Annotated in this window: 108 protein-coding genes (2 of these 108 running past the window's edge); 69 read left to right on the top strand and 39 right to left on the bottom strand. The window is 61.1% G+C overall.

Translation table 11 applies throughout. The features are described from left to right. The 5 genes in view from GSQ75_RS04095 to GSQ75_RS04075 are tightly spaced (at most 18 nt apart) and all read right to left on the bottom strand, a layout consistent with a single transcriptional unit that may run on beyond the window. On the bottom strand, nt 1-350 hold the 5' portion of the coding sequence (locus GSQ75_RS04095; RefSeq protein WP_158753231.1) for a dihydrodipicolinate synthase family protein. It extends 556 nt beyond the left edge of the window; 350 of the gene's 906 nt are visible here — the first part of the coding sequence; the start codon lies at nt 348-350; the stop codon falls past the left edge of the window. Nucleotides 351-368: 18 nt separating this feature from the next. Then, nucleotides 369-1,643, bottom strand: a complete 1,275-nt coding sequence (locus tag GSQ75_RS04090; protein ID WP_158753230.1) for an FAD/NAD(P)-binding oxidoreductase — start codon at nt 1,641-1,643, stop codon at nt 369-371. Continuing rightward, the gene (locus tag GSQ75_RS04085; RefSeq protein WP_158753229.1) at nt 1,636-1,881 is read right to left on the bottom strand and encodes a (2Fe-2S)-binding protein; all 246 of its coding nucleotides are present in this window, start codon (nt 1,879-1,881) and stop codon (nt 1,636-1,638) included. Before GSQ75_RS04085 ends, GSQ75_RS04090 begins: the two co-directional genes overlap by 8 nt. Further along, complete coding sequence (locus GSQ75_RS04080) at nt 1,878-2,978, bottom strand: FAD-dependent oxidoreductase (protein WP_158753228.1); 1,101 nt, start codon at nt 2,976-2,978, stop codon at nt 1,878-1,880. The genes GSQ75_RS04085 and GSQ75_RS04080 overlap by 4 nt, the downstream gene beginning before the upstream one ends. Next, nucleotides 2,975-3,916 (bottom strand): 4-hydroxyproline epimerase, encoded by a 942-nt coding sequence (locus tag GSQ75_RS04075; RefSeq protein WP_158753227.1) that lies wholly within the window; start codon nt 3,914-3,916, stop codon nt 2,975-2,977. The genes GSQ75_RS04080 and GSQ75_RS04075 overlap by 4 nt, the downstream gene beginning before the upstream one ends. Nucleotides 3,917-4,118: 202 nt before the next feature. On the opposite strand from GSQ75_RS04075, the gene GSQ75_RS04070 reads away from it, so the two are divergent. Next, nucleotides 4,119-4,859, top strand: coding sequence for an AraC family transcriptional regulator (locus GSQ75_RS04070; protein ID WP_158753226.1), 741 nt, complete (start codon nt 4,119-4,121; stop codon nt 4,857-4,859). A gap of 709 nt (nt 4,860-5,568) precedes the next feature. Here GSQ75_RS04070 and GSQ75_RS04065 read toward each other — a convergent pair. Both GSQ75_RS04065 and GSQ75_RS19140 read right to left on the bottom strand, forming a co-directional pair. Next, nucleotides 5,569-10,017, bottom strand: a complete 4,449-nt coding sequence (locus GSQ75_RS04065) for a chemotaxis protein CheB (protein ID WP_158753225.1) — start codon at nt 10,015-10,017, stop codon at nt 5,569-5,571. 211 nt (nt 10,018-10,228) lie between these two features. Then, on the bottom strand, nt 10,229-10,459 hold the full coding sequence (locus GSQ75_RS19140; protein WP_254058425.1) for a hypothetical protein: 231 nt from the start codon (nt 10,457-10,459) through the stop codon (nt 10,229-10,231). Between the two features lie 171 nt (nt 10,460-10,630). On the opposite strand from GSQ75_RS19140, the gene GSQ75_RS19135 reads away from it, so the two are divergent. Next, the gene (locus GSQ75_RS19135) at nt 10,631-10,816 is read left to right on the top strand and encodes a hypothetical protein (RefSeq protein ID WP_254058424.1); all 186 of its coding nucleotides are present in this window, start codon (nt 10,631-10,633) and stop codon (nt 10,814-10,816) included. Nucleotides 10,817-10,992: 176 nt separating this feature from the next. Here the strand turns inward: GSQ75_RS19135 and GSQ75_RS04055 are convergent, their stop codons facing one another. Then, nucleotides 10,993-12,363 (bottom strand): APC family permease, encoded by a 1,371-nt coding sequence (locus GSQ75_RS04055; protein WP_158753223.1) that lies wholly within the window; start codon nt 12,361-12,363, stop codon nt 10,993-10,995. Between the two features lie 316 nt (nt 12,364-12,679). On the opposite strand from GSQ75_RS04055, the gene GSQ75_RS04050 reads away from it, so the two are divergent. The 16 genes from GSQ75_RS04050 (at nt 12,680) to GSQ75_RS03975 (ending at nt 29,353) form a co-directional block, all read left to right on the top strand. After that, the gene (locus GSQ75_RS04050; protein ID WP_216840599.1) at nt 12,680-14,482 is read left to right on the top strand and encodes a pyridoxal-dependent decarboxylase; all 1,803 of its coding nucleotides are present in this window, start codon (nt 12,680-12,682) and stop codon (nt 14,480-14,482) included. Nucleotides 14,483-14,550: 68 nt separating this feature from the next. Beyond that, nucleotides 14,551-16,074: a putative glutamine/gamma-aminobutyrate antiporter GadC gene (gene gadC / locus GSQ75_RS04045; protein ID WP_158753222.1), complete on the top strand. Its 1,524-nt coding sequence runs from the start codon at nt 14,551-14,553 to the stop codon at nt 16,072-16,074. Then, nucleotides 16,017-17,147 (top strand): hypothetical protein, encoded by a 1,131-nt coding sequence (locus GSQ75_RS04040; RefSeq protein WP_216840598.1) that lies wholly within the window; start codon nt 16,017-16,019, stop codon nt 17,145-17,147. Before gadC ends, GSQ75_RS04040 begins: the two co-directional genes overlap by 58 nt. 15 nt (nt 17,148-17,162) lie before the next feature. Next, on the top strand, nt 17,163-18,053 hold the full coding sequence (locus tag GSQ75_RS04035) for a PRC-barrel domain-containing protein (protein ID WP_216840597.1): 891 nt from the start codon (nt 17,163-17,165) through the stop codon (nt 18,051-18,053). A 170-nt stretch (nt 18,054-18,223) separates the two neighbouring features. After that, nucleotides 18,224-18,439, top strand: coding sequence for an SHOCT domain-containing protein (locus GSQ75_RS04030; RefSeq protein ID WP_216840596.1), 216 nt, complete (start codon nt 18,224-18,226; stop codon nt 18,437-18,439). A gap of 190 nt (nt 18,440-18,629) precedes the next feature. After that, the gene (locus GSQ75_RS04025; RefSeq protein ID WP_158753221.1) at nt 18,630-19,280 is read left to right on the top strand and encodes a BON domain-containing protein; all 651 of its coding nucleotides are present in this window, start codon (nt 18,630-18,632) and stop codon (nt 19,278-19,280) included. Nucleotides 19,281-19,567: 287 nt separating this feature from the next. After that, on the top strand, nt 19,568-20,626 hold the full coding sequence (locus tag GSQ75_RS04020; protein ID WP_254058423.1) for a zinc-dependent alcohol dehydrogenase family protein: 1,059 nt from the start codon (nt 19,568-19,570) through the stop codon (nt 20,624-20,626). An 82-nt stretch (nt 20,627-20,708) separates the two neighbouring features. After that, nucleotides 20,709-22,091, top strand: a complete 1,383-nt coding sequence (locus tag GSQ75_RS04015) for an NAD-dependent succinate-semialdehyde dehydrogenase (RefSeq protein WP_158753220.1) — start codon at nt 20,709-20,711, stop codon at nt 22,089-22,091. Between the two features lie 111 nt (nt 22,092-22,202). After that, complete coding sequence (locus GSQ75_RS04010; RefSeq protein WP_158753219.1) at nt 22,203-22,562, top strand: muconolactone Delta-isomerase family protein; 360 nt, start codon at nt 22,203-22,205, stop codon at nt 22,560-22,562. A gap of 70 nt (nt 22,563-22,632) precedes the next feature. Beyond that, nucleotides 22,633-23,811, top strand: a complete 1,179-nt coding sequence (locus GSQ75_RS04005; RefSeq protein ID WP_158753218.1) for an NAD(P) transhydrogenase subunit alpha — start codon at nt 22,633-22,635, stop codon at nt 23,809-23,811. Between the two features lie 33 nt (nt 23,812-23,844). Then, complete coding sequence (locus tag GSQ75_RS04000; protein ID WP_158753217.1) at nt 23,845-24,201, top strand: NAD(P) transhydrogenase subunit alpha; 357 nt, start codon at nt 23,845-23,847, stop codon at nt 24,199-24,201. A gap of 9 nt (nt 24,202-24,210) precedes the next feature. Next, the gene (locus GSQ75_RS03995) at nt 24,211-25,662 is read left to right on the top strand and encodes an NAD(P)(+) transhydrogenase (Re/Si-specific) subunit beta (RefSeq protein WP_158753216.1); all 1,452 of its coding nucleotides are present in this window, start codon (nt 24,211-24,213) and stop codon (nt 25,660-25,662) included. Nucleotides 25,663-25,719: 57 nt separating this feature from the next. Then, a complete protein-coding gene (locus GSQ75_RS03990) occupies nt 25,720-26,754 on the top strand; it encodes a zinc-dependent alcohol dehydrogenase (protein WP_158753215.1) in 1,035 nt (344 codons plus the stop codon). Between the two features lie 42 nt (nt 26,755-26,796). After that, nucleotides 26,797-27,054 (top strand): hypothetical protein, encoded by a 258-nt coding sequence (locus GSQ75_RS03985; RefSeq protein ID WP_158753214.1) that lies wholly within the window; start codon nt 26,797-26,799, stop codon nt 27,052-27,054. After that, nucleotides 27,051-27,785, top strand: coding sequence for a hypothetical protein (locus GSQ75_RS03980; RefSeq protein ID WP_158753213.1), 735 nt, complete (start codon nt 27,051-27,053; stop codon nt 27,783-27,785). Before GSQ75_RS03985 ends, GSQ75_RS03980 begins: the two co-directional genes overlap by 4 nt. Before the next feature lie 119 nt (nt 27,786-27,904). Next, on the top strand, nt 27,905-29,353 hold the full coding sequence (locus GSQ75_RS03975; protein WP_216840595.1) for an NAD(P)H-hydrate dehydratase: 1,449 nt from the start codon (nt 27,905-27,907) through the stop codon (nt 29,351-29,353). 143 nt (nt 29,354-29,496) lie between these two features. Here GSQ75_RS03975 and GSQ75_RS03970 read toward each other — a convergent pair whose 3' ends face one another. The 15 genes from GSQ75_RS03970 to rph all read right to left on the bottom strand — a co-directional run bounded on the left by GSQ75_RS03970 (nt 29,497) and on the right by rph (nt 45,132). Next, nucleotides 29,497-30,036, bottom strand: coding sequence for a spore coat U domain-containing protein (locus tag GSQ75_RS03970; protein WP_256369797.1), 540 nt, complete (start codon nt 30,034-30,036; stop codon nt 29,497-29,499). Nucleotides 30,037-30,065: 29 nt separating this feature from the next. Continuing rightward, entirely contained in the window at nt 30,066-32,288 is a 2,223-nt protein-coding gene (locus GSQ75_RS03965; RefSeq protein ID WP_158753211.1) for a fimbria/pilus outer membrane usher protein, read from the bottom strand. Nucleotides 32,289-32,338: 50 nt separating this feature from the next. Next, on the bottom strand, nt 32,339-33,121 hold the full coding sequence (locus tag GSQ75_RS03960) for a fimbria/pilus periplasmic chaperone (RefSeq protein WP_158753210.1): 783 nt from the start codon (nt 33,119-33,121) through the stop codon (nt 32,339-32,341). Nucleotides 33,122-33,191: 70 nt separating this feature from the next. Next, nucleotides 33,192-33,707, bottom strand: coding sequence for a spore coat U domain-containing protein (locus GSQ75_RS03955; RefSeq protein ID WP_158753209.1), 516 nt, complete (start codon nt 33,705-33,707; stop codon nt 33,192-33,194). Between the two features lie 515 nt (nt 33,708-34,222). Beyond that, complete coding sequence (locus GSQ75_RS03950; RefSeq protein ID WP_158753208.1) at nt 34,223-34,780, bottom strand: GNAT family N-acetyltransferase; 558 nt, start codon at nt 34,778-34,780, stop codon at nt 34,223-34,225. Between the two features lie 279 nt (nt 34,781-35,059). Beyond that, on the bottom strand, nt 35,060-35,200 hold the full coding sequence (gene cydX, locus GSQ75_RS03945; protein WP_158753207.1) for a cytochrome bd-I oxidase subunit CydX: 141 nt from the start codon (nt 35,198-35,200) through the stop codon (nt 35,060-35,062). A 15-nt stretch (nt 35,201-35,215) separates the two neighbouring features. Further along, the gene (gene cydB, locus GSQ75_RS03940; RefSeq protein WP_158753206.1) at nt 35,216-36,346 is read right to left on the bottom strand and encodes a cytochrome d ubiquinol oxidase subunit II; all 1,131 of its coding nucleotides are present in this window, start codon (nt 36,344-36,346) and stop codon (nt 35,216-35,218) included. A 10-nt stretch (nt 36,347-36,356) separates the two neighbouring features. After that, nucleotides 36,357-37,922 carry a cytochrome ubiquinol oxidase subunit I gene (locus GSQ75_RS03935; RefSeq protein ID WP_158753205.1) on the bottom strand — a complete coding sequence of 522 codons (1,566 nt, stop codon included), beginning with the start codon at nt 37,920-37,922 and terminating at the stop codon, nt 36,357-36,359. Beyond that, complete coding sequence (cydP, locus tag GSQ75_RS03930) at nt 37,919-38,101, bottom strand: cytochrome oxidase putative small subunit CydP (RefSeq protein WP_254058422.1); 183 nt, start codon at nt 38,099-38,101, stop codon at nt 37,919-37,921. The genes GSQ75_RS03935 and cydP overlap by 4 nt, the downstream gene beginning before the upstream one ends. Nucleotides 38,102-38,340: 239 nt before the next feature. Further along, the gene (gene pepQ, locus GSQ75_RS03925; RefSeq protein ID WP_158753203.1) at nt 38,341-39,648 is read right to left on the bottom strand and encodes a Xaa-Pro dipeptidase; all 1,308 of its coding nucleotides are present in this window, start codon (nt 39,646-39,648) and stop codon (nt 38,341-38,343) included. 163 nt (nt 39,649-39,811) lie between these two features. Further along, nucleotides 39,812-40,171, bottom strand: a complete 360-nt coding sequence (locus tag GSQ75_RS03920; protein WP_158753202.1) for a PilZ domain-containing protein — start codon at nt 40,169-40,171, stop codon at nt 39,812-39,814. Next, nucleotides 40,168-42,549, bottom strand: coding sequence for a DUF1631 family protein (locus tag GSQ75_RS03915; RefSeq protein WP_158753201.1), 2,382 nt, complete (start codon nt 42,547-42,549; stop codon nt 40,168-40,170). Before GSQ75_RS03915 ends, GSQ75_RS03920 begins: the two co-directional genes overlap by 4 nt. A gap of 80 nt (nt 42,550-42,629) precedes the next feature. Further along, nucleotides 42,630-43,796, bottom strand: coding sequence for a radical SAM family heme chaperone HemW (gene hemW / locus GSQ75_RS03910; protein ID WP_158753200.1), 1,167 nt, complete (start codon nt 43,794-43,796; stop codon nt 42,630-42,632). Beyond that, entirely contained in the window at nt 43,793-44,395 is a 603-nt protein-coding gene (rdgB, locus tag GSQ75_RS03905; RefSeq protein WP_158753199.1) for an RdgB/HAM1 family non-canonical purine NTP pyrophosphatase, read from the bottom strand. The genes hemW and rdgB overlap by 4 nt, the downstream gene beginning before the upstream one ends. Before the next feature lie 5 nt (nt 44,396-44,400). Then, nucleotides 44,401-45,132, bottom strand: a complete 732-nt coding sequence (gene rph, locus GSQ75_RS03900) for a ribonuclease PH (RefSeq protein WP_158753198.1) — start codon at nt 45,130-45,132, stop codon at nt 44,401-44,403. A gap of 93 nt (nt 45,133-45,225) precedes the next feature. Here rph and GSQ75_RS03895 point away from each other — a divergent pair, with 93 nt between their 5' ends. Next, nucleotides 45,226-46,086, top strand: coding sequence for a YicC/YloC family endoribonuclease (locus GSQ75_RS03895; RefSeq protein WP_158753197.1), 861 nt, complete (start codon nt 45,226-45,228; stop codon nt 46,084-46,086). Nucleotides 46,087-46,472: 386 nt separating this feature from the next. Here the strand turns inward: GSQ75_RS03895 and GSQ75_RS03890 are convergent, their stop codons facing one another. Continuing rightward, complete coding sequence (locus GSQ75_RS03890) at nt 46,473-47,186, bottom strand: autoinducer binding domain-containing protein (protein WP_158753196.1); 714 nt, start codon at nt 47,184-47,186, stop codon at nt 46,473-46,475. Nucleotides 47,187-47,289: 103 nt separating this feature from the next. Between GSQ75_RS03890 and GSQ75_RS03885 the strand changes: the two genes are divergently transcribed. From GSQ75_RS03885 to GSQ75_RS03845, 9 genes are all read left to right on the top strand, one after another. Then, on the top strand, nt 47,290-47,688 hold the full coding sequence (locus GSQ75_RS03885) for a DUF4902 domain-containing protein (protein ID WP_158753195.1): 399 nt from the start codon (nt 47,290-47,292) through the stop codon (nt 47,686-47,688). A 184-nt stretch (nt 47,689-47,872) separates the two neighbouring features. After that, nucleotides 47,873-48,484 carry an acyl-homoserine-lactone synthase gene (locus GSQ75_RS03880; protein WP_158753194.1) on the top strand — a complete coding sequence of 204 codons (612 nt, stop codon included), beginning with the start codon at nt 47,873-47,875 and terminating at the stop codon, nt 48,482-48,484. 155 nt (nt 48,485-48,639) lie between these two features. Then, the gene (locus GSQ75_RS03875; RefSeq protein WP_158753193.1) at nt 48,640-49,008 is read left to right on the top strand and encodes a hypothetical protein; all 369 of its coding nucleotides are present in this window, start codon (nt 48,640-48,642) and stop codon (nt 49,006-49,008) included. 600 nt (nt 49,009-49,608) lie between these two features. Beyond that, nucleotides 49,609-50,241 (top strand): guanylate kinase, encoded by a 633-nt coding sequence (gmk, locus tag GSQ75_RS03870; protein WP_158753192.1) that lies wholly within the window; start codon nt 49,609-49,611, stop codon nt 50,239-50,241. 78 nt (nt 50,242-50,319) lie between these two features. Beyond that, nucleotides 50,320-51,156, top strand: a complete 837-nt coding sequence (locus GSQ75_RS03865; RefSeq protein WP_158753191.1) for an ATP-binding cassette domain-containing protein — start codon at nt 50,320-50,322, stop codon at nt 51,154-51,156. Next, nucleotides 51,153-51,929: a lipid asymmetry maintenance ABC transporter permease subunit MlaE gene (gene mlaE / locus GSQ75_RS03860; RefSeq protein WP_158753190.1), complete on the top strand. Its 777-nt coding sequence runs from the start codon at nt 51,153-51,155 to the stop codon at nt 51,927-51,929. The genes GSQ75_RS03865 and mlaE overlap by 4 nt, the downstream gene beginning before the upstream one ends. A 37-nt stretch (nt 51,930-51,966) precedes the next feature. Beyond that, nucleotides 51,967-52,866, top strand: a complete 900-nt coding sequence (mlaD, locus tag GSQ75_RS03855) for an outer membrane lipid asymmetry maintenance protein MlaD (RefSeq protein WP_158753189.1) — start codon at nt 51,967-51,969, stop codon at nt 52,864-52,866. 25 nt (nt 52,867-52,891) lie between these two features. Then, nucleotides 52,892-53,584 (top strand): ABC transporter substrate-binding protein, encoded by a 693-nt coding sequence (locus GSQ75_RS03850; protein WP_158753188.1) that lies wholly within the window; start codon nt 52,892-52,894, stop codon nt 53,582-53,584. Continuing rightward, complete coding sequence (locus GSQ75_RS03845) at nt 53,581-53,889, top strand: STAS domain-containing protein (RefSeq protein ID WP_158753187.1); 309 nt, start codon at nt 53,581-53,583, stop codon at nt 53,887-53,889. Before GSQ75_RS03850 ends, GSQ75_RS03845 begins: the two co-directional genes overlap by 4 nt. 83 nt (nt 53,890-53,972) lie before the next feature. On the opposite strand, the gene GSQ75_RS03840 is transcribed toward GSQ75_RS03845, so the two are convergent. Next, nucleotides 53,973-54,803, bottom strand: coding sequence for a VacJ family lipoprotein (locus GSQ75_RS03840; protein ID WP_158753186.1), 831 nt, complete (start codon nt 54,801-54,803; stop codon nt 53,973-53,975). A 198-nt stretch (nt 54,804-55,001) separates the two neighbouring features. On the opposite strand from GSQ75_RS03840, the gene rpoZ reads away from it, so the two are divergent. From rpoZ to GSQ75_RS03805, 7 genes are all read left to right on the top strand, one after another. After that, on the top strand, nt 55,002-55,292 hold the full coding sequence (gene rpoZ / locus GSQ75_RS03835; RefSeq protein ID WP_007509529.1) for a DNA-directed RNA polymerase subunit omega: 291 nt from the start codon (nt 55,002-55,004) through the stop codon (nt 55,290-55,292). Between the two features lie 126 nt (nt 55,293-55,418). After that, the gene (locus GSQ75_RS03830; protein ID WP_158753185.1) at nt 55,419-57,587 is read left to right on the top strand and encodes a bifunctional (p)ppGpp synthetase/guanosine-3',5'-bis(diphosphate) 3'-pyrophosphohydrolase; all 2,169 of its coding nucleotides are present in this window, start codon (nt 55,419-55,421) and stop codon (nt 57,585-57,587) included. A 92-nt stretch (nt 57,588-57,679) separates the two neighbouring features. Beyond that, nucleotides 57,680-58,063: a RidA family protein gene (locus tag GSQ75_RS03825; protein ID WP_158753184.1), complete on the top strand. Its 384-nt coding sequence runs from the start codon at nt 57,680-57,682 to the stop codon at nt 58,061-58,063. 110 nt (nt 58,064-58,173) lie between these two features. Next, on the top strand, nt 58,174-60,288 hold the full coding sequence (recG, locus tag GSQ75_RS03820) for an ATP-dependent DNA helicase RecG (RefSeq protein ID WP_158753183.1): 2,115 nt from the start codon (nt 58,174-58,176) through the stop codon (nt 60,286-60,288). Between the two features lie 87 nt (nt 60,289-60,375). Then, a complete protein-coding gene (locus tag GSQ75_RS03815) occupies nt 60,376-61,311 on the top strand; it encodes a nucleoside hydrolase (protein WP_158753182.1) in 936 nt (311 codons plus the stop codon). A gap of 115 nt (nt 61,312-61,426) precedes the next feature. Further along, the gene (locus tag GSQ75_RS03810) at nt 61,427-61,681 is read left to right on the top strand and encodes a type B 50S ribosomal protein L31 (RefSeq protein WP_158753181.1); all 255 of its coding nucleotides are present in this window, start codon (nt 61,427-61,429) and stop codon (nt 61,679-61,681) included. 273 nt (nt 61,682-61,954) lie between these two features. Further along, the gene (locus GSQ75_RS03805; protein WP_158753180.1) at nt 61,955-63,250 is read left to right on the top strand and encodes a citrate synthase; all 1,296 of its coding nucleotides are present in this window, start codon (nt 61,955-61,957) and stop codon (nt 63,248-63,250) included. Between the two features lie 78 nt (nt 63,251-63,328). Here the strand turns inward: GSQ75_RS03805 and GSQ75_RS03800 are convergent, their stop codons facing one another. Both GSQ75_RS03800 and GSQ75_RS03795 read right to left on the bottom strand, forming a co-directional pair. Beyond that, on the bottom strand, nt 63,329-64,000 hold the full coding sequence (locus GSQ75_RS03800) for a hypothetical protein (RefSeq protein WP_158753179.1): 672 nt from the start codon (nt 63,998-64,000) through the stop codon (nt 63,329-63,331). Between the two features lie 95 nt (nt 64,001-64,095). Continuing rightward, a complete protein-coding gene (locus GSQ75_RS03795) occupies nt 64,096-66,645 on the bottom strand; it encodes a penicillin-binding protein 1A (protein WP_158753178.1) in 2,550 nt (849 codons plus the stop codon). A 251-nt stretch (nt 66,646-66,896) separates the two neighbouring features. Here GSQ75_RS03795 and GSQ75_RS03790 point away from each other — a divergent pair, with 251 nt between their 5' ends. The 11 genes from GSQ75_RS03790 (at nt 66,897) to GSQ75_RS03740 (ending at nt 79,414) form a co-directional block, all read left to right on the top strand. Beyond that, the gene (locus tag GSQ75_RS03790; protein ID WP_158753177.1) at nt 66,897-67,955 is read left to right on the top strand and encodes a pilus assembly protein PilM; all 1,059 of its coding nucleotides are present in this window, start codon (nt 66,897-66,899) and stop codon (nt 67,953-67,955) included. Beyond that, nucleotides 67,955-68,737, top strand: a complete 783-nt coding sequence (locus GSQ75_RS03785) for a PilN domain-containing protein (protein WP_158753176.1) — start codon at nt 67,955-67,957, stop codon at nt 68,735-68,737. The genes GSQ75_RS03790 and GSQ75_RS03785 overlap by 1 nt, the downstream gene beginning before the upstream one ends. After that, on the top strand, nt 68,734-69,396 hold the full coding sequence (gene pilO, locus GSQ75_RS03780; RefSeq protein WP_158753175.1) for a type 4a pilus biogenesis protein PilO: 663 nt from the start codon (nt 68,734-68,736) through the stop codon (nt 69,394-69,396). The genes GSQ75_RS03785 and pilO overlap by 4 nt, the downstream gene beginning before the upstream one ends. Further along, a complete protein-coding gene (locus GSQ75_RS03775; RefSeq protein ID WP_158753174.1) occupies nt 69,393-69,935 on the top strand; it encodes a pilus assembly protein PilP in 543 nt (180 codons plus the stop codon). The genes pilO and GSQ75_RS03775 overlap by 4 nt, the downstream gene beginning before the upstream one ends. A 56-nt stretch (nt 69,936-69,991) precedes the next feature. Continuing rightward, nucleotides 69,992-72,178 carry a type IV pilus secretin PilQ gene (locus GSQ75_RS03770; protein WP_158753173.1) on the top strand — a complete coding sequence of 729 codons (2,187 nt, stop codon included), beginning with the start codon at nt 69,992-69,994 and terminating at the stop codon, nt 72,176-72,178. Between the two features lie 183 nt (nt 72,179-72,361). Further along, nucleotides 72,362-73,357 carry a MoxR family ATPase gene (locus GSQ75_RS03765; protein ID WP_158753172.1) on the top strand — a complete coding sequence of 332 codons (996 nt, stop codon included), beginning with the start codon at nt 72,362-72,364 and terminating at the stop codon, nt 73,355-73,357. Then, complete coding sequence (locus tag GSQ75_RS03760; RefSeq protein ID WP_158753171.1) at nt 73,354-74,289, top strand: DUF58 domain-containing protein; 936 nt, start codon at nt 73,354-73,356, stop codon at nt 74,287-74,289. Before GSQ75_RS03765 ends, GSQ75_RS03760 begins: the two co-directional genes overlap by 4 nt. Further along, complete coding sequence (locus tag GSQ75_RS03755; protein WP_158753170.1) at nt 74,286-74,822, top strand: DUF4381 domain-containing protein; 537 nt, start codon at nt 74,286-74,288, stop codon at nt 74,820-74,822. The genes GSQ75_RS03760 and GSQ75_RS03755 overlap by 4 nt, the downstream gene beginning before the upstream one ends. Next, the gene (locus GSQ75_RS03750; RefSeq protein WP_158753169.1) at nt 74,815-75,801 is read left to right on the top strand and encodes a VWA domain-containing protein; all 987 of its coding nucleotides are present in this window, start codon (nt 74,815-74,817) and stop codon (nt 75,799-75,801) included. The genes GSQ75_RS03755 and GSQ75_RS03750 overlap by 8 nt, the downstream gene beginning before the upstream one ends. Then, nucleotides 75,798-77,702: a tetratricopeptide repeat protein gene (locus GSQ75_RS03745; protein ID WP_158753168.1), complete on the top strand. Its 1,905-nt coding sequence runs from the start codon at nt 75,798-75,800 to the stop codon at nt 77,700-77,702. The genes GSQ75_RS03750 and GSQ75_RS03745 overlap by 4 nt, the downstream gene beginning before the upstream one ends. Further along, nucleotides 77,702-79,414, top strand: coding sequence for a protein BatD (locus GSQ75_RS03740; RefSeq protein WP_174236689.1), 1,713 nt, complete (start codon nt 77,702-77,704; stop codon nt 79,412-79,414). Before GSQ75_RS03745 ends, GSQ75_RS03740 begins: the two co-directional genes overlap by 1 nt. A gap of 7 nt (nt 79,415-79,421) precedes the next feature. Here the strand turns inward: GSQ75_RS03740 and GSQ75_RS03735 are convergent, their stop codons facing one another. Beyond that, nucleotides 79,422-79,943 (bottom strand): O-acetyl-ADP-ribose deacetylase, encoded by a 522-nt coding sequence (locus GSQ75_RS03735; RefSeq protein WP_158753167.1) that lies wholly within the window; start codon nt 79,941-79,943, stop codon nt 79,422-79,424. 67 nt (nt 79,944-80,010) lie between these two features. Here GSQ75_RS03735 and GSQ75_RS03730 point away from each other — a divergent pair, with 67 nt between their 5' ends. After that, nucleotides 80,011-80,475 (top strand): MarR family transcriptional regulator, encoded by a 465-nt coding sequence (locus tag GSQ75_RS03730; protein WP_158753166.1) that lies wholly within the window; start codon nt 80,011-80,013, stop codon nt 80,473-80,475. Between the two features lie 85 nt (nt 80,476-80,560). Here GSQ75_RS03730 and GSQ75_RS03725 read toward each other — a convergent pair whose 3' ends face one another. From GSQ75_RS03725 to GSQ75_RS03715, 3 genes are all read right to left on the bottom strand, one after another. Then, nucleotides 80,561-82,000: a M20/M25/M40 family metallo-hydrolase gene (locus GSQ75_RS03725; protein WP_158753165.1), complete on the bottom strand. Its 1,440-nt coding sequence runs from the start codon at nt 81,998-82,000 to the stop codon at nt 80,561-80,563. A 131-nt stretch (nt 82,001-82,131) separates the two neighbouring features. After that, nucleotides 82,132-82,542 (bottom strand): large-conductance mechanosensitive channel protein MscL, encoded by a 411-nt coding sequence (gene mscL / locus GSQ75_RS03720; protein WP_158753164.1) that lies wholly within the window; start codon nt 82,540-82,542, stop codon nt 82,132-82,134. 82 nt (nt 82,543-82,624) lie between these two features. Beyond that, complete coding sequence (locus GSQ75_RS03715) at nt 82,625-83,311, bottom strand: fumarylacetoacetate hydrolase family protein (RefSeq protein ID WP_158753163.1); 687 nt, start codon at nt 83,309-83,311, stop codon at nt 82,625-82,627. A gap of 157 nt (nt 83,312-83,468) precedes the next feature. On the opposite strand from GSQ75_RS03715, the gene GSQ75_RS03710 reads away from it, so the two are divergent. Genes GSQ75_RS03710 through GSQ75_RS03695 form a run of 4 tightly spaced genes read left to right on the top strand, consistent with a single transcriptional unit; the run spans nt 83,469 to nt 87,917 of the window. Next, nucleotides 83,469-84,710, top strand: coding sequence for an efflux RND transporter periplasmic adaptor subunit (locus GSQ75_RS03710; protein WP_158753162.1), 1,242 nt, complete (start codon nt 83,469-83,471; stop codon nt 84,708-84,710). Between the two features lie 57 nt (nt 84,711-84,767). Next, complete coding sequence (locus GSQ75_RS03705; RefSeq protein ID WP_158753161.1) at nt 84,768-85,454, top strand: ABC transporter ATP-binding protein; 687 nt, start codon at nt 84,768-84,770, stop codon at nt 85,452-85,454. Between the two features lie 10 nt (nt 85,455-85,464). Beyond that, nucleotides 85,465-86,631, top strand: coding sequence for an ABC transporter permease (locus GSQ75_RS03700; protein WP_158753160.1), 1,167 nt, complete (start codon nt 85,465-85,467; stop codon nt 86,629-86,631). Between the two features lie 29 nt (nt 86,632-86,660). Then, nucleotides 86,661-87,917 carry an ABC transporter permease gene (locus GSQ75_RS03695; protein ID WP_254058475.1) on the top strand — a complete coding sequence of 419 codons (1,257 nt, stop codon included), beginning with the start codon at nt 86,661-86,663 and terminating at the stop codon, nt 87,915-87,917. Nucleotides 87,918-88,028: 111 nt separating this feature from the next. Here GSQ75_RS03695 and GSQ75_RS03690 read toward each other — a convergent pair whose 3' ends face one another. The 3 genes from GSQ75_RS03690 to GSQ75_RS03680 all read right to left on the bottom strand — a co-directional run bounded on the left by GSQ75_RS03690 (nt 88,029) and on the right by GSQ75_RS03680 (nt 91,632). Continuing rightward, on the bottom strand, nt 88,029-88,613 hold the full coding sequence (locus GSQ75_RS03690) for a response regulator transcription factor (protein WP_158753158.1): 585 nt from the start codon (nt 88,611-88,613) through the stop codon (nt 88,029-88,031). 84 nt (nt 88,614-88,697) lie between these two features. After that, complete coding sequence (locus tag GSQ75_RS03685; protein WP_158753157.1) at nt 88,698-89,969, bottom strand: ATP-binding protein; 1,272 nt, start codon at nt 89,967-89,969, stop codon at nt 88,698-88,700. A 64-nt stretch (nt 89,970-90,033) separates the two neighbouring features. Beyond that, on the bottom strand, nt 90,034-91,632 hold the full coding sequence (locus GSQ75_RS03680; protein ID WP_158753156.1) for an oligopeptide:H+ symporter: 1,599 nt from the start codon (nt 91,630-91,632) through the stop codon (nt 90,034-90,036). A 338-nt stretch (nt 91,633-91,970) separates the two neighbouring features. Between GSQ75_RS03680 and GSQ75_RS03675 the strand changes: the two genes are divergently transcribed. The 8 genes from GSQ75_RS03675 (at nt 91,971) to GSQ75_RS03640 (ending at nt 97,896) form a co-directional block, all read left to right on the top strand. Then, entirely contained in the window at nt 91,971-92,345 is a 375-nt protein-coding gene (locus GSQ75_RS03675; RefSeq protein ID WP_158753155.1) for a diacylglycerol kinase, read from the top strand. 85 nt (nt 92,346-92,430) lie between these two features. Beyond that, nucleotides 92,431-93,051 (top strand): LemA family protein, encoded by a 621-nt coding sequence (locus GSQ75_RS03670; protein WP_158753154.1) that lies wholly within the window; start codon nt 92,431-92,433, stop codon nt 93,049-93,051. A gap of 2 nt (nt 93,052-93,053) precedes the next feature. Further along, complete coding sequence (locus tag GSQ75_RS03665; protein ID WP_216840633.1) at nt 93,054-93,926, top strand: TPM domain-containing protein; 873 nt, start codon at nt 93,054-93,056, stop codon at nt 93,924-93,926. Beyond that, on the top strand, nt 93,926-94,429 hold the full coding sequence (locus tag GSQ75_RS03660) for a TPM domain-containing protein (RefSeq protein ID WP_158753152.1): 504 nt from the start codon (nt 93,926-93,928) through the stop codon (nt 94,427-94,429). Before GSQ75_RS03665 ends, GSQ75_RS03660 begins: the two co-directional genes overlap by 1 nt. A 111-nt stretch (nt 94,430-94,540) precedes the next feature. Further along, on the top strand, nt 94,541-95,431 hold the full coding sequence (gene lgt / locus GSQ75_RS03655; protein WP_158753151.1) for a prolipoprotein diacylglyceryl transferase: 891 nt from the start codon (nt 94,541-94,543) through the stop codon (nt 95,429-95,431). 2 nt (nt 95,432-95,433) lie between these two features. After that, nucleotides 95,434-96,228, top strand: a complete 795-nt coding sequence (locus GSQ75_RS03650) for a thymidylate synthase (RefSeq protein WP_158753150.1) — start codon at nt 95,434-95,436, stop codon at nt 96,226-96,228. A gap of 214 nt (nt 96,229-96,442) precedes the next feature. Continuing rightward, nucleotides 96,443-96,931 carry a dihydrofolate reductase gene (locus tag GSQ75_RS03645; protein ID WP_158753149.1) on the top strand — a complete coding sequence of 163 codons (489 nt, stop codon included), beginning with the start codon at nt 96,443-96,445 and terminating at the stop codon, nt 96,929-96,931. Then, nucleotides 96,931-97,896, top strand: a complete 966-nt coding sequence (locus tag GSQ75_RS03640) for a Nudix family hydrolase (RefSeq protein WP_254058421.1) — start codon at nt 96,931-96,933, stop codon at nt 97,894-97,896. The genes GSQ75_RS03645 and GSQ75_RS03640 overlap by 1 nt, the downstream gene beginning before the upstream one ends. An 81-nt stretch (nt 97,897-97,977) precedes the next feature. On the opposite strand, the gene coaE is transcribed toward GSQ75_RS03640, so the two are convergent. From coaE to pilB, 4 genes are all read right to left on the bottom strand, one after another. After that, nucleotides 97,978-98,577, bottom strand: coding sequence for a dephospho-CoA kinase (coaE, locus tag GSQ75_RS03635; RefSeq protein WP_158753148.1), 600 nt, complete (start codon nt 98,575-98,577; stop codon nt 97,978-97,980). A 16-nt stretch (nt 98,578-98,593) separates the two neighbouring features. Next, on the bottom strand, nt 98,594-99,451 hold the full coding sequence (locus GSQ75_RS03630) for an A24 family peptidase (RefSeq protein WP_158753147.1): 858 nt from the start codon (nt 99,449-99,451) through the stop codon (nt 98,594-98,596). Between the two features lie 79 nt (nt 99,452-99,530). Further along, entirely contained in the window at nt 99,531-100,811 is a 1,281-nt protein-coding gene (locus GSQ75_RS03625; protein WP_158753146.1) for a type II secretion system F family protein, read from the bottom strand. Between the two features lie 143 nt (nt 100,812-100,954). After that, complete coding sequence (gene pilB / locus GSQ75_RS03620; protein ID WP_158753145.1) at nt 100,955-102,676, bottom strand: type IV-A pilus assembly ATPase PilB; 1,722 nt, start codon at nt 102,674-102,676, stop codon at nt 100,955-100,957. Between the two features lie 322 nt (nt 102,677-102,998). On the opposite strand from pilB, the gene GSQ75_RS03615 reads away from it, so the two are divergent. The 10 genes from GSQ75_RS03615 (at nt 102,999) to GSQ75_RS03570 (ending at nt 114,815) form a co-directional block, all read left to right on the top strand. Continuing rightward, nucleotides 102,999-103,847, top strand: coding sequence for a glycosyltransferase family 2 protein (locus GSQ75_RS03615; protein ID WP_158753144.1), 849 nt, complete (start codon nt 102,999-103,001; stop codon nt 103,845-103,847). 52 nt (nt 103,848-103,899) lie between these two features. Next, nucleotides 103,900-104,952, top strand: coding sequence for a DUF354 domain-containing protein (locus tag GSQ75_RS03610; protein ID WP_158753143.1), 1,053 nt, complete (start codon nt 103,900-103,902; stop codon nt 104,950-104,952). Beyond that, nucleotides 104,952-106,802 carry an asparagine synthase (glutamine-hydrolyzing) gene (asnB, locus tag GSQ75_RS03605; RefSeq protein ID WP_158753142.1) on the top strand — a complete coding sequence of 617 codons (1,851 nt, stop codon included), beginning with the start codon at nt 104,952-104,954 and terminating at the stop codon, nt 106,800-106,802. The genes GSQ75_RS03610 and asnB overlap by 1 nt, the downstream gene beginning before the upstream one ends. A gap of 70 nt (nt 106,803-106,872) precedes the next feature. Continuing rightward, the gene (locus tag GSQ75_RS03600) at nt 106,873-108,027 is read left to right on the top strand and encodes a hypothetical protein (protein ID WP_158753141.1); all 1,155 of its coding nucleotides are present in this window, start codon (nt 106,873-106,875) and stop codon (nt 108,025-108,027) included. Then, the gene (locus tag GSQ75_RS03595) at nt 108,014-108,796 is read left to right on the top strand and encodes a class I SAM-dependent methyltransferase (protein ID WP_158753140.1); all 783 of its coding nucleotides are present in this window, start codon (nt 108,014-108,016) and stop codon (nt 108,794-108,796) included. Before GSQ75_RS03600 ends, GSQ75_RS03595 begins: the two co-directional genes overlap by 14 nt. A 13-nt stretch (nt 108,797-108,809) precedes the next feature. After that, nucleotides 108,810-109,715: a class I SAM-dependent methyltransferase gene (locus tag GSQ75_RS03590; protein WP_158753139.1), complete on the top strand. Its 906-nt coding sequence runs from the start codon at nt 108,810-108,812 to the stop codon at nt 109,713-109,715. A 332-nt stretch (nt 109,716-110,047) separates the two neighbouring features. After that, nucleotides 110,048-111,877: a bi-domain-containing oxidoreductase gene (locus GSQ75_RS03585; protein ID WP_216840594.1), complete on the top strand. Its 1,830-nt coding sequence runs from the start codon at nt 110,048-110,050 to the stop codon at nt 111,875-111,877. Nucleotides 111,878-111,919: 42 nt separating this feature from the next. Next, nucleotides 111,920-112,900: a lysylphosphatidylglycerol synthase transmembrane domain-containing protein gene (locus GSQ75_RS03580; protein ID WP_158753137.1), complete on the top strand. Its 981-nt coding sequence runs from the start codon at nt 111,920-111,922 to the stop codon at nt 112,898-112,900. A 14-nt stretch (nt 112,901-112,914) separates the two neighbouring features. Next, nucleotides 112,915-113,601, top strand: coding sequence for a class I SAM-dependent methyltransferase (locus GSQ75_RS03575; protein WP_158753136.1), 687 nt, complete (start codon nt 112,915-112,917; stop codon nt 113,599-113,601). A gap of 134 nt (nt 113,602-113,735) precedes the next feature. Further along, nucleotides 113,736-114,815: an acyltransferase gene (locus GSQ75_RS03570; RefSeq protein WP_158753135.1), complete on the top strand. Its 1,080-nt coding sequence runs from the start codon at nt 113,736-113,738 to the stop codon at nt 114,813-114,815. Between the two features lie 242 nt (nt 114,816-115,057). On the opposite strand, the gene GSQ75_RS03565 is transcribed toward GSQ75_RS03570, so the two are convergent. Continuing rightward, nucleotides 115,058-115,343, bottom strand: the 3' end of a protein-coding gene (locus GSQ75_RS03565) for a hypothetical protein (protein ID WP_158753134.1). Its footprint extends 1,982 nt past the window's final position; only the last 286 of its 2,268 coding nucleotides appear in the window; its start codon lies beyond the right edge, outside the window; it ends in the stop codon at nt 115,058-115,060.

Below are 115,343 nucleotides of genomic sequence, written 5' to 3'. Positions count from 1 at the left end.
CAGTCGGTCGAGTACACATACGGCGGCAGCACCATCAGGCCTTTGCAACCAATGGTCTTGGCTTCCTTGGCCAGGCGCACGGCTTCGTCGGTGGACAGCGAGGCGATGCCCGGGATGACCGGTGCGCGGCCGTCGAGAGCCTTGACCAGGGTGCGCAGGATCGCGGTCTTGTCCTCGAAGCTCAGCGTGGCGGCTTCGCCCAGCGAACCCAGCGGCACGATACCCTTGCAGCCGGCGTCGATCATCTGCACCGCATGCTTGGCCAGGAAAGCATGGTCGATCTGACCGTCGGTGGTGAACGGGGTGGTGATGGCGGGCAGGACGCCGTGCCAGAGGGATGCATTGCTCATGGGGAAACTCCTTGGAGATTAGCGAACGGAAGAGGGGTCGGAGCCCAGCGTGGAAAGCCGGGCTGGGAACAGCGGCGGACGCGAACCGTTGCGTGGAAAACGGGCAAGTTCGGCCAGCGCGCTGCCGCAGATGCGGCCCTGGCAGGCACCCATGCCACAGCGGGTAGCGAGCTTGGCGCTGCGTGCATCGGTATAGCCGTCCAGCGCGGACAGCGGTACGTCTTCGCAGCGGCAGATCAAGGTGTCCGGTTCGGCCAATGCATGCACGCGCGGGTCGAGCGCGAAATGCCGGTCGAGCAGCTCAGCAAAACGACGGGCATGTTGCCGGTGCCGTTGCAGGCGGGCGACGTGGGCATCGTCGCCCACCGCCGCATGGCCGGCGATAGCGCCCTCGAAGCGAGCGCTGTCGCGCCCGCCGATGCCACAGAGTTCACCGGTCGCATAGATGCCTTCGACACTGGTGCGCTGCTGCGCATCGGTGCTGACGCGTGGATGGACACCCACCAGCTGGAGATCGCAGCCAAGCAGCTGGGCGAGTTCCACGTTCGGTAGCAAGCCATAGCCAACGGCGAGATGGTCGCAGGCGATCTGCTCCAGACCACGCGGGCCGTCTACCTCGATCGACTGGATATGCGTTTCCCCGAATGCGCGGCGCACGACGCTGCCGCAGCGATACGGCGCGCCAACCAGTTGGGCGCGCATCCCGACGGCTTGGGCGGCTTTGCCCGGCCAGCGCCAGAGACTGCGCGCAAAGCGCTGGATGTTGTCGGCGCTGGCTTGTTCGTAGATGCCCAGCACCTGGGCACCATGTCGGCGCGCGGTAACCGCAGCAGCCAGCAGCAAGGGGCCACTGCCGGCAATGACCACGCGACGTCCCCGCAACGGCCAGCCCTGCTTGACCAGTGCCTGCAGGCCACCGGCGCCGGTCACTCCGGGCAGCGTCCAGCCGGGGAACGGCAGCAGCAGTTCGCGCGCACCGGTAGCCAGGATCAGGGCGCGGTAACGCAGCCACCGGGCGTTTTTTGGATCCTCTACCAGCAGCGCGCCGGCCTCGACGCCGACGACCCGCGTCTGCGCCAGCCAGGTTACGCCGGGATGCTCCAGTGCGGCGGCTACGTTGCGGCGTGCCAGGGCGGTATCGCCGTGCTCCACATCATGGCGCCATACCTGGCCGCCCGCCGTGGCTTGGGCATCGATCAGGCCCACCCGTGCGCCGTGGCTTGCGGCCGCCGTGGCTGCGGCAAGGCCCGCCGGGCCGGCGCCAACAACGAGTACGTCGTAGTGATCAGTCATCGGTCGATACCTGCATGCCTTCGCGCACGGGCACCATGCAGGCGCGCTGCTGGGCGACGCCATCGATATGCACGCGGCACTCGAAGCACACGCCCATGCCGCAAAGCGGAGCACGCCACTGTCCGCGCACCGAGCGGCGAAAGGGTAGTTCCAGCCGGGCGATTGCAGCGGCGACGCTGGTGCCGGCCGGCACCTCGACGTCACAGCCGTTGACCTGGATGAGTATCAGCGCACTCATGCGGCCACCCGTGCCGGATCGTACGGCTGCGGATCGATGGCCGGCTGACGGCCCAGCAGTTGGTCGATAACCAAGTGGGCGCTGCCCAGTGAAGTGGTGACGCCAAGTCCCTCGTGGCCGGCGGCCACCCAGACATCCTGTTGACCCGCGACCCGACCGAGATAAGGCAGGCCATCGGCACTGACCGGGCGAAAACCGGTCCAGATGCGCAGTGCGTCGAGCTGGCGCAAGGCGGGCATGAAACGAAAAGTGCGCTCGAGCATACGTTGCACCATCGGCATCGATACCTCGGACGTGGTGGCGCTGTACTCGCGCGATGAACCAATCAAAATCTGTCCGGTGGGGCGCGGTTGCACGTTGAACGCCACACTGCTGTCGGCTTCACCGTGGGCGCTGTCGGCGTAACCCAGTTCCAGCACTTGATGATGCACTGTGCCGGGATAGCGATCGGTGATCACCAGATGCCCCTTGCGGGGACGCAGTGGCAACCCAGGCAGCAACTGCGGCAGGGCGCAGCCGGTGGTGACCAGGACCGGTCCGCTCAGTCCGGTGCCGTCTTCCAGCCGCACTCCTGCACTTGCCTCAAGGTGGCTTGCATGGATGGGGTAAAACTCGGCGCCGCGTTGCCGGGCGCGTTCGACCAGATAGCGGGCGACGGCGGGGGGATAGACCACTGCTTCATGCGGAACCAGCAGGCCACCCGCCAGGCCTGCGACCAGGATCGGTTCGAGGCGGTAAAGCTCCTCGGCATCGATGGCTCGCGCTGCCACGCCGGCGGCGCTCAGTCGCGCCAGTTTCTGCGGAATGCGTGTGAGGTCCTCTTCGCCAGCAGCAACCCAGAGCGTGCCACAGCGGCTGTACTCCGCCTGCGGCAGATCGGTCAGCGCCTCCCACAAGCCCAGCGAGTAGTGCGCCAGTACGAACTCCGCCGGATCGTCGTCCATCGCCACCAGATGACCCATGGCTGCCGCCGTGGCAGCACCGCCGATCGGGCCCGGCTCGATGATCGCCACCCGCAACCCTGCTGCGCTAGCGTAATCGGCACAGGCGGCACCCACGATGCCGGCACCGACAACGATCAGGTCATAGCTTTTCACGCGGCGCCGATGCCCCAGGTCATGGGATCGTTTTCGTCGATCAACAACTGGCCGCGTAGCGTGATGTAGGCGCTGCCGGTGATTTGCGGAAGGACGCCGTGCGAACCGACACGGTAGCGTGCCTCGAAGACACTGCCCAGGATGCCGGCCTGACGCCACGCTTGATCGGGTGCCAGTTTGCCGTCCGCTGCCAGGCAGGCGACCTTGGCGCTGGTGCCGGTACCGCACGGCGAGCGGTCGTAGGCCATGCCGGGGCACAGGACGAAATTGCGGGCGTCGGCGTCGTCCTGCGGGCTCGTTTCGTTGAGCTCGATGTGATCGATCTCTTCGCCGCGCGCGCCGGTGATGCCGTTCTTCTCGAGCGCACCGCGGATCGCTTCGGTATAAAACGTCAGCGCACGCTGGTTGGCAAGGACCAGGGGCACCGGACAGTCCTTGCTGATGAAAAACCAGTTGCCGCCCCAGGCCACATCGCCGGATACGCGGCCGTAGCCGGGCACGTCCAGTTGCACGTTGCTGGCATGGCGATAGCTCTCGACGTTGTCTACCGCGACCTGCCCATCCGGGTGGAGCTCGACGCCCACCATGCCTACCGGGGTTTCCAATTGATGCCGGCCCGGCGCGATGCGACCCAGGTGGTGCAGGGTGCGGATCAGTCCGATCGTGCCGTGCCCGCACATGCCGAGGTAGCCGACGTTGTTGAAGAAGATCACTCCCGCACATGCGTTCGGGTCCTGCGGTTCCAGCAGCAGCGCGCCAACCATGGTATCCGAACCACGCGGTTCGCACGCGATGGCCTGGCGCCAGTTGTCGTAGCGATCGCGGCAAAGGCTACGTCGTTCGGCCATGGTGCCCGTACCCAGGTCGGGGAAACCGGCAATCACCACGCGGGTGGGTTCACCGCCGGTGTGCGAGTCGATGAAGTCGATGGTCTGCATATGGGCATCCTCGCTGCCGCGGCCCCGGGCGTCTAGAAAGGCTTGCTGGCATTCGGTGCGGAATTCGGCATAGTTGTCATGCCGGCTCCATTCCCGCTTCAGGGTGATGAGGGCTTGTTGAAAATACGCGCCGTGATGCGTTAAGCAAGATTTTTCCTGTCGCATGCCGCACTGTGCCAGTGCCGTGGAGCAATGAGCAGCCATGAAGATTTCAGCCGATGAACTCGAGCCACTGTTCGATGCTTTGCCGGACGTGGTGTTCTTCGTCAAGGATGCGAAAGGTCGCTATACGCACGCCAATCTGACCCTGATGCGACGGCTGGGACTCAAGCATCGCAGCGAGGTCATCGGCAAAGGGGTGAATGAACTTTTTCCCGCCACTATGGGCGGGTCCTATGCAGCGCAGGACAAGCGTGTGCTCGACGGCGAAATCGTCGAGAACCAGCTCGAGGTGCATATCTTCAACAACCGTACGCCGGGCTGGTGCCTGACCTGCAAGCGCCCGTTGAGAGTGCGTGGCGAGGTACGCGGGGTGATCGGCATCTCGCGCGACCTGGGCCAACCCGATGGCCGCCATCCCACCTACGAACGCCTGCGCCGCGTCCTCAGCCACATGCAGGAAAACTATGCCGAGAGCCTGCGCGTGCACGCCCTGGCCGAGCTTGCTGCGTTGTCGGTGGCCCAACTGGAACGACACTTTCGCCGGGTGTTCCAGCTGACGCCGCAGCAGGTTCTGACCAAACTGCGGATTGAGGCAGCGATGCGGCTGCTGCTGAGCAACGAAACCGTCGCATCGATTGGTCTGGCCTGCGGTTTCGTCGACCAGAGTGCTTTCGCCCGCCAGTTCAAGGCGACCGTCGGTATGGCCCCGCGGGACTATCGGACCATGGCCTTGGAACAGGCGGCAAAGCGCGAGAGTGCGGCAGTCTCGGTCAAGGATTAAATCGCACCAAGTTTAGGTACAGTTCTAAATCGAAGGGATCAGCGACATTACTTATCTTATGTCGTTGTCGCACAGCGACGGTGTTTGGCCGGCTTGGCCATCCTTGACTTCCCCTTCTTGGTACTTACGGAATGGTGTTGCGTTGTTGAACCCTTTAAAACGCTGAGTTTGTTCGCCGGGCAGCCGAATTTTCCGTTGCGCCCTGCACAAGGCACCCTTTGTTGCGCAGTCGTCGGCCGAGCGACGCAACACTTTTATGAACAAATCGTAGCTCACCTCTCAGCCAAGTGCGTCGGTGTTGCGTGGTCGGAACGAAATGGGTCGCTCGATCCGCCCTCGATATTTGAACCACCACGAAATTCTGGGATGAGGTCAGTACGAAAATCAGTGCTCCAATCCGTCTAGGAGCGAATAGGTACTCCTTCGAAATCGGTTTCGATCAGGATTGTTGCAGTCCCATAGGGGGAGTAGTCACATGTCTTTGAAGCCAGACCCATCCGGCTACTTATCGCCACCACCGCCTGCTTGTTGTTGGAGAGCAGGGCTGCGCTCAGTGCTGATCATGCAATGTGCCAAGTGCGCGCAGCACGGCACGGCGCCGTTGAAACCTCGGCCCAGGGAAGCATTCCTGCAGGCTTGACCACCACCGTCATGCGGAACCTCTACATGGAGGTATCCAATGTCTGGAAGTCGGCGCTCAATTGAATAGTCATGGAGTCTGCTTTCTTGATGCTGAAGGCGAAGCCGGAATGGCCGAATCATCCTTAGAAGCAGCAAGAGCAAGGCGCGCCAGGGCAGGGATAGATTTCGATTCGGTTCGCTTCATAATCTCGGCGCGATGATTTTCGACCGTACGTTGGCTGATGCCTAGATCGACGGCGATGTTCTTGCTGGGGTGACCGGCAAGCACGAGGTCCATGATTTGACGCTGCCTTGGCGTGAGATCAGCAATTTGATCACTGGCATCCTGTTTCCAGGCGAGAAGTCTGTTGGCATCACGGGACTGTTCGAGTGCACGCATGACGCTGTCGAGCATTTCGCTTCGTTCAAAAGGCTTTTCTATGAAGTCGGTTGCTCCGGCCTTCATGGCTTCAACAGCAGTGGCGGTGTCATTGTTGCCGGTGATCATGATGGTGGGCATGCAATCGCCTAGGTCACGCAACTTTCTCAGAAGTTCCAAGCCTTTCATGCCAGGCAGGTTGGCGTCCACAAGCAGGCAGGATTCTCGACCGGGTGTATACGCTTCGAGAAATGCTTCGCATGACGGAAAATCTTCTACCTCGCGGCCGGCGGCTTCCAGCACCATGCGAATCGTCTCGCGCAGCATGTTGTCGTCATCGACAACAAAGATGATTGGTGCGCCTAGATCCATGCTCTTTATGGAGGGATCGATCTCCGCATGCAGAGGGGCCTCAAGAGAAGCCATCTCTGATTGCGCGAGCAAGCGCTGTATTACGTAAGTGACTTCTTTCAATTTGGCTGGTTTATTGAGTTGCGTGCAGTGTTCAAGTGCAACATCGCGCGAGGTCTGGGTGGAGATATCGCCAGTAAGCACAATCGCCGGTATGTCGCGACGAAGTTTTTCACGTAACTTGACTACCAGCTGCAAGCCAGTGAGGCCGCGCGGGAGGTTGTGATCGGTGAGGATCAGGTCGGGCTGCACGCCGCCGTGTGCGATCCAGTCCAGCGCAGCGATTCCGTCCGCCACTGCAGCTACCTGATGCCCCTGGGATTTGAAGAGAGAACCCAGCAATTCGCGCAGGTCCGGATCGTCCTCCACAACCAGGATCATGCCAAGTTGTTTGGAGGTATCAGCGTCACCCGAGGGGGCTGTGCCATTTTTCTGTTCACCCAACCCTGCGTTCTCCAACGGTGCAAGCGCGACGTCGATGGAGAACATGGATCCCTTGCCAAGGATGGATTCCACGCGAATCTGATGACCCAGTAAACTGCCGAGGCGTTGGACGATGGATAGTCCCAGGCCCTGACCACGGCTGCGTTCTCGCGCTGGATTGTCTAACTGATGGAATTCTTCAAAAATGGCCTGCAGCTGTTCCACCGGGATGCCTGCACCGGTATCCCAGATCTGGATGCTCAGCCATCCGCCGTGTCGGCGGCAGCCCAGCAGTATCCGGCCGTGTTTGGTGTACTTCAGCGCATTGGACAGCAAATTGCGGATCATCTGTTCGAGCAGTCGCGCGTCGCTTTGTATCGATAGATGGCATGGCACGACTCGCAGTGTCAGTCCCTGCGCGTTGGCGTGATAATTGAACTCATCCCTGAGGCGGTCCGTCAGATCGCTTATACGAAAACTGATTGGATGCGCCTGCACCTCGCCCGTTTCGATCTGGTTGATGTCTAGTAGCGCGTTGAGCATGCCGGACATCGCACCGACGGTCTCGCCAATGCGCGTGGTGAGCTTGCGCGGCTGCGGACCTTCAACCGTTTCCAGAAGCAGGCCCTGCAAGAGTTTGAGCGTTTGCAGTGGCTGGCGCAGATCGTGACTTGCCGCAGCGAGAAAGCGCGATTTCGCTGCAGTTGCTGATTCGGCTTCCTGCTTCGCCGCTACCAAGGCGTGCGCGTTGTGCTTCTGCTCGCTGATATCTGTAAACGTTATCACGACCCCTTCAACACCATTGTCGTGCGTGCGATAGGGAAGAATCCGACGAATGAAACTCACGCCCTTCCGCGATTCAATTTCCCGCTCAAGTGGGGTCAATTTGCGCAAAACGGTCCGGGCATCGGCCAACAGGTCACTGTCAGTCGCCAGTGAATTCAGATCCGCCAGAGGACGGCCAATGTCACCCGGTATTACATTGAACAGTGACTTGGTAGCCGGTGTATAGAAGCGGATATTCAGATCGGCATCGAGGAAGATGGTGGCGACGTCGGTGCTATAGAGCACGTTCTGCAGATCGTTGGAAGTCGTACGCTGTTGCTCCAAAGTTTCCTGCAACTGACTGTTGAGCGCTGTCAATTCCTCGTTGAGTGATTGCAGCTCTTCCTTTGAGGTGAGCAATTCTTCATTCGTGGACTGACACTCTTCGTTTACCGAAAGGGCTTCCTCATTGATGGCCTTTTGCTCTTCGCTGGATACCTCCAGATCCTGGATGGCTCCGTGCAGTTCCGTCCGCGTCGCTTCCAGTTCCTGTTCAAGTTGAGTGATCCGGGGAACGTCGCCAGGTGTTGCTGGTGATACGACCATGGTGCCGTCTTTCCGCTCATCGACGAAGCAGACCAGCAGAAGCGCTTCTCCTGAGTTCAGCACTTTTTGTACGTCGAGCCCAAAAGATATGGCGTCGGTGCCGCGCCCGCTGCGACAGTGGCTGACCGTCGCGCGGCCCGGACGCTGAATGGCTAGCTGGATGGCCGAACGCATTTTGGTACGCAACCCCGGCGATGCCATGGAGAGCAGATCGTGACTCGGGTGCCCCCCGGCTACCTGCAGATAACGATCGGTCGGTCCCAGATGATAGAGACACTCGTGTTTCAGGTTGATCAGGACCGCGGCAGGTGCAAACGTCTCCATCACGGATCGGCGGCACAGATCAGCCAGGGCCGCCTGACGCAGCAGACTCTGGCTCTGTCCAGGGCCTGACTTGGTCGGTGCGCGATCATTTGCATCCAACAGGAAATTGAGCTCGCCTGGGTGGCTGTGGCCAGTACGGCGATAGAGACGTTCAGGTTTGGAGATTACCTCGAACCGACCCTCGACATTGCCGGCTGTTTCCGAGCTTCCCAGTAGCAGAATGCCATTCGGGCGCAGTGCAAAATGAAACAGCGCAATGACCTTCGCTTGTGCATCGATGCCAAGGTAGATGAGCAAGTTTCGACAGGACACCATGTCAAGACGCGAAAAAGGCGGGTCGCTCAGCACATCCTGTACGGTGAACACTACGGCCGTGCGGAGCTCGGGCAGAACTCGGTAACCGTGCTCGTCTTTCGTGAAAAACCGGTTCAGCCGATCTTCCGAAACTTCGGCCTTGATGGTTTCTGGATACAGGCCTTCGCGTGCGCTGGCTACGGCATCCGGGTCGACATCGGAGGCAAAGACCTGAAGCTTGATGTTGCTCTTGGCCGCGATGATGGCTTCCCTGAACAACATGGTCAGCGAGTAAGTTTCCTCGCCCGTGCTGCAGCCGGGTACCCAGATGCGCAGCGGCTGATCGGTCTTGTGCGCCCGAATCATTTCAGGAATCTGTGTGGCTGCGAGCGCGTCGAATACATCGGTATCGCGGAAGAACCGTGTCACGTTGATCAGCAGATCCTTTGCGAGAAGCTCGACTTCGTTGCTGTCGTTACGCAAGACCTCCAGATACTGGCCCATGTCGTTGGTTTCGACGGTGGCGATCAACATGCGTCGTTCGATACGACGCTGGAGGGTACCCTTTTTGTACAAACGGAAATCATGCGTGGTCTTTTCGCGCAGCAGATCGATGATCGCCGCCAGGCTGTCTTGGCTGGTGGCGGATACCGGAACATGCGGCGAGTTGGCTTTCGCTGGAAGCATTTTGTTGTATCGCATGAGCGCTTCAGGCATTTTGTCAATGACTAGAACGCTGTCGACCGAACCGGTGAGGACGGCGTTTCGTGGCATTCCGTCATAATCGGCTTCCTTCGGCTCCTGCACGATGACGAGACCATCGTTTTGCTTGATCGCTTTCAGCCCCAGGCTGCCGTCAGCTCCGGTGCCCGACAGCGTGATGCAGACGGCACGGACGCCATAGGCCTCCGCCATAGAGCACAGCAGAAAATCGAAGGGCAGGCGTGCACCATGACGAACCGGTGGCTGAGAGAGATGCAACGCGCCTTCCCCGACCGCCAGGTAGGTGCCCGGTGGAATAACGTAAAGATGATTGGGTTCGATACGCATGCCGTTCTCGGCTTGGCATACCTTCATGGCCGTATGGCTGGCCAACAGTTCAACCATCATGCTTTCGTGTGTAGGGTCCAGATGCTGGACCAGAATGAAAGCCATGCCACTGTTGGCAGGCAGTGCGCGCAGAAAATGGTGGCAGGCATCCAAACCACCCGCTGAGGCACCAATGCCGACCACGAGAAAATTGGCGGATTGGTGGCTGGTGCTGGCAATCGGGACTTGGGACGCTTCGGCTTTGGGCCGGACCGCTCCCGTCTTGAGTGGACGGTTTGCCGGCATAGTCAATTTCCAGAAGGGTGCGTTCCGGAGAGGAACGTCATTCGACTTTACTCCGCTTGTCGTACCGCAATGTGCAAGGCGCGATAACAACTCAGTCAGCATGGTATGAAGTTGACTCCGGATCAGGAAGCCTTGCTGGTATGAGTAGTTTCCGATTCTGTTGCTTTGAGGCCTACAGAGTTACGGTGCTGGCTTGGCAAGTGCGCAGATTTCACAGCACCATCACTTGATGGCGTGAGATGGGCGAATCGACAAGCATCCGCTGACCCACAATTTTCATAGCCATGTGGACTGCCCCATGCCGCATGACCGCCACCTGCAAGAAACGATACTCGCCGAACTGCGTCATTTGGACAGTCCTCTTTCCAAGTGCATCGTGGTTACGGCAGTTGCGGGCAATGTGGTTCTTGCCGGCCACGTAGACAGCTTTACGGAAAAACATACCGTGGCCTCTTTGGTACCTGCTGTCGCAGGCGTGAGGGACGTGACAGACCACATGGAGGTTCGTCCGAAGCTTGATCGGAATTGTCGAATGTTGCTTGATTCCAGGCGTGCGACGTCCGATGCACGCGTAGACAATGACGCATCACCCCGCGGCATATCAGCTGGCACCATGACTTTTACCACCGACAATGGACTATTGACCGTCACCGGCGAGATCGACTGGCGTCGAAGGACTCACCCCACGCCAACAGGCACTTCAGCCCCGACAGGTGGCTATGCCGCATCCAACATCAACGATGACATTCTGCAGATGTTGCCGAGTTGTTTCTTTCCGGCAGCCCCAGCCAGTCGCTGACCGTTGTTCGGGCGCATTGAGGCAAATTATTTCGGTGGCACCGAAGTACATCGAAGAAGGCCCATCTGCTGATTCGTCGGCCGCAGAGCGCGGTAGCGACGGTGAAGATTGCTTCAAAAATGGCATCGGCGGCTGGATTCTCACAAGCTGTAGTGAGGGGATCTCCGCATTTTTCTCTAGGGTGCAGGATGCCCCGAACTTATGTGAAAGACAGATTCAATCAGCCAGCTGCCAAGGATAAAGACAGCAATCAACGCCAATGACCAAGGCTGCGTGATGGCCGTTGACCATAGAAAGCACGCGAGCACAGCAAGCATTCCTAGAAATCCTGTGCCGATGAGCCATCGCGAGCCTTTCGTCTGAACGACAAGGCGCCAGTGAGCCACGTGCACTGCCATATATGAAATGAGAAAAGTGGCGCTGGCGATGCGGGCTAGCGCATCGAGGTCAAAGACATTCACCGTGATGATGATGGCGGCGATACCCAACAATAGGCCAGACGTGCCTTTGCGCCAGACTAGACTCTTGAACGCAAGCGGTAGCTGTTTCGCTTCCGCCATCGATAGCGATATCTGCATGGCGGTGAATATCCACGCATTGACGGCCGATGCAGTGGCCAGCAGGGCTGCGATCGACACGATGATGTATCCGGCACTGCCCAGAACAGGCCGCGCCGCCACCGCAACGGCGGTATCAGCGTTGTGCGACAGCTGTGCAATGGGCACGCTTCCAACCACGATCACAGCCAGTGCGACGTAGAACAGCATGACCAGGCTAATGGCCAGGTAAATCGCACGGGGGATGGTCTTTTTTGGATACGCCACGCTGCCGGCTGCGTTGGTCATCATGCCAAAGCCGGCATAGGCGAGAAACGTCAGGCCAACGCTGCTGACCAGGGAAAATATACGCGGCGTCGCGTGCGTGAGCATGCCGTGGGTGACCATGCCGTAGCCGCCGGCAACAATCAGCAAGGCCAGAATGATCAGCTTGATGGCGACCAGCAGCACTTCGGCTTTACCGACGAGATTGGATCCGGCGATATTCAGAACGACCAGCAGCACGATGATCGCGGTGGCGAAGCTGTTGATCGAGAACGTGCTCGGCTGGCTCAGCAACAAGGGTGCCGCGTAGGCGCCGAACGCCTTGGCTACCAAGGCAATTGTCACGGCAATGGTCAGCAGATAGGTGAGCGACAACGTACCGGACAGCTTTCCTTTGCCAAAGGCTTCGTCGAAGTAGGCAGCAAGGCCTCCCGCGTCAGGATATCGAGCTGCCAGCTTCGCGTAGGAGTAGCCGGACAACAGGGCGATGCCGCCGCCAAGCAGGAACGCGATATATGTTTCGTCGCCGGCAACCAGCGCGACGACACCCAGCAGGGCAAATATGCCGGCGCCCACCATGGCGCCGATACCCATGGCCGTCACTGACCATATATTCATCGATCCGGAATTCTTCATTGGCAAAGCATCTTCCGCGTCCAGTTGGGTGGTGCCTCGCATCACTTCGTCGCCACGGCGAGCCTTGGCAGTGTGCAGGTTTGGCGTCACGGCAAACAGATTCGGAAATTACCTAGGTCGCGCATATCGGCCGATGCCACGCAGGATTGTTGGCATCGGCACAGCCGAAGGAAAAGAGGTACGCCCGAAGCTACCCTCTTGCGACGTGACGGCCAGGATTTTTGCTGGATCCATTTAGTAAAAGAGCTTTCGAGCGATTTCACTGCACATGTCTTGCATGCATGGTCGCAATCGGCGGACTGGCGAGATACGCCTGAGTACTTTCCGAGGCTGTTGGCAATGCCAGACATCGCATAGGTTGGAATCCCCTTGGTCCAGCGCTGAGCCCACACACAGGAACTCCACCATGAAGCATGTGCAAACAACCAAACACGCCGTCATCCCTGCCAATGCCCCTGCAAACCACCACGCGTTGTCGAAGCCCGAACGTCCGTTGACTGCGCATGCCGCGAATGAGCCGATGCCGAAGTGGGCCAAATATCGCTCCGAAATGGCCAGCGAATTCCCGTCGCCATTTCGTGGAACGAAAGATCCGCTGGCCGAGCAGATCGGCAAGTTTGTTTCGCGCCTTGACCAGTTGCGGCCCGAAGAGGGCGGTCCTGCCTTTCTGGGCAAGAGTCCTGCGCTCACGTACGAATATCCGGCGGTAAAGAACGTCGAGATCAACCAGGAAATGGGCGATCTCGACACCGTGCTGGATGACGTCGTGAAGCTGTTTGAAGGTGCGCCGAACTGGGGCAATCCGTTGACCATGTGCAACGTGATCCCGCAAGCCAATACGGCTGCGATCATTGCCTCCATGCTGTCGCAGGTCTTCTCGGCCAATATCCTTGAAGGCGAATACGCGTGGAACGTGCATCGCGCCGAACTGGAAACCGCCGGCATGCTGGGCAATCTGGTTGGCTGGGACCCGGTAAAGACCGGAGCCATCTATACCTGGGGTGGCGGTGGCTGCTGGACCTACGGTCTGAAATATGGATTGACCCGCGTATTGCCCGATTCGATGCTCAAGGGTATCCGCACCGATGCCAAAGTCATCTGTTCGCAGCAGGCTCATTTCGTGCAGCGGAATGCTTCCGCGTGGATGGGTCTTGGCATGGACAACATCGTGCATGTACGCACGGATGTCGATACCAACCAGATGGACGTCGTTCACCTGGAAGAGATCCTCAAGGACTTCGCCGCCAAGAAGATTCCGGTAGCCACCGTGGTTTGCACCATGGGTACCACCGATGCCAGCGCCATCGATCCCATCGGCAAGGTGCACAAGCTGCTCGATCGCTATCCGAATCCAGAAGGATATGGCAAGGCGGTCCTTTACGCCGATGCCGTGGTCGGCTGGTCCTGGGTGTATTTCAAGGACTACGATTTTGAAAACAACCCGCTGGAATTCTCCGATCGCATCCTGCCGATCCTGAAGCAGAACGGGCAGGCGATGGCCGAGCTGAGCTATGCCGATGCCGTCGGGATCGACTTCCACAAGGTCGGCTGGGCGCCTTACGTCAGCAGCTGCTTCCTCTACAAGAATGCCGAGGAATTCGAAAAGCTGCACCACTGGGCGCCCGATGCGTATCTGCAAGTGCGCACGCCGTACAACCCGATGTACTACACGCTGGAAGTCTCGCGTACTGCCTCCGGTTCACTGGCCGGCTGGGCGACGCTGAAATATTTTGGCAAGGCCGGCATGCAGGCGATCCTTGGAGGCATCCTCGAGACCAAGTATTACCTCTACGACCTGCTCGAAAAGCAGAAGGACATGGTCTGCGTGAATCCGGATGACTCCGGCCTCATCACCTTGTTCCGGGTGTATCCGAAAGACGTTGATGCCCGCGTGCAGTACAAGAAGGAACTCAACGATACGAAGTCACGCGCAGATCTGATCAAGCACAATGAGTTGACCAAGGCGGTCGGCGACAAGTTGTTCGAGTGGTTCCGTGCGGGCAAGCAGATCGATGGCAAGTACACGCCTTACATGAGCTTCAGTACGGGCTTCCGCAACACGGAATACAACCGTGAAGGCGATGATGCCGAAGCCGTGATCTACGCCATCAAGTCGTTCCCGATGAACGTATTCGTGACGCCGGAAATCATGGCGTGGGCGCTGCATTGCGTGCACGCGGCCCGCGATGAGGTGCTGAGGGCGCAATAAATCTCCGTCTGGCGCGGATGGCTACAAGGCCATCCGCGCCATGTTCACGCGTTCCAAGGATCGATCCCATGTCAGCCATCAGCGTTCCGCCTGCTGCAACGACGCCGTCGCCACGCGATGTCAGTGCCACGGCAAAGCCCGCCACATCCAAAAAGAGGGTGGTGATCAGCATGATGGCTTTTGCCATCATGAATATCACCACCATCGTCAGCCTTCGCGGCCTGCCCACGCAGGCCGAATACGGGCTGACGTCGATTTTCTACTACGTCTTCGCCGCGATTTTCTTTCTGGTCCCGGTATCCCTGGTGGCCGCCGAACTGGCGTCGGCCTTTCCGAAGCAAGGCGGCGTATTTCGCTGGGTCGGGGAGGCGTTCGGCCCGCGCTGGGGATTCGCAGCCATGTATTACCAGTGGCAAGCCATAGTGATCTGGTTCCCTACTGTTCTTATTTTTGCCGCCGCGGCACTCGCCTACATCTGGTGGCCGCAGAGCTTCGATGAAGCCCTGTCAAATAACAAGCTTTATACGATCATCGTGCTGTTGGCAGTGTACTGGTTTGTCACGCTGTTTACCTTCCGTGGCATGCAAGCGTCTTCTCGACTGAGTTCGCTGGGGGGGTTGATCGGAACGATCATCCCTGGGGCGGTGTTGATTCTTTTGGGTGCAGCCTACGTTCTGATGGGCAAGCCCATCCAGATGCCAATGCACACCAGCTTTTTCCCCGACTTCGGCGATTTCCACAGCATGGTCCTAGCGGCCAGCATCATTCTGTATTTCGCGGGTATGGAAATGCAGGCTGTGCATGTGCAGGATCTGGAAAATCCCACGCGCAACTATCCACTATCGATTCTTATCGCCACAGTCCTGGTAGTGCTGATTTTCGTGCTTGGCACCCTAGCGGTTGGTATGGTGATTCCAAAGGCCGCGATTGATCTCAATCACAGCCTACTTGTCGCCTATCGCGACCTGTGGGTGGCGATGGGCGTGCCGTGGCTTGGCAATGTGATGGCCGCGATGCTGGCGTTTGGCGTGCTCGGACAGGTCAGCGTAATTGTGGCGGGCCCATCAACCGGCATGCTGGCCGTGGGCAAGGCCGGCTACCTGCCGCACGTTTTGCAAAAGACGAACGCCCAGGGCATTCCGGTGTCGATCCTTCTATTGCAGGGCGTCGTGGTCACCGCACTGTGCGTGGCGTTTACTGTGCTTCCGTCGGTTGAATCGGCGTATCAGATCCTGAGTCAGATGGCGACGATCATCTACTTGCTGATGTACGTGATTATGTATGTGGCGGCAATAAGGTTGCGCTACTCACAGCCGCAGAAAGTACGTCCGTTCAAGATTCCCGGTGGCAATGTAGGCATGTGGATTGTAGGCGTGATCGGCCTGGCCGGTGCTTTGCTCGCCCTTGCCTTGAGCTTTATTCCGCCGCCGCAGATCAAGACTGGCAGCCCGGTCGTCTATATCGCCAGCTTGCTTATCGGTTGTGCAGTGTTCGTGGTGATCCCTTTCATCATCTATGCGTTGCATAAGCCCAGTTGGAAGTCATCGGATTCCAACTTCGAACCTTTCGAGACCGCGAAAGCGGTGGGCTGAGGTCGGGAATGGACGTGAAAATAAGCTTGCACCAATCCGCGTCAACTCCGAAGGCCATCCAGACGGATCTGTGGCGTGCTTCCCGAATCTGGTGCAGTAAAGGATTCCACCGTGTCCTTGTCGCGTCCTGTCTTTTGGCCGCCGCCGGTTCGGCCAGTGCGCAGGACAACGGGTCCGATGTTGGTTACGCGGCGCTACAAAACCAATGGTTTACCGGATCACTGGAAGCGCCGTCACCGGCCCTGCCCAAGGCGGGTCTGGTCGCGCTGGAGCCTTATGCGATCTTCATCAATCCCACCGGTGCCTACGACAACGACGGCCGGCATGACGGGGTAGCCAATCAAGCGAGTCAGTTCGAGTCCGTGCTCGTATTCAAATATGGCATCACTGACCGGCTCACCGTCGAGGCGTTGCCGTCGGCTTCATATATTTCGAGCCAGCAGAACTATTTTACCGGCGTCGGCGATCTGCCGATCGAACTGGAATACCGCTTCAACGACGAAAACAGTCGAACTGGGTGGCCTTCGCTGACAGCTTCGTTCGGCGTCACCTTGCCGACCGGCGACTATCAGCGATTGAGTTCGGCCAGCAACGGCCTCGGCAGTGGCGTATACATGCTTAAAGAGGGGTTGCTGTTGCAGTCGCTGTTCGACGCCAGTGATGGTCATCCCGTGCGGATCCGGGTGTATGGCGCTGCCTTCGAGCCTCTGGATCATGCGGATATCAGTGGCATCAGCAGCTACGGTACCGATAGCGGATTCCACGGAAATGTGATGCCCGGTACTTCCTTTCAAGTCGGCATCGGTGCGGGCTATGCCTTTACCCAGCGCTGGGTGCTGGCCCTGGATATTCTGCAGAACTACGGCGAGAGCTTTCGCACGATCGGCGTGGATTCAGGCAGCGTTGCGGTAAGCACGCGTAGCGCCAGTACGGCCAGTACAGCCATAGCCCCAGCCGTGGAATACAACTGGTCGGGTAGCGTCGGCGTGATCGCCGGCGTGGAATTTACGACCGCCGGGCGAAACACCAGCTCATACGTGTCGCCGCAGATTGCGCTCGCCATTTCGTTCTGAAGGCTTCTTTTGCCCTTGGCGGAAGCTGGCACGGTATGTCGCTCACATGCGTCCGCGTGGTCTTACTTCAGCCAACGAGTCATTCCCATCCACGAAGGAGGCACCATCATGTTGCACACCGTCAAAGATCTGGAACGTTATGCGATTCACGCTAGCGATGGCATCATCGGCCATGTTCGTGGCGCGTATTTCGACGATGAATCGTGGGTGGTGCGCTACCTGGTGGTGGATACCGGTGGCTGGCTGGCGAATCGCAAAGTTCTGATATCGCCCATGTCAGTAGCCGGTGTGAATCAGCTGGACCGCGTGCTGTCGGTTTCCATCACGCGACAGCAGGTCAAGGGCAGTCCCGACATCGATACGGACAAACCAATTTCGCGACAACATGAAAGCGGCTATCTGGGCTACTTCGGTTATCCGTATTACTGGGGCAACGGCGGGTTCTGGGGCGCGGGATCCTTTCCCAGCCTGTTGCTGAATGTCAGCGAACATGGCATGGCCGGGTCGGATGGGCTTAGCAATATCGAACGTACCCAAAGGATCAGTGAGGCTGGATCCGGGCCCGGTGACGATGCCCACCTGCGCAGCTGCGAGGCCGTCGCCGGCTACCGCATCGAAGCGTCCGACGGACATATCGGGCACGTCAAGGGCTTTCTGGTGGAAGAGGCGACCTGGGCGATCCGCTATTTGATCGTGGCCACCAGCGACTGGTGGATAGGACACGACGTGCTGATCGCGGTGCGCTGGATCGACAAGGTGAGTTGGCTGGAAAACTCCGTGACGGTGGGATTGACACGCCAAGCGGTGAAAGGCTCACCCGTTTATGACACTTCCCGTGTGCTTGATCGAGAGCATGAGGTAAGTGTTTTCAAACACTACAAAAAGACCGGTTACTGGACGGACTAGCACGCTTTCGTGGATCGACCTATGCGCGCGTGTCGTTCACACCAATGGATAGCCTGCCTCCTCTGAGTATTTTCCGAACCTACCTAAGATGTCCCGACAGTCTTAGGGTCACGGCTTATCACTCCCCCGAAAACCGAGGACAGCGAGACGCAGTCATATTTCCGGAGCAATTGGCATTTAGGCTGGGGCTGATTTCTATGGTTCGGGATTATTTTTCTGGTTTTTCTAGCGTGGGCAATTGGGGCTATACCTACGCGGCACACAGAAAGTACGGTTTACTAAGGCAGATAGGTGCGCTTGATTTTCTCAACGAGCGCTATGCGCGCGGTGAAATTGCCCGTGACGAGTTCAGCCGAATGAAGGTCGATATCGCGGAAACGGACTGAAGGCGAAGCGCACGCGGCATGCTTCGATGCGTTCGCACATCGGTGATACCAGGGTATACGTCAGCGAGAAGAAAACCTCTTCTCGCTTCTAAGTAATTTCCGACGCTACCGCTTGCGGTTGGTCGGGCCTATGGTCATCACATCGACTACAGAACTGCCGAACCTGCAGTGCCCACCAACGGACTAACTCATGAAAACTGACACGCAACTAAAGAACGACATCACCTCCGAGCTGGAATGGGAGCCATCAGTCAACGCAAATCAGATCGGCGTCGAAGTCAAAGGTGGCGTTGTTACGCTGGCTGGTCACGTTGATAGTTATGCGGAAAAGTGGAATGCGGAGAAGGCGGTCGAGCGTGTTTCGGGTATTCGTGCGCTTGCCGTCGAGATGACGGTGAAACTGCCTGGATCGAGCAGGCGCTCGGATACTGAAATCGCCCACGCAGCTGAGGGCGCACTGAAATGGCAAACCTTTCTGCCGGAAGGCACGATAAAAATCATGGTGGAGAGCGGCTGGATCACTCTGTCCGGCCGGGTGGAGTGGGAGTACCAGCGCCAGGCTGCGACCACCGCCGTGCGTCACCTCCTTGGTGTCAAGGGTCTCAACGACGAGATCGCGATTACCTCCAAGGTCTCTGCCAGCAATGTTAAAACAAATATCGAGTCGGCACTCAAGCGGCGGGCAATTGCCGAAGGGCAGAGAATTTTTGTCGCTGTCGATGGCTCCGATGTCACCTTGACTGGCGAGGTAGATACCTGGACGGAGCGGGAGCAGGCATGGAACTCAGCCTGGGGCACGGCTGGTGTTGAGAAAGTCGTGAACAACATCACCATCATCTGACTGCTATTGCATCTTGGCGAGGTCTTATGGGCCTCGTTAAGTTTTCCGGGCGACATGGCACTTCAAGCAGTGGTACGCCCGGTGATCGCTAGCCAAGGCCTAGTAGATATCTGGTTCGCCTGACACGCCACCAGAAAGCAACTAAGTAGTTTCCGACGCTACCGCAATGATCACAGCGCGCCTATCGTCGCTCCAACGACTACCGAACAGCAAAGCAGCTCGATACCGCTCGCGCGGCAACGCCACTCTCGGAGTCCCTGCGCACCAGTCAATCAGGAATATTTGCGATGAAAGCTTCCGTTTCATTGATGAAGGCACTCGTCTACAAGGGCCCTGGCAAGAAGGCACTGGAAGATCACCCAAAGCCGGTGATTACCGCGCCCACCGATGCCATCGTCAAGATCAGCAAGACGACCATTTGCGGTACCGATCTGCATATCCTCAAGGGCGATGTGGCGACCTGCAAGCCGGGACGTATTCTGGGTCACGAAGGTGTAGGTGTGATCGCCGAGATCGGCGCCGCCGTCACGGCCTTCAAGGTCGGCGATCGCGTGCTGATCTCCTGCATCACTGCCTGCGGCAAATGTCTGTACTGCCGCAAGCTGATGTATTCGCATTGCACTACAGGCGGTTGGATTCTCGGCAACAGTATCGACGGTACGCAGGCACAGTTCGTGCGGATTCCGTACGCGGAGACGAGCTTGTATCCGATTCCCGAGGGCGCTGACGAAGATGCGCTGGTCATGCTCAGCGATATTCTGCCAACCGGGTTCGAATGCGGCGTGCTGAATGGCAAGGTGCAGCCGGGCAATACGGTAGCCATCGTCGGCTCGGGGCCGATTGGTCTGGCCGCCTTGCTTACGGCGCAATTCTATTCCCCGGCCAAGATCATCATGATCGATCTCGACGACAACCGTCTGGAAGTCGCCAAACGCTTTGGCGCCACGGCCACGGTCAACAGCACGGACGGCAAAGCGGTCGAGGCGGTGATGAAGCTCACCGGCGATCGCGGCGTCGATACGGTGATCGAGGCGGTCGGGATTCCCGCTACGTTCGAGCTATGCGAAAAGCTGGTCGCGCCGGGCGGCACCATCGCCAACATCGGTGTGCACGGTACCAAGGTCGAGCTGCATCTTGAGCTGCTGTGGGACCGCAACATCACCATCACCACGCGACTGGTCGACACCGTCAGCACGCCGATGCTGCTGGAGACGCTGCGGGCCAGGAAGATCGATCCGAAGCTGCTGATCACGCATCGCTTCAAGCTCGACAAGATTCTCGATGCCTACAAGACCTTCGGTAACGCCGCTGATACCAAGGCGCTAAAGGTTCTGATCGAAGCCTGACGACAAGACGGTCACGGTAGCGCGACCGAACCCATCCCCGCCGAGTTAACCGGCTCCCGCAAATCCACTGGAAGAACACCTCATGGCTTATTCAAGCGTTAATCCGTTCAACGGCAAGCTCCTGAAGAGCTTCGACGAACTCACCGACAAGGAGCTGGAAGAGAAACTGGTGGCAGCTGAGAAATGCTACAAGACCTGGAAGCACACCAGCTACGCCGAGCGCGCCAAGATTGTCGCCAATGCCGCCAAGCTGCTAGGCGAACGTGTGGACGAGTTCGCGCACACGATGACGCTGGAGATGGGCAAGCGCATCGATGAGGCTCGCGGCGAAGTAAAGTTCAGTTCCGATATCCTGGCGTATTACGCGAAGAACGCCGAGCGCTTCCTCGCGCCGCAGAAGCTCAATCCGACCATCGGCGATGCGCATATGGAGAGCAGCCCGATCGGCGTGATCTTCGGCGTGGAGCCATGGAACTTTCCGTATTACCAGCTCGCTCGCGTAGCCGGCCCGCATCTCATGGCAGGCAACGTGCTGGTGATCAAGCACGCCGGTTGCGTGCCGCAGTGTGCCATCGCGTTCGAAAAGCTGTTTATCGATGCCGGTGCGCCCGTCGGCCTCTACACCAACCTGCTGATCTCACACGCGCAGTCGGACAAGGTCGTCGACGACGATCGCATCAAGGGCGTGGCTTTGACCGGTAGCGTGGATGCCGGTCGCAGTATCGCAGCGCGGGCAGGGCAGAACCTCAAGCCGTCGTCGATGGAGCTGGGCGGCAGTGATGCGTTCATCGTGCTGGAAGATGCCGACCTCGATCACACCATTCCGTGGGCCGTGTGGGGTCGCATGTACAACACGGGACAGACCTGCTGTGCGGCCAAGCGCTTCATCGTCGTGGACAAGATCGCGGACAAGTTTCTCGAGCGATTTTCCGCCGCGCTTGGCGCGCTGGAAGCCGGCGATCCGCTTGACGAGAAAACCACCATGGGACCGCTTTCGACCGAATCGGCGCTGGTGCAACTGCTGAAGCAGGTCGATGACGCTGTGGCACACGGTGCACGCGTCATCCTTGGCGGCAAACGCGTGGTCCGTCCGGGCTCATTCATGCATCCCACCATTCTTATCGACGTGGCGAAGGATAACCCCGCGTTCCGTGATGAATTCTTCGGACCGGTGGCGATGTTCTTCCGCGTCAAGGACGAGGACGAAGCGATCGAGCTGGCCAACGATTCCGACTTTGGGCTGGGCGGATCGGTGTTTACCAGGGACATCGAGCGCGGTCGCCGCGTTGCCAGCCGCGTCAACACCGGAATGATGTTCATCAACAACATCAGCTGGTCCGATGCCGAGCTTCCGTTCGGTGGCGTCAAGGATTCCGGCTACGGGCGCGAGCTCGGCGACATGGGCATCCAGGAGTTCGTCAACAAGAAGCTGGTGCGCTACGCCAAGGTCGAAGCGCCGGTCTGATCGTTGCGTTGGATAGGGCGCTTCCTTGCAAGCGCCCCATCTTGGGCGAATGGCCGCAGCGGATGGTTTGGATCCATGCACCGAAAGACATGCCACTGATAGGCCACGCACATGAAATTTCTTGTCGAACTGGATCATCCGAAAACCGGCCAACGGTTGGACGTCGTCGCCGCACACGCCTTTGTCGAGGAAGTGCTCTTTCCGACGCTGGACCGTGCGGAAGCACTGGTCAAGCAGGGCTGCATTCTGGCCGGCGGTCCGGTGGCTGGCAGTATCGCGCTGCGCTTCATCGCCGAGGTGGAGTCTGCGCAGCATCTGGATGAGCTTGTGTCGAGTATTCCGCTGTGGTCGGTGGCTTATACGCGAGTCACGCCATTGATCGAATTCAGTGATCGCCGACCGCATCTGCAGGCGCTGCTTCAGCAGCGCGTCATCCCCCTGGCGGACGAGTCGCACGCACGCATCGCTTGAACGTCCTGGATTCGAGTTTTGGCCTTCGCCGGTCGGTCGCCAGTCGTTCATTCCAACCACGGAGCTTCCGATGTACGTCAACGTTGCCATTCTCAAAGAAACCCAGCCGCACGAGCGTCGCGTGGCATTGACGCCATCGGTCGCACCCAAACTGATCAAACTCGGCGCCAAGCTGTACATGCAGTGTGGCGCTGGCAACGCCATCCAGTTGCCTGATGGCACGTACAAGGATGTCGCCTTCGTCAAGGAACGACGGCGTCTGGTCAGCGACGCCGATGTCGTTCTCGCCGTGCAGCCACCGGCCATCGAGGTGATCGACGCAATGAAGGAAGGCGCCATTCTCGTCTCGTTTATCTACGCAGAGAAGCATCCGGCACTGGTGCAGAAGCTGCTAGATAAAAAAATCACCTGCTTCGCGATGGAACGCGTGCCGCGCATCTCGCGCGCGCAGTCGATGGACGCGCTATCCAGTCAGTCGGCATTGGCTGGCTATTACGCTGTGCAGCTTGGCGCGACGCACCTGGCGCGCATCTTGCCCAAGATAACTACGGCTGCTGGGGCGATCGGACCCGCCAAGGTCCTGGTGATGGGGCTCGGTGTCGCCGGCCTGGAGGCCATCGCAACGGCGCATCGACTGGGTGCCGTGGTGGAGGGCTATGACGTACGGCCGGATACACAAGGGCAGGCGCTGTCGTTGGGTGCCACCTTTGTCGATACCGGAATCGATGCCACCGGCAAGGGCGGCTATGCACGCGAACTCACGCCGGAAGAAAAGACCAAGGTCGCCGACGTGCTGACCAAGCATATCCAGCAGGCTGACCTGGTCATCACCACGGCGGCCATTCCCGGCAAGCCATCACCGAAGCTGATCAGCAAGGCACAAGTCGCCGGCATGAAAGCCGGGGCCGTCATTGTGGACCTCTCCGCTGAGGGCGGCGGCAACTGCGAGGACACCGTGCCCGGAGAAACAACCACGGTCGGTCTGGTCACGATCGTGGCGCCGCTGAACGTGCCGTCGTTGCTCGGCGAAGATGCCAGCGAACTCTATGCCAAGAACCAGTACAACCTGCTGGCGCTGATGATGAAGGACAACATCATCACCATCGACTGGACTGACGAAGTGCTCGCCGGCACCGCGCTCACGCACGCCGGTACGCTGAAGAAGCCGCTGTCTGCTGCTACCGATGCGGACAAAACCTCCAAAGCAGGCCAGCAAGCTGCAACACCACCCACCACAAAAGCAGCATGAGCGGATCGCTCATGATCTTGCTCCGGAAACCCCATGACCATTGACGGCTTTGTTGCCATTTACATTTTCATGCTTGCCGCGTTTGCCGGCTGGGTCATTATCGGTCGCGTACCGGCGATCCTGCACACGCCGCTGATGTCCGGCTCCAATTTCGTGCATGGCATCGTCGTGATCGGCGGACTCTATGCGCTGCTCAACGCCAGCACGGTGCTGGAACAATGCATCGGCTTTGTCGCCGTGCTGCTTGGCGCTGGCAACGCCGCCGGCGGCTACGCCGTGACCGATCGCATGCTCGCGATGTTTCAGACCAGCGGCCACCAGGGCGCGCACGCTACCGCCCACAAGACTGTCGCACACCGCACCAAAGCCAAACAGCCGAAGAAAGGTTGAGGAACGGACATGCCCACGATGCTTCCCTCATTAGTCATCGATGCCGTTGGTATTGCGGTCGCCTTTCTGCTGATGTTCGGACTGTGGCGAATGTCCTCGCCGGTGACGGCGCCCAACGGCATCAAGGTTGCCGGTGTTGGCATGGCCGCCGCGGTTATCGCCAGCTTTCTCTATCTGTTCGATGTCAGTGCCGCGGCCAAACCCCATTTACCGATCAACATCGGACTGGCTCTTGTTGCCTTGGCGATTGGCGGCGGCCTGTCGTGGTGGGGCGGACGCAAGGTCGCGATGACAGCGATGCCGCAGATGGTCGCGCTTTACAACGGCATGGGCGGTGGTGCTGCTGGCGCCATCGCCGCGATGGAGCTGTTCGGCAGCCGCGCGCACGGTATCACGCAGCTGGGCGTGACCCTGCTCGGTGCGTTGATCGGCGCGGTATCGCTGTCCGGCTCACTGATCGCGTGGGCCAAATTACAGGGAGTGCTGAAAAAGCCACTGCGCATCAAAGGTCAGCAGATCATCAACGCGGTGGTAATGCTGTTCACGCTGGTGGCCGGCCTCTACATCATCTTTATTGAACAGAGCGGCAGCGTGCCTATCCTGCCGATGCAGGGTCTCATCTGGCTGTTCTTCGGTTGTGCGATGCTGTTCGGCATTTTGATGACTCTGCCGATCGGCGGTGCCGACATGCCGGTGGTGATCTCGATCTATAACGCCTTCACCGGGCTTGCCGTTGGCCTGGAAGGTTTTGTGTTGCAGACCCCAGCGTTGATGATCGCCGGCATGCTGGTCGGTGCGGCAGGCATTCTGCTGACCCTGCTGATGGCCAAGGCGATGAACCGTTCGGTAAGCAATGTGCTGTTTACCAATTTCGGCGATGTGGCCAAACAGAAGCAGGGCGCGATCAAGGGTAGCCTGAAGCCGACAGCGGCTGGCGATGCGGGTATCGCGATGCGCTATGCGAGTAGCGTGATCGTCGTGCCAGGCTATGGTCTCGCCGCGGCCCAGGGGCAGCAAAAGCTGTATGAGTTCGTGAAGCTGCTGATCGCCGCGGGCGTCAAAGTGCGTTTCGCCGTGCATCCGGTCGCCGGCCGCATGCCCGGGCAGATGGACGTGCTGCTGGCCGAGGCCGGCGTGCCGTATGACCTGATCTTCCAGCTCGAAGACATCAACGAAGATTTCTCCAATACCGACATCGTGCTCGTCATCGGTGCCAACGACGTGGTCAATCCGTCTGCGCGCACCGACAAGACTTCGCCGATATTCGGCATGCCGATTCTCAACGCCGACAAGGCCAAGCAGGTTTACGTGGTCAAGCGCGGCGAGGGCAAAGGCTACGCCGGCATCGTCAATCCGCTGTTCTATGCGGACAACTGCAACATGGTCTACGGCGACGCCCAGGCGGTGATGGCAATGATGATCGAAGCCGTACGTGGCCTCGGCCTTTCCGCCGCCGCGTAATACCCGATGACGCGCATTAGTAACGGAATAGCTCCTCCCATCCCCAGGTATCCCATCATGACCCGTCAAATGCATGCTGCCGTCGTCGAAGCCTTCGGCAAACCCCTGGTTTTGCGCGAGTGGGACGTCCCCACGCCAGGCCCGGGCCAGATCCTGGTCAAGACCGAAGCCTGCGGCGTTTGCCATACCGACCTGCACGCTGCGCGCGGCGACTGGCCGCTGAAGCCGCCCTTGCCTTTCATTCCCGGTCATGAGGGTATCGGCATTGTGGTTGCGCTGGGTGCTGGCGTCATCAGCGTGAAGGAGGGTGAGCGCGTCGGCGTGCCGTGGCTCTATTCGGCCTGCGGTCATTGCGAATACTGCCTTACCGCGTGGGAGACGGTTTGCGCGAAGGCCGAATTCGGCGGCTATACCAAGAACGGCGGTTTTGCCGAATACATCCTGGCCGATCCCGACTATGTCGCGCACGTACCACACGATCTGGCCGCAAAGGAAGCCGCGCCGATCATCTGCGCCGGCATCACGACCTACAAGGGCATCAAGGTGGCTGACGTCCGGCCCGGGCAGTGGATTGCCATCTCCGGCATCGGCGGACTAGGTCACTTGGCCGTCCAATATGCGAAGGCTATGGGATTGAAGGTCTGTGGCGTCGATATTGATGACGGCAAGCTGGCGCACGCTACCCGGTTGGGTGCTGATGTCGTGGTCAATGCGAAGAATGGCGACCCGATCGAAGCGGTGCGGGCAGCCACTGACGGCGGCGCGCATGGCGTATTGATTACCGCGCCGTCGCTGGGTGCGTTCAAGCAGGGCGTCGGCATGACGCGCAAGCACGGTACTTGTGTTCTGGTCGGGCTGCCGCCGGGCGAATTTCCCGTGCCGCTGTTCGACGTGGTGGCCAACTGCATCACCGTGCGCGGCTCGTTCGTCGGCAATCGCGCGGACATGGCCGAATGCCTGGCCTTCGCGGCGCAAGGCAAGGTCAAGGCGGATATCGAGCTGCAGCCGTTGACAGCCATCAACGATATTTTTGATCGTTTGCAAAAGGGCGACGTGCCGTCGCGTGTAGTGCTCGATTTTGGCCCGCTTTGATCGGGTTCCGCCTCAATTCTTGCCACCGATCGGAGCACGGCCATGAAAAACATGAATGGATACGCGATCACCTTTTCCGCGGTTCCAGCAAAAGGTTTTGATGGTGAAAAAACCTATCGGTCCAGTTACACCATCACCGGTCCCGGAAAAGAGCTGGTCGAGTCGATTCAGGGCGGCATCGAACACGAGATGAAGAGCGATGCGCTGGATGAGGCGCAGATGATGGGTGAGCGACGTCTCACCAGCCTCGCGACGTATGGCGTGCACCACACGTATCACCAGTCATGGACCACTTCATGAAAGCCTCGCACATGGAAAAACGCGACAAATCGCTGCCAGCTGAGTCATCGCCCCCCGCTACATCGCAGCGACGCACGCTGGAAACGCTGTTTCGCCATCCCTCGGCGCAAAATATCGAGTGGGGCGATGCACTCGCGTTATTCGAGGTTCTTGGTGAGGTAGAGCATAAGGACAACGACAAGTGGATGCTGCAAGTCGGTGGCGAATGCCAGTTGATGCATCAGCCACACGGCAAGGATCTGACCGGGTTGGAAGTGGTCCAGCTGCGGAAATTTCTGCAGCGGGCAGGTTGGTCGGCGAAGGGTGAAATGGGTACACCTTGCGAAGCCACTCAAAAACCAACGAGCTTTTTGGTGGTCGTGGATCACCACGAGGCGAACATTTATCACATCGGCGCGGATCCGCGCGACGTTACCCGACAGGAAATCAAACCTTGCGACCCTCATCACTTCCTGCATCACCTCGCGCATAAGGATCAGGACCGTGAGCGCGGCCAGCGCGCACCGGAAGATCCTGGCTTCTATGCACGCATTGCGTCGGCGCTGGCGATCGGTGGAAGCATCGTCGTGGTTGGCCATGGCACCGGCCACAGCAACGCGGCGCACCACTTGGTCGAGCATCTGCGCGCGTGTGATCCAGATACCTATGCACGCGTCGTCCGCGAAGTGGTCGCCGATTTATCCAGCATCACCCCAGCTAAACTCCTGGAAATCGCCGAGCAGACGGCATGATGATGCGCTGTCATACCGATACTTGCCCAGCGGCGGCTAAATCTCCTAGCGTGCAAAAGCCGAGCTGTTTGCCGCCAGCATTAGAAGTAAAGCGAACCTTGCTGAACAGCGAGACTGCCTTGCTCGATCTCCTTCAGATGCGCGAAGCAGACCTTCTGTCGGTCAACGCGGGCATTTCGTCGTTCGACCTGATGACCAATGCGGGCACCGCCGTGGCCGGCGTCATCACTTCGCGCTGGACCTCGCGTCCGCTGCTGGTGCTGTGCGGGCCAGGTAATAACGGCGGTGATGGTTTTGCGGTGGCACAGCAGCTTGTCGAAGCAGGCTGGCCGGTTCGGATCGCGATGCTCGGCTCACGCAATGATTTGAAAGGTGAAGCACGTCGCCACGCGGAGTGCTGGCAGGGCAAAGTCGAAACGCTCGATCCGAACGTACTGAAAGGTGCCGAGTTGATCGTTGACGCGCTATTTGGTGCGGGGTTGAGTCGCGCGCTCACCGGCGCTGCACTGGAGACGCTGGCTGCGGCGGCCCATCATGGAGCGCCGATCATTGCCATCGACGTACCCAGCGGCGTGATGGGGAATACGGGTGAAGTCATGGGAGCCGTGCGCGCCGCGCTGACAGTGACGTTTTTCCGCAAGAAGCCAGGTCATCTATTACTACCCGCGCGCAACTTATGTGGCGAGGTGATCGTGACTGATATCGGTACGCCGTTGTCGGCGCTGGAAGCGATTGTTCCCACGACATTCGAGAATGATCCGTGTCTTTGGCGCGCCGACTTGCCCAAGATATCGGATGAGGCCAACAAGCACACCCGTGGTCACGCGCTGATCTTTGGTGGTTACCCAATGACCGGTGCAGCGCGAATGGCTGCCCGTGCCGCCGCGCGAGCTGGCGCAGGGCTGACCACTATTGCAGTGCCCGAAGTGGCACTCCGCATCTACTCGGCGTCGCTGGTCAGCATCATGGTCCGGCCTATCGTGACGCCGGACGATTTCCTGCACCTGCTGAATCGCAGCCGGTTTTCGGCGTGGCTGATCGGCCCGGGTGCAGGAGCGGACAAGGAAACACTTGGGCGCACCTTGGCCATGCTTGCCACGGGTTGCCCCACGGTCATCGATGCCGATGCCATCACCGTATTCCAGGACAATCCCAGCGCGCTTGATCGGGCAATCAAAGGCCCCTGTGTGCTGACACCGCACGACGGCGAATTCCGACGGGTGTTCGATCCTGCGGGCGACAAGCTTGCGCGCACACGTGCGGCCGCCAAGCGCAGCGGTGCTGTCGTCGTGTTGAAGGGCAGCGACACCGTGATTGCCGCACCGGATGGCAACGCGATCATCAATACCAACGCACCGGCAACGCTAGCGACGGCCGGCTCAGGCGACGTACTCGGCGGCATCATTCTCGGCCTGATGGCGCAGGGCATGACAGCATTTCTTGCCGCCGCCGCAGGTGTGTGGTTGCACGGTGCCGCCGCAGCCGAATTCGGACCAGGTCTGCTAGCGGAAGATTTGCCAGATATGCTTCCGCGTGTATTCCAACGGCTGGCTTCAAACGCGAACTGATAATTGCTCAGCGAGCATTGAGCAACTAGTCGATTTATCGCTGCATGGACTTCATACCGTTCAATCTCGGTAAGCTTCGGGTCACGCAAACTCGTAAAGCGATTTCTGGAACTGTACGTTCCCTGGCCATGACATACCGGTGCTTAGAAAGTGACGGTTGCCGTAAGCGTATCGGTATAAGCACCCGCGCTCACATTTTGACTGGCGGGCAAAAGACCATAAACCGGAAAGGACTGCGATTGACTATTTGCGCCGGCTGGACTGCCTGTGTAAGTAGCGCCACTGCAACTGGCAATGTTAACGCCAGTAAAGCAGTAAGTGACGTCGCTCGTACCGGAGCTTCCATTGCCAAAAATCATGGTGTGATTTACATCCAGGTAGAGATTGTAGGCGAGCATTTGGCCGCCACCACTAAGCATCTGCCGGGGCGCGAACAAGCCATTGCTGCTGCTGGGTGACAGGCTGATGGTGGCATCCACTCCTTCATACCCGCTCAAACAAACAAGGACATATAAAACGCAACCTGGCGTACATGTGACAGTGATGCTTCCGTTGGCTGCAGTGGCGGTTCCAATCGTCGGATCGTAGCTGCCGAAGGCAACGCCCATGTCGCTTATCGTGCAAGTAGTGGTAGCACTCGCCCAGAGTGGTGAACTGAAACTGCTCGCAGTCAACAGCAGCATACAGAGCAGTAGGTGGCGCAGCCCCGGTCTCATGGTGTCACTCCGGTAATGCGAGTGCAGGCGATTTTTCCCAGATTAGTCAAGGGATGCGTGTTGTTCGGCATAGTGAAGGCACAACGCATATCGCCATCTGCCGTCTCGGCTTGTAATGCGTAATTGCCAGCGGGCAGATCGGAGAAGTAGAAGCTGCCATCCAGACCGATCAGGGTCTTCATGGTGGTGTCCTTTGTCTTGAGCGTGGCGTTGCCATATTGTGCGACCTTGCCATCAAGTAGCAGCACGCCTCGTGCAGCGTGCAGCGCGTGTACACCGAAACGCACAATCGTTCCGCCCAGACGCGGCACACTGATGATCTGGTCGGTGGTGTCGATCTGGTCCTGCAGTGGCACGCTGTTCTGGTCGATGCCGACCTTGTTCGCCTGGTAAGGAAGCAAGTTGGTGACCAGCAGATTGCCATCGGCATCGGTTTTGCCGATGGGTTGGTTTTCGCGGGTGATTTCGACATCGGGTGTGCCGGGCGTCTCGATCAATGCGTAACCGCTCTGCAGCACGCGGCCCGCGTAGACATGGTCGTCCAGCGCGACCAGGCTGCCGGAAACCAGCATGCTGCCGTTGCTTTGGCCGCCAAAGCGCTGGTCCGTTAGCTGCACGAGTCCATACTTCCCCTGGTAATCCAGTTGGCCGATTCCGGAAGCGCCTTCATCTCCGTTCTGTGCATTGACGGAGTAACCCCAACCATTATCGGATGGGACGGAGCGTTGCGCGGATAACCCGTAACTGTTGCCATTGATGCCATCGTGGGTGGCATTGAAACCGATGCTGCTGTGGCCGAACGAGATCACCAAATTGAGCATTATCTGACTGTCGTTGGCGCCAGGGTGATTGAGCTGCCGGTTGAGGCCGAGCGTCAACGACATGCCGCCAGCCAGGTTAAGCGCACTGTTGAGACCCATGTTGCGTTGCTGTGTGCCACCGTTGTAGAGGGTATTTCCGGCACTGATCTGCAGGCTCAGACGCGATACGGGATTCCAAGTAGCGTCGACATAGCTCACGCGGCGCGACAGGAAGGATGTCGGCAACAATTCGTCGCCGACTCGGCGATAGGCGCTGGAGTACACCTGCATCCCCGCGCCGAAACTGAAATAGCGGTCGTTGAACTGATAGGCCACTGAACTGCCATGACCACTGGATCCGTCAGCATCGCTGGCAGCAAGACCGGTGCTCAGAACGCCCAAGGGTAGACGCAGACTCACGGACGTGCCCGCATTGACCAAGCCATTCTCGGCCTCGACCCGATAACCGGCAGTCACATCATCGGTGAAGCCATAGTTTTCACGCGCCAACAGCACGCCTCGACCGGCTTCATAGCCATTGGCCAGTGTGGAAGTACGCTCTATGCCAACCTCGTAGGCGTAATCGCTGAGGCCCTGTGCCAGCATCTGGCTGGCGCCGTAGAAGTTCTGCTGCAGTACAGTGGTGCCGCCAAATGGATCCTGCACCACGACACGCACGTTGTTGGCGCCAGCGCCCAGTCCAAGACTGGCCAGATTGAATGGACCTGCAGGAACCTGACGCTGTCCCACCAGAACGCCGTTCTCATAGACGTCGAGCGTACCTGGCGCTTGTAGCAGCCCGCTGATGGTTGGCTGTGGAAAGGTAATCAGATACGGGTTGAGATCAAAGGCGCGTGCAACACCGATACCGCCCAGCAGAGCCGTGCCACCGAGGCCATCGCTGGAATAGGCGTACTGATCACCGATGGTCCAGCGTTGCATATTATCGGTGTCATCGTATTCGAACCGGGTCAGGCCTCGGGAGAATCCCTCGGTCGGATTCCAGGAAGGGTTGTCGCGCAACAGCCCCTGCCCATAAGCGAGGCCGGCATCGAGATACACATAGGAGTCACTGCGTTGTGTACCGACGTTAAGCGCATAGTTGACGAAGGCGCTGGGCACCGCTGTTGGCGTAAGTTTTGAAGGGCGCGGATTCAGATCGACTATGTGATTTCCGAACGCACTGGCGGGTAAGGTCACCGACAACCGGCCACTAGCCTCATCCAATTGAATTTGGCTGCCGCGGTCGTAGGCGCTCATGTCGACGAAGTGCCTGGATCCGATGGTCTGTTCCTGTGTGTTTTGCAAGGGCAGATGGGCGCGCTGGAGTGCGTCTTCGTCTACCAGGGTGTGCTGGTTGCGCACGACTACGAAAGCGGTGCCATAGCAACTGCCATTGATACAAAGTTCCAGCAACATTTTGTCTGGCTGCGCCATGAGTGGAGTGGCTGCGAGCAGTGCGAGGCAGATCAGAGAGAACTTATGCCCTCGCATGCCTCGGCGCCTGTACTGATGGGGTGAGTGAGCGATGTGTTTGCCATGCCTGGCCAGGACACCGACACCGATGCTATGCGCGAACAAATATTAGCCGGCCATTTCATGCGCAAGAACCATGTGCTGCCTGGCAGGACATAGTTCGCGATCTGGTCGTGCTGGCCGAGTACATGGCCCATGCGATCGGTCACGGTTACCTTGACACTCTGCGGGTCCAGCCGCTGGGTACCTTTGTCACTTATGCCAACCACCATGACGCCATGTTCGATAGTTGCCGCACTCAACACTGGCGAACGTGTGACCTGCGCAGGCTCGACAAAGACCGGCAGACTCACCTGGGTCAGCACCTTGATCTCCGGGCTGTGCACCGATTTGTTGTCGGAGAGATTGGGAAGCTCATCGATCAGCAAGCGATAACTTGCTTCGCTGGCACCGGCATCAAGCAAGCTGCCGATACGCAGTTGCACGCTATGTCCCGGAGCGATCTCGAGCAACTCAGGGGTGGCGATCAGATCATCGCTGGGAATCAGTTGCCATTGGCCATCGGCTGCCACGCTCCAGCGCATCGTGCGAACCTGCATGCGCAACGGCTCGTCACCGCTATTGCTGAAGGTGAGGATGGCAGCACGGTGACGAGCATCCAGCTCGACCCGGGTCGGGCTTACGGAAAACGTGGCGGCGCTCGCCACTGACAGCACCATGACAAACAGAAATCCGATCAGGGTTTGGGCGCCGGCGATAGTGTGGTGACGAATCATGGCAGAAGCTTCCAGGGCGGAAGTGGCATACGGTCAATGACGAAAACGCCATTCCGCCCATGAAGCTGCCTCAGTACGTCACCGTGGCAACGACCGTGTCGCTGTAACTGCCAGCCGGTACATTTGCGTGGGCCGGCAGCGAGCCATAGGTCACGAAACTGAGTGGGATGAGGACGCTGGCCGAGGTCTGCGCTGCCGGTTCGTTGGTACCTACCGTTCCGGTGCCCCATTCCGTGGTGCCGCTACTGGCGATATAGATGTGATAGGGCAGATCGTTGGTGCCGTTGACCATCTGGCGGACGGGCACCGCTGCAGTTGAACCGGTACCCGGGGTAAGGCCTTGGTTGAGGCCTACCGAGACAACGTCACCCATGGTGCACAAGGCGGTGACCGCACCCTGCGCCGTGATAACGGTGGCGACGGTCGGATCATAGTTACCAAACGCAATATTGGTACTGCTGATGACGCAGTCATTGATGACGGTTGCAGTGACTGCAAAGGAAGTTGGTTGCGTTGCGGCTGAGGCATTGATGGCAAAACCACCGAAAACGAGTACGGCGGTGGCAAGCAGGGTTTTTTTGAACATCATGGCGATTCTCTTTGGTTAGGTTTAAATGCTTTGCATGGAAACCGTACGCAAGCTACGTGCCATGCCCCCTTTGAAACGGTTAAAGCAGGCACTGGGCCGGTTTGCGACGCGATGGTTCCGGCCCGCAGGAATCAAAGCAATATTCGTTGTGGATCATCAGTGACACATCCTGCCATTAAAAAGTACGAACCCCGTCACCTTTACTATGCTTCTCGCATTGACGTGCCAAAGTGGGTGTTGCCATTCGGGTAATGCTCAAGAGATACCGTATCCATCGCAGTTAGAAGCTCAACGATGGCGCGTCGGTCTATGCGCTGGCACTTATCGTAGACGCCCAGAAGTAAGCTTGAATGCTTCTTCGATCTTTCATGCCTCACACAGCACGTTCTCGCTGCAACAGACTCTCCATAGAAACTGACTGGTGAGCGTTCTTTATGCCCGATATTCCAGTCGCGCCTCTTGCGATCCAGTGATTGAAGGCTCCTTCGGGCGACCAATCTTGTCGATTCACATCACAAAACAAGGGTATGCATGACTTGGGTGGCATCTTCCGAATCGCGCGTGCATCGAAAGCCAAGGTACTTAGCCAGCTCACGCATCGGTTCGTTGGCTGCAGAGTCCATCGAGAACATCTGACGAAAGCCATTTTGGCGCGCCAAGTCGATTAGATGTCGCATCAATGCAACGCCTAGACCCCGACGTTGCCAGTCGTCGGCGACCGTCACTGCACACTCGCAATGTTTGTCGTCGCCCGAAGCACTGTAACGGCTCACCCCGACCTCGCGCAGGGTGCCGTTGTCGTGCACCAGAGCGACGAAGGCCATGCTGTTGTGGTAGTCGATGTTTACAAGTTGGTCAAGCAGCGATGGGCTCGCCTCACGAATCTCGCCGAGAAAGCGAAAATGGCGCGATTCAGACGACAACCGATCGATGAATTTTCTTTCGCGCTCACGATCTTCGGGACGAATCGGCCTTAGCAATACACGACTTCCGTCGCTCAACTTTTCGAGCCAATGATCGCCTTCAAGTTCAGCAATGCTTGGTGGCTGCCCGGTTGGAATGGCTGACATTGTGCGATCTCCTTCAGTAGCTAAACGCGGCTCGGTCGGTAATCACCAGAGCATCCAAGATCATCGTTCGCCAACACCCGCAACACCAAAGTCCAATCGAGATCGATAGAAACCAATACCGCAAACGGTTTACGGGGTAGCTTGGCAAGCAAAAATCGAATAGCGTCGGATTCAAGCCGACAACCATGTCAATACGATGCGCGTGTGGGAGCTTGTACGTCTGTGCGCTATCGCACTGAGCGCAAAATGAGGTCGCAGATGAGACAAAACTGCTGAACGCTAGCTCAGTTCGTCCGGCAATTCCGCATCATTGCGCTCGCGGTTCGCTATATCGGTGGCGTGCACCTCGTACCACATCGCATTGAGGATGGCGAAGGCACAGGCCAGTCCCAGTCCGAGTATCCATGAGAAATACCACATCAGCTTGCGCTCCTTTCAATAACCGCCATGCGCTTTGCGCACCTGTTCGAGGGTGACCCGCCCGCGCATCACGCGGTACACCCAGCTGGTATAGAGCAAAACGATCGGCAGCAGCACGACGGTGACGATCAGCATCAACTGCAAGGTGCCCTGGCTGGAGGACGCGTCCCATACGGTGAGGCTGGAACGCGGATCGAGGCTGGACGGCAGCAGGAAGGGGAACAGCGCGAAACCGGCCGAGGCGATCGTGCTGCCGACCATCAGGCTGCTGGCGATGAAGCCGGCAACGCTGCGCCGGCCGATCAACGCCTGTACGCCGACGGCCGAGACCAGCGCCAGGACCGGTGCGATCCAGAACCACGGATATTGCATGTAGCTGGCAAACCAGCTACCACCGACGGCGACCTGCTTGTAGAGCGGATTGGAGGCGCCGTCGGTCACGATGGGGCTGCCTATCGCGTAACCGGACAGCCCATAAGCCACCCAGATACCGGCCAGCACGTAAAGGGCGGCATAGATCAGCGTCATCCAGCGCGCGATCTTCACCGCGCGCACCGCGATCGCGTGGTCGGCCTTCAACGCCGCCCAGCAGGCACCGTGCGCCAGCAGCATGCTCAGCGAGACCAGACCGCACAGCAGTGCGAAGGGATGCAGCAGCTCGAAGAAACCGCCATGCCAGCTCATGCGCAAGTCGCCGTCGAACCGGAACGGCGCGCCGAGGAACAGGTTGCCGAACGCAACGCCGGCGACCAGCATCACCACCACTCCGGAACCGGTGAGTACCCAGTCCCACAGCGACGCCCAGCGTGGATCATGGATCTTGCCGCGGAAATTGAAGCCAACCGGGCGCAGGATAAAGGCCAGCAGCACCAGCGCGATCGCCAGATACATGCCGGAAAACGACACGGCATAAAGTGTCGGCCAGGCCGCGAACGTCGCCCCGCCGGCGAGGATGAACCACACCTGGTTGCCCTCCCAGGTCGGTTCGATGCCCTCCAGCAGCACTTGCCGTTCTTCGTTGTCGCGGCCCAGGATCTTGAGCAGGCCGGCGACGCCGAAATCGAAGCCGTCCATGATCGCGAAGCCGATCAGCAGGGTGCCGAGCAGGGCCCACCAGATCACCCGCAGCGTGGTGTAGTCGAGCATGGCGATATCCTCAGTGACCAGCCGCGGTGGAGGGGTCGACAGGCGGCCAGATGCCCAAACCGTCCGGCCCCTTGCGGATGAATTTCCGCATCAGCATCACGTCGACGATCGCCAGCGCGGTGTAGAACAGCACGAAGCCTCCGAGCGAAGTGAGGACCTGACCGGCGCTGACCGACGACACGCCAAGCGCGGTCGGCAAGACACCTTCGATCGCCCACGGCTGGCGGCCGTATTCGGCAACGATCCAACCCAGCTCGATCGCCACCCACGGCAGCGGCAGGCTCCACAGCGCCAAGCGCAGATACCAGCGCTGGCTATCCAGCTGGCGCTTGCTCGCCTTCCAGAACGAAAACGCGAACAGCGCGATGAAATAGAAGCCGCAGCCGACCATGATGCGGAACGCCCAGAACAGCACCGGCACATTCGGGATCGTGCTGTCGGCGGCCTGCTGGATATCCGCCGGCGTCGCCTGTCGCGGGTCATCGACGTACTTCTTCAGCAGCAGGGCATAGCCCAGATCCTCGTCGTGCGCGGCGAGGGTGGCCTTGGCCTGCGCGTTGTCCTTGTCCTGGCGCAGCATCAGCATCGCGTCATAGGCCTGGATGCCGTTGCCGATGCGGCCCTTGGCGGTGTCCACCAGCTCGGCGATACCGGGCATGGTCTGGTCGGTCGAATGGGTGCCGATCAGGCCCATCACCCAGGGAATCTTCACTGCAAAGTGCGTCGTGCGCTGCTGCACGTCCGGGATGCCGATCAGGGTGAACGAGGCCGGTGCCGGTTCGGTGTGCCACATCGCCTCGATCGCGGCCATCTTCATCTTCTGGTTCAGCGACACGGTGTAGCCGGATGCGTCGCCCAGCACCACCACCGACAGCGCCGCAGCCAGTCCGAAACTCGCTGCCACCGTCATCGAACGCTTGGCGAAGTCGACATTGCGCCCGCGCAGCAGGTACCAGGCGCTGATCGACAGCACGAACATCGCACCCATCACGTAGCCCGCGCTCACCGTGTGCACGAACTTGTCCTGCGCCACCGGATTGAACAGCACCTCGGAGAACGAGGTCACTTCCATGCGCATCGTCTGCGGATTGAACGCGGCACCGACCGGATGCTGCATCCACGCGTTCGCGACCAGGATCCACAGCGCCGACAGGCTGGTACCCAGCGCCAGGAACCAGGTCACCAGCAGGTGCTTGATCCGCGAGATGCGCTCCCAGCCCATGAAGAACACGCCAACCAGGGTTGCTTCGAGGAAGAACGCCATCATCCCCTCGATCGCCAGCGGCGCACCGAAGATATCGCCCACGTAATGCGAGTAGTACGCCCAGTTCATGCCGAACTGGAACTCCATCGTCACACCGGTGGCCACGCCCATCGCGAAGTTGATGCCGAACAGCACGCCCCAGAACTGCACCATGCGCTTCCATACCTCGCGCCCGGTCATCACGTAGACGCTCTCCATGATCGCCAGCATCCACACCAGGCCCAGCGTCAGCGGCACGAACAGGAAGTGGTAGAGCGCGGTCAGCGCAAACTGCAGGCGTGACAACGTGACGACATCGGTATCGATGATCATGGATGGCCTGCAGGTGGGGTGGGTGCGGCGGGTGCCAGCCGACGCGCGATCGCGGCCGGGCGGGTATCGGGTTTCGGGTGTGGCGCAAAGAGCAGCCACCAGATCAGCAGCAGCAGCGCGATCTTGAGTGCGATGACAACGAACAGCTCGAGCGTCACCCGGCGCAGCGGACGACGCAAAACATTTACATCTTGAATCGAAGAGCTGGAAAGCGCTGAGCGAGGCATGCGACGAATCCGAGCAGTAGCTGCACGTCAGCATACGCTCTAACGCTGTTACACCTATGCGGAGCAATGTCGCAGTGGCGGATCGTCGCAGTATGTAGAACAAACCAGTGCACGAATGCTGTTGTTACGATTGAGGTAAAGATTATTCGTGGATAGGGGGCGTTTCTGCAAAAGAGGCCGCATCGGTGCGCTCAGGTCGGCGCGAACGCATCGCGGGTGAGGTTTTCCGGCGTGCCATCGGTGCACACCACGTCGTCCTCGATGCGGATGCCGCCGTATTGGCGGAATGCGTCGACCTTTGCCCAGTCGATGTCGGCGGATACCGGCTTCTCGCGCAGTTCGGCCAGCAACATGTCGATGAAGTACAGGCCCGGCTCGATCGTCACCACCATGCCGGGTTCCAGCACGCGAGTCATGCGCAGGTAGGGGTGACCGGCGGGCCGCGCGATGCTGCCGCCGCGTTCACTCTGCTGGAAGCCGCCGACGTCGTGTACCTGCAGGCCGATCGGATGGCCGAGGCCGTGCGGGAAGAACGCGCTGCTGACACCGGATTCGACCGCGCTCTCCGCGCTCATGCGGATGAAACCGTGTTCGCGCAGTACGCCGGCCAGCACGTGATGGGCGTGGATGTGCAGCTCGGGATAACTCTGCCCGGCGCGCACTTTTGCCACGAAGCCCTGCTGGGCGGCATCGACGCTGTCGATCAGCGCCTGAAATTCCGCCGCTTGTGGCGTGGCGTAGGTGCGCGTGATGTCGCTGGCGTAACCGGCCGCGCTGGCGCCGGCGTCGATCAGGAACGAGCGGCTGTGCACCGGCGGTATGCGATCAAAGTTCGTGTAGTGCAGCACCGCGCCATGTTCGTTGAGGCCGACGATGCTGGAGTACGGCAGCTCGGCATCGGTCTGGCGCGCGGCAGCGAGGTAGGTCAGGTGGATGCCGAACTCGCTGCGGCCGGCACGGAATGCTGCTTCGGCTGCGCGATGCGCGCGCGCGCCGATGTGGCTGGCTTCGCGCATCAGGGCGAGTTCGTACGGTGTCTTGTAGCTGCGATGCCAGTGCAGGTAATCGAGTACGGTCGACGGGTTGTTCGCCTCGACGCCATCGCCGTCGGCTGCGATTACTGCACAGTTGCCGGCAGGCAGTTGTGCCACCGCATCGGCGGCGCTGCGCACGATCACGACGTCGAAATGTTCCACCCAGTAGCCATCCGGCGCCTGCGGCACTACATGCCAGTAGTCGCGCGGCTGCAGGAAGATCAGCTTCGGCTTGCTGCCTGGTGTGTAGGCGATCCAGCTACCTGGGGCATCGGTCAGCGGCAGCCAGTGCTTGAAGTGCGGATTGACCTTGAACGGGTAGTCCTGATCATCGAGAAATTTTCGCAGCGGTGTACCGGCGGCGATTACGAAGTGGTCGAAGCCGCCAAATGCGAGCGCGTGGTCGGCGTGTTCGCGCAGTGTGGCCAGATGCGCGGGATAGAGCGAAGCGAGTTGATCGTGCACGGTGATTCCTGCAGGCAAGCTACGTCATCTGCGGCAGGGGCATTCGCGTGCCGGGCCCGACATGCCCGCGATGGCGTGGGGTGGGATGACGTGGGATAGGGAAAGGAAGGCGCCCATGATCGCGCGCCATCGCCATCACTTCCAGTGGCTCAGGCCGTGAGCGTCAGGCTTGCGCAAGCCAGCTGTCGAGCCGGGCGGCGTCGGATTCGCTGATCGCCACGATCCGGTAGCCACCCCAGATCTGCCCGGAACTGGCAGCGGGCTCGTGCCATTGTTCCTGGATGCCGGCTTCGATCGGTTGCGATTGCACCAGTGCACGTCCCGCGGTTGGCAGGCTCAGGCTGACCTGATAGATCGCCTCGCTGCGCGGTGCCTGCGCCGTGATCAGCAGCATGCCACTGCTGGAAAGGTTGCCCACATGTCCGATCGGCAAGCCACTGATCGTGTCGGTCACAATGGCCGTGGTCGAGGTGCGCTTGCGCTCGGCGCGACGCTGGTTGCTGATGTCGTTTTGCTGACTCATCGACGGTCGGGTTCCTGGGTGGCAGCAAGTCGCTTGGCGGCCGACTGGCGCAGGTTGCCGGTCAGGCCGCGCCAGGCGCGATCGAGCATGCTCTCGCGCTGCTCGGGCACTTCACACACGCGGCCGGCGGCAATTTCATGGGCGAGCTGGGTCAGGGTCATTTCCTCGCCACGCTGGCCGCGCCGGCTGACCAGCAGGCAGCGGCCGGACATCGGCGAATGCCAGGCCAGCTTGCGCCGTGCGATCTGCCCGGTGGTCGGGTCGACGAATTCGAACCAGCTGCCGAACGGCAGCTTGCCCAGGTGCTGCTCGATGCGCCGTTCACGCGGACTTGGCTCCGGTGCCTGCGCCGGATGGGCCGACTGCGTCGCATGGGACGCCTGCACCGCAGCCACGGTCGGCTCATGCTTGGTGGGCGGAATGAACGGAGCGGATGGGACAGCAGGTGTGGTGGGCGCAGTGGGTTGAGTGGACTGATGCTCGCCAAGACGCTGATGCTGCTTCAGGCGCATGGCGAGATCGGTGGCACTGGGCAGCTCCACCGCGGCATCGGGCTTTTCCGTACCCAGCAGTCGCTGCGCCACCTGCTCGGCTTCCTCGGCGTGCATGCCGATCTGCTGCAGGCCGTTTTCCACGTTCTGCTGCAATTGCAGCCGGTCACCTACGGGCAGTCGGCCGAGCAGCTGGTCGGTGATCGCCAGCTGTTTCCCGAATGCTTCGCTGTCCTCGCCATGACGCAGCAGGGTCAGCGCCAGCACGTCCGACCAGGCTCGATCCAGCAGCGCGCGCAGCAGGCCGCGTGGTGGTGACTGCGCAAAGCGCTCGGCCATCAGCTGACCCGCGCGATGACGCGCCTGATCCAGCCGTTCGCGCCCCTGCGCGGCTTCCACGTGGCGGCGCTCGGCGGCTTGTGCCTTGCGCGTGAGCAGGCCCAAGTGGTGCTCGATGTCGGCCAGCAGGGTGGTGTACAGACCCGCGCTGGGTGGTTCCTGGCTGGCGCGCGCCACCAGTTGCTCGAGTTTGTTCGCCAGCGGCCGGTTGCTTTCGTCGTCGCTACCGTCAAGCCAGTCGTTGGCGGCGGCGGTCACCGTATCCAGCAGCTTGCGCGCGGGATGCTCGCGTTTTTCGAAAAAATCCTGGTCGGCTACGGCCATGCGCAGAACCGGCAACTGCATGTCGCCGAGCAGGGCGCGTGCATTGCCGCCTTGCTGCAACTGCTGGCCGAGCTGCTCGAACAGCATCGCGACCAGTTCCACGGTGTCACCCTGTTCGTTGCTGAGCTGGGTACGCGGTGCACCACTGGGCTTGCCGATATTGAGCTGGGTCAGCAACTCCTCGCGCAATCGGGCCGCACTGCGCAGTTCGCGGCTGGCGTGATCGGTGACCTGGGCCAGATGCTGCTGCAACGCGCCCAGCGCGATCTGCAGCTCTTCCGGGCCGGCGACCAGTCCGGCCGGCTGGCCGGTTGCGCTGGCCTGGTTGGTACGCTGCTGTGCCAGCAGGTCGCGCAGGGATTCCAGCACTTCGATCGAGCCGCCTGAGCCTGAAGAAGCGGCCGTGGTGTCGGCGGGATGGGCGGCTTCATCGAGCGCTGCCGCTGCGCTCTCTTTTCTGGCGGGACGCGATTGCTTGTTGCTGAGGTGACGCGGGATCGGGATGCTGCGCAATTGCGGCAAGATACCGTCTTCCTGCAGCTGCGCATTGATCGCGTCGTATAGACGCGCCAGGGGCTGGATCACCCACTGGTCAAAGCTTTGCAGCAGCATCAGCTGGTGTGCCAGCGGCAGTTCCAGCTCGCTGCTGGCCTGGTGAAAGGCCTCCGCCAGGGCGTGCGGCCCCAGCGGCAGTTTTACCCCTTCCAGGGGTGGCGCGCTGATCAATACCGCCAGCCGATAACCCAGTTCGTAGAGCACGCCGCTGTGACGGACTTCGCCGCGTGCACCCAGCTGGTCCACCGCCATGGTCAGCTCTTGCGCTACCGGATCGAGCAGCTCGAGTGACTGCCAGGCCTTTTCCCTGGTTGCGGTTGCGCTTGCGCTAGCCGTGGTGGGCGCGGCGGCAGTGGTATCCAGCGCATTGAAGGTGGCGGCGAGTTGCTCGTTGAAGCGCTGTTCGAACTGGATATGATCCTGCAGCACACGCTGCCGGCTGCTGTAGTAGTCCTGCTGTTGGGTATGCTGGCGTGCACGCTCGGCCTGTGCGAACAGCTGCTGCTCGAAATCGCCCAGACACTGCCGCAGCGGCTCGTGCAGCCCATCCACGCAAAGCTTGTAACTTGCTTCCAGCAACCGTTGCGCACGCGCGGGCCAGCGCCCGATGCTGAGGCGGGCAGTTTGATGGAACGCAGGCAAGCCGCGTCGATCCTGTCCGACATTCATGAATGAAACCTGTCTATTCCCCGGTGGAGGCAAGTCTATGCCGGTTGCCACGGGTATGCCATCGCTGCGGATGCCCCGCGTCAATCGAGAAAACTGGCAATCACGTCATTGAGGAAACGCTGGCCCAGCGCGGTGGTGCGCAGTTGCTGTGGATCGTCATGCAGCCAGTCGCGCCGGCGCGCCGTGTCCAGTGCTGCGGCGATGCGCTCGGGCGGCAGGCCGGTGCGCTCGGAGAAATCGGCGAGCGGTACGCCCTCGACCAGGCGCAGCGCGTTCAGCATGTACTCGAACGGCAGTTCGGCGGCACTGACCACGCTGTCGCCGCCGATCCGCGCGGTGCCGCCGGCGGCTTCCATGTACGCGCGCGGATGGCGGGTTTTCCAGCGCCGGCGCACCTGGCCACGGGCGGCGTCGCTCAGCTTGCCGTGTGCGCCAGCGCCGATGCCGAGGTAGTCGCCGAAACGCCAGTAATTGAGGTTGTGCGCGCAGCGCCGGTCGGGTTGCGCATAGGCAGATATTTCGTACTGGCCGTAGCCAGCCGTGGCGAGGCGTTCTTCGCAGGCTTCCTGCATCGCCCAGGCGTGATCGTCGTCCGGCAGTGGTGGCGGGTTGGCGGCGAACGCCGTATTCGGTTCGAGCGTCAGCTGGTAGTGCGAGACATGGGTGGGTTGCAGCGCGACTGCGCGATCCACGTCGGCCAACGCGTCGTCCAGCGTCTGCTGCGGCAGCGCGTACATCAGGTCGAGGTTGATGTTGGCGTAGCCGGCATCCTGCGCCGACTTCACCGCGGCCTCGGCTTCATTCGCCGAATGAATGCGGCCGAGGCGCTTCAGTTTGTCGTCGTCGAAGCTCTGCACGCCGAACGAGATGCGGTTGACGCCCGCCGCCAGATAACCATCGAAGCGACCGTGTTCGACCGTGCCCGGATTGGTCTCCAGGGTGATCTCGGCGGCGTCGGCCAGCGGAAGGCGCTCGCGCACACCATCAAGCAAGCGGTCAATCAGTTCGGGTGAAAAGAGGCTGGGCGTGCCGCCACCGAAAAAGATGCTGATGACTGGCCGGTTGGCCAGGGCTGCGCCGAAATCAATGCGATCGGCATCCAGGTCAGCGAGCAGGTGGTTGATGTAATCGGCATACGGCGGCGGTTCGCTGCGCAGCCCGTGCGAATTGAAATCGCAGTATGGGCACTTTTTCACGCACCACGGCATGTGGATGTACAGCGACAGCGGTGGCGCGAGCCGGCTCATGCGTGGTGCATTTCGCGCAGCCGATCGTGCAGCAGCGCCAGCGCCTGGCCGCGGTGGCTGAGTTGGTTCTTCAGCGCGTCATCCATCTCGGCGACGCTCTGGCTGTAGCCCTCAGGCAGGAACACCGGGTTGTAGCCGAAACCACCGGTGCCGCGGCCTTCGGTGAGGATCTGCCCGTGCCAGCGGCCCTCGGCGATCAGTGGGGCCGGATCGTTGGCATGGCGCAGCAACACCAGCACGCAGATGAAGAACGCGCCGCGCTGCGCCGTCGGCACGCCATCGAGTTCGCGCAGCAGCTTGGCGTTGTTCGCCGCGGCATCGCCATGGCCACCGCTGTAGCGCGCTGAATAAAGGCCAGGCGCGCCTTGCAGATGGTCCACGCACAAGCCCGAATCGTCCGCCAGCGCAGGCAGGCCGCTGGCGAGTGCCGCATGGCGTGCCTTGAGCAGGGCATTCTCGACGAAGGTCAGGCCGGTTTCCTCGGCGTCCTCGATACCCAGGCTGGCCTGGGGTATGACTTCGAGGCCACTTTCGGCAAGCAGTGCGCCGAACTCCTTGAGCTTGCCCGGATTGCTGCTGGCCAGCACGATGCGCGACATTTGACTCAGCCCTGCGCCAGTGCCGCGCGCTGCGCCACGACCAGTTCGCCGATGCCTTTCTCGGCCAGCGCCAGCAAGGCATCCATCTCGTCGCGGCGGAATGCATGGCCTTCGGCGGTGCCCTGCACCTCGATGAAGCCGCCGCCATCATTCATGACGACATTCATGTCGGTGTCGCAATTCGAATCCTCGGCGTAGTCGAGATCGAGCACGGGCATGCCCTGGTAAATACCTACCGATACGGCGGCGACTGCACCGACGATCGGGTTGCGCTTGAGGTTTTCGCGCTTCATCAGGAGGTTCACCGCGTCGACCAGGGCCACATAGGCGCCGGTGATCGCCGCGGTGCGGGTCCCGCCATCGGCCTGCAATACGTCGCAATCCAACGTGATCACACGCTCGCCCAATGCCTGGCGGTTGACGCAGGCGCGCAGGGAACGCCCGATCAGCCGCTGGATTTCCATCGTGCGGCCACCCTGGCCGCCACGAGCGGCTTCGCGCTGCATGCGGGTATTGGTGGCGCGCGGCAGCATGCCGTATTCGGCGGTGACCCAGCCTTCGCCCTTGCCGCGCAGCCATGCCGGCGCGCGGTCCTCGATGCTGGCGGTGCATAGCACGCGGGTGTCGCCGAAGCTCACCAGCACCGAACCTTCGGCGTGGCGGGTGTAATGGCGTTCGATGCTGACGTTGCGCAGCTGGTCGCTGGCGCGACCACTGGGACGGGGGACGGGATTCATGGGGTGCTTCCTGACTTCGCTTGGCCGGATTGGGCAAGGCGTGACGGGAGAGTTTACCATTGCGCTCTTTCCCCACGTCCGGACGGCGCCCAGATGATCCGCAGCATGACGGCTTACGCCAGTGCCGAAACCACCGGTCCCGCCGGCACGCTTAGTTGCGAGCTGCGTACGGTCAACCACCGTTACCTGGAGCTGAGCCCGCGGCTGCCGGAAGATTTACGCAGTTTCGAGTCGCAGTTGCGCGAACGGATCGCCGCAAAGCTGTCGCGCGGGAAACTCGACATTACCGTGCGCCGGGCCAGCGATGCGCGCAGTGAATCGCTGCAGATCAACAACACACTGCTGGCCCGGTTGTCGGAACTGAACCTGGACATGGTAGCGCGGTTTCCCGGCATGCAGGTGCAATTCACCGAGTTGCTGCGCTTCCCCGGTGTGATGCAGCAGGCCGAGATGGATCCGGAGGCGCAACAGGCAGCCTTGTTCGATGTACTCGATCGCGCGCTGGACGCGCTGACCGCCACCCGTGAACGCGAAGGCGAGAAGCTGGGCGAGATCCTGCGCGACAAGCTGGACAGCATCGAGCGCGTGGTCGCCGACGTGCGCGGCTGGATGCCGGAGATCCGTGCCGCGTTACGCGCGCGGCTGGAAGGGCGTCTGGCCGATCTCAAGCAGCCGGTGGAGCCGGGGCGGCTGGAGCAGGAGCTGGTGCTGCAGATCACCCGTACCGACGTGGACGAGGAACTGGATCGCCTCACCACGCATATCAGCGAAACGCGGCGCGTACTTGGCCTGAAGGAACCGGTCGGTCGCCGGCTGGATTTCCTGATGCAGGAATTCAACCGCGAGGCGAACACCCTGGGTTCCAAATCGGTCGATGCACGCAGCACCAATGCCGCGGTCGAGCTGAAGGTGCTGATCGAGCAGATGCGCGAGCAGGTGCAGAACATCGAGTGATGTTACAGGCGGCGGCCGTCTGGCTGCCTGCTCCCGGTTGATACGGGCGGCATCGACAGGAAGATGGAAAAGAAAATGGCGCCCGGATGGGCGCCAAGGCGAGTCCTTTCGATGATACGCACGAGGTCGCTCTGTGTATCCGTTCCACTTGGCATTCCGGGTTGGCAATGCTGCCGGGGGATCCTTCGGCTAGAGCTACCTGAGGCAGAAGACTATCGGGATGGCTCTTCGGGTGAACCTGTAGAATTTACCAGTTGACTTGTCTCAAAGGCCGCAGGCTAGCCCCGAGTGCCGACCGACCGTGAAGATCACGACCAGAAGAATGACTCGCTGCCAAACGATGGAGAGACCTGTCGTGCCAGGGATTTACTGTGGCACCGCCTTGATCAGAGGATTCCCAGCAGCAAGGCTTTCGCAACGGCCTGCGTTTTGTTGGTCACGTTGAGTTTGGTCAGGCTGCTTGCGATATGGAACGTCACAGTGCGTTCGGAGATGCCCAGGATTCTCCCGATCGCATCTGCCGTTTTGCCCGCAGCGCTCCATCGCAGCACTTCACTTTCACGGGCGGTCAACTCGCAGTCGTGCTCAGGTATGAGTCTTTGTATTTCTGCAGTCCCGATCAGCCCATGGATAACATGCGATAGCCAGACCAGCTGCATCTCAGTCTCCGCCAGTTCCGACGAGGTCACTGTCTGATGTGACCGTGCCAGGGAAAGCATCCCGGTCGTCATGTGCTTGCCATGAGTGGCTAGCGCCCAGCCGTGCCGTATCCCATGTGCGCGTGCTTCTTCCCAAAAGGCTGGCTGGCTCTCGAAAAGATCATCCTTCCAGACCACAGGAGACAAATTCTTCGATGTCTGCTGAATGAGTGGATCAATTTCAAGATAGTCATTCGCGAAATAATGATCCAGCCAATGAGTGGGGTATGTGCTGGCCCATGTGACACTTGGACGCGACAAAGGGAAAGGTACGCGCAGAACATAGGAGCAGTATTCGAAGCCCAAATCACCCACGATGATGGCGAGTTCTCTCAGGACCTCAGCAGATGATCCTGCTGATGAAGTGAGCCGATTCAGGCAATCTTCACGCCAAGCCTTCACTTTTATGATCCTGTGTCATCTGTGGAAACTGACAGTTGGTCGTCATGCGAGGCCGGGGTTACGGTAGGCCTCAGGGGTCACTGGGTCTTTAAAGGGAAGCGCCATGAACTCATTGTTATCATCATGTGCTGTCTCCCCCAAAAGGTCGTTGGATGGCTATATACGACTCACGTTCGATGCATTTTCAAGACTGAACTTCCACCGGAAGCTGGCATGGGAAGATGAAGATCTTCAGCAGGATCTTATCCTAGAGGATGTTCCGGCCTGCTGCGCAGGCTACTGCGAATGGGCGACCGACGGTGCGCTTCAGGTCAGCATCGGATGGGCTTGGTTTGGCGTTGCTGATGGACGAAAGTTTATCGCACCAGGTGCGATAAACAGCAATATCATGCTCGTAACGCAGACCAGTTACGACTTGGGCATGCATAGGACCGATGAACTGTTGCGAGCGTGGTTGTCAGGCGAAAGCTGGCAAACCGGTGAGGCTATCTGCGGCCTCTAAGCCCTGCGATTATTTTTCTGGGCCGCACGTTACCGGTGCTGTTCGCCAGCCGTCTACCGGAATCGTTATCGGATAAATTCCATACTCGGAGTTTCTCCTGTCCACAACTGTAGAAGCCTACAGTTATGGCTCGATAAAAATCATTCTTCAATGCCGTTATCCCTATTCAGCGGAGACACGGCAAATGTTGACAGTGATGGCTGGTATGGGTAGTCAACTGTCACCTGACCTCGAGGTGGCACTTGCCGCTTACAGATACGAAGTATTTGTAGAGGCTTTGCGCTGGCAGTTGCCGGTTGAGAATGGATTGGAGCGTGATCGGTTTGACCGGCCGGATACGTTGTATGTGATTGCCAGGGATGCGCGCGGCTCAGTGTGTGGCTGCGCCCGGTTATTGCCGACGACTCAGCCGTATTTACTTGATGAAATCTCCCCGGGTCTCATGAATGGTGCACCTTCACCACATGCATTGGATGTCTGGGAGTTATCGCGATTTACCACAAAGGCTATCGGCGAAGATTCCACTCCTCCCCGTGACGAGGCCAGGAGGCGTTTCTGTGCGTTGTTTGCTGCTGTAGTCGGGGCGGCGATTGAACATGGAGCTGCCCGGCTGATCACCTTCACGGCCATGGGTATGGAAAGGATTCTCAGAAGCATCGGCATGCATGCGCATCGTGTTGGGCCACCCCAATTGATTAATGGCGAGCATATCCTGGCCTTGTGGATCGAATTGGACGATCAGACGAGGCAAGCCTTGCAGCTTCCACTGACAGAATCAAAAGGGATGCCACATTAAAGCTTCGTTCGGAGGTGGTAGTACGAAAGGAGGGCTTGGCTCTGAACGAATGAGAGCTCAATTGTCATGAGGCAGGCTGCGCAGGGATCCATCTTTACGGGCGCGAATGATGCGAGCCGGCTTTTCACATGCATGAGGTGCGACCGTGGTTTGACATGGCTATCTCCCCGGTGACCCTGCTTGCTATGTGCTTGTGTGCGACGACGTTCATTCCATCAACGGCCGTGGCAGCAAGTGGGCGGATCACATTCTCAGGTGCCATTGTCGAGCCGACTTGCAGTGTTTCGACGGCGGACAACACGGCGGCTGCGGTCGATGCATCACAAACGGAAGTCCGCATGGATCGACTGGCTTGCAACAGATCCGGCAACGCGAGTAGAGGGGCATCGCCGACCTATGCATTGACGGTCATGCGCCTGTCGGGTTCGGTATCGGATCAAGTGCTGAAGTACTTCGATGCATACGTCAAGGAAGGTCGATCCGACGGTGCAGACCCGGTGTTGCTGACACAGACCTACGATTGATGTGTTGAATCCGATCAAACCATGGAGTTGCCGATGTGAGTATCGTAATCAAGGTCAAGGAAGGTGCTGACGGGTTATGGAACGTTTGCCGCGACATCAATCCCGTGGTCATGCAGCTAAGTCTAGGCTCTGCCATACGAATAGCACGAGGCTTGGGTCGTGCGACCCATGACGACACCGGCATGGCGGTACTCGTCGTGATGATCTGTCCCATCGGCATGACCCTTCTGGCGAGGTATGCAAGACCTGCCATCCAACACAGCACCGCGGCGGCTTGAAGGGAGTCGGGCTTTTCCAAATCCCCGCAGAACGATGACTACGAGAGTCAGGGACGAAGCGAGCGATTAGCCGGCTGTTCTCATTGGGTTTGGCCGCAGCCAGGCAACGGGAGACCGGCTTCCACCGCCACTTTATGCACTATATGCGTGCGGCGTTATGGCGCCCAGGCGGCCTGACGGCGGTCACCCGCTATACTTTCCCGATGAAGCCCGCCTATTCCATTCGTTGTCACCATGCCTGTGCCTGCGTGCATAAAATGCAGTGGCGAAACCTTGACGTGGTGCGGTTTGTCGACCACGCTGCGGGTTTGGGTGCCATCGGATGAATGCCCAGCTTGAAGGCACATTGTTCGTGGTCGCCGCGCCTTCGGGTGCCGGCAAGTCCACCCTGGTCAATGCCCTGCTCGAGCGCGAACCGGCGATTTCGCTGTCGGTATCGCACACGACACGGCCGCCGCGCACGGGTGAGTTGTACGGGCGGCATTACTACTTTGTCGAGCGCGGCGAGTTCGAGCGCGAAATCGCCGAGGGCATTTTCCTCGAACATGCCGAAGTACATGGCAACTTGTATGGCACCTCGCGCTCCACGGTACAGACGCTGCTGACGCAGGGGCGCGACGTGCTGCTGGAGATCGACTGGCAGGGTGCCGAACAGATCCGCCGCAGCAAGCCCGATTGTGTCAGCGTGTTCATCCTGCCGCCGTCGCGGGCGGAACTTGAACGCCGACTGCGCGGTCGAGGTTCGGACAGCGCCGAGGTGATCGAGCGCCGCCTGCGCAATTCGCGCGGCGAGATCGCCCACGCGCATGAATTCGACTACATCCTGGTCAACGATGCGTTCGAGGATGCCCTGGACGACCTGCAGGCGATTGTGCGGGCGGTGCGCCTGCGCAGTGTCTTGCAATGGCAGCGGCATGAGGTCTTGATTGCCGAGTTGCTGGCTGCTGGAACCTGAGTTGAGACGCTGCCCCACGCATGGCCTTCGTAGCGCGCTTCGGCTACCTTGTCCGCTTCCCCAGAGTTATTGCTGCCCATGACCGACCCCGTTCGCGCCACGCCCGATGACAGCACCCTGGTGCGGATCCGTGGGCTGACCACGGTGCTCAACGGCAAGACCATCTTCGACGCCCTGGATCTGGATATCCCGCGCGGCAAGGTCACCGCGATCATGGGTCCCAGCGGCACCGGCAAGACCACCCTGCTCAAGCACATCACCGGGCAGATGCGTGCCGATGCGGGCGAGATCCGCGTCAATGGCCAGAATGTGGCCGACCTGTCGCGCGAACAGCTGTACAAGCTGCGCGAGGGGATCGGTTACCTGTTCCAGAACTCGGCCCTGCTGACCGATTTCGACGTGTTCGAGAACGTGGCGTTTCCGCTGCGCCAGCATACGAAGCTGCCAGAAGTGCTGATCCGCGACCTGGTGCTGCTGAAGCTGCAGGCGGTGGGCCTGCGCGGTGCCGCGCGGCTGATGCCGAACGAGCTGTCCGGTGGCATGGCGCGGCGCGTGGCGCTAGCGCGGGCGATCGTGTTCGATCCGATGCTGATCCTGTACGACGAGCCGTTCGTGGGGCTCGATCCGGTGGCGCTGAACCAGGTGTTGAAATTGATCCGTACGCTCAACCAGACCCTTGGCATCACCAGCGTGTTGGTGGCGCACGAGCTCGAGGCGATCAAGCAGGTCGCCGATCATATATTCCTGATCGCCAATGGCAAGGTGGTGGCGCAGGGCAATCCGATGACCATCGCGAATGACGGTTCGCCGTGGACGCGGCAATTCTTCGGCGGTGAGGCGGATGGCCCGGTGCCGTTCCAGTATCCGGCCGGCGATCTGGCGCAGGCGCTGGGCTTTACCGGAGCAGCGAAATGAACGTGCGCGCACCACAGAGCAACAACGTGGTGATCCAGTCGCTGACCCAGATCGGCAACTGTGGCCTGTTCCTGCTCACCTTGCTGATGGCGATTCCGCGCAGCTTCCGTTATATCCGCGAGACGATCCGCCAGCTGTGGTTCGTCGGCGCGATGAGTCTGACCATCATCATGGTCTGCGGCCTGTTCATCGGCATGGTGCTGATGCTGCAGCTGTACAACGTGCTGTCGATTTTTGGCAGCACCTCGGCCAGCGGCATGGTGGTGGCGCTCGCGGTGTATCGCGAGCTGGGGCCGGTGGTGACCGCGCTGCTGTTCGCCGGGCGCGCCGGCACCTCGATCACCGCCGAAATCGGCCTGATGCGCGCCACCGACCAGATCGACGCGATGGAGATGATGGCGGTCGACCCGATTGCCTACGTCGCCACGCCGCGTTTCCTGGCCGGCCTGCTTGCCATGCCGTTGCTGTGCTGTGTGTTTTGCGCGATGGCGATCTTCGGCGGCCACCTGGTCGGCGTGACCTGGCTCGGCATCGATAACGGCACGTTCTGGTCGAATATGACCGCGGTGGTGGTCGTGCATACCGACATCGTCAACGGCGTGCTGTTCAAGAGCCTGGTGTTCGGTGCGGTGGTGTCGCTGATCGCGGTATTCCAGGGTTTCACCACGCCGCCGACCAGCGAGGGTGTCGCCTATGCCACCACCCGCACGGTGGTCGCCTCGTCGATCGCCATCCTGGCATTGGACTTCGTGCTTACCGCCTTCCTGATGTGACTGTCATGACCAATCGTTTTTCGTTGAGGATTCTGCCGTGAGCCAACAGAGAAGTTCCTATGCCGTCGGCACCGGCCTGTTCATCGTGCTCGGTTTCGCTGCGCTGGCCTACCTGGCGACGCAGACCAGTTCGGTGGCAAATGTGCACCAGGGCGCCAGCTATACCGTGGATGCGCATTTCGCCAACATCGGCCAGCTGAAGGAGCGTGCACCGGTGAAAGTTGCCGGCGTGCGGATTGGCCAGGTGCAGTCGATCACGCTGGAGCCGGGTCAGGAAGTGGCCGACGTGAAGCTGAAGATCGACAACAACTACGACAAGATCCCGCTCGATTCGGTGGCGACGATCTACACCAGTGGACTGCTGGGTGACCAATACATCGGCATCCTGTACGGCACGTCGAAGAAAACCGTGGCCGACGGCGGCACGCTGGCACTGACCAAGCCGGCACAGCAGTTGGAAGAGATGATCGGCAAGTTCTTTGGCGCAGGTGGTGTGGCCGACAATCTAGGTGGCACGTATTCAGTGAAGGCTGATTTCACCAATGTCGGTGCACTCTCGGTCGGCGCTCCGGTGAAGATGGCCGGCGTGCCGATAGGCAGTGTGCAGGCAATCGTCGCCGATCCGGTGAAGCTGGATGCCAAGGTCACGCTGGCGATCGACAAGCGCTATAACGCGATTCCCGATGATTCGTCCGCCGCAGTGTTCACCAGCGGTTTGATCGGCACCCAGTATGTTGCGATCCAGCCCGGCGGTTCGCCCGATGCGCTCAAGGACGGCGACGAGATGGTGCTGACCCAGTCCGCGATGCAGCTGGAAGACCTGATCGGCAAGTTCCTGGTCAACGGTTCGTCCAGCTCGTCCAGTCCGTCCAGCGACAAGAAAGATGCCGGCAACGGCAAATCGTCCGATACCCCCGCCCCCGCCGGCAAGCATTGAGCCGGCTCAGCTGAAGGAGTTACCCATGTTGCGCAGACTGGCTCTTGCCACCGCCATTGCAATGGGCGTCATTGCCGTAGCCCCGGCGGCATTCGCTCAAGGCGCCGCTCAGGACGCTGCCCCGGCGACGGCCCCCGCCACCCAGCAGACTCCCGAACAGATCGTGCAATCGATTGCCGATCAGCTGTCCAATGACATCGACGGCCACCGTCAGGAGTTGCAGCACAACCAGGAAAAGTTGGTCAGCATCATCGATGAGGTGTTCCTGCCGCATTTCGACGTCGACTATGCCTCGATCCTGGTGCTCGGCCAGCACGCCCGTGAGGCGACGCCGGAACAGCGCGACCGTTTCTCCAAGGCGTTCTACAACTCGATCACCCACCGTTACGCCTCGGGCCTGCTCGACTACACCCGCGGCCGCGTCAAGGTGTTGCCGTTCAACGGCGACCTCAACGACAAGCGCACTGTGGTACGCACCCAGGTGCTGATGGACGACGGCAAGTCGGTGTCGATCGACTACGCGTTCCGCAAGAGCCGCAGCGGCGACTGGAAGGCCTACGACGTGATCATCGAGGGCATCTCCTACGTCACCAATTACCGCAATCAGGTGGATGCGGAGATTCGCAAGGTCGGTATCGATCAGCTGATCAAGAACCTCGAGACCCAGGGCGAGAATGCCCTGAAAACGATGGAACAGGACAGCAAGGCCGGGAAGTGACGAACGCAGCCGAACATGGTGTTCAACTGACCACGAATACGCCGGGAACGCTCGGCGTGAGCGGCGTGCTGAGCTTCGATACGGCGGCGGCGGCGTTGCGGGCGATACAGGCCGCGTTGGCCGAAAACAAGGTGGCTCAACTCGATCTGGCCGGCGTGCGGTATAGCGACAGTGCGGGTCTGTCGTGCGTGCTTGCCGTGGTGGCCGAGGCCGCCCGGCGCGGACATGCCGTGCAGGTCATTCACATGCCGGCCGGCATGCAAGTGCTGGCACAGGTCTGTGAAGTCGATCGCCTGATCGGCTGACCCGCATAACGATGGCAGTAACGAAAGAAGGGGCCTGCGGGCCCCTTCTTCGTGTCGTACATCAAAGTCGCCGAAACTATCCGTTACTGTTTGGTGCCTTGATCCGGGTGCGCGTTTTGCCACTGATGCTGCTGATCCAGCAATTGATCGGGGTCGAAGTCCTTGTTGTCGAGACCCTGCATCTGCTCGATGACCGAGTCCGGCACGTGGCCGTCATACAGCTGGTAAAGCCGTTGCTGGCGATAGGCATCGCGTATGAACGCGTAGGGATCGTAGGCCGATTGCAGGAAACTCTCGGCATCGATGTACTGGGAGCGCAGCGACACCAGGTACAACACTTGAGGGAGATAGTACTGGCCGTACCTGAAGGAGTGGTCGCGTTCGAAGTAAGCCAGTGGATCGAAGAAGTAGCCATCGACCGGTAGCTGCCACACGTCGCGGAAAGTGGACGGCCCGAAGAACGGAAGCATCACGAAGTCACCATCCGGAACCCCCCAGCGGGCCAGTGTGATGCCGAAGTCGGTCTTGTCCTGTGGTATGCCCATCTTGCTGGCCGGATCGAAAATGCCACCAATGCCCAGCGTCAGGTTGACCAGGAAGCGACCGGTACCTTGCGCGGCCTGCTTCGGCCGCGCCTGCAGCAGATCGTTGGCGATCGTGATCGGCATGTGGAGGTTGCTGAAGAAGTCGCTGACCGAGCTGCGCACTGGTTCGTTGGTCACGTTGCGATAGCCCACCGCCACCGGGCGAATGATCGCCTTGTCCAGCGAATTGTTGAAGGCGTAGACCTTGCGGTTGACCTTCTCCAGCGGATCGTCGGTACGCGGCTTGGCGATCGTGCAACCAGCCAGCAGCGCAAGGGCGAGCAGGGGCAGGCAGCGGCTCAGGGCGGGGAAGCGCGGCAGTGGGGGCATGGGAGCTGGGGATCGCGGCGAGGGCGGGATAATTGTACCGTCTGGTTTTATATCTTGCACGGCTTTCGGTGCGCTTTCGCTGGCGGTGCGCCCGAACCTGCCCAGCCGACCATCATACGCGCCGCTCAGATTGCCAGCCAAGCACCTGCTGGCTACACTGTCAGACCATATAAGTTATTTATTCCCTAAGGATTTCGCATGGCACGCATTACCGTGGAAGACTGCCTCGAGGTAGTCGACAACCGTTTCGAGCTGGTGCTGATGGCGACCAAACGCGCACGTCAGCTGGAAAAGGGTGCCGAACCGGCCGTCAATCCTGACCATGACAAGCCGACCGTGCTGGCGCTGCGCGAGATCGCCGCGCGCCGCATCGATCAGGCCACGATCGACCAGATCGACAAGGCTGAGCGCGAGCGGGCCGAGCGCGAAGCGCTGGAATGGGCTGCGGCCGAAGTCGACGACGACCTCTCCAAAGGTGGCGATGACTGATGGATGGCGGCGGCTGTAGAACGCGTGATCGCCACACCGGCTTGCCCGGTGTGATGGATCACGCGCGTTCGGCCGCCAGTCAGTTTCCCAGTCGCGAGGTGGGTGCCTGAGCCGGCGCCAGCAACGATGACCGTGGCCACGCCCCCCGCCTCCGTCGACCTGTCCACGTTGCCGCCGTATGTGCTGGCACTGAAAGAACGCATTGCCTACCTGCCCGAAGCGCAGGTCGAACGGGTTCTGCGCGCGTTCCAGATCGGCGCGCTGGCGCACGAGGGTCAGGAGCGCAAGAGCGGCGAACCATACATCACGCATCCGGTGGCGGTAGCCGGCATTCTGGCCGAGCTGGGGCTGGACGCCGAGACGATCATCGCGGCGATTCTGCACGACACCCTGGAAGACACCGAGCTGACCCGCGAGTCACTGGCCGCCGAGTTTGGCGAGGTGGTGGCCGAACTGGTCGATGGCGTCACCAAGCTGGACAAGATGCGTTTCGGCAGTCGCCAGGAGGCCGATGCGGAAAGCTTCCGCAAGATGCTGCTGGCGATGGCGCGCGACCTGCGCGTGATCCTGATCAAGCTGGCCGACCGCCTGCACAACATGCGCACGCTCGGCGCCAAGGACGCGCCCTCGCGCCGCCGCATCGCGCGCGAGACGCTGGAGATCTTCGCGCCGATCGCACAGCGGCTGGGCATGAACAAGTTCAAGGCCGAGCTGCAGGATCTGGGCTTTCGCGCGTTGTATCCGGATCGCTACCGTGTGATCAGCGAGCGCATCCGCGCAGCGATCGGCAACCGCCGCGAGGCGATGGGCCGGATCGAGGCGGCACTGTCGGCGCGGCTCAATACCGATCATCTGCAGAACCACGTGGTCGGCCGGATCAAGTCGCCGTGGAGCATCTATTCGAAGATGCGCGGCGAGCACAAAAGCTTCAACCAGTTGATGGACGTCTACGGTTTTCGCGTGGTCGTCGACAACGCGATGAGCTGCTACATGGCGCTCGGCGCGGTGCATGCGCTGTACAAGCCGGTTGACAAGCGTTTCAAGGATTTCATCGCGATCCCCAAGGGGAACGGCTACCAGTCGCTGCACACCGTGTTGCTGGGGCCGTTCGGTGCGCCGATCGAAGTGCAGATCCGCACGCCCGAAATGGATTCGGTGGCGGAAAGCGGCGTCGCCGCACACTGGGCCTACAAGACCGAAAGCGGACCGGCCAACAGTGCGCAGGCGCGTGCACGCGAATGGCTGTCCTCGCTGGCGGACAGTTCCGCGAACACCGTTTCGTCGTCGGAGTTCATCGAGAACGTCAAGATCGACCTGTTCCCCGACGAGGTCTACCTGTTCACCCCGCGCGGAGACATCCTGTCGCTGCCGCGCAACGCCACCGCGCTGGACTTCGCCTACGCCGTGCACACCGATGTCGGCGATCATGCGGTGGCCGCGCGCGTCGACAAGAAGCTGTTGCCGTTGCGCACGCGACTGGAGTCGGGCCAGCTGGTGGAAATCATCACTGCACCGTCGGCGGTACCGAATCCGGCATGGCTGGAGGTGGTGGTTACCGGCAAGGCGCGCACCGCGATCCGCCAGTATCTGAAGCATCTGCAGCACGAGGATGCGGTCGATTTCGGCCATCGCATGCTCGACCGCGCGCTGGACGCGCAGGGCAGCAGCCTGGATGGTATCCCGGCTGCCGTGCTGGATCGTTTCCTCGAAGCGTCCAAGCTCAAGCGGCTGGAGGAACTGCTGTCCGACATCGCCCTGGGCAATCGCATGCCCGACGTGGTAGCCAGCCAGTTGCTGGGGTCGCGCAGCAAGCGGATTGGCGGCAAGACGCAGGTATCGCCGCATGTGCACGAGAAGATCCGCATCACCGGCGCCGAGCGTGGCGTACTCAGCTTTGCCAACTGCTGCCATCCGCTGCCGGGCGACGACATCATCGGGTACCTTTCCTCGGGCAAGGGCATCGTGGTGCATCGCGAGGAATGCCCGAACGTGATCGAGCTGCGCAAGTCGCCAGAGCGTTGCGTGGCGATCGAATGGGATCGCGATGTGGAAGGCGATTACCGGGCCGAGCTGCGCATCGAGGTGATCAATCGCCCTGGCGTGCTGGCCACGGTGGCCGCTGCGATCGCCGCGGCCAATTCGAATATCGAGAACGTCGAATACGTCGAGCGCGATGCCTCTGCCGCGACCCTGCTGTTCGCACTGGAAGTAAAGAATCGCAAACACCTGGCCGACGTAATCCGCCGCGTGCGCCGTACCGGCGTGGTCAGCGGCGCGTATCGATATCCGTTGTAGAGATAGTGAGTGGAGAGGAGTGAGAAACGAGGGCTGGTAACATCCCACTCTCGTTTCTGACTCCTCTCCACTCTCCACTCGAGGAAGCCCCCATGTCCCGCAGCATCATCGCCACTGAACTGGCGCCAGCAGCGATCGGTCCGTATTCGCAAGCCGTACGCGCTGGCAACACCGTGTACTTCTCCGGCCAGATTCCGCTCGACCCGGCCACGGCCGCGCTGGTCGATGGCGACATCACGGCGCAGACGCGACGCGTGTTCGACAACCTCGCCGCCGTGGCGCAGGCCGCTGGTGGTTCGCTGGCGCAGATCGTGCGCGTCGGCATCTACGTCACCGACCTGGCGAACTTCGCCGCCGTCAACGCAGTGATGGCCGAGTATTTCCAGCCGCCGTACCCGGCACGCTCCACCATCGAGGTATCGGGACTACCGAAGGCGGCGCAGGTCGAGGTCGATGCGGTCATGGTACTGCCGTAACAAGGCAGCCTTGACGGGGATGAACTGATCGCGTCCAACGGCCAGAGCCGACAGATATCGTCGCTGTCCGGCTTACGACGACGGGTGGCGCTCGGTTAGGCTTGCCTGACATGACCGTCCGCACCCCCCGTTCTGTTTCCATAGCTGGCGCCGATCCCGGCATCGCTCCGATCAGCGCATTGCCGGGCATCAGCCCGTCGCTGGTGGCGGCACTCGCCCGGCTGGGGCTCGCGCGGGTACAGGATCTATGGTTTCACCTGCCGCTGCGCTACGAGGACAAGACCAGCGTTACCGCCATCGCCGATCTACACGTCGGCGAGCGGGCGCAGGTCGAAGGCGTGGTCGAGGCGGTCGAGCGTGGCTTCCGTTATCGCCCGCAGTTGAAGGTGGCGATTGGCGATGCCAGCCAGCAGACCCTGCTGTTGCGTTTCTTCCATTTCAATCGCGCGCAGGCCGAGCAGTTGCTGCCCGGGACGCGTCTGCTTTGTTTTGGCGAAGTGCGGCATGGCGCGCAGGGACTGGAGATGGTGCATCCGCAATATCAGCGGCTGAGTGGCGATGACGTCGTCATCGTCGATGAATTGCTCAGCCCGATCTACCCGACTACGGAAGGCCTGGGGCAGAAGCGGCTGGCCGGTGTGATCAGCAAGGCGCTGGCGCTGCTGCCGCCCGCGGAACAGCTGGAATTGATCCCGCCCCGCTTATGCGCAGAGCATGGCCTCACCTCGCTGCGCGATGCGTTGCTGTATGTGCATCGGCCACCGCCGGACGCGCATCTGGGTCAGCTCACACTCGGCCATCATCCGGCGCAACAACGGCTGGCGTTCGAGGAGCTGCTGACCCAGCATCTGAGCCTCAAGCGCATGCGTGCGGCGGTACGCAGCCGGCATGCGCCGGCACTGGGCGGCGATGGCAGCTTGCGCCAGCAGTTGCTCACTGGCTTGTCGTTCGAGTTGACCGCGGCGCAACAGCGCGTCAGCGCGGAAGTCGCACGTGATCTGGCGCAGTCCAAGCCGATGCTGCGGCTGGTGCAGGGCGATGTCGGCAGCGGCAAGACGGTGGTAGCCGCGCTGTCTGCGCTGGCCGCAGTGGAGTCGGGCTATCAGGTGGCGTTGATGGCACCGACCGAGTTGCTGGCCGAACAGCATCTGCACAATTTCCGGCACTGGCTGCAGCCGCTCGGCATTGAGGTCGAGTGGCTGGCCGGCAAGGTCAGTGGCAAGGCGCGCAAGCAGGCGCTGGAGCGGGTCGCTGCCGGTGCATCGGTCGTGATCGGCACGCATGCTCTGATGCAGGAGGGCGTGGCATTTGCGCAGCTCGGGCTGGTGATCGTCGATGAGCAGCATCGCTTCGGCGTGCAGCAGCGTCTCGCGTTGCGCGACAAGGGCAAGGATGGCGAACTGGGACCGCACCAGCTGGTACTAACGGCCACACCGATCCCGCGCACGTTGGCGATGAGCGCCTATGCCGACCTGGATGTGTCCTCGATCGACGAGTTGCCGCCCGGCCGCACACCGGTGCAGACCATCGCGATCTCCAATGCGCGTCGCGTCGAGGTGATCGAGCGCATCCATGTGGCCTGCGGCGAAGGGCGGCAGGTGTACTGGGTTTGCACGCTGATCGAGGAATCCGAGCAGCTGCGCGCGCAGGCGGCCGAAGTGGCGCACGCCGAGCTGTCGGCTGCGCTGGCCGGTTTCAAGGTTGGCCTGATCCATGGCCGCATGAAGCCGAAGGAAAAGCAGCTCGTGATGGATGCGTTCAAGGCCGGTGAGCTGTCGGTGCTGGTGGCGACCACGGTGATCGAGGTCGGCGTGGACGTGCCCAAAGCCAGCCTGATGGTGATCGAGAACAGCGAGCGGCTGGGGCTGGCTCAGTTGCATCAGCTGCGCGGCCGGGTCGGTCGTGGTGCGCTCGCGTCAAATTGCGTGCTCCTCTATCAGCCGCCGTTGGGCCAGTTGGCGCGAGAGCGGCTGCAGGTGATGCGCGAAACCAACGATGGCTTTCGCATCGCCGAGAAGGATCTGGAACTGCGTGGCCCCGGCGAAGTACTCGGCACCCGTCAGACGGGTCAGCTCAGTTTCCGTATCGCTGATCTTGCGCGTGACGCCCATTTGCTGCCGGCCGTACAGCAGGTGGGCGAACGCATGCTGGCAGAGCAGCCGCAGCAGACCGAGCGATTGATCGAGCGCTGGATCGGCGGTGCCGCGCGTTATGTGCATGCCTGAAGCGCATTGGCGGCGGCAGGTCGCAGGCTATTCCGAACTACCTGTTCCATCTAAGCTATTCCATTGCATCGACACGACTGACACCTGATGAGCAAACCGCAACTGCTGATTGATACCGACCCCGGCGTGGACGACGCGCTGGCCATCCTGATGGCGCACGCGCATGCCGATATCGCCGGCCTGAGCATTGCTGCCGGCAATGTGGGACTCGGGCATACCGTGCGCAATGCGCGCACGCTGGTCGATCTGCTCGGCGCCGACACTCCCGTGTTTGCCGGCTGTGCCACGCCACTGGTGCGTGCGCCGGAGGAGGATGCCGCGTTCGTGCATGGTGCGGATGGTTTTGGCGACATCGGCTTTCCCGAGCCGAAAGCTGTACCGACCGCCGAATCAGCAGCCTTGGCCCTGCTGCGCCTGACCCGCGAGCGCCCCGGCGAACTGACCCTGGTGGCGCTGGCGCCGCTGACCAATCTCGCGCTGGCGCTGCGGCTCGACCCCACGCTGCCCGAGCGGGTGGCGCGACTGGTGGTGATGGGCGGCGCGGTGACCGGTCACGGCAACACCGGCAACGTGCCGGCCGAGTTCAATGTCGGCTTCGATCCGGAGGCGGCGCACGTGGTATTCGAGGCGTTCCCGTCGTTCGATCTGGTCGACTGGGAGGCTACCTTGCGGCATGCATTCGACGATGCCGAATTCGATCGCTGGCTGGCGGCCGGTGACCATCGCGCCGATTTCTTTGCGCAGATCGTCGCCACCGCGCGCCGCTACAACGCCAAGCATGATCGCAGCGGGGTGATCGCCGCCGACGCACTGGCGATGGCGGTGGCCATCGACCCGTCGATCGTCACCCGCAGCGAGATGCGCGCGGTGGCAGTGGAGCTGGATGGGCGCCTGACCCGCGGCGCCACCGTGGTCGACTGGGCCGGGCGGCTGGATCGGCCAGCCCAGGCGAACATCGTGCTGGAAGTGGACCAGTCCCGCTTTGCCGCGATGGTGCGACGCGCCTTGGGGGCGGAAGCCTGATCGGTTGCGGGCCTGCGTCAGCTGGGTCATCCCGCCGAATGGCCCCTCAGACTTGCGGCAACGGTCGATTCCTCGTTACAATACCGCTCTTGTCACCATCGCTTTAGAGCCTGTCATGAAGCCTGATATCCATCCGAACTACAACCCGGTGGTTTTCCAGGACCTGTCGTCCGACTTCTCGTTCCTGACCAAGTCGACCATGTCCAGCAAGGAAACCATCAAGTGGGAAGACGGTAACGAGTACCCGCTGATCAAGGTGGATATCTCCAGCCATTCGCACCCGTTCTATACCGGCAAGCAGAAGACGCTAGACGTTGGCGGTCGCGTCGACAAGTTCCGTCGCCGCTACGCGGGCGCTGCCAAGGAATAAAACGGCTGCATGGTCATCGTTATCTGATGGCCAGCCAGATCCGATTCGAGACACGGGGCGAGCGCAGGCTTGCCCCGTGTTTTTTCGTGCCCGCCATTCGACCATTCGCCATCGAATGTGTGCAGGGCCTTGTGCGATAATGGTGAGTGTCAGACGCCCTCGGCGTCCGTTGCATCGCATGCTTTCCCCGGCGTGCGATGCCAAGCATTCCCTCGCCGGACAGCGCCGTCATCGCGGTTGCCGCCGGTGGTGACCCACATGAAGGAGGTTTCCGTGTCCGATTCCAAGATCGTCAAATTGGTGGATGAGTCGAATAACCGCAGCAGTGAGCTGCCGCTGATCAGCGGTACGCTCGGTCCGGCCTGCATCGACATCGGCACGCTGTACAAGGACACCGGCCATTTTACCTACGATCCCGGTTACGGCAGTACCGCCAGTACCAAGAGCGCGATCACCTACATCGACGGCGACGAGGGTGTACTGCTTTATCGCGGTTACCCGATCGAGCAGCTGGCGGAGAAGTCCAGTTTCCTTGAGGTGTCCTACCTGTTGCTCAATGGCGAGCTGCCGGACAAGACGCAGTTCGAGGGCTTCGAGCACCAGATCACGCATCACACGATGATGCACGAGGCGCAGAAGAACTTCTTCCAGGGCTTCCACCACGACGCGCATCCGATGGCAATGCTTGCCGCGGCAGTCGCGTCGCTGTCGGCGTTCTATCACGACGACCTGGATGTGGAGAACCCGGCCGATCGCAAGCTTGCCGCGATCCGCCTGATTGCCAAGATGCCGACCATAGCGGCCGCCTGCTTCCGTTATTCGGTGGGCTGGCCGATGCGCTATCCGCGCAACAACCTCGAGTACGTCACGCGTTTCCTGCACATGATGTTCGAGGTGCCGAGCGAGCCGCTGCAGTTGAATCCGGTCGCCGCCAAGGCGCTGGATCTGCTGTTCATTCTGCACGCCGACCATGAGCAGAATGCATCCACTTCGACCGTGCGCCTGGTCGGTTCCACCGGTGCCAACCCGTATGCGTCGGTTGCTGCCGGTATCACCGCGTTGTGGGGTCCGGCGCATGGCGGTGCCAATGAGGCTGTGCTCAAGCAGCTCAAGGAAATCGGCACACCCGACAATGTCGAGACCGCGGTCAAGCGCGCAAAGGACAAGAACGACAGCTTCCGCCTGATGGGCTTTGGCCATCGCGTCTACAAGAACTTCGACCCGCGCGCCAAGATCATCCGCGAGATGTGCCACAAGGTGCTGGCCGAGCTGGGCGTCAACGATCCGTTGCTGGATGTGGCAATGAAGCTGGAAGAGGCGGCACTGAAGGACGAGTACTTCGTCGAGCGCAAGCTGTATCCGAACGTTGATTTCTATTCCGGCATCATCTACAAGGCACTGGGCATCCCCACCGAGATGTTCACGGTGATGTTCGCGATCGCGCGCACCGCTGGCTGGATCTCGCACTGGATCGAGCAGCACGAAACGCCGGGATCGCGTATTGGTCGTCCGCGGCAGATCTATACCGGCGCCGGTGTGCGTGACTACGTGCCGTCCGCCAAGCGCTGATCGACGGTTCCATTGCCGCAAGACAAACGCCCCGACTTTGATCGGGGCGTTTGTGTGTTGGGGTCTGGCGAAACGGGCTCAGCGCAACGCGGCCGTGAGCCGCTGTTCGAACACGTCGTCGGAATCTTCCGCCAGCAGGATTTCCACCTGCGCCAGTGAGGCGCGGCGCATTGGCCGGTCATCGGCCCGATCCAGCGGCGCCTGGCGCAGGGCGTCGCGTGGCAGCACGGTCAGGTCGAACGGCAACTCGTCGGCGGCAAACAGCAGCACCGGATATTCGGGTTGCTCATCGCGGCCGTAGCGCAGGCGCCGGGTCTGCGTCTCGATCGGTACTCCGTGTTCGCGCAGGTACAGCCCGACCGCATCGGGATCATCGCTGAACACATGCAGGCATACCGCCGAATGCGCGTCGGCGGTGCCCTCGAGCACGGCGCCGACCAGGCGTGGTTCGAACGCGACGAGGAATTGCATCGCCTCGATGGCGGCCTCTCGTCGTTGACGCAGTAGCTGTGGCTGGCTGTCGGCGAGAAACAGGCGCTGGTGTTCGCGTAGCGCCTGCTCGATTTCCAGATTACGCGGCAACGCCTGCGCGTCGAGGATGCCGAGTCGTTCGGCGGCCTTCAGCTTGGCGTGATGAAAGTCGCGAATGCCGTGCTCGCTCATCAGGCGGGCGGCTTCCTGCGCGATGCGCAACCGGTTGCGTTGTACTCGATCATGCGCATGGATGCGGTGATGTTCGCCTCGCGACATGGCGTACTCCTCATCGTTCGGTAACCGGCGGCCTACACCTTACCCGAAGCGGCCGGCCAAAAGTTCAGAAGATCGGGGGTCGGAAGATCCAGGGTTCAGAAGATATCGTAGGCGTGCTGCTGATCCTGCTGGTCCTGCTGGGTGGCTTGTGCGCGCAGGCGATCAACATCTTCCACCTTGAAGATCTCGTTCATGCTGTTGGGATCGCCTGGCGACGTCGGCAAGCCGTTGTCCCGATTGATCAGCACCGTGCTAATGCCGGGCGGCATCTGCAAGGTGTTCTCCGGCAGGCCCTTCAGCACGGCGCCCATGTAATCCATCCAGATCGGCAAGGCGGCCTGGGCGCCGAATTCACCGACGCCGTTGGACTTGCCCAGTGCGCTGAAATCGTCGAAGCCGACCCATACCGCAGTTACCAGGTCGCCATTGAAGCCGACGAACCAGGCATCACGATGATCGTTGGTGGAACCGGTCTTGCCGGCCAGGTCGGCACGATCCAGCGCCTTGGCGGCGTAGCCGGTGCCACGGGGACTGGCGATCACGTCCTTCATCAGCGAGGTGACCAGGTAGTCGTTGCGTGGGTCGATCACGCGAGGGGCGAGCACGGGCGGGTGGCTGTTCTCGCCGTGGACGTCCGCAGGCAGTACCGCGACGCCCGTGCCATCGATGCTGCTGGCTTCAGCTGGTGCCTGGGCCGTACTGGACGCGACAATGTCGTTGGCCGGAGTCTTGAGCATGTCGGCCGGCGGCGGCCCTGGGGGACTCGTGTCGAGCAGGCGTTCCTGGCAGTTGCTGCAGGCGCGAGCGGGATTGGCCAAGTACACCGGCTTGCCATTGCGATCGTCGATCTCGCTGATGAAATACGGTGTGACCAGATAGCCGCCGTTGGCGAACACCGCGTAACCGCGTGCCATACCCATCGGCGATACCGAGGCCGTGCCGAGGGCCAGCGAAAGATTGGACGGCAGCGCGCCAAGCGGGAAGCCGAAACGGGTGGCGTACTCGCGCGCGAAGCGCAGGCCCATGGCATCGAGCAGGCGCACCGAGACAAGGTTCTTCGACTGCAGCAGGGCTTCGCGCAGGCGCATGGGGCCGGCGAACTTGCCGTCATCATTGGACGGCGTCCAGATGCCGCCGGGTAGCGAGGGATCTGGCAGCGCCAGTGGCGCGTCGTTGACGATCGAGGACGGCGTGAAACCCCGTTCGAAGGCCGCCGAATACAGGTACGGCTTGAAGCTGGAGCCAGGCTGGCGCGCTGCCATCACGGCGCGGTTGAACTTGCTGCGCCCGAAATTGAAGCCGCCGACCAGCGCCTGGATCGAGCCGTCTTCCGGATTGATCGAGGCCAGCGCAGCCTGGGCGGCCGGAATCTGGTCGAGTTGCCAGTCGCCCTTGTTGTTACGCGACAGCCGCACGATATCGCCGCGCTTCAGCACGCTGTCGACGCTGCTGGGTGCGGCACCGACACGGTTCTCGTCGATATGCGGGCGGGCCCAGCTGACAGCGGCTAGGTCGAGCTTCACGCTTTCATGGCTGGCCAGGTAAACAGTGGCTTCCTTCGCGCTGCTGGCCGTGACCAGTGCGGGCTGCAGCCCGGAGATGACGGTATAGCTGGATAGCAGGTTGTCGTAATCCTGTTCGCTGGCCTCGGCGGGCAGATCCTGATGTGCTTCCGGTCCACGCCAGCCATGCCGATGATCGTAGGAGGTCAGGCCATTGCGCAGCGCTTCCAGTGCCGCTTGCTGACGGCTGCTCTGCACCGTGGTCTTGACCACGTAACCTTCGGTCAGCGCATCATTGCCCAGGCGGTCGAGTACTTGCCGGCGCACCATCTCCGCCAGATAGGGTGCGTCCACCTCGATCGGCTGTTCGTGCGGGGAAGCGTGATTTGGCTCGGCGATGGCCTGCTCATACACCGCCCTGGTGATGTAGCCATGCCTGAACATTTCCCCCAGCACCCAGTTGCGTCGGGCAATCGCGCGCTTGGGACTGTTGAGTGGGTTGACCACCGAAGGCAGCTGGAAGGTGGAGGCGATCAGTGCGCATTCGGCCACGGTCAGCTGATCCAGCGTCTTGCCGTAGTAATACTCCGCAGCCGCGGCCACGCCGTAGGAGCGATGACCGAGGAACATCTTGTTGAGATACAACTCGAGGATCTGATCCTTGCTCAGCTCGTGTTCGATGCGCAGTGCGATGAAGATCTCGGTGAGCTTGCGCGAGTACAGCTTTTCAGGGCTCAGGAAGATGTTTCGCGCCACCTGCTGGGTGATCGTCGAGCCACCGGGGCCCTTGTCGCCGCCAGTCACCACGACATGCCAGCCGGCACGCACGATGCCATGCCAGTCGACGCCGGGATGATGGTAGAAGTCTGCATCCTCGGCCGAGAGCACCGCGTGCTTGAGCAGGTCCGGCACGTCGGCGATCGCCACCGGGATGCGTCGTGTTTCGCCGAAACTGGCAATCAGCTTGTCGTCGGCGCTCAACACGCGCAGCGGTACCTGCATGTGGTAGTCCTTGAGAACCGCCACCGAGGGGAGTCTGGGGGCTACCAGCCAATACGCCACACCTATCGCTATAACTGCCAGGAGCAAACCGGAAAAGGCCAGGATCAATGCCCAGCGCAACAAACGCTTCAAAATTCGCATGGTGTGGGGATAGCGAGACCTGAGTCAAAACATGGCAGAGTATAGATGTAGCAGTATTCTGCACATGAGGTGTAGTCGGCTAAAGCAAGGGTCGCGCCAAACTAGGTAAATCCGCAATTGTGTTGGACATCACGCGAATTACTTGAGAAAGTTCTTGTAGACCGTTGCCATTGCGTTAATTTTTCGATTTAATGCCACTGCGCATCCCGCCAGGATTCTGGTTGGGGCGCTAGGGGCAAGGGGGATACACCGTGGGGCTCTTTACACCCAAGAAGCCGGCGCTGATTGGTGTCGACATCAGTTCGACTGCCGTCAAGTTGCTGCAGCTAAGTCAAGCGGGCGGGCGTTACCGCGTGGAGCACTACGCGGTCGAGCCATTGCCACCCAATGCCGTGGTCGAGAAGAACATCGTCGAGGTCGAGGCGGTGGGCGATGCGATCCGCCGCGCGCTGGCGCGCTCGGGTTCCAAGCTCAAGCATGCAGCCGCCGCGGTGGCGGGGTCGGCTGTGATCACCCGCATCATCCCGATGACTGGGGAGCTTTCCGACGACGATCTGGAAGGCCAGATCCAAGTCGAGGCGAACCAGTACATCCCGTACCCGATCGACGAAGTGAGCCTCGACTACGAGGTGGTCGGACCGGTGCGCGACAACCCCGACATGAATAACGTACTGCTGGCGGCCTCGCGTACCGAGAACGTCGACATGCGCGTGGCGGCGCTGGATCTGGGCGGACTCACCGCCGGCGTGATCGATGTCGAGGCGTTCGCGATGGAAAACGCGTTCGCGATGGTCGCTGACCAGCTCAATGTCGGACGCGATGCATTGGTGGCGGTGGTCGACATCGGTGCCACCATGACCACGCTGTCCGTGCTGCGCAACCAGCGCACCATCTATTCGCGCGAACAGGTCTTCGGTGGCAAGCAGCTCACCGACGAGATCATGCGTCGCTTCGGGCTCTCCTACGAGGAGGCCGGCCGCGCCAAGCGCAAGGGTGGTCTGCCCGAATCGTATGAAACCGAAGCACTTGAACCGTTCAAGGAGTCGCTGATCCAGCAGATCAGCCGTCTGTTGCAGTTCTTCTTTGCCGGCAGTGAATACAGCAAGGTGGATCAGGTGGTGTTGGCCGGTGGTTGCGCCTCGATCGAAGGACTGGGGCCGATGCTGGAAGAGCAGCTCGGCGTGTCCTGCGTTGTCGCCAACCCGTTGGCTCGCATGTCGCTTTCGCCGCGGGTACAGGCGCAGTCGCTGGCCCAGGACGCTCCGGCATTGATGATCGCGGTCGGCCTCGCCATGAGGAGCTTCGACTGATGGCACACGTCAATCTACTACCGTGGCGCGCCGCACGACGCAAACAGCGGGAGCGCGAGTTCTATATGCAGCTCGCCGCTGCATTCGTGGCAGCATTCGCCGTCATGCTGATATGGGTGTTCTGGATGGATCAGCGCATCGATAATCAGAACGACCGCAACACGTACCTGCAGACTGAAATCAAGCAGCTGGACGTGCGCATCGCCAAGATCAAGGATCTGGAAACGGTGCGCGCGCATCTACTTGCACGCAAGCAGATCATCGAACAGCTGCAGGCCGACCGCTCGCAGATGGTGCACCTGTTCGACGAGCTGGTGCGGACGATCCCTTCCAGTGCACGCCTTTCCGGTCTGAAGCAGAGCGGTCAGTCGATGTCTCTCGACGGCGTGGCACAGTCCAACGCCAGCGTCGCCGAATACATGCGCAACATCGAGGTCTCACCTTGGATGGGGCACGCGGACCTGCGCAAGACCGAAAACAGCCATGACTCCTCCCGCATGCCATACACCTTTGGTCTGGACGTAGCGCTGAGCCGACCGAAGGCTGACGATGCGAAGAGCGGCAGCGACTCGGTTCCTGCCGATGCGAGCAGCGCTGCCAGCGTGCCAGCCGCTGCTGTTTCCGCGCCGGCGCCACTCGGGAATCCGGCCAAGGCAGTCACGGGCACTCCCACGGGCACCCCGGTCAGTAGCTCGCCAGCAAAGTCGACCAGCGCGTCCGTAGCGGTCAAGCCAGAAACCCATCCGGTGAGCGCGGCTACTACGGGAGGAACCAAGCCATGAAGTTCCTCGATGACATCCGCAACCTGGATCGCAACAACGTCGGTGGCTGGCCGCAATCGGTCAAGATCTTCTTCACTGTGCTGGTGTTTGCGGTGGTATTGCTGGTGGGCTGGTACTTCTTTGTCAGCGGTCAGCAGGACAGCCTGACCTCGCTGGCCAGCAAGGAAGAGGGCCTCAAGCAGGAGTTTTCGACCAAGCAGGCCAAGGCAGTCAACCTTGAGGCATTGCAGCAGCAGCTCGATGAGATGCAGGACATGCTGCGTCAGCTGCTGCGTCAGCTCCCCAGCAGAACAGAAATGCCCGAGCTGTTGGTGGATATCTCGCAGACTGCGTTGTCGGCAGGTTTGGAAACCGAGCTATTCCAGCCGGGCCCTGAGACGCCGAAGGACTTTTACGCCGAGAGGCCAATCACCCTGCGCATGACGGGTACCTATCACCAGTTCGGTACATTCATCAGCGGTGTGGCCTCATTGCCACGGGTTGTGATCCTGACCCTGCACGATGTCTCGCTGACCCCGAAGACGGCAACCAAGGGCGGCGCCGCTCCTGCGGATGGTCAACTTGTTCTGCAGGGCACCGTGAAGACCTACCGCTATCTGGATGACGAAGAGAGCGCAGCTGCGATCAAGAGCAACGCCAAGGCAGGGGGGCAGAAATGAACAAGTTTGCTGCCATCAAGCCGGCCCATGTGGCGCGACTGCTGCTGATGCTCGGTATTGCGATGGTTCTGAGCGGCTGTACCCGCGGCATGTCGGATCTGCGCGACTGGGTTGCGCAGGAAAAAGCCAAGAAGGGTGCGCCGATCCCGGCATTGCCAGTGATCAAGACGTTCGAGACATTCAAGTACGACGATCAGGACAAGCGCGATCCGTTCAGTCCGAGCACGGTTGAACTGCAGAACAACAACGCTAGCAACGGTCCGCGGCCAGACGCCAACCGTCCGAGGGAGCCGCTGGAGATGTTTTCCCTCGACACCCTGAAGATGGTCGGCACGCTTGGTACCGGCAGCAGCCTGGAAGTACTGGTCAAGGATCCGGGTGCAGTGATCCATCGGGTCCACGTCGGTGAATACATGGGCCAGAACTACGGGCACGTCACGGCCATCAGCGATGACCATATTGATCTGGTCGAGCTGGTATCCAACGGTAATGGTGGCTGGATGGAACGTCCGGCCAGCATCGCGCTCGACGCGAAATAGGTAGACAGGGGCTGATGCTAATGACCAACCAAATCCAATCCGTCCGGGGCCGTGTCATGCGCCATGCGAGCCGTTACATGCTGATGGGCCTGTTGATCGCCAGTGCTACCTGGGCCAGCGCCGCGATGGCAGCCAGCACCACACTGAAGAACATCAGCTACGACACACTGCCAGGTGGCAGTGTCCAGTTGCATATGGACTTCGGCAGTGGCCCGGTGCCGCAACCGAGGATCTTCACCACCGGCAACCCGCCACGCATTGCAATCGACTTTCCCGATACTGACAATGCAGCCGCACGCCACCTCGACATTGGCAAGGGCTCGACCTCCGGCGTATCAGCGGTCGAGGCCGGCGGCCGTACCCGGGTGGTGATTGAACTGATGCGCGAGTCGAGCTATCGCTCGCGGGTCGAAGGCAACAGCCTGGTGCTGACCATCAACAACGGTACTTCAGATCAGTCCGTGACTACGGCGGCCACAATCGATCCGAGCAAGGCATTGCCCTCAGCATCAAATGGCCCGGCGATCTCCAATATCGACTTCCGCCGTGGCCCGAATGGCGAAGGTCGTGTATTGATCAGCTTCAGCGGCAGCGGCGCGAATGCCGAGATGACCCGCAAAGGCGACAAACTGCTGGTCACGATCGATCACGCCAACCTGCCAGCCAATCTCGCACAGCGCCTGGACACGCTGGATTTCGCCACGCCGGTGCAATCCGTCGTCACCCATGCAAGCATAGGTGGCGGTGCCCGCATGGAAATCGCGGTCAAGGGCGATGTTGATACTTCGGCCTACCAGACTCCTGATCAGTACGTGGTCGAAGTGGCGCCAAAGAAAGCCGATACCTCCAAGGCGGCCATGCTCGCCAAGATCGGCCAGGAGCCGAGCTATAGCGGTTCGCGTGTCACCTTCAATTTCCAGGACATCCCGGTGCGCTCGGCGCTGCAATTGATCGCTGATGTATCCAAGCTCAACCTGGTCGCTTCGGACAGCGTTGGCGGCAGCGTCACCCTGCGGCTGGTCAATGTGCCGTGGGATCAGGCCCTGGATGTGATCCTGCGTGCCAAAACCCTGGACAAACGCCGTAATGGCAATGTTATCTGGGTGGCGCCGCAGGCCGAGCTGGCCAAGTACGAGGAGGACGTTGCCAACGCCAAGCTGAAGGCGCAAGACACGGCAGAGCTGGTCACCGACTACGTGCCGATCAGCTACGGCAAGGCCTCGGACATCGCCAAACTGCTGACGTCCGGCGCCCTGCAAGCTCAAAATGGCGGTGGTGGTTCTTCCACCGCCAATCGCGGCTTTCTGTCGACCCGCGGCAGCGTCTCCTTCGACGTGCGCACCAACACGCTGCTACTCAACGACACACCAGAAAAGGTCAAGGAACTGCGTGATCTGATTGCCGTGCTGGACAAGCCGGTGCAGCAGGTGCTGATCGAATCACGCATTGTGATCGCCACGGATACCTTCTCCCGCGAGTTGGGTGCGAAGTTCGGCGTGAACGGTCGTCAGAATAATACTTCGTTCTCGAATTCCACTACCGCCACCACGTCCTTGCAGACAGGCGTCGGCGGCGGCAATGTGGTCTCGATCGGTGGCTCTGACCTGGGCGGTGGCACTACCGGTGGACTCAACGTCAATCTGCCTGCTGGCTCTGGCAGCCCTTCCGGAAGCATTGGCTTGGGGATACTCGGCGCCAATTATTCGCTGGATCTGGAGCTTTCCGCGGCACAGACCGAAGGTACCAGTGAAGTTATTTCCAGTCCTCGGGTGATCACCGCCAACAATGTCGAGGCGGATATCCGCCAAGGTCAGGAAATCGGTTACGTCACGTTCCAGAACACCTCCGGGGGCAGCGCCGGCAGCGGCACCGCCACGGTGGCGTTCAAGGATGCCGTACTGGAGTTGAAGGTGACCCCGACGATCACGGCGGACAACCGCGTCTATCTGACGATCAATGTCACCAAGGATGCGCTGGATGGTTACATCACGGTTCCGGGCAGCGGCCAGGTGCCGACCATCGACACCCGCTCGATCAACACCTCGGTGCTGGTGGACAATGGGCAAACCGTGGTGCTTGGCGGTATCTACGAGGTTGACAAGACCAACACGATCGTCAAAGTACCGGGTCTGGGGGACATCCCTGTTCTCGGTGCGCTGTTCCGGCAGACGACGCGTGGCGATACAAAGGCTGAATTGCTGATCTTCGTGACGCCGCGCATTCTCAGCAGCACATTGCAGTAAGTTTTACGTAATTCGAACAAAAAGAGAGGCGGCTTCGGCCGCCTCTCTTTTTGTGTTGTCCTGGCAGCGCCAGCCGCTGGTTAAACTTCTGGCATCGTTTATGGTCTGTAGCACGCCGCTGAAGTCCATGCTGCCTCTGGCAAGCCTGGTTTAAGCGGTATACACCGACCACGGAAACTGATAATGGATATACCCGAAGCCCAATCCCAGACTCGCCTGCAGCAGGTCTTCGCGCGATTGCGCGATGAGCTGCAAGGCTGCGTGATCGGCCAGCCGCATCTGATCGATTGCCTATTGGTCGCCTTGCTTGCCGACGGTCATTTGCTGGTCGAGGGCGCGCCAGGCCTGGCCAAGACCACTGCGGTGAAGGCGCTGGCGGCCCGGATCAAGGCGGATTTTCATCGGGTACAGTTCACGCCCGACCTGTTGCCGGCGGATCTCACCGGTACCGATGTGTTTCGTCCGCAAACAGGCAGTTTCGAATTCGAGCGTGGGCCGTTGTTCCACAACATCGTGCTGGCGGACGAGATCAACCGGGCACCGGCGAAGGTGCAGTCGGCACTGCTGGAGGCCATGGCCGAGCAGCAGATCACCGTGGGTCGCAGCACCTGGCAGTTGCCAGACCTGTTCATGGTGATGGCGACGCAGAATCCGATCGAGCAGGAAGGTACGTTCACCTTGCCGGAAGCCCAGCTCGACCGCTTCCTGATGCACGTGACGATCGGTTACCCCGATGCCGTCGCCGAGCTGGCGATACTCAAGCTGGCCCGCGAGCAGGCCAGTCGTCGCGCGCATCCCGCGATCGCGCCACCGGCCCTGCTGAACCAGACCGACGTGTTCGCGGCACGCGATGCGGCGATGGCGGTGCATATGGCGCCAGCACTGGAGGAATACCTTACCCAGCTGGTCCTGGCCACGCGTGATGCCGGTCGCTACGGCGCCGAGCTGAAGCGCTGGATTGCGTGGGGCGCCAGCCCTCGTGCAACGATTGCCCTCGACCGCTGTGCGCGAGCCATGGCGTGGCTGGCCGGCCGCGACTATGTGTTGCCCGAAGATGTGCATGCCATTGCTCACGAGGTACTGCGTCACCGCGTGCTGCTCAGTTACGAGGCGGAAGCTGAAGGTGTGCGGCCGGATCAAGTGATCGATCGCCTGCTGGATCTCGTGCCGCTGCCGTGAACGCTGTCGCATCACAACGTGCGGATGGCGATGGTCGTAGCCAGGTGTCGCTGGCCGAACTGATCGCGCTGCGTGCGCGAGTCGGTCGTGTTCGCATGGCGCCGTTGCTCAGTCGTGCGGCGCGCAGCGGTCAGCAGTCCAGCCGTCTATACGGCCGCGGCATGGACTACGCCGAGTCGCGCGTCTACCAGGCCGGGGACGATGTGCGCCGGCTCGACTGGCGCCTGACCGCGCGTAGTGGAAAGCTGCACACCAAGCTGTTCCAGGAGGATCGCGAAGGCTGCCTGCTGATCCTGCTGGACACCCACGCCAGCATGCGTTTCGGTACGCGGGCGCGCTTCAAATCGGTACAGGCGGCGCGCGCGGCGGCCTGCGCCGCCTGGTATGCGGTTCGCGCCGGCGAGCGGGTCGGGGTGATGGCGTTTGGCCATGCCGAGCAGTTGTTGCGCCCACAGCCCGGCCCACACGGTGCGCTGGCGGTATGTGGTGCGCTGGCCAATTGGGACGCGCAGCCATCTTCAGACAAGATCGAGCCGCTAGCCGACGCGCTGACGCGTGCCAGCCGTGTGCTGCATGGTGCCAGCCGCGTGTTGCTGATCAGCGATGGCTTCAGCTGCGATGCGTCGGCGCGGCAGCGCCTGCTCGATCTCACCCGACACGCTAGCGTCAGCGTGCTGGTAGTCGCCGATGCATTGGAACTCGCACTGGCACCGGCCGGCCGCTATCCGCTGGAGCATGCCGGTGAGCGCAGCGAAGTGCTGCTGCAGTCCGAGCGTCAGCGCCACGACTTCCAGCGTGTACTCGGTGCCGGCTCGGCCCGGCTTGGCGAGTTGGCGCAATCACTGAATCTGCGTTGTAGCCGCATCGATACCGTGGCTGACCCGCTTGAATCGATCACGGGCCTGTTCGGCGCCGCGAGGTCGACGCGATGACTACTCAGGCTATCCAGCCTGGCGCGGCGGCTGCACCAGCGGGCCCCAGCCTGCGTGATATCCACCTGCCACCCCAACCATCGTGGTGGCCGCCGGCACCGGGTTGGTGGGTGCTGGCCGTGTTGCTGCTAGCGTTGCTGCTGTTTGGCGTCTGGCTATGGCGACGGCATCGGCGTGTGGTTTGGCGACGTGAACAAGTGCTGCTCGAACTCGACGCACTTGCACGCCGGCATCAGTTCGACGGCGATCAGGCGGCGCTGGCGAACGGCTTGCATCAGCTGCTGCGACGCGTGGCGCGCCGGCACGATGCAATGGCCACGCAACAGCGTGGCGAAGCGTGGCGGCAGACGCTGGCAAGGGTGCCGATCGATGCGATCACACTGGATCGGTTGCTGATGTTGGAACAGGCGATCTATCGCCCGCAGCCGTCGTTCGATCATGCCGCCGCCGTGGCGGCCGTGCGGCAGTGGCTAGGTCTGGCATTGAAACCGACGATATGGAAGCCGCCGGCAGCGGAGCGCACCCATGCCTGAGTTTGCGTGGCCTTGGGTGATCGTGTTGCTGCCGTTGCCGTGGCTGCTGCGTCGCTGGCTGCGGCCAGCGGCACCGGGGCAGGCCTTGCATCTGCCGCAACCGGGGCTGCAACTAGCCACGGTGGGCGGCAATGCCGCGCACGGTATCGTACCCTGGTTGCTGGCATTGGCATGGCTGTGCCTGCTGACCGCAGCGGCGCGCCCGCAATGGATCGGACCACCGCAGGCCCAGCAGCGCAGTGGACGCGCCGTGATGCTGGCGGTGGATTTGTCCGGCAGCATGCGGACGCCGGATATGGAACTGGCGGGGCAATCGATCAGCCGCTTCGGTGCGGTCGAGGCGATTGCCGGTGACTTCATCGATCGCCGCCGTGGCGACGAGATGGGCCTGGTCCTGTTCGGCAGCCAGGCCTTCCTGGTGACCCCGCTGACCTACGATCTGTCGGCCGTGCGTGCGCAATTGCAGGGTGCAGCGGTGGGACTGGCCGGTACGGAGACGGCGATCGGCGATGCGATCGCGGTGGCGGTGAAGCGGCTGTCGGCGTTGCCCGAGCAGGCCCGTGTGCTGGTGCTGCTCACCGACGGCGTCAACAATGCCGGCAGCATTTCGCCGCGCGAGGCAGCGCGTGCGGCCAAGGCCGCTGGTGTGCGTATCTACACCATCGGCATTGGCGCCACGCAGATGCGCGTGCCGGGATTCTTCGGCAGCCAGCTGGTCAATCCCTCGGCGGATCTGGATGCGGACATGCTCACCACGATCGCCAAGGAAACCGGCGGCCAGTTCTTCCGTGCCACCGACGGCAATCAACTGGCGGATGCCTACCGCGCGGTCGATGCGCTGGAGCCCATGCCGCAGCACGGGCCGACGTTGCGGCCGCGCCATGAATTGTTCCGCTGGCCGTTGCTGGCTGCGATCGTGTTGCTATTGCTGGTGATCGTGCCACGCCAGTTTGGCCGCGCACCGGAGCAGCTTGCGTGAACGAGGCGCTGCAACAATTCCATTTCATGCGGCCATGGTGGTTGCTAATGCTGGTCGCCTTGCCGTTGCTGGGCTGGCTCGGTACGCGGCGCAACGTGACGCAGCTGGAGTTGTCGCGGCTGGTCGATGCCGACCTGCTGCCGCATCTGCTGCGTGGCCGCGCCGGCAACCGAAACCTGCCGCTGTGGTTGTTTGTGCTGGGCTGGATGCTGTGCGCGCTGGCGCTGGCCGGCCCCAGCTGGAGCCGCATCGCGCAACCGCTGTATGCGAGCCGTGCGGCGCAGGTGGTGGCGATCTCACTGTCGCAGCACATGCTGTCGCGCGACGTCGCGCCGAGCCGGCTCGATCGCGCGCGCTACAAGGCGCACGACCTGCTGGCCAGCAATCGCGATGGGTTGAACGCGCTGATCGGCTATGCAGGGGAAGCCTTCGTGGTGGCGCCGCTGACCTCCGACGCGAACAGCCTCGATGACCTGCTCGATGCGATGGCGCCGGACACCATGCCGGTGGACGGCAACAACGCGGCGCTGGCAATCGAACGCGGCGTGGCGCTGATTCATGACGCCAACGCCAGTGGCGGCTCGCTGGTGTTGATCACCGACCAGGCCGATGCAGCGGCAGATGCCGCTGCGCGCAAGGCCATCGCTGCCGGTGTACGGGTATCCGTGCTCGGCGTGGGTACACCGCAAGGTGGACCGGTACCAGTGGCCGACGGTGGCTTCCTGCGAGACGCGCAAGGCAACATGGTGCTGGCCCGCCGGGATGACGCCGCACTGGCCGCGCTGGCCAGCGCTGGTGGCGGCCGCTATGTGCCGATGAGCGCAGGGCACGACGATATCGATGCATTGCAGACGCAGTTGCATGCCGGGCCGGCTACCGTGGCAAGCGGGCAGAGCGGTGACGAATGGCAGGACCGCGGTCCGTGGCTGCTGTTGCCGTTGCTGCCACTCGTGGCGCTGGCATTCCGGCGCGGCTGGTTGCTGTTGCTGCCGTTGGTGCTGCTACCGCTGTTGCCGGCCACGGCCGAGGCAACCACCTGGCATGACCTGTGGCAGCGCCCCGATCAGCAGGCGGCGCAGGCGCTGCGCAGCGGCAATGCGAAGCAGGCGCAGCAGCTTGCGCGTAATCCGGCGTGGCGTGGCGTGGCCGCGTATTGTGCCGGCGACTATGCCAGTGCAACGCAGTCCCTGCAGCATGCGCCCGGCAGCGATCCGGCATACAACCTCGGCAATGCACTGGCCAAGCAAGGTCAGTATCAACAGGCCATTGCTGCCTACGACCATGCGTTGAAACTCGATCCCGCGAATGCCGACGCCAAGGCAAATCGTCAGGCAATCGAGGACTGGTTGCACCAGCAGCAGAAAAAGCAACAGGACCAGCAAAAGGACAAGCAACAGCAACAGGGCAAGAGCGGCGACAAGGGCCAGTCCTCATCCGGCACGCAGGGCAAGGATGACAAGGCGGATAAACCACAGTCGCAGGACCAGAAGTCCGAGCAGGGCAGCGGCAAGCCATCCGACAAGGCGGCCCAGGATGGGCAGCCGAAAGCGCAGGACCAACAGGGCAATGATCGCTCCGGCAAGGATCAGTCCGGTGATCAGCCCAAACCGCTGACTCCGCAGCAGCAGGCCGAACAGAAGGCCCAGGCCGAGCAGGTCCAGAAGGCCCTGAAGCAGCAGATGGATCAGGCGCTGGCAGGGCAGCCGAAGGATCAGCAAGGCACGCCGACCCATCAACTCGGTTCGATATCGAAGGACGATCCGCAATCAAAGCTGCCGGCGGATCTGCGCCAGGCCCTGGAACGTGTACCGGATGATCCCGGCGCGCTGCTGCGGCGCAAGTTCGAACTGGAATATCTGCAGCGCCACGGCGGCGCGCCAAACGAGGATGATCAGCCGTGATGTTTCGACGATTCATTGCAGGATGGTTGCTGGTGTTGCTGCTGATTCCGGCACTCGGCCATGCCACTGATGTGACGGCCAGTCTGGATCGCGACAGCGTGCAGCTGGGCGAGACGGTGACGCTGAACCTGCGCATCAACGGCAGCGCCGGCAACGTCGACGTGCCCGACCTGCACGCGCTGGCCAACGACTTCGACATCCTGGGTACCTCACAGAACAGCAGCCTCAGCGTCGTCAATGGCGCGGCGACTTCCTCGATGACATTCGGCATCGCCCTGCGACCGAAGCATGTCGGCGACTTGCAGATTCCCGCACTGAGCGTGGCTGGCAGCCAGACGGCACCGTTGCAGCTTCAGGTGAGCGCGCCCGATCCGGCGACAGCTGCCACCACGCACAAGGACGTCTTCATGGAGGCGCAGGTCGAGCCGGCACACGGCTACGTCGGCCAGCAGCTGAGTTACATCGTGCGGCTGTACTACGCCAACCGCATCAACGGCGATGCACCTGCGCCGCCGCAGGTCGACAATGTGGAGATCAGCCAGCTTGGCAACGGCCTGAACTACGATGCCGAGCGTGGCGGCCGCACCTATCATGTGCTGGAACAGCGCTATGCACTGATCCCGCAGCGTGCCGGGCACATCGACATTCCCGCCGTGGATTTCCAGGGCGCGGCGATCGATCCAAATGATCCCAACAGCTTCTTCGGTGCCAGCATCCCGGTCTCGGCCAGTGCGCCGGCACAGGCCATCGAGGTGCAGGCCGCCCCGGCCGACTGGGGCAAGATCGCGTGGCTGCCGGCGCGTCAGTTGAACCTGAGCCTGGACGGTTTGCCGACGGCACAGGATTCGCCGCGGGTCGGCCAGCCACTGAACCTCACCATGAACCTGCAGGCGACCGGCCTGTCGTACGAGGCGCTGCCCGCGCTGAGTCTGCCGCCACTGGATGGCGCCACGGTGTATCCGGACAAGCCGGCCAGCGGCAATCACAACGATGGTCAGTGGATCATTGGCTGGCGTCAGCAGGCATTTGCAGTCGTGCCGGAGCGCGCCGGTACGCTGACCATTCCCGCCACCACCTTGAAATGGTGGAACGTGTTGACCGACCGCATGGAAGTGGCGCAGATCCCGGCGCGCAGCATCACCATCCTGCCGGCGATCGGCGGTGCTGCCACTCCGGCCAGCCCGCTAGCGACTGCAGCAAGCACGGCGGCAAACGTGCCGGCGTCGACGGCCAGGGTGACCACCGTGGCGCCGGCCACGCCATGGCGCTGGATAGCCCTGGCCAGCATCGGCCTGTGGCTGCTCAGCGTATTGGCGTGGTGGCTGTGGCGCCGACGCCGTGCGGCAAGCGTAAGCATTGCACCAATGCCAACACCGATGCCAACGCACACGTCGGCGCGCGAATGCCAGCAGGCCTTCATCGCCGCGGCCTGCGGCAGCGACACGTCGTTGCAAGTGCACAATTTGCTGGCATGGGCGCGTGCGGAGCGACCGGCAATCCAGCACCTGGGCGAACTGGCGGCGGCGCTGGGTGACGAATCGCAGCGCGCAGCGATCGCCACCCTGCAGCAGCGCCACTACGCTGGCGCGCCGGTCGTCAAGGGTAAAGAAAGTCTGGTCGAGGTGTTCAAACGCGGTTTCATGTGGCGCGCCATCGATGGGACTGACGACGATGCAGTGCTGCCGCCGCTGTACCCGTTCAAGCTGCATTGAGTACGGGTTACTTGGTATCGAGCGCGTGCTGGAAGACTGCGCGCATGGCATCGCTGAAACAGCACAAGGTGACCTCGGTGGCGGCATCATCGGCAAGCTCATCGTGCAATGCATACACGGCCACCGCAGCAGCCAACGCGGATGGATAGCCGTAGACGCCACAGCTGATCGCCGGGAACGCGATCGTGTGCCCGGCGTGTTCGCGCAGCAGGCGCATCGCGTTTCGGTAACAGCGTTCAAGCAACCACGCCTCGTCGTGACCGCCGCCATGCCAGATCGGTCCCACGGTATGGATCACGTGGCGCGCGGGTAGTGCAAAGCCAGCTGTGATGCGCGCTTCGCCAGTTGGGCAGCGCATGCCAGGCGCGGATTCGGGCAGGGCGCGGCAGGCTTCAAGCAGGGCTGGTCCGGCCGCACGATGGATCGCGCCATCCACGCCGCCGCCGCCGAGCAGGCTCGGGTTGGCGGCGTTGACGATGGCATCCATGCGCAGCGTGGTGATGTCGGCGGTGATGGCCTTGATGGGCATGGTTTCGGCGAGGGTGGCGGCTTATGCTTCAGGCGTACATTCGGGTACGCAGAGGTTGCAACGGATCATGGCGAGTACGGAAGACATTTCCTTCGGGTATCTGCTGAACGACGTGACCTTGCTGTTTCGCAAGCACTTCGACCGGCGTGCGGTGAAGTTCGGCTTGACCCGGGCGCAGTGGCGAGCGACCAAGATGTTGTATCACCGCGAGGGCTTGCGGCAAACCGAACTGGCCGAATATCTGGAAATGGAACCGATCGCGGTGGGCCGGGTGATCGACCGTCTGCAGGCCGCCGGTTTCGTCGAGCGCCGTGCTGATCCGAAGGACCGCCGTGCCTGGCGGCTTTACACCACCGAACAGGCGCGGGTGATCATCGACGATATGGAGCTGATCGCCCGCGACCTGCGCAAGGATTCCACTCGTGGTATCGACTACGACGAATTGCAGCAGGCGCTGGCAGTGATCGGCCGGATCAAGGACAACCTGCTGGCGCTGGAGCAGCTGCCGGGCGAAGCCGCCCAGTCAACCTGAAACCGGGGTTTGCAGGTCGTGTAGTCGGTGGCATTAAAAAAGGCGGCCATGGGCCGCCTTTTTTAATGCTGGCTTGCGTGAGGCCTTATTCCCCGGCGCCGTCTTTGGCGAATGCGCCCGGCGCGGAACCGAAGTCACCATCAGCCTGCGCGGCCATGTATGAGAAGGCCGCATAGACGGCGATGTTTTGCGCCAGCTGCTGCGGGTCGATCTTGTCGAGCGTGTCGTTGGAGGTGTGGTGCCAGTCGAAGTAGTCCGTGCCGTCCTGGGTCAGCGACAACGCGGCCATGCCCTTGCCATGCATCTGCGACAGATCCGAGCCGCCGCCGCCAGGGAGTTTGGCATCGTAGGCCACGCCGATTGGCGCCAGTACCTTGGCGATCTGCCCGATCGCATCGCGTGCCTCGGGCTTCACGCTGGCGCTCATGCGCCAGACCGGGCCGGAGCCGAAATCGGACTCGGTGCCGAGCTGGAAGTTGCCGACGTCGGCGGCGTGCTTCTCGGCATACGCCTTGCCACCCCACAGGCCCATCTCCTCGTTGGCGAACGCGATCACGCGGATGGTACGATCCGGTCGCTGCGGCAGGTCGTGGATCAGCTTGCCGGCGGCCATCGCGATCGCCACGCCAGCGCCGTCGTCGATTGCGCCCGTGCCCGGATCCCATGAGTCCAGATGACCGCCGATCGCAACGACCTGGTCAGGATATTTCTTGCCAGTGATCTCGCCGATCACATTCGCGCCGGTGTACTCGCCGACAATGCCGCAGTCCAGATCCAGCTTCACCACGACCGGCTTGCCGTAGGCCAGCACGCGTTCCAGCTGGTCGGCGTCGGGATTGGACAGCGCCGCGGCGGGAATCGCCTTGGCCGGATCGGTGAAGCCGGTGACGCCGGTATGCGCAATGCGCTCATTCGCATCGGTGCCGGCCGAGCGCAACAGGTAGCCCGCCGCGCCCTTGGAGGCAGCGATCACCGGCCCGGCGGTGCGGACCGCCGAACCCATGCCGTAGTCGTGGCCATCCTTGTGGCGCTGCATGCGGTAACCGATGTAGACGATCCGGCCCTTCACGCTGGCCGGGTCGGCCGCCTTCAGTGCGGCCAGGCTGTCGAATTTCACTACCTGTGCGGTTAGGCCACCCTTCGGCGTGCCGGCCGAGTAGCCCAGCGCGGTCAGCACCAGCGATTGCGGGAACGGCGCGACGATCGCGCCGTGCTCGCTGCGACGTACCCACAACGGATACGTCACCGCTTCGGTATAGACCTTGTCGTAGCCGAGTGCCTTGAACTTGGCGATGGCCCATGCGCGCGCGCGCGGATCGGCATCACTGCCGGCCATGCGTGGGCCGACCTCGGTGGTCAGTGATGCGACGACCCGGTAGCCGGTGTCGTCATGCATGGCCTTGTTGCGCAGCTGTTCGGCCGTCTTTACGGCTGCAGCGGGGATCGTGGTGATACTGGCGGCGCTGGCGATGCCGGTGGCCAGCATCAGGCTGGCAGCGAGCAGGGTGAGGGGAAGATGGCGCATCGGGTTACTCCGCAGGGTAAACACCGATTATGGCGCTGCTGCCAGGTATCGCTTAGGCCAGAAGTCATGCCTGCCGTGGAAACGACAAGAGCCGGGACACTGGTGGCCCGGCCCTTGGGTGCGGTGTTGCCTTACGGTTTGTTCTTCAGCAGGTCGCGGATCTCGGTGAGCAGGACCACGTCAGCCGGTGGTGGCGCCGGAGCTGCTTCCTGTTTCTTCTGCATGCTGTTGATTGCCTTGACCACCAGGAAGATCGCAGCAGCGATGATCAGGAAGGTGATCACGGTATTGATGAAGTCGCCATAACCAACAGCCACTTCGGCGATCTTGTGCTTCGGATCACTGTCATCGCCCGGCTTGAGTACCCATTTCAACTGGCTGAAATCGATGCCGCCGGTAAGCATGCCGATTGGCGGCATGATGATCTTGTCGACCAACGAACTGACAATCTTGCCGAACGCGCCGCCGATGACCACACCGACCGCCAGATCAACGACGCTGCCGCGCATGGCGAAAGCCTTGAATTCCTGCAGCATGCTCATGCTTTTTCTCCGTAGGTTGGGCCGAATGGCCTATGGACTTTAGCGCAGGAATATCGTTGAGCACAGGGCGTGGCGCATGAATTCAGACGATCTGGCCATCCAATTCGGCAACCCCGATCAGCTCGGCGTGGAAGCGGTCACCGCGTTGCAATGCAGCAACGCCAGCCGGTGTGCCGGTGAAGATCAGATCGCCGCCTTTCAGCTCGAACAGCGTCGATAGCGCCGCAATTATTTGCGGTACGCCGTGCACCATTTCGCCCAGGGTGGTTCGCTGGCGCAGCTCGCCGTTGACGCTTAGTTGCAGCACACTGTTCGCATCCAGCGTCGCTTCAGCAGCCGGGCGCAGTGCGGAAACCGGTGCGGAATGGTCGAACGCCTTGGCCACGTCCCACGGATGTCCCTTGGCCTTGGCTTGCGCCTGCAGGTCGCGGCGGGTCAGGTCCAGCCCTACACCGTAGCCCCATACGAGTGTGGCGGCCTGTTCCGGTGTGAGGTCGTGGCCGCCGCTGCCGAGCGCCACCACCATTTCCACTTCGTGATGCAGGTCGGTAGTGGCTGAGGGATAAGGTACGTCGGCACCGTCGCTGACCACCGCGTCGGCTGGCTTGCAGAAGAACATCGGCGCGGACTTGTCCACGCTGGCGCCCATTTCACGGGCATGCTCGGCGTAGTTGCGGCCGATGCAGAACACCCGGCGGATCGGGAAGCGCTGATCGCTGCCGATGATCGGCAGGCTGGGAAGGGCTGGTGGCACAATCGTGTAGGTCATGGCGCAAGCGTAGCAAACTGATCAAGGGGATGACTGGGGCTTGCATGGGTGACAGCTGTCATTGACGATGGCTGATGCTGCACCCTGATGGCGCCTCAGCTGATCAGCCAGTCTTGTACTTGTCGAGCAACCGGCCGGGGCCGGGCAGGGAGTAAGGGTGAGCAACACCGATCTGTTGAAGGAACTGCGCATCGAGCGCCATCAGCGTGACGATCACGACGGTGGCGGCGGCCGCTGGCCATGGATCATCGGCGTTATCGTCGTGATCCTGTTGCTGCTGGGTGGCGCCGGCTGGATGCTGCTCGGACATCGTCCCGTGCCGGTGCAGACGGCTGTCGCGGTAACACCCACGTCGGACAGTGAAGCCGGTGCGGTGCTCCAGGCCACCGGTTATGTCACGGCGCGTCGGCAGGCGACCGTGTCCGCGCAGATCACCGGTACGCTGACCGCGGTGCTGATCGAGGAAGGTGACCACGTCACCAAGGATCAGGTGCTGGCGCGGCTGGACGACAGTGCCTACAAGTCGGCGCTGGATGCCGCCAAGGCAGCGGCCGAAGCCGAACACGCACTGGTTGCACAATTCCAGTCGCAGTTGGCGCAAAACCTGCGCGACGCTGCACGAGACGACACCCTGGCCGCACAAGGTCTCGTGGCCAGGCAGGTCGCCGAGCAAGCCCGGACGCTGGCCGACAGCACGCGAGCACAGCTGGTATCGCAGCAGCGTCAGGCAATTTCCTATGACGCCCAGGTCACCGAGGCACAAGTCAATTTCGATTACTGCGTGGTGCGTGCGCCGTTCACCGGCGTGATCACCACCAAGGACGCGCAGGTCGGCGAGATCATCTCGCCATTCTCCGCCGGCGGCGGTTTCACCCGCACCGGCGTGGGCACCATCGTCGACATGGATTCGCTGGAAGTGGACGTCGACGTCAACGAGGCCTATATCGGTCGGGTCAAGCCGGACATGTCGGCGGAGGCGGTACTGGACGCCTATCCCGACTGGAAGATTCCTGCCCATGTCATTGCCATCGTGCCGACTGCCGATCGTGGCAAGGCCACCATCAAGGTGCGCGTGGCGCTGGAGAAAAAGGATGCACGCATCGTGCCCGACATGGGTGTGCGCGTGTCGTTCCTCGAGGTGAAGCCGCAGGCCGCCGCACAGGCGCCGCAAGGTGTGCTGGTGCCGGCTACGGCGATCGTGCAGCGCGACGGGCATAGCGTGGTGTTCGTGGTCGAGGGCGCTCAGGCGAAACAGCGCACGGTGAACCCGACCGCACAAGCCTATGGCGAACTGCGCCTGCTGCCGGCGGCAGTGAAGCCGGGCGACAGCGTGGTGATTTCGCCGCCCACCGACTTGCACGACGGTTCGGACGTCCAGACGAAAACCGCAACGCCATAGAGCCATTCTTTTGCAGCGGCTTCAGCCGCGACAGACACAAGGTATCCGGAGAAACACATGGGCACACTGATCGATATCCAGAATCTCGCCAAGACCTACGAGCGCGGCAAGCAGAAGGTCGAGGTGCTGCACCACGTCAACCTGGCGATCGCCGAAGGCGACTTCCTGGCGCTGATGGGGCCATCGGGTTCAGGCAAGACCACCTTGCTGAACCTGATCGGCGGCCTCGATACGCCGACGGCCGGCAGCATCACGGTGGGCGGTCAGCGCATCGATCAGCTCGGCGGCGGCGCACTGGCAAAATGGCGCGCGTCGAATGTTGGCTTCATCTTTCAGTTCTACAATCTGATGCCGATGCTGTCGGCGCAGCGTAATGTGGAACTGCCGCTGCTGCTCACCAAGCTATCCGGTGCCCAGCGCAAGAAGAATGCCTCAATAGCCTTGCAGCTGGTGGGGCTGGCCGATCGCGCCACGCACAAACCAAGCGAACTGTCCGGCGGCCAGCAGCAGCGTGTGGCGATCGCCCGGGCGATCGTGTCTGATCCCACTCTGCTGGTCTGCGACGAGCCAACCGGTGACCTGGATCGCCAGTCCGCCGAGGATGTACTCGGCCTGCTGCAGCAACTCAACCGCGAGCACGGCAAGACCATCGTGATGGTCACCCACGATCCGAAGGCGGCCGAGTACGCCAGCCATACGCTGCATCTGGACAAGGGCACCCTGGTCGAACAGGCAACGGCGTGAGGAGACGACGATGAAATACCTTCATCTGATCTGGGCGGCGCTGTTCCGGCGCAAGACCCGTACGATACTCACCCTGGTGTCGATCATCGCCGCGTTCCTGCTGTTCGGCATGCTCGATGCGGTGCGCACCGGTTTCGACCAGGCCGGCAACAGCGCCAATGGCGCAGAGCGCTTGCAGACCGGCTCCCGGCTCTCCTTCATCCAGACCTTGCCGCAGTCGCTGGAAGCACGGATCGCGCAGGTGCCTGGCGTGAAGATGGTGACTTACGCGAACTGGTTCGGCGGGGCCTACCAAGACCCGCACAACCAGGTCTTCAGCTTTGCGGTGGAGCCGAACTACCTCGATCTCTATCCCGAGATGGAAGTGAGCGCGGCGGAGCGCAAGGCGTTCGACAATACCCGTACCGGCGCGCTGGTTGGTGAAAAGCTGGCTGAGCGATTCCACTGGAAGGTGGGCGACAAGATCCCGATGCAGTCGACGATCTTCCCGAACCACGAAGGCAGCAAGAACTGGACGTTCGACATCGTCGGCATCCTGCATTCGAAGGACAAGAAGGCTGGCGGTTTCTACGACCAGATGTTCCTACTGAACTGGAAGTACTTTGACGAGACCACGCCCTACAACCGTGGCCAGGTCGGCTGGTATGTCACGCGCGTCACCGACGTGAATCAGGCCGATCGCGTGGCCAAGGCGATCGATGCGATTTCGGCCAACTCCGATCATGAAACCCGCACGCAGACCGAAGCGGCGGCGACTGCCAGCTGGATGAAACAGCTTGCCGACATTGGCCTGATCGTCAGCTCGATCATGGGCGCGGTGTTCTTCACCCTGCTGCTGCTGTCGGGCAACACCATGATGCAGGCGGTACGCGAGCGCACCTCCGAACTGGCGGTGCTGAAGACGATCGGTTTTTCCAGCCATAGCGTGCTGGCGATGGTGCTGGCCGAGTCGGTGCTGCTGCTGTTGCTTGGTGGCGTATTGGGACTTGGCCTGGCGATGCTGATGGTGGGCGGCATCCAGTCAAAGATGGGTGGTGCGATACCGATGGGCCCGGTGGATGCGGGCATCTGGGTGCACGGCTTGCTGCTGATGGTCGCGGTCGGCCTGCTGGTCGGCGCGTTGCCGGCGATCCGCGCGATGCGTCTGAATATCGTCGATGCACTGGCCGGGCGCTGAGGAGAACGAGCATGTTCCTGCACTTTCTGATGTTGTTGTTTTCCACTTTCGCGCTGGTGTCTGCGGTTTTCCTGGCGATCTGGATGCTGCTGACCCGGCAGGGCAGGCAGGCGGTTTCGATCACATCGGTCGGGCTTAGCACGCTCAGGCAGCGACTGGGCATGTCGTCGGTGATCGTGGTGGGCATCGCCGGCGTCGTGGCAGTACTGGTCGCGTTGTTGGCGATGAGTGACGGCTACCGCGAGACGCTGAACAAGACCGGCAGCGCTGATACCGCCATCGTGATGCGTGGCGCCTCCGCCTCCGAAGTGATGTCGGTGCTCGATCACGACAGTGTCACCCTGATTCCGCAGGCCGTCGGCATCGCGAAGGATGCGAAGGGGCAGCCGATCGCCTCGCCCGAGCTGGTGGTCGCGGCGAACCTGCCGCTGAAAGGCGGTAGTGCAGACGACGAGGGCAGTGTGCAGTTGCGTGGTGTCGGTGAACAGGCCTGGGCGGTGCGACCGAACTTGAAGATCATCGAGGGCCGCAAGTTCACCCCCGGCATGCGCGAGCTGATTGTCGGCAAGGGTGCAGCGAAGCAGTTTGCCGGACTGGAGCCGGGTCACGAGATCCGTCTCGGTAGCCAGCTGTGGACCGTGGTCGGCGTGTTCGCCTCCGGCGATGCGATGGATTCCGAGGTATGGGGCGACGCGGGCGTGGTGGCTGATACGTATCGCCGCGGCGGCAGCCGGGCGTCGGTTACCGTGAAGCTGGCCGATCCCAAGGCATTCGATGCGTTCAAGACCGAGCTGGAAGCGAATCCGCAACTCAAGGTCGATGTCAGCACCACGCTGGATTACTTCAGCAAGCAGTCCGAAGGCATGAGTAGCTTTCTCACGGTGATCGGCATCGTGGTGGGCTCGATCATGGCGATCGGTGCTATTTTCGGCGCACTCAACTGCATGTTTGCCGCGGTCGCGGCGCGTGCGCGCGAGATCGCCACGCTGCGCGCGATCGGTTTCCGTGGCCTACCGGTGGTAGTGGCGGTGATGCTGGAAACCATGTTGCTGGCCTTGCTCGGTGGCCTGCTCGGCGGTCTGCTCGCATGGCTAGTCTTCAACGGCTACAGCGCCTCCACGTTGGCGGCCGGTACGGTCGGCAAGCTCAGCTTCGAACTCAAGGTCTCGGCGGAACTGCTGTGGGTCGGCCTGCTGTGGGCGCTGACGATCGGTTTCATCGGTGGCCTGTTTCCCGCCGTGCGTGCGGCGCGATTGCCGGTGACCACGGCATTGCGTGAGCTTTAAGCGGAGAGGTGACGTGCGCTACTGCAGCGCACGTCACCTCTGAGTGAGTATCAGGCCGAGCCCGAGCACAGGTGTACCAGCAGCCACAGACGGGTTCTGCCAACCATGGTGTTACTCGCGGTCGGGCCGTTCGCGTACCGGATGCTTGCTCAGTTTGCGCTGCAGGGTACGGCGGTGCATGCCGAGCCGGCGCGCGGTTTCGGAGATGTTGCCGTCGCATTCGGTCAGTACGCGCTGGATGTGCTCCCACTCCAGCCGGCGCAGTGCCAGCGGTGCTTCGGGCGTATCTGGCAACTCATGCTCGTCGATATCGTTGCTGTCACCGTCGAGCAGGGCGCGCACCACGGCATCGGCATCGACCGGCTTGGCCAGGTAGTCGTGTGCGCCGCGCTTGATCGCCTCGACCGCGGTGGCGATCGAGGCGTATCCGGTCAGCAGCAGTACGCGCAGATCGGGTACCAGGGCATGCAGTTCGGGAATCAGCCGCAGGCCATTTTCCTCGCCCAGCTTGAGGTCGAGTACGCAGTAACGCGGATGATGCCGACGTGTCAGCGCGCGAGCCTCGTCGAAATTGGTTGCCGTGATCACCTCGAAACCGCGCGAGCCGAGTGCTCGTGCCAGCACGCGCACGAAAGTGGTGTCGTCGTCGACCAGTAGCAGTGGACGTGCCGTGGCGGTTGGGGGCAACTCGGTCATCGCAGCGGTTCCTCAGGGTCGTGCAGTGCTCATTCTTGCCGGATGCGACATCGGGTGCACGTGTGGCGTCGTGTCGCAGTGCGCTCACTGCTCCGCAATGACCGCCAGCGGCAGGCGCAGGCACACCTCGGCGCCGTGATGGGTATTGCGCGCGGTCAGTTCACCGTTCAGGCGTTCGGCAGTGGCCTCGGCCAAGGCCAGGCCAATACCAAGCCCCGCCTGCTTTTGCGAGTATCCGAGTAGTGCAGCGTCGTCCGTGTCGTCAAAGCCGGGGCCTCGATCGCTCACGCTCAACTGCAGCCAGCCAGCATCGCGCGCGACCTGCAGCACCACCATCTGCGAGTCGCAGCTGGCCGAGGCATCGGCCGCATTGTTGAGCAGGTTGAGCAGGGCATGGCGCAGGCCCGGCGGTGTGCGCAACACGGTCTGTGCGGTGACCTGGTCCAGCTCCAGGATCAAGTCTGCTTCCGGCCGCAGCAGCTGGAAGCGCTCCAGGCAACTGTGGATGAACTGCGCCACGCTGAGCCGCTCCGGCTCCTGCGATAGCTGCGCCTTGCCGAACGCGACCATCTCGCGCAGGATCGTGCGGCAGCGATCGACCTGACCTTCGAGCAAGGCCAGATCTTCGGCCAGCAGGGCATCGCCGGCATGTTCGCGGCGAATCTCGGGCAACAGCGTGCGCATCGTCGACAGCGGTGTATTGAGCTCATGCGCGGCGCCGGCGGCTTGGGTGGCAATCGCCAGGATGCCTTCGTCACGCAGCGCCCGTTCGCGTACCCGCTGCACTTCCAGCTGCTGCACACGCAACGCATGTGCCAGCCGATTGATGAAGAAACCCAGTAACAGCGCGCTGATCACGAAGTTCACGCCCATGCCGGCCACATGCAGCGAAAAGCCGCCATGTAGTTCGCCTTGCATTGGCATCGGTAACGGCACATGCCAGCGCAGCAGGACCAGGTAGGCGAGGCCGGCCAGTGCGGACACCGCCAGGATCGCGGGTACCGACAGCGCCGCGGCGCTCAGCGCGATCGGCACCAGCAACAGGGTGATAAACGGATTGCTGGCGCCGCCGGTGAAATACAGCAGGTAGCCGAGGACCAGCGTATCGGCGCCGATATGGCCGATGGTTTCCCATTCGCGCAGCGGCCACGGCTGGCGCAGTCGCCAGGCGGCGAATACCGAGAAGATGGCGAGCAGGCCGATGCCGAGCAGCAGCGGCAGCAGCGGAATCTGCAGCTGCATCCACCAGGCGCAGACCAGCACGGCCACGCTTTGCCCGGCGATCGCGCAGAGCCGCAGCCACGCCAGCGTCCGGGCCAGAGCAAACGGGCCGATGCGTGTGGTTCGATGGGACATCGCGATCATGGGCTGATCAGAAACCCTGTGGAACCCGCCACCGTTGGCGGCGGGTTCATCGGACTCACGGGCTGTCGAATTCCTCGCTGCGTACAGCGGGCAGCGGAGTGTGGTTGTTCGCCGAATCGGAGTGACTGGCCGACAGCTTGTTCATCAGCGGCAGCATGACCAGAGCGATCACTACGCAGGCGATGCCCACGAAGCCGAGCTTGTTGAACAGGCTCACGTAGATCGTCAGCGACTGCACCGGATCGGTGATGTTGTCGGGGATGTGCGCATAGTTGGCCACGATGCTGCCGAGATACTGCGACAGGCCCACGGCCACGTAGTACGCACCCATCATGAAGCCGCCCATGCGCGAAGGCACATAGCGCGCGATCATCGCCAGACCGAGACCGCTGACCAGCATCTCGCCCAGCGAATACCAGCCGTAGCCCCAGACCATCGTCCACGACGACACCTGGCCGGCCACCGCTGCGCTTGCGCCCACGCCGTACATGAAGAAGCCTACGGCCACCGCGGCAAAACCCAGCGCGAACTTCAGTGCGATCGACGGATCCTTGCCGACCCGGCCGAGCGCGTTATAGGCGAACACCAGCACCGGGCTCAGGACAACGATCCAGAACGCGTTGAGGTTCTGGTACTGCTCGGGGATCCAGTTGAACAGGTGGGCGCCGAACACGTTGAACGAGAGGTCCACGTTGTGCTGCGCGAACAAGTTCAGCGACGTCGCCATCTGCGAGTAGAAGATGAAGAAGAAGATCGTCTGCACGGTCAGCACCAGCGCCGCGATCAGGCCGGCGCGTTCACTCGGCTGACTGCTGCGGATCAGGTGGGCGAACACGCCGAGGATCACGACGCCGGCGGCGTACACGCAGACCTTCGCCACCGTTTCGCTCTGCAGAATGAAGGCGACCACGAAGACCAGCAGGAACGCGACACCGAACACAGGCAGCGCGCGACGCATGTTCATCGGTTGGTCGTCCGCAGGCGAGCCGATGCGGCCCAGCGCGCGACGCATGAAGTAATAGATGATCAAACCCAGGACCAGACCCACCGCGCACGAGCCGAACGCGGTGTGCCAGCCCATCGAATCGCCGTAATGGGCGGCAACCTTATCGCGGATGATCGGCGTCAGTGTCATCGAGAAGAATGAGCCGATGTTCACCGCCATGTAGTAGATGGTGAATGCGCTGTCGATCTTGGTGTCGTCGCCCTCGTAGATCTTGCGCACCAGGTTGCCCGCATTGGGCTTGAAGAAGCCGTTGCCGACCACGATCACGCCGAGCGCGAAATAGGTGAGGTTGGCCGGGGTCAGCAAAGCCATCAGGCCGCTGCCGCCATCGGTCAGGCCCAGCGCTTCCGGCGGTATCCACAGGATGCCGTAGCCGAGTGCCAGAACAACAGCGCCGATCAGCATTGTGCGACGCGTACCCAGCAGCTTGTCGCCGACCCAACCCCCGATGGCAGGCGTCGCGTAGATCAGCGCTGCCGCTGCACCCCAGACCAGGTTGGCCTTGGTGTCGACGAAGCCAAGCTTCTTCATCAGAAACGTGACCATCAACACCTGCATGCCGTAGAAGCCGAAGCGCTCCCACATCTCGATCATGAAGACGGTAGTGAAGGAGCGCGTCTGGGAGACGGGCGGGTTCTGGATTGCCATATCTTTTCCGTACGTGATTCGAACTATGGCGACGCCAGGGCCGCCGGTGACATGCGACCCTGAACGGATCACAACCGCCGAAGCGTAACCTATTCGCCATCCTGGTGTAGCTGCACTGCGACATGACGGAATCTTGCGACTGGCGCCGGGTTGTGCCGGTTCCGCTTGAGCCACTCCTGTGGCAAGGCCGCCTGTGGCATTATTGATGGCTTGCGCGCCCTATGGAGAGCTCCGCCCGCCATGCCGATCTTCGAGCTTTCAGGCCGCCCGTTCGGCGTGGCCGTCCCTGCCTTTCCAGCCCGGCGATTGCCGGCGTTCGCCTGAGCGGTCGCGTCGAGATGGCAGCCGAAGGTTTTCGCGGTCCGAAGCAGCTCTGGCAAGCGCTCCAGTGGTCGATGAAGGGTTTTCGTGCCGGCTGGCGCCATGAGGCCTCGTTCCGGCTCGAAGCCTGCCTGGCGATCGTCCTGATTCCGCTCGGCCTGTGGCTGGGTCATGGTCCACTGGAAAAGCTCGCCCTGGTATTTCCGTCCATGCTGGTGTTGTCGGCCGAACTGCTCAATTCGGCGATCGAAGCGGTGGTTGACAAGGTCAGTCCGGAGTTCCACGAACTGGCCGGCCGCGCCAAGGACATGGGCTCGGCGGCGGTGTTCGTGCTGCTGGTGCTGGTGGTGCTCAGTTGGGGCTTGATTCTCGGCCCGCGCCTGCTCGGGTGAGCCAGCGCACGCCTTCCTGCGTGACTGGATTGCGCCGGGTGGTGTGGGATGATGCAATGACTATCCATCGCACTGGAGCGACCTCATGAAACTTCTGCGCAACTTCGTGCTGTTGTTGCTCGCCGTCAGCCTGACCGGTTGCGGCTACAACGCCATGCAGCGACAGGACGAGGCGGTCAAGGCGGCCTGGTCGGAAGTGATCAACCAGTACCAGCGGCGTGCCGACCTGGTGCCGAACCTGGTCAATACGGTCAAGGGTTACGCCCAGCATGAGGAAAAGGTCTTCACGGAAGTCACCAACGCCCGTGCCAAGGTCGGCAGCATCCAAATGACGCCGGAGCTGGCCAACGATCCGCAGGCGCTGGCGAAATTCCAGGCCGCGCAGGGCGAGCTGGGCAGTGCGCTCTCGCGACTGATGGTGGTCAGCGAGAACTATCCCACCCTCAAGGCCGACGGCCTGTTCCAGAACCTGCAGGCGCAGCTGGAAGGCACCGAGAACAGGGTCACCGTGGCGCGTAACCGCTATGTGCAGGCGGTGCAGGACTACAACTCGATGATCCGCACTTTCCCGAACAATCTCACCGCGAAGATGTTCGGCTACACGATAAAGCCGAACTTCAGTGTGGATAACGAGAAGGCGATCTCCACCGCGCCGACGGTGGACTTCGGCAACAGCGCACCGGCGCCCGCCGCCTCGGCGCACTGATGATGCTTCGGCGCTTTCCGCGCCTGCTGCTGATGCTGGCGATGGCGTTGCTGTCGCCGGCACTCCTGCATGCGGACACGGCGGTGCCGAAGCTGGCGCGCCACGTCACCGACCTCACCGGCACGCTGACCGCAGTCCAGGTCAACCAGCTGGATGCGCAACTGGTCGCGCTGGAGAAAGCCAAGGGTGCGCAGCTGGTGGTGCTGATGGTCGGCAGTACCGAGCCGCAGGCGATCGAAGAATATTCGCTGGCGGTAGCCGAAGCGAACAAGATCGGCCGCAAGGGAACCGACGATGGCGTGCTGCTGCTGGTCGCGAAGAATGATCGGCGCGTGCGCATCGAAGTGGGTTATGGCCTGGAAGGCGCGATTCCGGACGCGGCGAACGCGCGCATCATCCGCGAGTACATCGCGCCGAAATTCCGCAGCAACGACTACTTCGGCGGCATCAGCGACGCGGTCGGCGCGCTGACCCAGCTGATCAACGGCGAGCCGTTGCCGCCACCAGTGCAGGGCGCTCCCAGCGAGGGGCATGCCGGTCCCGGATTGCAGAATAGCCTGATGATCGGCGTATTCGTGGCGCTGTTCCTGCGCAGCCTGCTCGGCCGGGCCGGCGCGTGGGTGCGCGCTCCGCTGGGCGCCGTGCTCATCGGTGGACTGCTGTGGCTGCTGGTCTCGATGGGCGCCGGCATCCTCGGCGCACTGATCGGCGGCGTGCTGATGTTGCTGCCTGGTGGTGCCGGGCGTTCGATCGGCGGCGGTGGTTGGGGCGGTTTTGGTGGTTTCGGCGGCGGTGGTGGGGGCGGTTTTGGTGGCGGCGGTTTCAGCGGTGGTGGCGGTAGTTTCGGTGGCGGCGGCGCTTCGGGGAGCTGGTGATGGGGCGCGTGCAACGAATGCTGACCAATCTGTTTGGCCACTGGTTCCAGTTGCGCCGACGCTTTCCTGCTGCGCTGCTCGACGAGATGACCACGGCGATTGCTGCTGGCGAACGTACCCATCGGGGTGAAGTCCGTTTCGCGATCGAGTCGCGGCTGGCACCGTTGGCGGTACTGGAGGGCTTCGACGCACCGGCCCGTGCGCGGCAGGTTTTCAGCCAGTTGCGGGTATGGGATACCGAGCACAACAGCGGCGTCCTGTTCTACGTGCTGATGGCTGAGCACCGCATTGAAATCGTCGCCGACCGTGGCATCGCCGCGCGGGTGACGACAGCCGAATGGGATGCGGTCTGCGCACGCATGCGTGAGTGTTATGCGCGCGAGCAGTGGCGCGAGGGCAGTCTCGCCGGGATCGTCGCCGCGCATGCGCTGCTGATGCAGCACTTTCCCAGCGACGGCACGGACAACCCGGATGAATTGCCGGACCGACCGGTACTGCTCTGACACCATAAAACCAGCCATCTCCGGGGACCGACCGACTCCTTGGCCGGAGCGAGTGGTACAGCGACAGACGCCGCACAGCTACACTTGGTCTTTGCCAACCGCCTCCAAACCATGACGCAACCTTTCACCGTCCAGTTCAACCCGGTCGCCTTCGGTCTCGGCCCCATCCAGGTGCACTGGTATGGCTTGATGTACCTGCTCGGGTTCCTCTTCGTCGCCGTGCTGGGCGAATACCGTCGCCGCCGCGGTCGCCTGCCGGTCAGCCGGGATGCGCTGGGCGACCTGTTTTTCTACGGCATGATGGGCGTGATCGTCGGCGGGCGCGTTTGGTACATGCTGTTCTACTACGCCGGCGGGATCCACTGGATCTGGACCGAACCGCTGGCCTTGTTCAAGGTGTGGGATGGCGGCATGAGCTTCCACGGCGGCATGCTTGGCGTGCTGGCCGCGGTCTGGTGGTGGTCGCGACGGCATCGGCTGCATTTCTTCGATACGGTGGATTTCGTGGCGCCGCTGGTGCCGATCGGGCTGGGTCTTGGCCGGCTGGGCAATTTCATCAACGGCGAGCTGTGGGGCAAACCCACCGACCTGGCGTGGGGCATGATCTATCCGAATGCGCGCGCCGATGATGTGGCCTATGTCGACAGCCATCCGGCATGGTTGCCGCAATTGCAGCAGTTCGGCGGCCTGACGCGTCACCCTTCGGAACTGTATGAAATGGCCCTCGAAGGCGCCGCCATGTTTGTCGTGATCTGGCTGGTATCGATGAAGCCGCGGCCGCGTTACCTGGTATCGGGCCTGTTCGCGCTGATGTACGGCTGCTTCCGCGTCGCGGTGGAATTCGTGCGGCTACCCGATCCGCAGTTGGGCTATCTGGCGTTCGGTTGGGTGACGATGGGGCAGCTGCAGTCACTGCCGATGATCGTGATCGGCCTGTGGCTGCTTGCCTTGTCGCGGCGTGCACCCACGTTGCCGCTCGCTGCGGTGACGGCGAAGGCCTGAGCATGCGTCCCTATCTCGACCTGCTGCGTCATGTTCTGGATCACGGTAGCGAAAAGGCCGATCGCACCGGTACCGGCACACGCAGCGTGTTCGGCTGGCAGATGCGTTTCGACCTGGCCGAAGGTTTCCCGCTGGTTACCACCAAGAAGCTGCATCTGAAGTCCATCGTGCATGAGCTGATCTGGTTCCTGCGCGGCGACACCAACATCGCCTACCTGAAAGAACACGGCGTGCGGATCTGGGACGAATGGGCGGATGCAAACGGAGACCTCGGCCCGGTTTACGGGCAGCAGTGGCGTGCGTGGCCGACCGCCGATGGTGGCGTGGTGGACCAGATTCGCTGGGTGATCGAGGAGATCAAGCGCAATCCCGATTCGCGTCGTCTGATCGTCAGCGCATGGAACGTCGGCGAGCTGCCGAAGATGGCGCTGCTGCCATGCCACAGCCTGTTCCAGTTCTATGTGGCGGACGGCAAGCTGAGCTGCCAGCTGTACCAGCGCTCGGGCGATATCTTCCTCGGCGTGCCGTTCAACATCGCCAGCTACGCACTGCTCACCCACATGGTGGCGCAAGTGTGTGGGCTGGGCGTAGGCGATTTCGTGCATACGCTGGGGGATGCGCACCTGTACAACAACCATGTTGAACAGGCGCGCCTGCAGCTGACCCGTGAGGCACGGGCGTTGCCGCGCCTGCGGCTCAATCCTGACGTGCATTCGATCCTTGATTTTCGCTACGAGGACGTCGCGATCGAAGGCTATGCACCACATCCGGCGATCAAGGCCGACGTTGCCGTATAGGGCTGACTCCGACATGCGAACGCATGCCGGAGGTTTTCGTGCGGCGGCATCGCCGCGCAAAAATTTGCTGCACATTCCGACTGTCCGCAAGCCATTGCAAGGCGGTCATGTAGTTGCCGCCGGATACACCGCATCCTGCTAAGATTCGATGCATTAAACAGCGTCACCTGGATGCGCTGGCCACCCCATCAAACATGCCTTTCAAGGACTTCACATGGCCATTTCGCTGATTGCCGCACTCGACGAAAACTTCGCGATCGGCCGCAAGGGGCAGCTGCCGTGGCACCTGCCGGATGACCTGCGCTGGTTCAAGCAGCTGACCACCGGCAAGAATGTGCTGATGGGCTACAACACCGCCGTGTCGATCGGCCGCGCGTTGCCAGATCGGGTCAACCTGGTGCTGTCGCGCCGGCACGAGGCCCCATTTCCCGGCCAGATCACCGTACGCTCGGTGGAAGAAGCGCAAGCACGCACCGACAATACCGGCCTGATGGTGATCGGTGGCGGCCTGGTGTTCACCGAGGCACTGCCACGGGCCAGACGCATGTACCTGACCTGGGTCAGCGCAGCCATCGACGGGGCCGACACGTTCTTCCCGGGCGTGCATTTCAGCGACTGGACCGAGGTCTCCCGCGTGCATCACAAGGCCGATGCCGAGCACGCCTACGACTTCGACATGGTCGAATACCTGCGTAACAACTGATGCCTGCGCCCACCGCGCCGAAGCCGGTGGTCATGCACGTGATGGCCGGCGTCTTGCGCGATGGCAACGGGCGCGTGCTGCTGGCGCAGCGACCGGTGGGCAAGCATCTGGCCGGCATGTGGGAGTTTCCCGGCGGCAAGCTTGAACCCGGCGAGGAGCGGCTGCCTGCACTGGCGCGCGAGTTGCACGAGGAACTGGGCATCACCCTGCAACGTGCCGAGCCGCTGATCCGGGTGCCATGCCATTACGTCGATCGCGAGCTGCTGTTGGACACGTGGCTGGTCGATCAATGGGAGGGCACGCCGGAATCGCGGGAGGGTCAATCACTGCAATGGCTGCGGCCGGCCCAGGTCGATCCGGCCATCCTCACGCTGGCTGATCGCGCAATCCTGCAGGCACTGCGGTTGCCGCCACGCTATCCGATCACCCCGGCGGATATATCTCCTGATCAGCGGGGCCAGTGGTTCGAGCGGATCGGTCGCGCGATCGAGCGGGGCGAACCCATGCTGCAACTGCGCTTGCCGCTATGGCCGCGCGAGCTCGTTCGCGAACTGGCAGTCGGCCTGCTACCGATAGCGCGGCGACATGGCACGCAGCTGTTGCTCAATGGCGATATCGATGGCGCGCGTGCCCTGGGCATCGGCGTGCATCTCAGGCACGCCCAACTGCTCGCGTTGTCCGAACGGCCGCTGCCGCTACAACAGTTGGTTGGCGCCAGTTGTCACGATGCGGCGCAACTGGCGCAGGCTTCGCAGATAGCCGTGGATTTCGCCACGCTGTCGCCGGTGGCCGCCACCCCCAGTCACCCGCTAACGCATCCTTTGGGCTGGCCCAGATTCCAGTTGCTGGCCGAAGCCGCGTCGTTACCGGTGTATGCGCTGGGCGGCACGGATCCATCGCAGATCGCGCAGGCGCGCGAATGCAGCGGCCAGGGTATAGCCGGCATCCGCGAGTTCTGGTTATAGCAGCGCGCATTACGCACGATGTTTTTCTCCGCTCAACGGGAAAAGCATCGCGCATAGGATGCCCTCCTGCGGATTGAGGGATTAGTTGGTTGAAGCCAGCGCGAGATAGCGTTGATGCAGTTCAGCGACGGTCTGGTCGAGATGGGATTCGTCGCCACTGTTTTCGATCACGTCATCAGCCAGCGCCAGCCGTTCGTTGCGACTCGCCTGATGGGCCAGCATGCGCCGAGCCAATGTCTCATCGATGCTGTCACGTCTCATCAATCGAACGATCTGCACCGACGCGGGTACGTCGACCACCAGCACGCGATCGACCCAGCGATAGTGCTCGATGTGTTCCGCCAGCAATGGAATAGCGAGCAGGCAATAGGGTTCAGGATCGGCCACGGCGCGGTCGCGTAGCCATTGCCTTACGAGAGGATGGATGATCGCTTCCAGTACCTGCCGCGCGCCGGGATCGGCAAACACGCGTTGGCGCATCGCCGAGCGATTTAGCCAGCCGGAAGCTTCTAGCACGTCTGTGCCGAATGCGTCGATAACCGCGGCCAGCCCCGGTGTGCCGGGCTCGATTACTTCGCGCGCGGCGACATCCGCATCATGCACATGCACACCGAGTGCCTCGAAGCGCCGTGTCACCGTGCTCTTGCCGGAGGCGACACCGCCAGTCATGGCGATGATCATGTCGTGGGCCGTTCGGTCATCGCAGGCCGGTCAGGTGCATGTAGCCTTGCAGCAGACCATCCCCAGTGACAAACCAGATCCAGCCAGCAGCGGCGATGAACGGACCGAACGGCATCGGAACCTCGCGTTGGTGCCGGCGCAGCACGATCAGACTACCGCCGACCAGGGCACCAACCAGCGAGGACAGCAGGATGATCGGCAGCAGTGACAGTGGCCCCATCCAGGCGCCGAGCGCCGCGAGCAGCTTGAAATCACCGTAGCCCATGCCCTCCTTGCCAGTAAGCAGCTTGAACAGCCAGTACACGCTCCACAGGCTCAGATAACCTATGGCTGCGCCGATGATGGCCGATGGCGCAGTGACGAACATCGGCAGCAGCGCCAGCACCAGGCCCATCCATAACAGCGGAAACGTCAGTTGGTCGGGCAACAGCTGGGTGCGAAAGTCGATACCGGACAGCGCGATGAGGGTCCAGGTCAATAGCAACCCTGCCACGGCAGCCCATGACGGGCCGAACTTCCACACGATCACCGTGCTCAGTACCCCGCTGATCAGTTCCACTAGCGGGTACTGGATCGAGATATGAACCTTGCAGTAACGGCAGCGTCCGCGTAACAGCAGCCAACCGAACAGCGGAATATTGTCCAGCACCGAGAGCGGATGCTTGCACTCTGGACAATGCGAAGGTACACGCACGATGCCCGGCGGCAGCGGCCCGGTGTTAACTTCGAGCCCCAGTACCTCTCGTGCTTCCTGTCGCCAGCCAGCTGCCATGCGCTCCGGCAGCCGAAGAATCACCACGTTGAGAAAACTGCCCACCACCAAGCCAAGCACACCGGCAAAAGCGATCCACATCACCAGTGGCAGGTCGGGCATGACAGAGTCCTGTGCAAAGAAAACGCCGCATTATTACCGGATCACGGCAATAGCTGCGGCGTCTTGGTGTTGAGACGTTCTAGAACGTGCCGGCGAGCTTGAAGATCGGCAGGTACAGCGCGACCACAATGCCGCCAACAATCGTCCCGAGAACCACCATGATGATCGGTTCAAGCAGGGTGGAGAGGGTGTCGACGGCGTTGCTGACTTCTTCCTCGTAGAACTCGGCAACCTTGAACAGCATATTGTCCAGTGAGCCGGATTCCTCGCCGATGGCGGTCATCTGCACCACCATGTTGGGAAACAGGCCGGTCTGTTTCATGGCCAGCTGCAACTGGTGACCCACCGCGATGTCATCGCGCATCTGCTTGACGGCGTCGCCGTAGACCACACTGCCGGTGGCGCCGGCCACCGCGTCCAGCGCTTCGACCAGCGGTACGCCGGCGCGGAAGGTGACGCCAAGCGTGCGGGCGAAGCGGGCAATCGCCGAGTTGCGCACGATGTTGCCCATCACCGGCATCTTCAGCGCCATCCGGTCTAGGAAGTGGGCAAATTTCAGCGAGCGTTTCTTCGCAATGATCAGTGCGACGATACTGCCGCCAATAATGCCGACCACCACAAACCAGTAGCTTTGCATGAATTTGGACGCGTCGACCAAGATCTGAGTCGGTGCAGGTAGCTGAGCGCCGGCATCCTGGAAGGTCTTGGCGAACACCGGCACCACGAACAGCAACATGATCAGAATGACCAGGAACACGACCACCAGCACCATCATCGGGTAGAACAAGGCCTTCTTGATCTTCTTCTTGATGGCCTCCGTACGTTCCTTGTAAGTGGCGACAGTATCCAGCACGGTATCCAGTACGCCGGATGTCTCGCCGGCATGCACCAGGTTGCAGTAGAGCTCGTCGAACTGCACCGGGTAACGGGCAAGCGCCTCATGCAGCGCCGCACCGCCCTCGATGTTCTGCTTCACATCGAGCAGGATGTTCTTGAAGCGGACGTTCTTCTGACCGTCGGCGATGATGTCGAACGACTGCACCATCGGCACACCAGAGGCCATCATGGTCGCGATCTGACGGCTGAAAATCGCCACATCGCCCGGTTTGACCGTGCTGCCGGTGGCGCCGAACATCGGTTTGGAACGTTCCCGCACGGTCTGCGGGTTCATCCCCTGGCGGCGCAGCTCGGCCTTGACCAGCGACGCGTTCTTCGCCGGCATGTCGCCCTTCATGCGCTTGCCGCGCTTGTCCAGGGCGACCCACTCGTATGTGGTCAGCTGGCTCACTGCGGCCCGTTGGGCGCCGAGCGCACGCGTCTTTTCTGCGTTTGTATTTGCCTTTGCGGTAGCCGTGGCCATGCGCATCTTCCCCCGGTAGTTCAGTCCAGACCCGCCCAGATCGGCGGCTGACAAGTCGTTTATACAGCTTATGTCACTTCTGCCGCGCCAAAACGTGGCGGCGGACGCAAGTTCAACGCTACGGTTGTCCCGGATTCACGCAATCACTCCTTGGTCACGCGATCGATTTCGGTCAGACTGGTCAGTCCGTTTTTTACCTTCAGCAGCGCTGATGCGCGCAGATCGTTGACTCCGGCGGCGCGGGCCACCTCGGAGATCTGCATCGCATTGCCACCCTGCAGGATGATTTTCTGGATGTCCTCCAGCATTGGCATCACCTGATAAATGCCCACACGGCCCTTGTAGCCTTCATTGCAACCATCGCAGCCACCGGCTTCGTAAACGGTCAACCCAGCGTCGATGTCGGCCTGGCTGAAGCCAGCCGCCAGTAGAACGTGGGGTGGTAGGTCCTGCGGTTTCTTGCATTCGTGTAGGCGTCGCGCCAGGCGTTGGGCGATGATCAGAGTGACCGACGAGGTGATGTTGTACGGTGCAATGCCCATGTTCATCAGGCGCGCGATGGTCTGTGCGGCATCGTTGGTATGCAGGGTGGACAACACCATGTGGCCGGTCTGCGCCGCTTTGATCGCGATTTCGGCGGTTTCCAGGTCGCGGATTTCACCAACCATGATCACGTCAGGATCCTGGCGCAGGAACGAGCGCAGCGCGCTGGCGAAAGTCATGCCCCGCTTCACGTTCTGCTGCACCTGATTGATGCCTTCGACGCGAATTTCCACCGGGTCCTCTACCGTCGAGATATTGCGCTCGGAGGTGTTGAGCATGTTCAGGCCGGTATACAGCGACACCGTCTTGCCGGAGCCGGTCGGACCGGTAACCAACACCATGCCGTAGGGCTTGTGAATCGCGTCGATATAGAGCTTTTGCTGCTCAGGTTCGTAGCCGAGTTTCTCGATGCCGACCTTGGCCGACGAGCCGTCCAGGATACGCAGCACGATCTTCTCGCCGAACAAAGTCGGCAGCGAACTCACGCGAAAGTCGATGGCGCGGGTCTTGGACAGGTTGAGCTTGATACGGCCGTCCTGCGGCACGCGTTTTTCGGCGATATCCAACTGCGCCATCACCTTCAGGCGCGATGCGATGCGATTGCCAAGCTTCAATGGCGGGCTGGCCACGGCCTTCAGCATGCCATCCATGCGCAGGCGGACTCGATACTGGGTTTCGAACGGTTCGAAGTGGATGTCCGAAGCGCCGCGACGGATCGCATCGACCAGGATCTTGTTGACGAACTTCACCACCGGCGCATCGTCATTGGCGTTCGCGTCGATGCCGGTCGATTCGGCCTCTTCGTCGCCGAGCTCAAGCTCCAACCCGTCCAGATCGCCCCCGCCCATATCGGGCATGGTGTCGCGCATGCTGTTGAGCAGGCCTTCGATCACCCGCAGCAGGGAGCTGCGTTCGACCAGGATCGGCTCGACCATGCAATTGGAATGGAACTTGATCTCGTCCAGCGCGTGCGACTGCATCGGGTCGGCGATGCCGACGAACAACCGCTTGCCGCGGCGGAACAGCGGCAATGCCTGGTGTTTCGTGATCAGCGCTTCGCTGATCAGCTCCAGTGGCAGGGTGGCGCTGTTCAGCGCCGCCACGTCCATCATCGGCATGCCGAACTCGGCCGAGGCGATTTGCGTCAACTGGGTACTGTCGACCAGATTGTGATCCAGCAGCCACGCTGCCAAGGTGACCTTATTCTGGCCGCTGTCGGCCATGGCCTTGCGTACATCGGCCTCCGGCAGCACGCCCTCGGACACCAGCCTGCGCGCCATGCCGGACAGACCCGCGAGCGACGGTTGCAATTGAGATGACATAACCAGACTCGACCCTGCCCCTGTATGTGGTTGAATCTACCGCAGTCTGGCCCTCAGGTCACTCATTGCCTGCAGCTGGAACGGTCCGGGTGGTGCAGTGCACAAGTCTCCAGCACATTTTCTTTGCGCCGCCATGCAGAAACACACACATACACGTGACAAGAGGCTGCAGGCATGGACTGGAGCGTGCACAGGGTGCTCTCGCGATGCCTGCATCGGATGTCGCCGTCGCCGAACCAGTGTCATGCAAAACCCCGGCCGCTTCCTCAACAACCGCACGGCCTTCAGGCTATGATCGCCACTCACCCGGGGGAGCCATCTGTTGAACCGCTTGAGCATCATCCTGCCTGCCAAGAACGAGGCCCCCGCGCTCGCCGCCCTGCTGCCGCGCCTGCGCACCGAGCACCCAGACGCCGAGATCATCGTGGTTGACGACGGCTCCACCGACGATACCCGCAGCATCTGTAAATGCAGCGGTGTCGAATGCCTTTCCTCACCGTATTCGATGGGTAACGGAGCGGCGATCAAGCGTGGAGCACGTGCAGCTACTGGCAATATCCTTGTATTCATGGATGGCGACGGTCAGCACGAGCCAGCCGACATCGCGCGGCTGCTGGAAAAGCTGGAACAGGGGTATGAGATGGTGGTCGGTGCACGCGACTGGGGCAGCCAAGCCGGCATCGGCCGCGGTCTCGCCAACACTTTGTACAACTGGCTGGCTACCCGCATGACCGGACATCCGGTCGCCGACCTTACCTCCGGCTTCCGCGCCGTGCGTGCGGACAAGTTTCGCGAATTCATCCATCTGTTGCCGAACGGATTCAGTTACCCCACTACCAGCACCATGGCATTTTTCCGCAGCGCCTATCCCGTCGCCTATGTGCCGATCAAGGCTGCCCAGCGCATCGGCAAGAGCCACATCAGGCCGCTGCGCGATGGCATTCGCTTTCTGCTGATCATCTTCAAGATCGCTACGCTCTATTCGCCACTGAAGCTGTTCGTGCCAGCCAGTGCGGTGTTTTTTCTGCTCGGGTGCATCAACTACGCGTGGACTTTCATTCATGATGGGAGACTCACCAACATGAGCACGTTGATGTGGAGCGCAGCGGTCATCGTATTTTTGATCGGGTTGGTTTCCGAGCAGATTACCAATCTGGCTTATCGAAAATGAGGGGTAAGGCAGTTGTGGTACCCCTGCTGTGCGCACTGAAGGGAGAATGTTGATGCGTGTTCTGATCGACATCGGACACCCCGCACATGTGCACTTTTTTCGTCGCCCAATAGGGATACTGCGTGAGCATGGACACGAAATCCTAATAACGAGCCGCCTTAAAGAGATCGCGGGTGATTTGCTCGATGCGTATGGCATGGAACATGTCACCCTTTCAAAAGAAGGGGGGAAGTCCGGCCTGCTTGGCGAGCTCTTGATACGGGACTTCCGGTTGTCGCGCGTCGTGCACAAGTGGCGTCCTGATGTGATGGCTGCGATCGGCGGCATCTTCATTGCTCATGCCGGAACGCTCGGACGAGTGCCTTCACTGGTTTTCTACGACACGGAAAATGCCCGGCTGCAAAACCTTCTGACGTATCCATTGGCCACGCGAGTCATCGTTCCGCGCTGTTACTCAGGCTGGACGCCCAAAGGCCGTACGTTGCGTTATCCCGGTTACCATGAACTTTCATATTTGCGACCGCCGCACTTTTCAGCTCAACGTGAGGTGGCGCTAGCTAACGGCGTGGTATCTGATCGCCCAACTTATCTTGTGCGCCTCGTGGCATGGAAGGCCAATCATGATGTTGGAGAGCACGGCCTTTCCCACGAGGCTGTGCGCGGGATAGTCCGGCGGCTCGGGTCGTATGGCGAAGTGCTCATTTCTGCGGAGTCGTCGCTACCTGACGACTTGGAGTCGTTTCGTTACAAAGGTGATCCAGCCATGATTCACCACGTCATGGCGTACTGCGCTGGATTCTTTGGCGAGAGCGCGACCATGGCTTCGGAATGCGCGGTGCTCGGAGTGCCTGCGGTGTATGCGGCCAATACCGGGCGCGGCTATACCGACGAACAAGAGACACGCTATGGTCTTGTGCACAATGCGCGTAGCCTGGATGAGGATACGCTGCGTATGGCACTTGATTGGTTGCTCTCGTTTCCCGAAGGTCGCGGACAGCTTCTGCGGCAGAAGCTGTTGATCGATACGTGCGATGTATCTGCTTTTGCCGTATCGGCTATCGAATCCCGTGGCCAGATGGGAAGTCCATTGGCGGTCAGTGTCTGATGTGTGGGATCGCTGGATGGTTTTCTGCGGAACCACGTGTCGAGCTCGGCGCCTTGCGGTTGCAAAAGCTTGCTGAAGTTTTGAAACATCGTGGTCCGGACGGCGTCGCTACGCTTGAAATTGATCATGTCGGCATGATGCATGCGCGGCTGGCGATGGTGGACCTTGTCAGCGGCGACCAACCCATGTGGAGCGCTGACAGACGTGCGGTCATTGTGTTCAATGGCGAGATCTACAACTATCGCGAGTTGCGCGCGCACTACGAATCGCGCGGAGTGGTGTTCGCTTCACAGTCAGACACGGAAGTGATTCTGGCGGCCTATCAGGTCGATGGCGAAATGGGTTTTGGCCGTTTACGCGGCATGTTCGCTTTCGCCCTGTGGGATGTTGTAATGCGTCGAGCGCTGCTTGTACGCGATGCACTCGGCATCAAGCCCCTGTTCGTAAGCGAAGACACAAACGGCATGTTGCGTTTCGCGTCCGAGGCGAAGGGTATCCTTGCACTGAATGATGCGCGTCCGGAGCTCGACGCAAATGCCTTGCATCTGTTGCTCAATTTTCGCTACGTGCCTGGCGAGGCTTCGCTGTTTCGTGGAATACGCCAACTTGCACCGGGCGAATGCTTTGAATGGCATCCTGGGGGCAAGTCTTCTCACCGCCGACTGACGACGAATGTCGAAAGCATCGACGGCAATCTCGATGTCGTACTCGCCGATTCGGTGCGTGCGCATCTCATTGCTGACGTTCCTGTCGGCTGCTATCTATCCGGTGGTGTCGATTCAGGCCTGCTTGCGGCGATCGCACGCAAAGGCGGCGCCGATCTGCCTACCTACACGCTGGCGATAGGTGATGATCCGGCTGAGGCACGTAATGCCGCGGAGACGGCGCGCACACTCGGCCTTGTGAATGTGCAGGCGGAGCTTGGCGATGATGAAGTGCGCCGCCTGCCACGGATGCTATGGCATCTTGAAACGCCGAAGGTCAATGCCGTGCAGTTGTTCCGGCTTGCTGAACTTGCACGTACGCAGGTGAAGGCGGCGCTCTCCGGGGTTGGCGGAGACGAGCTGTTCGCAGGCTACAACGTTCACCGCATTTTCCAGATGTACGCGCGCCTGCCCGCAGGGGCATCCCGCATGGTTGCAGGTGTATTAAGGCATGTGCTCCCCTCATCTGTTGTGCCCTTTGGCGAGCGTGAGCGTGCGTTGGATATGGGGGCCGCGTCGGGGGACTGGCCGCGCGTATATGCGCTGCTTCGCAATATATGGGACCGGCCCGAGCTGCGCCGTTGGCTTTATGGCCCACGAATGCTGGATGCCGGGTTGTCTGATGCACTTGATGTAGTGCGCGAGCGCTGGCCTGCGCACAGACCGCCGCTTGCAGCCATGATGGAATATGAGTGGCGTAACAAGATGGTCAACGATTTGCTCTGGCAGGAGGATCGAGCCAGCATGGCGGCGGGTCTTGAGGTGCGCGTACCTTTTGTCGATCTCGCTGTGCGTGATGCGGTTGGCCGAATGGGGGCTCCGCGACTAGGCAAAGCGGCGCTGCGAGAAGTGGCCGTGAATTACCTCCCACATAGAGTTCTTGCCCGACCAAAAAGCGGATTTCAGTTGGATGCCCCGGCATTTTTCGATACCCATTTGCGCGCATCGGCTGACATCTGGCTATCGCCAGAACGTGTGCGTGAGTATGGTCTATTCAATCCAGGTACCGTTGCGAGCCTGTTGCGCCTGCCCGTTGAGCGGCGCTTTCGCTGGCACTTCTTCATGCTGTATCTGATGATTCAATCGCACATGTGGATCGACATTTTTGAACGTGGTCTATCGCCAGGCGCCGTCGCCAATGCATAACGAGCGCATATCAGAAACATCGCCGAACATGAAGGCAGAAAACTCGCAGGAGCTCATGCGTGCGAACGCCGTGCTCGATGCCGTGCTCGATTATTCCGAAGCGCAAGGCTGGCGGGGGTTTGACAAGCATGATGCTTTGAATAGTCCGTTTCTTTGGACCTTTTGTGGATGGAGTCGCGTAACCCGGCTGCTCGCCGTGCAGGCTGTCATGCGCTCGCCAGTGAACCTTCGGCCAGTCTTGGCTACCCCTCGTACGTTCAATCCCAAAGGGCTGGCATTGTTCATGCGGGGGCTGCTTGACCGATATGCACTGGATGGTGATCAAGGGCATCTTGTACGGCTGCGTACCCTGTTGGGGCAACTCGATGCGATGGCTGTCGTTACACCTTCCGGTGGGCGGGCCTGGGGCTATCAGTACCCGTGGCAGGATCTGGGTTTCTTCGCGCCGCGAGGTACGCCCAACGCCGTAGTCACGGCATTCGTATGCGAGGCGTTACTGGCAGCACATCGTCAATTGGGTGAGCCGGAATTGCTGTCACGGGTGGAGGCTGCAATTCCCTTCTTTCTGGGCGATCTGCAGCATCTGAAGGACGAACCCGAAGAGCTGTGTCTCAGTTATATGCCGTTGCCGATGAGCATGCGAGTGCTCGACGTCAGCATCCTGGTGGCTTCGGTACTTGCGCAGTTCGCGCGCCAGTCGAATCAGCCGCAATGGCTCGAGCCGGCACGCCGGTTGGCCTGCTACGTCGTGCGCAGACAAACGGATTACCATGCGTGGTTCTATACCGACCCGCCTGGCGATTCGCCGATTCGCCACGACAATTACCACACCGGATTCATCCTGGACGCGCTTTCCAGCTATATGGATGCCAGCGGGGATCGTCAGTGGCAACCGCAGTATGACGCCGGCCTCGCGTTCTATGCCGAGCATCTGTTTGAACCGAGCGGGGCGCCACGCTGGATGAGTGATCGTGCCTATCCCTACGACATTCACGGTGCTGCTCAGGGCATGCTGACTTTCTCGCGCCACATGGACACGCATGGTGGCCTGGCGCGTCGAATCGCGGGTTGGGCACTCGACGAGATGTACAATCCGGAGGGACGTTTCTACCATCAGCGCATGCGCTGGTACACCAAAAAGTTTACGCAGCTACGCTGGTGCAACGCCTGGATGGTTCGTGCACTGGCTGCATTCGCACAGGGGATACACCGTGAAGTCGATTGAACCGGCGAAGCTTGAATCAGCGCCAGGCTTGGTCCGCAAGGTAGCCGATTTCTGGACGCGGAACGTGAATGCCGAACGCATCATGGGTCGCTCGGTGAGCGAGCATGAGCGCGGTTCCGAAACGTATTTCGCCGAGCTCGAAACACAGCGCTATCGGTCCCACCGACATTTGCCGGGCTGGATCGCTTCAATGCGGCCGGGTTCGCAGGTGCTTGAGATTGGTTGCGGCATCGGTCTCGACAGCGCGCGCATGGCGCAGCATGGGCTACGCGTGACGGCGGTCGATCTGACTGTGGTTGGCCCCGCGACCGCAAGTCGGCGCGCGCATGAACGTCATCTGGATGCGACTTATCTCTGTTCCGACGCGGAGCATTTGCCGTTTCCCGACGCTGCTTTTGATTACGTATATTCCTTTGGCGTAATGCACCATGCGCCGGATACGCAACGCTGTGTCGATGAAGCGTATCGGGTGCTACGACCAGGTGGTCAGGCTCTGATCATGCTTTATCACCGCCATTCGCTGAATGAGGCTGTGCACCGGATGCTGCGCGTTCCGTTTGAGGAACGCGATGAATTATGCCCGGTGGTTCGACGCTATACCGTCAGCGAGATCCGTGCGATGTTCTCACGCTTTTCCAAGGTGGAAGTGCGCGCTGATTTCGTATTCGGCGAAGGTTATGGCTCCCTGTTTCGCTGGACGCCGCTGCCCGTATATCGGTTGTTGTCGCACTGGCTTGGCTGGCATCTTATGATTCGCGCTACCCGCTGAGCGCCCGAACTCCATGCCAGACCCCATTCTTCCTGGCCGACTCGGTCTATACGCATCGATGTTGCATTACGGACTCACTGGGTATCGTGATTTCGCGCGCGAGCACGCCGCATTTTATGAACGCCTACGCGCGGACGAGGGTTCGTTGCCCGGGCGGCAAGTACTCGATGTTGGATGCGGCAAGTCTTACTGGCTGTCGCTATTGATTGCTGCTGATGGCGCGCATGCGATTGGTGTTGATACCGAACTGGTGGAGAACCGGCGAGGTCTGGCCAAGTATCGGCACATTCTGCAGGCCAATGGCGTAGAGCGTACGCTGCGCACAGCCGTCTGGGACATGCTTTTCGCACGGGGCTATTATCGCGAGATGGAACGCTCCATGGGGCGTCGCTTGCCGCATCAAGCCGTAGATCTGCATGTCTATGATGGCGTGCATCTGCCGTTGCCGGATGCGAGTGTCGATCTTGTGGTTTCGCATGAAGTTTTCGAGCACATTTCCGATGTGCCCGCAGTGCTGAATGAACTGGCCCGGGTGTTGCGTCCCGATGGCCGCATATACATCTACATTCACAACTTTACGAGTCTGTCCGGAGGTCACCATATCGCGTGGAAACATCCGGACACGCGTCCTTCTCGCATGGTTGCGCCGTGGGATCATCTGCGGGCGCGCCGGCACGTGGATATACCGTCCTGGCTCAATGGACTTCGTGAACACGAATATCGCGCAATGTTCGAGAAGGTGTTTGAGATTGACGAGTGGCGCGTGACTGCCGAAGAGGGACGCGCCCTGTTGACTGACGATATCCGCCGTGAGCTGAAACGGTTCAGTGAGCGGGAGTTGTTGAGCAAAGGATTTCTGGTCCGCGGTCGCGTGCGACCAACGGCTGACATAAAAATTTTGGATGGATCAGATACATGAAGCAGGTTCTGGAAGATTTGCGCGACGGCAGCATATGGGTAGAGGATGTGCCGCCTCCGCAGTTGCGCGATGAATTCGTGCTTGTGCGTAATCGCCAATCGCTGATCAGCAGCGGCACCGAGGGAGGGACCGTCAAGCTTGGCCGCATGGGATTGTTGGCGAAGGCGCGAGCACGTCCGGAGCAGGCCATGAAGGTGTTGCAACTGGCGCGTGCGCAAGGGCCGCTCACTGCATATGCGGTTGCACGGCGAGCACTGGAGACGCCGATCGTTCTTGGCTACAGCTGTGCCGGCGAAGTCATCGCGGTAGGCAAGGGAGTGGATCATGTGCGCGTGGGCGATATCGTTGCCTGTGCGGGGCAGGGCTACGCCAGTCATGCAGAGGTAGTAAGCGTTCCCAAGCGTCTGTGTGTGCCGGTGCCAGCTGGCCTCGACCCAGATAGGGCAGCTTTCGCCACAGTCGGTGCAATCGCATTGCAGAGTCTGCGCGTGGCGGATGTTCGACTAGGTGACAACGTTGTGGTGATCGGCCTGGGATTGGTGGGCTTGCTGGTTGCCCAGTTGCTGCGTGCCGCAGGCTGCCGTGTATTTGGGTTGGATATCGATGCTGGTCGACTTGCCCTGGCCCAGCAGAACGACTGGGCCGAAACATGCCCGGTCGGTGCGCCCAACGTGAAGGAACGAGTGCTGGCATGGTCGGACGGTGCCGGTGCCGATGTCGTCATCGTGACGGCTGCTACCGACGATGCTGGTCCGGTGGCGTTGGCTGGGGAATTGTGTCGCAGCAAGGGGCGGGTAGTCGTCGTTGGTCGTACTGAGATGCAGCTGCCGCGAGAACATTACCTGTTCAAGGAGCTGGAGCTACGTACATCCATGGCTTATGGCCCGGGTACGGGTGATCCGAATTACGAGCAGGAGGGTCACGATTACCCGTTGCCTTACGTGCGTTGGACCGAACAACGCAACATGAGCGCGTTCCTCGATCAAGTCTCGCGCGGCAGGATCGATCTGGCAGCGATGATCACGCACCGGTTTCCTCTTGATCAGGCAGCCGATGCGTTTGCATTGATCTCCGGTGAACGGAAAGAGCCTTCCCTCGGCATCTTGCTGGACTACCCCAAGGTGGCCAGCATGACGAATCGGGTGAATTTGAAAGCGAATGCTGCGGCACCTCCCGTGGCCTCCGCGAAGCTTCGCGTGGCGGTACTTGGTGCTGGCAGCCATGCCACCAACGAGTTCCTGCCAGCGCTCGCACGGCGGGATGTGGAGTTTCGCGGCATCGCATCTGCAACCGGTGTGCGCGCGGTGGCGCTCGGCAAGAAATATGGATTTGCATTCGCATCGGCCGACGTATCGGAGGTACTGTCCGATGCGCAGACAGATGCAGTATTCATTCTGACCCGCCATGATTCGCATGCTGATCTGGCTGCACAAGCACTTGCCGCAGGCAAGCAGGTATTCGTGGAAAAACCGCTCGCACTTGATCTTGTACAGCTCGAGCGCGTGATATCGGCATTCGTCAACGACACGCAAGCGTTGATGGTCGGTTTCAATCGACGCTATGCGCCGCTGGCGGTTACCTTGCGTGAAATGTTCATGTCTCGCGCGCAACCGATGTCCGTGGCATATCGTGCCAACGTGGGCTATCGACCGCCGCAGCACTGGTTGCACCATCCGCGCGAAGGCGGTGGCGTTATTCTTGGCGAAGCCTGCCATCACATCGACTTCTGTTGTTGGCTGATCGGCTCCCCAGTCATCTCAGTTGATGTGCGTTGCCTGGGCGGCAGTAGTGCTGGTTACCTGCGCGAGGACAACGTCCACGTTACCCTGGGTTTTGCTGATGGCTCGCTTGCTACGTTGATGTACCTCTCCAATGGTGCGAAAGCGTTCCCAACCGAAACGATCGAGGTGAGCTGCGAGAATCGCAGTGCACGGCTGCTTGACTTCAGGCGTTTGGAAAGCGGGCATGGTCTGCACCGACGTACACGACGGCTGTGGCGAGGTTCGGCCAAAGGAATTGATCAGCAGATTGCATCTTTCCTTGATGCAGCCCGAAATCCTCATGGCTTCAAGCGAGCCAGCTATATCGAATCGTCGCGATTGATCATTGAGATCGACCGACTGTTGCAAGAGCAGCTCGTTGGATCGGTCGAATCGACCTGAGCGCCACCGTATGCCTAAACAGCTGCAAGGTTGCATGAAGCGATGAGCATCGGTTACGACGAACAGCCAGAACCTCACCAATCGTCAGTGCTCAAGCGGCGCTGGAGAGTGATCCTGACTCTGTGCGGTTTCGGCCTGCTGGCCGGGATGATTGCCTGGGCCGGACCGGTTGCGCTGTGGGATCGGCTGCGGATGATCGATCCCGCTTGTCTGGCTGGGGCCATCGCAGCAATCGTGGCCGGGACCCTTCTCAGCGCGATCAATTCATATCTGATTTGTGGTGCATCGCAGGTCATGGGGTTGGGTGAATACGTATATGCATTCTGGGTTGCCTGGGCGATCGGGCTCGTGGTTCCCGGACAGATCGGCGACATGTTGACGCTGAATCAAGTATTGCGCCGTCGTGGAATGCCGCTGTCACATAGCGTTGCCCGTACTACGGTTGACAAGGTCGTTTCGCTGTTATGCGCGCTCATGGTCGCGAGCCAAATATTCCGGCTGGGCCATGCCAGCGTACTGCGCTCGTTGTCAGCAGGAGCAATCATATTGTTGGCCGGAATGGCTGCTTTTGCTGCTTTGTCCCTATGGGCGCTTCATCGCATGGGGCGGATGGAGAGCAAGAATCGCTGGGTTGTTGGTGCAATCGCCACGGCAGCGGAAGTTGTCCGCATTGTGATCACCAGGCCCCGACTGCTGGTGGTCAACTTGGTATTGTCCTTGCTCAAGGTCGGTCTTACCGGAATTTCCTACTGGCTGGTTATCCGGGGGCTGAGCGCAGCGGTACCACCTTTGCAGAATGTGACCATTGCGGCCATCAGCAGCGGGCTTGTCGCCTACCTGCCACTCAGTGCCAACGGGATAGGTACGGTGGAAGTGGCTGGGGCAGGTCTGTTCGGGGAGCTCGGAATCGGTCTCGATATTGTCCTGTCCATGTATCTTGTACTACGGCTGGTCAATATCCTGCTGGCGTGGGTGCCTGCCATGTTCGTGCTACCCGACCTATTGCGCACTCGCAAACACTGATCTGGATTCATCATATGTCTTCCTCGCATTACTCTCGAGAGCAGGATTTCTGGGACAAGAAGGGCGTCGATGCCTACGTCTCGCTGTCGGCGTTCGACCAGGAACGAATTCTGCGCTGGATTGGGCCACGCTCAAATGAGCGTCGCTGCCTTGACCTTGGCGGCGGTTCAGGCATGACTGGACGATTGTTGACGACGACAGGAGTACCGTTCCTGGTATGCATGGACATCTCCGCTGAGATGCTGCGGCATAGCGGCCTGCTGTCGGTTCAGGGAGATGCATTGAAGCTGCCTTTTGCCAACGACTCTTTCGACCTTATTGTCGCGGCAGCATTTCTGCATCACGTGCCTGGTCGCGAAAGCGAGGTGTTGCGTGAATGCGCGCGTATCCTGGCCCCGAACGGGCGAATCGTCGGTTACGACCCAAATGCCCGTTCTTTGCAGAACCGAGTGTTCATGGGTGATGGGCGCTTGCGCTTGTCCACTTTCAGCCCGGATGAGCGACCGATCGATCCCAGGGTTCTATGCGGCAAACTTGGTGCGGAAGGTTTCGCGAATGCATCGAGCACGGTGTTTTCGTTCCGCAATCCCAAGCTCACGCCATTTGAAGCCATTCAGAGATATGCGCTGGATCCCATGTCGATTGGGCCGTTGCGGAATTGGCTGCAACGCTGGTTTTTTTGGTCGGCCACCAAGTCATGAGTATTTTTGTAAGCGCTTCCAATACCTGCCCACAAGTGGACGTGTATTTAGCTGCGGCCGTTGTCACGGGTTACTAAGTTCAGGTGGCTGGAGTGTCGTTAATGCGATCAACGATGTCGAACGGATCCATAGCCATGGATGAGCTGTTTGAGCGTGGCCGCAATAGTTTCTCGATCCTTCGTCTGCTTTTGGCTGCTGCTGTAATTGTCAGCCATTCATTCTATCTGCCGGGCTATGGAATGGATCCGCTCGAGCAATGGTCAGGTCTGCGGCTGGGTGAAGTTGCCGTGGATGGATTTTTTGCGTTGAGCGGCATGCTAGTGGCGACAAGCCTCCAGGGTAATGGAGATTTGAGCCGCTTCATCAGGCATCGAATGGCTCGCCTGATGCCCGGCTTCTGGGTTTGCCTCTTGTTCTGTGCTTTCGTGCTTTCGCCGATTACTGTGGTAATTGACTTGGGATGGAACGGCTTATTCAAGACGTCCACGTTCGCGTCGTTTTTCGGTTATGTGATCAAGAATTCGGCTCTGCTGGTGGTCGAGCCCACTCTGCCGAATGTGCTGAGCGGCCTGAGTTATCGGCGGATCAATCCCTGTTTATGGTCTCTGGCGCCAGAGGCCTGCTGTTACGTGTTGCTAGCATCAGCGTGGGTGCTGCGGCTGCTTGACGGCAAGGGGCGCTCATTGATTCTCTTGTTCGCGTTCTTGCTCGGACTGATGTCCTTGTCCGGCATCGCAGTGCATCTGCTCGCTGCGATTGGTGGGGCACCCCTGATACGCTTGATTGAACTGGGTCTGCATTTTCTCAGTGGCGTTTTGACAGTGCTGTACCTGAAACGATTGCGCCTGTCGGTAGTGGTCGCCATTTGCTTGATGGTGACCTATGGGGTGTGCCTGGCATACGAGCCTTTGCAATTTTTGCGAATACTGTTCTTTGCGCCCATGCTGGCCGTGCTCGCGCGCGTGATACCACTGCATGGCCGTTGCGACACGCTGGATATCTCTTATGGGTTGTATCTGTACGGATCCGCGCTGCAGCAGGTGATGGTCTGGCTGGGTTTCACCGGACCGGGGCCGTGGTCCTTCTTCGTGCTGTCGTTTTCCGTGGCGGTTCCAATCGCCTTGCTGAGCTGGATACTGATCGAAAAACCTGCATTGCGGCGATGGTCGAAGCAGCGGGTCAACCCGTTTACGATCATGCCTGATCGCGCATAGCCGCTACTCCAAAAGACAGCATATTTGCTGAAGCTTGTGCAGGCTGCGTGCCCCAGAGTTGGCTTCTGGATGCGAAGCATTGAGCATTGAGCATTGAGCATTGAGCATGGTGGCGTGTTGGCGTTGTGCTCGGTAGGCAAGTGTCTGGGCCGCCGTAGTTTCGCACCGAAAAAGCCTATCAAGCGCGCCTGCGAACAATCAACGACGGCAGGCAATATCGCGCTCACACCCGGGTTTCCAACTCAGTGCATGCCAGGTAGCGCGCGCAGTTCGGCAAGTTGGGCATCCAGGCGTCCGCCGAAGTTCAATGATTGCAACTGTCTAAGTGCCTCATGCGCCTTGTCTAACTGGCCTTCGACCAGCAACATGCGAATCAGCGAAATGTGATAAACCGGCTCGTCAGGGCTTTTCAGCACAGCGAGTTCGGTCATGTGTTGGCCAAGCGGTTTATCGTTCAGCACGTTCCATGCGTAGTCGCCATAGCAGGCCAGCAACCGCGCGCTTGGATCCGGGTGGGATAGTGCCGCC

Origin of the sequence: Dyella sp. S184 (assembly GCF_009766065.1) — a bacterium.
In the GTDB taxonomy this organism is placed as follows: Bacteria; Pseudomonadota; Gammaproteobacteria; order Xanthomonadales; family Rhodanobacteraceae; genus Rhodanobacter.
The sequence above is the reverse complement of the archived record's forward strand: the minus strand, read 5'-3'. Positions and strand labels throughout refer to the sequence as shown.

Excerpts from the sequence above, each read along its gene's own strand:
- GSQ75_RS04090 (WP_158753230.1), bottom strand. The coding sequence starts at position 1,643 with ATGACTGATCACTACGACGTACTCGTTGTTGGCGCCGGCCCGGCGGGC.
- GSQ75_RS04085 (WP_158753229.1), bottom strand. The coding sequence starts at position 1,881 with ATGAGTGCGCTGATACTCATCCAGGTCAACGGCTGTGACGTCGAGGTG.
- GSQ75_RS04075 (WP_158753227.1), bottom strand. The coding sequence starts at position 3,916 with ATGCAGACCATCGACTTCATCGACTCGCACACCGGCGGTGAACCCACC.
- GSQ75_RS04070 (WP_158753226.1), top strand. The coding sequence starts at position 4,119 with ATGAAGATTTCAGCCGATGAACTCGAGCCACTGTTCGATGCTTTGCCG.
- GSQ75_RS04065 (WP_158753225.1), bottom strand. The coding sequence starts at position 10,017 with ATGCCGGCAAACCGTCCACTCAAGACGGGAGCGGTCCGGCCCAAAGCC.
- GSQ75_RS19140 (WP_254058425.1), bottom strand. The coding sequence starts at position 10,459 with ATGTTTTTCCGTAAAGCTGTCTACGTGGCCGGCAAGAACCACATTGCC.
- GSQ75_RS19135 (WP_254058424.1), top strand. The coding sequence starts at position 10,631 with ATGACTTTTACCACCGACAATGGACTATTGACCGTCACCGGCGAGATC.
- GSQ75_RS04050 (WP_216840599.1), top strand. The coding sequence starts at position 12,680 with ATGAAGCATGTGCAAACAACCAAACACGCCGTCATCCCTGCCAATGCC.
- gadC (WP_158753222.1), top strand. The coding sequence starts at position 14,551 with ATGTCAGCCATCAGCGTTCCGCCTGCTGCAACGACGCCGTCGCCACGC.
- GSQ75_RS04025 (WP_158753221.1), top strand. The coding sequence starts at position 18,630 with ATGAAAACTGACACGCAACTAAAGAACGACATCACCTCCGAGCTGGAA.
- GSQ75_RS04020 (WP_254058423.1), top strand. The coding sequence starts at position 19,568 with ATGAAAGCTTCCGTTTCATTGATGAAGGCACTCGTCTACAAGGGCCCT.
- GSQ75_RS04015 (WP_158753220.1), top strand. The coding sequence starts at position 20,709 with ATGGCTTATTCAAGCGTTAATCCGTTCAACGGCAAGCTCCTGAAGAGC.
- GSQ75_RS04010 (WP_158753219.1), top strand. The coding sequence starts at position 22,203 with ATGAAATTTCTTGTCGAACTGGATCATCCGAAAACCGGCCAACGGTTG.
- GSQ75_RS04005 (WP_158753218.1), top strand. The coding sequence starts at position 22,633 with ATGTACGTCAACGTTGCCATTCTCAAAGAAACCCAGCCGCACGAGCGT.
- GSQ75_RS04000 (WP_158753217.1), top strand. The coding sequence starts at position 23,845 with ATGACCATTGACGGCTTTGTTGCCATTTACATTTTCATGCTTGCCGCG.
- GSQ75_RS03995 (WP_158753216.1), top strand. The coding sequence starts at position 24,211 with ATGCCCACGATGCTTCCCTCATTAGTCATCGATGCCGTTGGTATTGCG.
- GSQ75_RS03990 (WP_158753215.1), top strand. The coding sequence starts at position 25,720 with ATGACCCGTCAAATGCATGCTGCCGTCGTCGAAGCCTTCGGCAAACCC.
- GSQ75_RS03985 (WP_158753214.1), top strand. The coding sequence starts at position 26,797 with ATGAAAAACATGAATGGATACGCGATCACCTTTTCCGCGGTTCCAGCA.
- GSQ75_RS03980 (WP_158753213.1), top strand. The coding sequence starts at position 27,051 with ATGAAAGCCTCGCACATGGAAAAACGCGACAAATCGCTGCCAGCTGAG.
- GSQ75_RS03970 (WP_256369797.1), bottom strand. The coding sequence starts at position 30,036 with ATGCTGCTGTTGACTGCGAGCAGTTTCAGTTCACCACTCTGGGCGAGT.
- GSQ75_RS03965 (WP_158753211.1), bottom strand. The coding sequence starts at position 32,288 with ATGTTGCTGGAACTTTGTATCAATGGCAGTTGCTATGGCACCGCTTTC.
- GSQ75_RS03960 (WP_158753210.1), bottom strand. The coding sequence starts at position 33,121 with ATGATTCGTCACCACACTATCGCCGGCGCCCAAACCCTGATCGGATTT.
- GSQ75_RS03955 (WP_158753209.1), bottom strand. The coding sequence starts at position 33,707 with ATGTTCAAAAAAACCCTGCTTGCCACCGCCGTACTCGTTTTCGGTGGT.
- GSQ75_RS03950 (WP_158753208.1), bottom strand. The coding sequence starts at position 34,780 with ATGTCAGCCATTCCAACCGGGCAGCCACCAAGCATTGCTGAACTTGAA.
- cydX (WP_158753207.1), bottom strand. The coding sequence starts at position 35,200 with ATGTGGTATTTCTCATGGATACTCGGACTGGGACTGGCCTGTGCCTTC.
- cydB (WP_158753206.1), bottom strand. The coding sequence starts at position 36,346 with ATGCTCGACTACACCACGCTGCGGGTGATCTGGTGGGCCCTGCTCGGC.
- GSQ75_RS03935 (WP_158753205.1), bottom strand. The coding sequence starts at position 37,922 with ATGATCATCGATACCGATGTCGTCACGTTGTCACGCCTGCAGTTTGCG.
- GSQ75_RS03920 (WP_158753202.1), bottom strand. The coding sequence starts at position 40,171 with ATGAGTCAGCAAAACGACATCAGCAACCAGCGTCGCGCCGAGCGCAAG.
- GSQ75_RS03915 (WP_158753201.1), bottom strand. The coding sequence starts at position 42,549 with ATGAATGTCGGACAGGATCGACGCGGCTTGCCTGCGTTCCATCAAACT.
- hemW (WP_158753200.1), bottom strand. The coding sequence starts at position 43,796 with ATGAGCCGGCTCGCGCCACCGCTGTCGCTGTACATCCACATGCCGTGG.
- rdgB (WP_158753199.1), bottom strand. The coding sequence starts at position 44,395 with ATGTCGCGCATCGTGCTGGCCAGCAGCAATCCGGGCAAGCTCAAGGAG.
- rph (WP_158753198.1), bottom strand. The coding sequence starts at position 45,132 with ATGAATCCCGTCCCCCGTCCCAGTGGTCGCGCCAGCGACCAGCTGCGC.
- GSQ75_RS03895 (WP_158753197.1), top strand. The coding sequence starts at position 45,226 with ATGATCCGCAGCATGACGGCTTACGCCAGTGCCGAAACCACCGGTCCC.
- GSQ75_RS03885 (WP_158753195.1), top strand. The coding sequence starts at position 47,290 with ATGAACTCATTGTTATCATCATGTGCTGTCTCCCCCAAAAGGTCGTTG.
- GSQ75_RS03880 (WP_158753194.1), top strand. The coding sequence starts at position 47,873 with ATGTTGACAGTGATGGCTGGTATGGGTAGTCAACTGTCACCTGACCTC.
- GSQ75_RS03875 (WP_158753193.1), top strand. The coding sequence starts at position 48,640 with ATGGCTATCTCCCCGGTGACCCTGCTTGCTATGTGCTTGTGTGCGACG.
- gmk (WP_158753192.1), top strand. The coding sequence starts at position 49,609 with ATGAATGCCCAGCTTGAAGGCACATTGTTCGTGGTCGCCGCGCCTTCG.
- GSQ75_RS03865 (WP_158753191.1), top strand. The coding sequence starts at position 50,320 with ATGACCGACCCCGTTCGCGCCACGCCCGATGACAGCACCCTGGTGCGG.
- mlaE (WP_158753190.1), top strand. The coding sequence starts at position 51,153 with ATGAACGTGCGCGCACCACAGAGCAACAACGTGGTGATCCAGTCGCTG.
- GSQ75_RS03850 (WP_158753188.1), top strand. The coding sequence starts at position 52,892 with ATGTTGCGCAGACTGGCTCTTGCCACCGCCATTGCAATGGGCGTCATT.
- GSQ75_RS03840 (WP_158753186.1), bottom strand. The coding sequence starts at position 54,803 with ATGCCCCCACTGCCGCGCTTCCCCGCCCTGAGCCGCTGCCTGCCCCTG.
- rpoZ (WP_007509529.1), top strand. The coding sequence starts at position 55,002 with ATGGCACGCATTACCGTGGAAGACTGCCTCGAGGTAGTCGACAACCGT.
- GSQ75_RS03830 (WP_158753185.1), top strand. The coding sequence starts at position 55,419 with ATGACCGTGGCCACGCCCCCCGCCTCCGTCGACCTGTCCACGTTGCCG.
- GSQ75_RS03825 (WP_158753184.1), top strand. The coding sequence starts at position 57,680 with ATGTCCCGCAGCATCATCGCCACTGAACTGGCGCCAGCAGCGATCGGT.
- recG (WP_158753183.1), top strand. The coding sequence starts at position 58,174 with ATGACCGTCCGCACCCCCCGTTCTGTTTCCATAGCTGGCGCCGATCCC.
- GSQ75_RS03815 (WP_158753182.1), top strand. The coding sequence starts at position 60,376 with ATGAGCAAACCGCAACTGCTGATTGATACCGACCCCGGCGTGGACGAC.
- GSQ75_RS03810 (WP_158753181.1), top strand. The coding sequence starts at position 61,427 with ATGAAGCCTGATATCCATCCGAACTACAACCCGGTGGTTTTCCAGGAC.
- GSQ75_RS03800 (WP_158753179.1), bottom strand. The coding sequence starts at position 64,000 with ATGTCGCGAGGCGAACATCACCGCATCCATGCGCATGATCGAGTACAA.
- GSQ75_RS03795 (WP_158753178.1), bottom strand. The coding sequence starts at position 66,645 with ATGCGAATTTTGAAGCGTTTGTTGCGCTGGGCATTGATCCTGGCCTTT.
- GSQ75_RS03785 (WP_158753176.1), top strand. The coding sequence starts at position 67,955 with ATGGCACACGTCAATCTACTACCGTGGCGCGCCGCACGACGCAAACAG.
- pilO (WP_158753175.1), top strand. The coding sequence starts at position 68,734 with ATGAAGTTCCTCGATGACATCCGCAACCTGGATCGCAACAACGTCGGT.
- GSQ75_RS03775 (WP_158753174.1), top strand. The coding sequence starts at position 69,393 with ATGAACAAGTTTGCTGCCATCAAGCCGGCCCATGTGGCGCGACTGCTG.
- GSQ75_RS03770 (WP_158753173.1), top strand. The coding sequence starts at position 69,992 with ATGCGCCATGCGAGCCGTTACATGCTGATGGGCCTGTTGATCGCCAGT.
- GSQ75_RS03765 (WP_158753172.1), top strand. The coding sequence starts at position 72,362 with ATGGATATACCCGAAGCCCAATCCCAGACTCGCCTGCAGCAGGTCTTC.
- GSQ75_RS03755 (WP_158753170.1), top strand. The coding sequence starts at position 74,286 with ATGACTACTCAGGCTATCCAGCCTGGCGCGGCGGCTGCACCAGCGGGC.
- GSQ75_RS03750 (WP_158753169.1), top strand. The coding sequence starts at position 74,815 with ATGCCTGAGTTTGCGTGGCCTTGGGTGATCGTGTTGCTGCCGTTGCCG.
- GSQ75_RS03740 (WP_174236689.1), top strand. The coding sequence starts at position 77,702 with ATGTTTCGACGATTCATTGCAGGATGGTTGCTGGTGTTGCTGCTGATT.
- GSQ75_RS03735 (WP_158753167.1), bottom strand. The coding sequence starts at position 79,943 with ATGCCCATCAAGGCCATCACCGCCGACATCACCACGCTGCGCATGGAT.
- GSQ75_RS03730 (WP_158753166.1), top strand. The coding sequence starts at position 80,011 with ATGGCGAGTACGGAAGACATTTCCTTCGGGTATCTGCTGAACGACGTG.
- GSQ75_RS03725 (WP_158753165.1), bottom strand. The coding sequence starts at position 82,000 with ATGCGCCATCTTCCCCTCACCCTGCTCGCTGCCAGCCTGATGCTGGCC.
- mscL (WP_158753164.1), bottom strand. The coding sequence starts at position 82,542 with ATGAGCATGCTGCAGGAATTCAAGGCTTTCGCCATGCGCGGCAGCGTC.
- GSQ75_RS03715 (WP_158753163.1), bottom strand. The coding sequence starts at position 83,311 with ATGACCTACACGATTGTGCCACCAGCCCTTCCCAGCCTGCCGATCATC.
- GSQ75_RS03705 (WP_158753161.1), top strand. The coding sequence starts at position 84,768 with ATGGGCACACTGATCGATATCCAGAATCTCGCCAAGACCTACGAGCGC.
- GSQ75_RS03700 (WP_158753160.1), top strand. The coding sequence starts at position 85,465 with ATGAAATACCTTCATCTGATCTGGGCGGCGCTGTTCCGGCGCAAGACC.
- GSQ75_RS03695 (WP_254058475.1), top strand. The coding sequence starts at position 86,661 with ATGTTGTTGTTTTCCACTTTCGCGCTGGTGTCTGCGGTTTTCCTGGCG.
- GSQ75_RS03690 (WP_158753158.1), bottom strand. The coding sequence starts at position 88,613 with ATGACCGAGTTGCCCCCAACCGCCACGGCACGTCCACTGCTACTGGTC.
- GSQ75_RS03685 (WP_158753157.1), bottom strand. The coding sequence starts at position 89,969 with ATGTCCCATCGAACCACACGCATCGGCCCGTTTGCTCTGGCCCGGACG.
- GSQ75_RS03680 (WP_158753156.1), bottom strand. The coding sequence starts at position 91,632 with ATGGCAATCCAGAACCCGCCCGTCTCCCAGACGCGCTCCTTCACTACC.
- GSQ75_RS03675 (WP_158753155.1), top strand. The coding sequence starts at position 91,971 with ATGGCAGCCGAAGGTTTTCGCGGTCCGAAGCAGCTCTGGCAAGCGCTC.
- GSQ75_RS03670 (WP_158753154.1), top strand. The coding sequence starts at position 92,431 with ATGAAACTTCTGCGCAACTTCGTGCTGTTGTTGCTCGCCGTCAGCCTG.
- GSQ75_RS03665 (WP_216840633.1), top strand. The coding sequence starts at position 93,054 with ATGCTTCGGCGCTTTCCGCGCCTGCTGCTGATGCTGGCGATGGCGTTG.
- GSQ75_RS03660 (WP_158753152.1), top strand. The coding sequence starts at position 93,926 with ATGGGGCGCGTGCAACGAATGCTGACCAATCTGTTTGGCCACTGGTTC.
- lgt (WP_158753151.1), top strand. The coding sequence starts at position 94,541 with ATGACGCAACCTTTCACCGTCCAGTTCAACCCGGTCGCCTTCGGTCTC.
- GSQ75_RS03650 (WP_158753150.1), top strand. The coding sequence starts at position 95,434 with ATGCGTCCCTATCTCGACCTGCTGCGTCATGTTCTGGATCACGGTAGC.
- GSQ75_RS03645 (WP_158753149.1), top strand. The coding sequence starts at position 96,443 with ATGGCCATTTCGCTGATTGCCGCACTCGACGAAAACTTCGCGATCGGC.
- GSQ75_RS03640 (WP_254058421.1), top strand. The coding sequence starts at position 96,931 with ATGCCTGCGCCCACCGCGCCGAAGCCGGTGGTCATGCACGTGATGGCC.
- coaE (WP_158753148.1), bottom strand. The coding sequence starts at position 98,577 with ATGATCATCGCCATGACTGGCGGTGTCGCCTCCGGCAAGAGCACGGTG.
- GSQ75_RS03630 (WP_158753147.1), bottom strand. The coding sequence starts at position 99,451 with ATGCCCGACCTGCCACTGGTGATGTGGATCGCTTTTGCCGGTGTGCTT.
- GSQ75_RS03625 (WP_158753146.1), bottom strand. The coding sequence starts at position 100,811 with ATGGCCACGGCTACCGCAAAGGCAAATACAAACGCAGAAAAGACGCGT.
- pilB (WP_158753145.1), bottom strand. The coding sequence starts at position 102,676 with ATGTCATCTCAATTGCAACCGTCGCTCGCGGGTCTGTCCGGCATGGCG.
- GSQ75_RS03610 (WP_158753143.1), top strand. The coding sequence starts at position 103,900 with ATGCGTGTTCTGATCGACATCGGACACCCCGCACATGTGCACTTTTTT.
- asnB (WP_158753142.1), top strand. The coding sequence starts at position 104,952 with ATGTGTGGGATCGCTGGATGGTTTTCTGCGGAACCACGTGTCGAGCTC.
- GSQ75_RS03590 (WP_158753139.1), top strand. The coding sequence starts at position 108,810 with ATGCCAGACCCCATTCTTCCTGGCCGACTCGGTCTATACGCATCGATG.
- GSQ75_RS03580 (WP_158753137.1), top strand. The coding sequence starts at position 111,920 with ATGAGCATCGGTTACGACGAACAGCCAGAACCTCACCAATCGTCAGTG.
- GSQ75_RS03575 (WP_158753136.1), top strand. The coding sequence starts at position 112,915 with ATGTCTTCCTCGCATTACTCTCGAGAGCAGGATTTCTGGGACAAGAAG.
- GSQ75_RS03570 (WP_158753135.1), top strand. The coding sequence starts at position 113,736 with ATGGATGAGCTGTTTGAGCGTGGCCGCAATAGTTTCTCGATCCTTCGT.